At 64.7% G+C, this 110348-nt stretch carries 110 protein-coding genes, 1 pseudogene and 1 riboswitch (2 of these 112 running past the window's edge); of the genes and pseudogenes, 58 read left to right on the plus strand and 53 right to left on the minus strand.

The features are described from left to right. Positions 1-1141, plus strand: the 3' portion of a protein-coding gene (locus tag RAD10_RS30540) for a sensor histidine kinase (protein ID WP_461620403.1). Its footprint begins 230 nt before the window's first position; the window shows 1141 of its 1371 coding nt (coding positions 231-1371); its start codon lies beyond the left edge, outside the window; its stop codon occupies positions 1139-1141. A 7-nt stretch (positions 1142-1148) separates the two neighbouring features. Beyond that, positions 1149-1799: a response regulator gene (locus RAD10_RS30545; RefSeq protein ID WP_461620404.1), complete on the plus strand. Its 651-nt coding sequence runs from the start codon at positions 1149-1151 to the stop codon at positions 1797-1799. Between the two features lie 432 nt (positions 1800-2231). Here RAD10_RS30545 and RAD10_RS30550 read toward each other — a convergent pair whose 3' ends face one another. Continuing rightward, on the minus strand, positions 2232-2819 hold the full coding sequence (locus tag RAD10_RS30550; RefSeq protein ID WP_461620405.1) for a TetR family transcriptional regulator: 588 nt from the start codon (positions 2817-2819) through the stop codon (positions 2232-2234). Positions 2820-3377: 558 nt separating this feature from the next. Between RAD10_RS30550 and purB the strand changes: the two genes are divergently transcribed. Continuing rightward, positions 3378-4685 carry an adenylosuccinate lyase gene (gene purB / locus RAD10_RS30555; RefSeq protein ID WP_461620406.1) on the plus strand — a complete coding sequence of 436 codons (1308 nt, stop codon included), beginning with the start codon at positions 3378-3380 and terminating at the stop codon, positions 4683-4685. A gap of 60 nt (positions 4686-4745) precedes the next feature. On the opposite strand, the gene RAD10_RS30560 is transcribed toward purB, so the two are convergent. Beyond that, on the minus strand, positions 4746-5240 hold the full coding sequence (locus RAD10_RS30560) for a hypothetical protein (protein WP_461620407.1): 495 nt from the start codon (positions 5238-5240) through the stop codon (positions 4746-4748). A 148-nt stretch (positions 5241-5388) separates the two neighbouring features. Here RAD10_RS30560 and RAD10_RS30565 point away from each other — a divergent pair, with 148 nt between their 5' ends. Then, complete coding sequence (locus RAD10_RS30565; RefSeq protein WP_028142874.1) at positions 5389-6561, plus strand: M20 aminoacylase family protein; 1173 nt, start codon at positions 5389-5391, stop codon at positions 6559-6561. A 114-nt stretch (positions 6562-6675) separates the two neighbouring features. Here RAD10_RS30565 and RAD10_RS30570 read toward each other — a convergent pair whose 3' ends face one another. From RAD10_RS30570 to RAD10_RS30585, 4 genes are all read right to left on the minus strand, one after another. Further along, positions 6676-8448, minus strand: a complete 1773-nt coding sequence (locus RAD10_RS30570; protein ID WP_461620504.1) for a caspase family protein — start codon at positions 8446-8448, stop codon at positions 6676-6678. A gap of 23 nt (positions 8449-8471) precedes the next feature. Then, positions 8472-10349 (minus strand): caspase family protein, encoded by a 1878-nt coding sequence (locus RAD10_RS30575; RefSeq protein WP_461620408.1) that lies wholly within the window; start codon positions 10347-10349, stop codon positions 8472-8474. Then, complete coding sequence (locus tag RAD10_RS30580) at positions 10349-12190, minus strand: caspase family protein (protein WP_461620409.1); 1842 nt, start codon at positions 12188-12190, stop codon at positions 10349-10351. The genes RAD10_RS30575 and RAD10_RS30580 overlap by 1 nt, the downstream gene beginning before the upstream one ends. 166 nt (positions 12191-12356) lie before the next feature. Then, the gene (locus tag RAD10_RS30585; RefSeq protein ID WP_461620410.1) at positions 12357-14264 is read right to left on the minus strand and encodes an acyl-CoA synthetase; all 1908 of its coding nucleotides are present in this window, start codon (positions 14262-14264) and stop codon (positions 12357-12359) included. 247 nt (positions 14265-14511) lie between these two features. Here RAD10_RS30585 and RAD10_RS30590 point away from each other — a divergent pair, with 247 nt between their 5' ends. Both RAD10_RS30590 and RAD10_RS30595 read left to right on the plus strand, forming a co-directional pair. After that, entirely contained in the window at positions 14512-15591 is a 1080-nt protein-coding gene (locus RAD10_RS30590; RefSeq protein ID WP_461620411.1) for a SecDF P1 head subdomain-containing protein, read from the plus strand. 251 nt (positions 15592-15842) lie between these two features. Then, complete coding sequence (locus tag RAD10_RS30595; RefSeq protein WP_091965907.1) at positions 15843-16649, plus strand: Crp/Fnr family transcriptional regulator; 807 nt, start codon at positions 15843-15845, stop codon at positions 16647-16649. A 10-nt stretch (positions 16650-16659) separates the two neighbouring features. Here RAD10_RS30595 and RAD10_RS30600 read toward each other — a convergent pair whose 3' ends face one another. After that, a complete protein-coding gene (locus RAD10_RS30600; RefSeq protein ID WP_461620412.1) occupies positions 16660-17301 on the minus strand; it encodes a glutathione S-transferase family protein in 642 nt (213 codons plus the stop codon). Positions 17302-17543: 242 nt separating this feature from the next. Here RAD10_RS30600 and murI point away from each other — a divergent pair, with 242 nt between their 5' ends. The 6 genes from murI to RAD10_RS30630 all read left to right on the plus strand — a co-directional run bounded on the left by murI (position 17544) and on the right by RAD10_RS30630 (position 22551). After that, positions 17544-18335, plus strand: a complete 792-nt coding sequence (gene murI / locus RAD10_RS30605) for a glutamate racemase (RefSeq protein WP_461620413.1) — start codon at positions 17544-17546, stop codon at positions 18333-18335. 61 nt (positions 18336-18396) lie between these two features. After that, the gene (locus RAD10_RS30610; protein WP_461620414.1) at positions 18397-19170 is read left to right on the plus strand and encodes an HpcH/HpaI aldolase family protein; all 774 of its coding nucleotides are present in this window, start codon (positions 18397-18399) and stop codon (positions 19168-19170) included. A gap of 68 nt (positions 19171-19238) precedes the next feature. After that, positions 19239-19622: a cupin domain-containing protein gene (locus tag RAD10_RS30615; protein ID WP_461620415.1), complete on the plus strand. Its 384-nt coding sequence runs from the start codon at positions 19239-19241 to the stop codon at positions 19620-19622. 105 nt (positions 19623-19727) lie between these two features. Continuing rightward, the gene (locus tag RAD10_RS30620; RefSeq protein ID WP_461620416.1) at positions 19728-20501 is read left to right on the plus strand and encodes an acyltransferase; all 774 of its coding nucleotides are present in this window, start codon (positions 19728-19730) and stop codon (positions 20499-20501) included. A 276-nt stretch (positions 20502-20777) separates the two neighbouring features. Then, the gene (gene rpsD / locus RAD10_RS30625) at positions 20778-21395 is read left to right on the plus strand and encodes a 30S ribosomal protein S4 (protein ID WP_018316575.1); all 618 of its coding nucleotides are present in this window, start codon (positions 20778-20780) and stop codon (positions 21393-21395) included. 88 nt (positions 21396-21483) lie between these two features. Beyond that, a complete protein-coding gene (locus tag RAD10_RS30630) occupies positions 21484-22551 on the plus strand; it encodes a threonine aldolase family protein (protein WP_461620417.1) in 1068 nt (355 codons plus the stop codon). On the opposite strand, the gene RAD10_RS30635 is transcribed toward RAD10_RS30630, so the two are convergent. From RAD10_RS30635 to grxD, 4 genes are read right to left on the minus strand one after another with little or no spacing between them, the layout of a single operon-like run. After that, positions 22552-23811 carry a serine hydrolase domain-containing protein gene (locus tag RAD10_RS30635; protein ID WP_461620418.1) on the minus strand — a complete coding sequence of 420 codons (1260 nt, stop codon included), beginning with the start codon at positions 23809-23811 and terminating at the stop codon, positions 22552-22554. Between the two features lies 1 nt (position 23812). Beyond that, positions 23813-25099 (minus strand): serine hydrolase domain-containing protein, encoded by a 1287-nt coding sequence (locus RAD10_RS30640; RefSeq protein ID WP_461620419.1) that lies wholly within the window; start codon positions 25097-25099, stop codon positions 23813-23815. A gap of 46 nt (positions 25100-25145) precedes the next feature. Next, positions 25146-25697, minus strand: coding sequence for an O-acetyl-ADP-ribose deacetylase (locus tag RAD10_RS30645; protein ID WP_461620420.1), 552 nt, complete (start codon positions 25695-25697; stop codon positions 25146-25148). 3 nt (positions 25698-25700) lie between these two features. Next, complete coding sequence (grxD, locus tag RAD10_RS30650) at positions 25701-26027, minus strand: Grx4 family monothiol glutaredoxin (RefSeq protein WP_018316580.1); 327 nt, start codon at positions 26025-26027, stop codon at positions 25701-25703. 240 nt (positions 26028-26267) lie between these two features. On the opposite strand from grxD, the gene egtB reads away from it, so the two are divergent. After that, entirely contained in the window at positions 26268-27563 is a 1296-nt protein-coding gene (gene egtB, locus RAD10_RS30655) for an ergothioneine biosynthesis protein EgtB (protein WP_461620421.1), read from the plus strand. A 48-nt stretch (positions 27564-27611) separates the two neighbouring features. After that, entirely contained in the window at positions 27612-28583 is a 972-nt protein-coding gene (gene egtD, locus RAD10_RS30660) for an L-histidine N(alpha)-methyltransferase (protein WP_461620422.1), read from the plus strand. Between the two features lie 199 nt (positions 28584-28782). On the opposite strand, the gene RAD10_RS30665 is transcribed toward egtD, so the two are convergent. After that, positions 28783-29976: a low temperature requirement protein A gene (locus tag RAD10_RS30665; RefSeq protein WP_461620423.1), complete on the minus strand. Its 1194-nt coding sequence runs from the start codon at positions 29974-29976 to the stop codon at positions 28783-28785. 25 nt (positions 29977-30001) lie between these two features. Beyond that, entirely contained in the window at positions 30002-30238 is a 237-nt protein-coding gene (locus tag RAD10_RS30670) for a BolA family protein (protein ID WP_018316584.1), read from the minus strand. A gap of 176 nt (positions 30239-30414) precedes the next feature. Here RAD10_RS30670 and RAD10_RS30675 point away from each other — a divergent pair, with 176 nt between their 5' ends. Both RAD10_RS30675 and RAD10_RS30680 read left to right on the plus strand, forming a co-directional pair. Continuing rightward, on the plus strand, positions 30415-30774 hold the full coding sequence (locus RAD10_RS30675; RefSeq protein WP_212251766.1) for a DUF427 domain-containing protein: 360 nt from the start codon (positions 30415-30417) through the stop codon (positions 30772-30774). A gap of 64 nt (positions 30775-30838) precedes the next feature. Beyond that, a complete protein-coding gene (locus RAD10_RS30680; RefSeq protein WP_461620424.1) occupies positions 30839-31945 on the plus strand; it encodes an alpha/beta fold hydrolase in 1107 nt (368 codons plus the stop codon). A 51-nt stretch (positions 31946-31996) separates the two neighbouring features. Here RAD10_RS30680 and RAD10_RS30685 read toward each other — a convergent pair whose 3' ends face one another. Beyond that, positions 31997-32170 carry a DUF1328 domain-containing protein gene (locus tag RAD10_RS30685; RefSeq protein ID WP_018316587.1) on the minus strand — a complete coding sequence of 58 codons (174 nt, stop codon included), beginning with the start codon at positions 32168-32170 and terminating at the stop codon, positions 31997-31999. A 204-nt stretch (positions 32171-32374) separates the two neighbouring features. Here RAD10_RS30685 and RAD10_RS30690 point away from each other — a divergent pair, with 204 nt between their 5' ends. Next, positions 32375-33562: an acyltransferase family protein gene (locus RAD10_RS30690; RefSeq protein WP_461620505.1), complete on the plus strand. Its 1188-nt coding sequence runs from the start codon at positions 32375-32377 to the stop codon at positions 33560-33562. Positions 33563-33719: 157 nt separating this feature from the next. Here the strand turns inward: RAD10_RS30690 and purL are convergent, their stop codons facing one another. Then, on the minus strand, positions 33720-35930 hold the full coding sequence (purL, locus tag RAD10_RS30695) for a phosphoribosylformylglycinamidine synthase subunit PurL (protein ID WP_461620425.1): 2211 nt from the start codon (positions 35928-35930) through the stop codon (positions 33720-33722). Between the two features lie 184 nt (positions 35931-36114). On the opposite strand from purL, the gene RAD10_RS30700 reads away from it, so the two are divergent. Together RAD10_RS30700 and RAD10_RS30705 are read left to right on the plus strand one after the other, a co-directional pair. Beyond that, positions 36115-36594: a PaaI family thioesterase gene (locus tag RAD10_RS30700; protein ID WP_461620426.1), complete on the plus strand. Its 480-nt coding sequence runs from the start codon at positions 36115-36117 to the stop codon at positions 36592-36594. Between the two features lie 75 nt (positions 36595-36669). Beyond that, on the plus strand, positions 36670-37635 hold the full coding sequence (locus RAD10_RS30705; RefSeq protein WP_461620427.1) for a DMT family transporter: 966 nt from the start codon (positions 36670-36672) through the stop codon (positions 37633-37635). 9 nt (positions 37636-37644) lie between these two features. Here RAD10_RS30705 and RAD10_RS30710 read toward each other — a convergent pair whose 3' ends face one another. Both RAD10_RS30710 and purQ read right to left on the minus strand, forming a co-directional pair. Beyond that, positions 37645-38616 (minus strand): tripartite tricarboxylate transporter substrate binding protein BugD, encoded by a 972-nt coding sequence (locus RAD10_RS30710; protein WP_461620428.1) that lies wholly within the window; start codon positions 38614-38616, stop codon positions 37645-37647. Beyond that, positions 38613-39314, minus strand: a complete 702-nt coding sequence (gene purQ / locus RAD10_RS30715; RefSeq protein ID WP_461620429.1) for a phosphoribosylformylglycinamidine synthase subunit PurQ — start codon at positions 39312-39314, stop codon at positions 38613-38615. The genes RAD10_RS30710 and purQ overlap by 4 nt, the downstream gene beginning before the upstream one ends. Before the next feature lie 167 nt (positions 39315-39481). Between purQ and RAD10_RS30720 the strand changes: the two genes are divergently transcribed. Further along, positions 39482-40498: a magnesium and cobalt transport protein CorA gene (locus RAD10_RS30720; protein ID WP_461620430.1), complete on the plus strand. Its 1017-nt coding sequence runs from the start codon at positions 39482-39484 to the stop codon at positions 40496-40498. 134 nt (positions 40499-40632) lie between these two features. Here RAD10_RS30720 and purS read toward each other — a convergent pair whose 3' ends face one another. After that, positions 40633-40875, minus strand: a complete 243-nt coding sequence (gene purS / locus RAD10_RS30725; RefSeq protein WP_179734149.1) for a phosphoribosylformylglycinamidine synthase subunit PurS — start codon at positions 40873-40875, stop codon at positions 40633-40635. A 13-nt stretch (positions 40876-40888) separates the two neighbouring features. After that, positions 40889-41656, minus strand: coding sequence for a phosphoribosylaminoimidazolesuccinocarboxamide synthase (gene purC / locus RAD10_RS30730; protein ID WP_173015815.1), 768 nt, complete (start codon positions 41654-41656; stop codon positions 40889-40891). Between the two features lie 324 nt (positions 41657-41980). Between purC and RAD10_RS30735 the strand changes: the two genes are divergently transcribed. Continuing rightward, positions 41981-42304 carry a DUF1476 domain-containing protein gene (locus RAD10_RS30735; RefSeq protein ID WP_461620431.1) on the plus strand — a complete coding sequence of 108 codons (324 nt, stop codon included), beginning with the start codon at positions 41981-41983 and terminating at the stop codon, positions 42302-42304. 5 nt (positions 42305-42309) lie between these two features. On the opposite strand, the gene RAD10_RS30740 is transcribed toward RAD10_RS30735, so the two are convergent. Beyond that, positions 42310-43284, minus strand: a complete 975-nt coding sequence (locus RAD10_RS30740; protein WP_461620432.1) for a LysR family transcriptional regulator — start codon at positions 43282-43284, stop codon at positions 42310-42312. A gap of 113 nt (positions 43285-43397) precedes the next feature. Between RAD10_RS30740 and RAD10_RS30745 the strand changes: the two genes are divergently transcribed. Then, positions 43398-44225 (plus strand): isocitrate lyase/PEP mutase family protein, encoded by an 828-nt coding sequence (locus RAD10_RS30745; RefSeq protein WP_461620433.1) that lies wholly within the window; start codon positions 43398-43400, stop codon positions 44223-44225. On the opposite strand, the gene cynS is transcribed toward RAD10_RS30745, so the two are convergent. From cynS to RAD10_RS30780, 7 genes are all read right to left on the minus strand, one after another. Then, positions 44212-44700, minus strand: coding sequence for a cyanase (gene cynS, locus RAD10_RS30750; RefSeq protein ID WP_461620434.1), 489 nt, complete (start codon positions 44698-44700; stop codon positions 44212-44214). The two genes, RAD10_RS30745 and cynS, sit on opposite strands and share 14 nt — an antisense overlap. A gap of 14 nt (positions 44701-44714) precedes the next feature. Beyond that, on the minus strand, positions 44715-45638 hold the full coding sequence (locus RAD10_RS30755) for an ABC transporter ATP-binding protein (RefSeq protein WP_461620435.1): 924 nt from the start codon (positions 45636-45638) through the stop codon (positions 44715-44717). 5 nt (positions 45639-45643) lie between these two features. Beyond that, entirely contained in the window at positions 45644-46483 is an 840-nt protein-coding gene (gene ntrB, locus RAD10_RS30760; RefSeq protein ID WP_461620436.1) for a nitrate ABC transporter permease, read from the minus strand. A gap of 169 nt (positions 46484-46652) precedes the next feature. Next, complete coding sequence (locus tag RAD10_RS30765; protein ID WP_461620437.1) at positions 46653-48029, minus strand: CmpA/NrtA family ABC transporter substrate-binding protein; 1377 nt, start codon at positions 48027-48029, stop codon at positions 46653-46655. A gap of 118 nt (positions 48030-48147) precedes the next feature. After that, a complete protein-coding gene (locus RAD10_RS30770; RefSeq protein ID WP_461620438.1) occupies positions 48148-49026 on the minus strand; it encodes a sulfurtransferase in 879 nt (292 codons plus the stop codon). Between the two features lie 52 nt (positions 49027-49078). Beyond that, the gene (locus tag RAD10_RS30775; RefSeq protein ID WP_461620439.1) at positions 49079-50212 is read right to left on the minus strand and encodes an acyl-CoA dehydrogenase family protein; all 1134 of its coding nucleotides are present in this window, start codon (positions 50210-50212) and stop codon (positions 49079-49081) included. 35 nt (positions 50213-50247) lie between these two features. Then, the gene (locus RAD10_RS30780; RefSeq protein WP_461620506.1) at positions 50248-50790 is read right to left on the minus strand and encodes an OsmC family protein; all 543 of its coding nucleotides are present in this window, start codon (positions 50788-50790) and stop codon (positions 50248-50250) included. Between the two features lie 246 nt (positions 50791-51036). Here RAD10_RS30780 and RAD10_RS30785 point away from each other — a divergent pair, with 246 nt between their 5' ends. Continuing rightward, entirely contained in the window at positions 51037-51714 is a 678-nt protein-coding gene (locus tag RAD10_RS30785; protein ID WP_461620440.1) for a TetR/AcrR family transcriptional regulator, read from the plus strand. 121 nt (positions 51715-51835) lie between these two features. Here the strand turns inward: RAD10_RS30785 and RAD10_RS30790 are convergent, their stop codons facing one another. Then, positions 51836-53380: a bifunctional AfsR/SARP family transcriptional regulator/alpha/beta hydrolase gene (locus RAD10_RS30790; RefSeq protein ID WP_461620441.1), complete on the minus strand. Its 1545-nt coding sequence runs from the start codon at positions 53378-53380 to the stop codon at positions 51836-51838. A gap of 147 nt (positions 53381-53527) precedes the next feature. Between RAD10_RS30790 and mddA the strand changes: the two genes are divergently transcribed. Genes mddA through RAD10_RS30805 form a run of 3 tightly spaced genes read left to right on the plus strand, consistent with a single transcriptional unit; the run spans position 53528 to position 56064 of the window. After that, entirely contained in the window at positions 53528-54310 is a 783-nt protein-coding gene (gene mddA, locus RAD10_RS30795; protein WP_461620442.1) for a methanethiol S-methyltransferase, read from the plus strand. Further along, positions 54307-55284 carry an NADPH:quinone oxidoreductase family protein gene (locus tag RAD10_RS30800; RefSeq protein WP_461620443.1) on the plus strand — a complete coding sequence of 326 codons (978 nt, stop codon included), beginning with the start codon at positions 54307-54309 and terminating at the stop codon, positions 55282-55284. Before mddA ends, RAD10_RS30800 begins: the two co-directional genes overlap by 4 nt. Positions 55285-55311: 27 nt before the next feature. Continuing rightward, positions 55312-56064, plus strand: a complete 753-nt coding sequence (locus RAD10_RS30805) for a PaaI family thioesterase (protein WP_461620444.1) — start codon at positions 55312-55314, stop codon at positions 56062-56064. A gap of 40 nt (positions 56065-56104) precedes the next feature. On the opposite strand, the gene RAD10_RS30810 is transcribed toward RAD10_RS30805, so the two are convergent. Beyond that, on the minus strand, positions 56105-57544 hold the full coding sequence (locus RAD10_RS30810) for a DUF1254 domain-containing protein (protein WP_461620445.1): 1440 nt from the start codon (positions 57542-57544) through the stop codon (positions 56105-56107). Between the two features lie 417 nt (positions 57545-57961). On the opposite strand from RAD10_RS30810, the gene RAD10_RS30815 reads away from it, so the two are divergent. Next, positions 57962-59650: an amidohydrolase gene (locus tag RAD10_RS30815; protein WP_461620507.1), complete on the plus strand. Its 1689-nt coding sequence runs from the start codon at positions 57962-57964 to the stop codon at positions 59648-59650. 195 nt (positions 59651-59845) lie between these two features. Here the strand turns inward: RAD10_RS30815 and RAD10_RS30820 are convergent, their stop codons facing one another. After that, positions 59846-61045, minus strand: coding sequence for a TrmJ/YjtD family RNA methyltransferase (locus RAD10_RS30820; protein ID WP_091965486.1), 1200 nt, complete (start codon positions 61043-61045; stop codon positions 59846-59848). Positions 61046-61382: 337 nt separating this feature from the next. Between RAD10_RS30820 and RAD10_RS30825 the strand changes: the two genes are divergently transcribed. Further along, the gene (locus tag RAD10_RS30825; protein ID WP_091965485.1) at positions 61383-62597 is read left to right on the plus strand and encodes an NADP-dependent isocitrate dehydrogenase; all 1215 of its coding nucleotides are present in this window, start codon (positions 61383-61385) and stop codon (positions 62595-62597) included. A gap of 96 nt (positions 62598-62693) precedes the next feature. Next, positions 62694-63194, plus strand: coding sequence for a DUF3455 domain-containing protein (locus RAD10_RS30830; protein ID WP_461620446.1), 501 nt, complete (start codon positions 62694-62696; stop codon positions 63192-63194). 4 nt (positions 63195-63198) lie between these two features. On the opposite strand, the gene RAD10_RS30835 is transcribed toward RAD10_RS30830, so the two are convergent. Continuing rightward, on the minus strand, positions 63199-64425 hold the full coding sequence (locus tag RAD10_RS30835) for a cyclic nucleotide-gated ion channel (protein ID WP_461620447.1): 1227 nt from the start codon (positions 64423-64425) through the stop codon (positions 63199-63201). 4 nt (positions 64426-64429) lie between these two features. After that, entirely contained in the window at positions 64430-67108 is a 2679-nt protein-coding gene (alaS, locus tag RAD10_RS30840; protein ID WP_461620448.1) for an alanine--tRNA ligase, read from the minus strand. A 233-nt stretch (positions 67109-67341) separates the two neighbouring features. Next, positions 67342-67432: riboswitch (glycine riboswitch) on the plus strand. A 144-nt stretch (positions 67433-67576) separates the two neighbouring features. Between alaS and gcvT the strand changes: the two genes are divergently transcribed. The 3 genes from gcvT to gcvP all read left to right on the plus strand — a co-directional run bounded on the left by gcvT (position 67577) and on the right by gcvP (position 72163). Beyond that, positions 67577-68725 carry a glycine cleavage system aminomethyltransferase GcvT gene (gcvT, locus tag RAD10_RS30845; protein ID WP_461620508.1) on the plus strand — a complete coding sequence of 383 codons (1149 nt, stop codon included), beginning with the start codon at positions 67577-67579 and terminating at the stop codon, positions 68723-68725. Between the two features lie 10 nt (positions 68726-68735). Continuing rightward, positions 68736-69104 carry a glycine cleavage system protein GcvH gene (gene gcvH / locus RAD10_RS30850; RefSeq protein WP_461620449.1) on the plus strand — a complete coding sequence of 123 codons (369 nt, stop codon included), beginning with the start codon at positions 68736-68738 and terminating at the stop codon, positions 69102-69104. 179 nt (positions 69105-69283) lie between these two features. Beyond that, the gene (gcvP, locus tag RAD10_RS30855; protein WP_461620509.1) at positions 69284-72163 is read left to right on the plus strand and encodes an aminomethyl-transferring glycine dehydrogenase; all 2880 of its coding nucleotides are present in this window, start codon (positions 69284-69286) and stop codon (positions 72161-72163) included. A 285-nt stretch (positions 72164-72448) separates the two neighbouring features. Here gcvP and recA read toward each other — a convergent pair whose 3' ends face one another. Next, complete coding sequence (gene recA, locus RAD10_RS30860; protein WP_254142665.1) at positions 72449-73537, minus strand: recombinase RecA; 1089 nt, start codon at positions 73535-73537, stop codon at positions 72449-72451. A gap of 299 nt (positions 73538-73836) precedes the next feature. On the opposite strand from recA, the gene RAD10_RS30865 reads away from it, so the two are divergent. Then, positions 73837-74037, plus strand: a complete 201-nt coding sequence (locus RAD10_RS30865; protein ID WP_461620450.1) for a hypothetical protein — start codon at positions 73837-73839, stop codon at positions 74035-74037. A gap of 154 nt (positions 74038-74191) precedes the next feature. Next, complete coding sequence (locus RAD10_RS30870; protein ID WP_461620451.1) at positions 74192-74359, plus strand: hypothetical protein; 168 nt, start codon at positions 74192-74194, stop codon at positions 74357-74359. A gap of 654 nt (positions 74360-75013) precedes the next feature. Here the strand turns inward: RAD10_RS30870 and RAD10_RS30875 are convergent. Beyond that, a complete protein-coding gene (locus RAD10_RS30875) occupies positions 75014-75271 on the minus strand; it encodes a DUF2798 domain-containing protein (protein ID WP_461620452.1) in 258 nt (85 codons plus the stop codon). Between the two features lie 355 nt (positions 75272-75626). Here RAD10_RS30875 and RAD10_RS30880 point away from each other — a divergent pair, with 355 nt between their 5' ends. Then, on the plus strand, positions 75627-75824 hold the full coding sequence (locus tag RAD10_RS30880) for a hypothetical protein (RefSeq protein WP_461620453.1): 198 nt from the start codon (positions 75627-75629) through the stop codon (positions 75822-75824). Between the two features lie 166 nt (positions 75825-75990). Then, positions 75991-76224, plus strand: coding sequence for a DUF6894 family protein (locus RAD10_RS30885; RefSeq protein WP_028142812.1), 234 nt, complete (start codon positions 75991-75993; stop codon positions 76222-76224). Positions 76225-76233: 9 nt separating this feature from the next. On the opposite strand, the gene RAD10_RS30890 is transcribed toward RAD10_RS30885, so the two are convergent. Then, entirely contained in the window at positions 76234-76488 is a 255-nt protein-coding gene (locus tag RAD10_RS30890; protein ID WP_461620454.1) for a hypothetical protein, read from the minus strand. 127 nt (positions 76489-76615) lie between these two features. Then, entirely contained in the window at positions 76616-76912 is a 297-nt protein-coding gene (locus tag RAD10_RS30895) for a hypothetical protein (protein WP_091965475.1), read from the minus strand. A gap of 366 nt (positions 76913-77278) precedes the next feature. Between RAD10_RS30895 and RAD10_RS30900 the strand changes: the two are divergent. Further along, a pseudogene (locus tag RAD10_RS30900) lies at positions 77279-77741 on the plus strand (PaaI family thioesterase). Positions 77742-77874: 133 nt separating this feature from the next. Here the strand turns inward: RAD10_RS30900 and RAD10_RS30905 are convergent. Continuing rightward, positions 77875-78168: an HdeA family protein gene (locus tag RAD10_RS30905; protein WP_461620455.1), complete on the minus strand. Its 294-nt coding sequence runs from the start codon at positions 78166-78168 to the stop codon at positions 77875-77877. A gap of 182 nt (positions 78169-78350) precedes the next feature. Between RAD10_RS30905 and RAD10_RS30910 the strand changes: the two genes are divergently transcribed. Beyond that, positions 78351-78593, plus strand: coding sequence for a PilZ domain-containing protein (locus RAD10_RS30910; RefSeq protein WP_461620456.1), 243 nt, complete (start codon positions 78351-78353; stop codon positions 78591-78593). A gap of 44 nt (positions 78594-78637) precedes the next feature. On the opposite strand, the gene RAD10_RS30915 is transcribed toward RAD10_RS30910, so the two are convergent. Together RAD10_RS30915 and RAD10_RS30920 are read right to left on the minus strand one after the other, a co-directional pair. Then, the gene (locus tag RAD10_RS30915; RefSeq protein ID WP_461620457.1) at positions 78638-80677 is read right to left on the minus strand and encodes a pyrroloquinoline quinone-dependent dehydrogenase; all 2040 of its coding nucleotides are present in this window, start codon (positions 80675-80677) and stop codon (positions 78638-78640) included. A 13-nt stretch (positions 80678-80690) separates the two neighbouring features. Next, a complete protein-coding gene (locus RAD10_RS30920; protein WP_028142807.1) occupies positions 80691-80915 on the minus strand; it encodes a hypothetical protein in 225 nt (74 codons plus the stop codon). A 153-nt stretch (positions 80916-81068) separates the two neighbouring features. On the opposite strand from RAD10_RS30920, the gene RAD10_RS30925 reads away from it, so the two are divergent. Beyond that, positions 81069-81473 carry a hypothetical protein gene (locus RAD10_RS30925; protein ID WP_461620458.1) on the plus strand — a complete coding sequence of 135 codons (405 nt, stop codon included), beginning with the start codon at positions 81069-81071 and terminating at the stop codon, positions 81471-81473. A 113-nt stretch (positions 81474-81586) separates the two neighbouring features. Beyond that, a complete protein-coding gene (locus tag RAD10_RS30930) occupies positions 81587-81913 on the plus strand; it encodes a hypothetical protein (protein ID WP_091965516.1) in 327 nt (108 codons plus the stop codon). 69 nt (positions 81914-81982) lie between these two features. Here RAD10_RS30930 and RAD10_RS30935 read toward each other — a convergent pair whose 3' ends face one another. The 3 genes from RAD10_RS30935 to RAD10_RS30945 are packed head-to-tail and all read right to left on the minus strand — an operon-like array spanning position 81983 to position 83264. Then, complete coding sequence (locus tag RAD10_RS30935; RefSeq protein ID WP_461620459.1) at positions 81983-82339, minus strand: carboxymuconolactone decarboxylase family protein; 357 nt, start codon at positions 82337-82339, stop codon at positions 81983-81985. A gap of 23 nt (positions 82340-82362) precedes the next feature. Then, the gene (locus tag RAD10_RS30940; RefSeq protein ID WP_461620460.1) at positions 82363-82830 is read right to left on the minus strand and encodes a DUF6691 family protein; all 468 of its coding nucleotides are present in this window, start codon (positions 82828-82830) and stop codon (positions 82363-82365) included. Positions 82831-82835: 5 nt separating this feature from the next. Further along, on the minus strand, positions 82836-83264 hold the full coding sequence (locus RAD10_RS30945) for a YeeE/YedE family protein (RefSeq protein ID WP_461620461.1): 429 nt from the start codon (positions 83262-83264) through the stop codon (positions 82836-82838). Positions 83265-83358: 94 nt separating this feature from the next. On the opposite strand from RAD10_RS30945, the gene RAD10_RS30950 reads away from it, so the two are divergent. The 3 genes from RAD10_RS30950 to RAD10_RS30960 all read left to right on the plus strand — a co-directional run bounded on the left by RAD10_RS30950 (position 83359) and on the right by RAD10_RS30960 (position 86458). After that, complete coding sequence (locus RAD10_RS30950) at positions 83359-83676, plus strand: ArsR/SmtB family transcription factor (RefSeq protein WP_461620462.1); 318 nt, start codon at positions 83359-83361, stop codon at positions 83674-83676. A 31-nt stretch (positions 83677-83707) separates the two neighbouring features. Then, on the plus strand, positions 83708-85147 hold the full coding sequence (gene ccoG, locus RAD10_RS30955) for a cytochrome c oxidase accessory protein CcoG (RefSeq protein ID WP_461620463.1): 1440 nt from the start codon (positions 83708-83710) through the stop codon (positions 85145-85147). Between the two features lie 150 nt (positions 85148-85297). Beyond that, positions 85298-86458 carry a GNAT family N-acetyltransferase gene (locus tag RAD10_RS30960; RefSeq protein ID WP_461620464.1) on the plus strand — a complete coding sequence of 387 codons (1161 nt, stop codon included), beginning with the start codon at positions 85298-85300 and terminating at the stop codon, positions 86456-86458. 8 nt (positions 86459-86466) lie between these two features. Here the strand turns inward: RAD10_RS30960 and RAD10_RS30965 are convergent, their stop codons facing one another. Beyond that, on the minus strand, positions 86467-87132 hold the full coding sequence (locus RAD10_RS30965; protein ID WP_461620465.1) for a DsbA family oxidoreductase: 666 nt from the start codon (positions 87130-87132) through the stop codon (positions 86467-86469). A 170-nt stretch (positions 87133-87302) separates the two neighbouring features. Here RAD10_RS30965 and RAD10_RS30970 point away from each other — a divergent pair, with 170 nt between their 5' ends. Further along, positions 87303-88103, plus strand: a complete 801-nt coding sequence (locus tag RAD10_RS30970) for a thioesterase family protein (protein ID WP_461620466.1) — start codon at positions 87303-87305, stop codon at positions 88101-88103. Here RAD10_RS30970 and RAD10_RS30975 read toward each other — a convergent pair. Both RAD10_RS30975 and RAD10_RS30980 read right to left on the minus strand, forming a co-directional pair. Continuing rightward, entirely contained in the window at positions 88091-88915 is an 825-nt protein-coding gene (locus tag RAD10_RS30975) for a helix-turn-helix domain-containing protein (protein ID WP_461620467.1), read from the minus strand. The genes RAD10_RS30970 and RAD10_RS30975 overlap by 13 nt on opposite strands. A 40-nt stretch (positions 88916-88955) precedes the next feature. After that, positions 88956-89777: a helix-turn-helix domain-containing protein gene (locus RAD10_RS30980; RefSeq protein ID WP_461620468.1), complete on the minus strand. Its 822-nt coding sequence runs from the start codon at positions 89775-89777 to the stop codon at positions 88956-88958. 101 nt (positions 89778-89878) lie between these two features. Between RAD10_RS30980 and RAD10_RS30985 the strand changes: the two genes are divergently transcribed. Then, positions 89879-90109 (plus strand): hypothetical protein, encoded by a 231-nt coding sequence (locus RAD10_RS30985; RefSeq protein ID WP_177237518.1) that lies wholly within the window; start codon positions 89879-89881, stop codon positions 90107-90109. 38 nt (positions 90110-90147) lie between these two features. Continuing rightward, complete coding sequence (locus RAD10_RS30990; protein WP_461620469.1) at positions 90148-90546, plus strand: hypothetical protein; 399 nt, start codon at positions 90148-90150, stop codon at positions 90544-90546. 44 nt (positions 90547-90590) lie between these two features. Here the strand turns inward: RAD10_RS30990 and RAD10_RS30995 are convergent, their stop codons facing one another. After that, positions 90591-91154: an SET domain-containing protein gene (locus tag RAD10_RS30995; protein WP_461620470.1), complete on the minus strand. Its 564-nt coding sequence runs from the start codon at positions 91152-91154 to the stop codon at positions 90591-90593. 162 nt (positions 91155-91316) lie between these two features. Here RAD10_RS30995 and RAD10_RS31000 point away from each other — a divergent pair, with 162 nt between their 5' ends. After that, positions 91317-91922: a hypothetical protein gene (locus tag RAD10_RS31000; RefSeq protein WP_461620510.1), complete on the plus strand. Its 606-nt coding sequence runs from the start codon at positions 91317-91319 to the stop codon at positions 91920-91922. A gap of 23 nt (positions 91923-91945) precedes the next feature. Here RAD10_RS31000 and RAD10_RS31005 read toward each other — a convergent pair whose 3' ends face one another. Next, complete coding sequence (locus tag RAD10_RS31005) at positions 91946-92674, minus strand: TetR/AcrR family transcriptional regulator (protein WP_461620471.1); 729 nt, start codon at positions 92672-92674, stop codon at positions 91946-91948. Between the two features lie 106 nt (positions 92675-92780). Here RAD10_RS31005 and RAD10_RS31010 point away from each other — a divergent pair, with 106 nt between their 5' ends. The 7 genes from RAD10_RS31010 to RAD10_RS31040 all read left to right on the plus strand — a co-directional run bounded on the left by RAD10_RS31010 (position 92781) and on the right by RAD10_RS31040 (position 98291). Next, positions 92781-94178 carry a carotenoid oxygenase family protein gene (locus tag RAD10_RS31010; protein ID WP_461620472.1) on the plus strand — a complete coding sequence of 466 codons (1398 nt, stop codon included), beginning with the start codon at positions 92781-92783 and terminating at the stop codon, positions 94176-94178. A gap of 75 nt (positions 94179-94253) precedes the next feature. Continuing rightward, positions 94254-94517, plus strand: a complete 264-nt coding sequence (locus tag RAD10_RS31015) for a hypothetical protein (RefSeq protein ID WP_461620511.1) — start codon at positions 94254-94256, stop codon at positions 94515-94517. 76 nt (positions 94518-94593) lie between these two features. Beyond that, entirely contained in the window at positions 94594-95169 is a 576-nt protein-coding gene (locus tag RAD10_RS31020) for a hypothetical protein (RefSeq protein ID WP_461620473.1), read from the plus strand. 12 nt (positions 95170-95181) lie between these two features. Further along, positions 95182-95736: an inner membrane-spanning protein YciB gene (locus RAD10_RS31025; protein WP_461620474.1), complete on the plus strand. Its 555-nt coding sequence runs from the start codon at positions 95182-95184 to the stop codon at positions 95734-95736. 190 nt (positions 95737-95926) lie between these two features. Next, on the plus strand, positions 95927-96223 hold the full coding sequence (locus RAD10_RS31030) for a hypothetical protein (protein WP_461620475.1): 297 nt from the start codon (positions 95927-95929) through the stop codon (positions 96221-96223). Between the two features lie 14 nt (positions 96224-96237). Then, entirely contained in the window at positions 96238-97158 is a 921-nt protein-coding gene (locus RAD10_RS31035; protein ID WP_461620476.1) for an SH3 domain-containing protein, read from the plus strand. A 158-nt stretch (positions 97159-97316) separates the two neighbouring features. Then, the gene (locus RAD10_RS31040; protein WP_461620477.1) at positions 97317-98291 is read left to right on the plus strand and encodes a DUF3616 domain-containing protein; all 975 of its coding nucleotides are present in this window, start codon (positions 97317-97319) and stop codon (positions 98289-98291) included. 57 nt (positions 98292-98348) lie between these two features. Here the strand turns inward: RAD10_RS31040 and RAD10_RS31045 are convergent, their stop codons facing one another. Continuing rightward, positions 98349-100004 (minus strand): fumarate hydratase, encoded by a 1656-nt coding sequence (locus RAD10_RS31045; protein WP_461620478.1) that lies wholly within the window; start codon positions 100002-100004, stop codon positions 98349-98351. Between the two features lie 214 nt (positions 100005-100218). Between RAD10_RS31045 and RAD10_RS31050 the strand changes: the two genes are divergently transcribed. The 4 genes from RAD10_RS31050 (at position 100219) to RAD10_RS31065 (ending at position 103386) form a co-directional block, all read left to right on the plus strand. Beyond that, a complete protein-coding gene (locus RAD10_RS31050; RefSeq protein WP_028142782.1) occupies positions 100219-100692 on the plus strand; it encodes a hypothetical protein in 474 nt (157 codons plus the stop codon). A 313-nt stretch (positions 100693-101005) separates the two neighbouring features. Beyond that, positions 101006-101179, plus strand: coding sequence for a hypothetical protein (locus RAD10_RS31055; protein WP_018321873.1), 174 nt, complete (start codon positions 101006-101008; stop codon positions 101177-101179). Positions 101180-101506: 327 nt separating this feature from the next. Beyond that, complete coding sequence (locus RAD10_RS31060; protein WP_461620479.1) at positions 101507-102628, plus strand: helix-turn-helix transcriptional regulator; 1122 nt, start codon at positions 101507-101509, stop codon at positions 102626-102628. An 83-nt stretch (positions 102629-102711) separates the two neighbouring features. After that, positions 102712-103386, plus strand: a complete 675-nt coding sequence (locus tag RAD10_RS31065; RefSeq protein WP_461620480.1) for a methyltransferase family protein — start codon at positions 102712-102714, stop codon at positions 103384-103386. A 342-nt stretch (positions 103387-103728) separates the two neighbouring features. Here the strand turns inward: RAD10_RS31065 and RAD10_RS31070 are convergent, their stop codons facing one another. The 5 genes from RAD10_RS31070 to flhB all read right to left on the minus strand — a co-directional run. Continuing rightward, a complete protein-coding gene (locus RAD10_RS31070; RefSeq protein WP_461620481.1) occupies positions 103729-104436 on the minus strand; it encodes a glutathione S-transferase in 708 nt (235 codons plus the stop codon). 184 nt (positions 104437-104620) lie between these two features. Continuing rightward, the gene (locus RAD10_RS31075; protein WP_461620482.1) at positions 104621-105304 is read right to left on the minus strand and encodes a lectin; all 684 of its coding nucleotides are present in this window, start codon (positions 105302-105304) and stop codon (positions 104621-104623) included. Positions 105305-105449: 145 nt separating this feature from the next. Further along, positions 105450-106457 carry a Tim44 domain-containing protein gene (locus RAD10_RS31080; protein WP_461620483.1) on the minus strand — a complete coding sequence of 336 codons (1008 nt, stop codon included), beginning with the start codon at positions 106455-106457 and terminating at the stop codon, positions 105450-105452. A gap of 216 nt (positions 106458-106673) precedes the next feature. Further along, complete coding sequence (gene cckA / locus RAD10_RS31085) at positions 106674-109253, minus strand: cell cycle histidine kinase CckA (protein WP_461620484.1); 2580 nt, start codon at positions 109251-109253, stop codon at positions 106674-106676. A 155-nt stretch (positions 109254-109408) separates the two neighbouring features. Next, on the minus strand, positions 109409-110348 hold the 3' portion of the coding sequence (flhB, locus tag RAD10_RS31090) for a flagellar biosynthesis protein FlhB (protein WP_461620485.1). 140 nt of this gene lie beyond the right edge of the window; the window shows 940 of its 1080 coding nt (coding positions 141-1080); its start codon lies beyond the right edge, outside the window; it ends in the stop codon at positions 109409-109411.

Below are 110348 nucleotides of genomic sequence, written 5' to 3' on the forward strand. Positions count from 1 at the left end.
GGAGACCATGAAGCTAATCTCGCCCGGCGTCTGCGTCGAGTTCCAGCCGGCCGCAGCATTCGAGAAGCCGCTCTGCGGCCAGAGCGAGGGGCTGGGCAAGACCCCGCCGCGCTGGTTCGCCGCGATCGTGCCGACCTTCCTCGGCAGCCACGCCGAGGTGGTCCGGCCCGTCAGTCCCCGCGCCGCGACCGCCGGCACCGTGGTCGCGACGCCGGATGCCGCGGCCGCCGTCTCGCTCGCCTGGGAATACATCCTCAACGTGATCGACGTCGCGCTATTGATGGCGACGGCGATCGCGCTGCTGGCTTCGCTGGCGATCGCGCATGCGCTGGCACCGGCGCGCACGATCGTGACCGCCCTGCAGCGCATGGCGCGCGGGCAGTATCGCACCAAACTGCCGCGCTTCCGCTCCATGGAGCTGGCGATGATCGGCAGCGCCGTCGACGAGCTCGGCGGCCGGCTGGAGGAAGCCACCGAGCAGCGCGCCGCGCTGACGCGGCGCCTGATCGAGATCCGCGACGACGAGCGCCGCGCCCTCGCCCGCGAGCTGCACGACGAGTTCGGGCAGAATCTTTCCGCCATTCTCGCCTTCGCCAACACGATCGAAACGGCGAGCACGAAGGACAACCAGGATAATGGCATCGCGCAGGACGCGCGCATGATCTCGCAGGCCACCCATCATCTGATGGCCTCGCTCCGCGATGCGCTGAAGCGTCTGCGCAATCCCCTGCCCGAGGAGCTCGGGCTCGAGGCAAGTCTCGTCAATCTCGTCGACAGCTGGCGCTCGCAGAGCGCGGCGCAGCCGACGATCCAGCTCGATCTCAGGGGTGACCTCACTGACATCAGCGGTCCGGCCGCCACCACGGCCTATCGCGTGGCACAGGAATGCCTGACCAACGCGCTGCGTCACGGTGCGGCGCGCGAGATCTCTTTGCGCATCGAACGCCGGGCCGGCGAGGACGACGCGCTGCTGATCCGCGTCGAGGACGACGGCGGCGGCGATGCGGAGCGCGTCTCGCAATCGGCCGGCTTCGGCCTGACCGGCATCCGCGAGCGCGTCACGGCGGCCGGCGGATCGCTCTCGATCCTGCCCGCCCGCGGCGGCCTCAGTGTCGCCGCCACCATCCCGCTCGCCGCGTGAGGGCGGAATGAGCGAGGTTGCAGCAACAGGCATCTCCGTGCTGCTCGTCGACGACCACCCGATCGTCCGCCAAGGCTATCGGCGCGTGCTGGAAAGCCAGGGCGATCTGCATGTCGTGGCGGAGGCCGACAACGCCGCGGACGCCTACAGCGCGTTCAAGGCGCATGATCCCGATGTCGTCTTGCTCGACATCTCGATGCCCGGCGCGAGCGGGCTGGAGGCGATCCGCAACATCCGCGCGCGCAGTCCGCGGGCGCGGATCCTCGTCTTCACCATGCACAACGAGGCCGTGCTGGTGAAAGCCGCCTTCGGCGCCGGCGCCAGCGGCTTCGTCACCAAGAGCAGCGAACCGTCCGCCGTCGTCACCGCGATCCGCGCCGTCGCGCGCGGCGAGCGGGCCATGAGCGACGATATCGCGCATATCCTCGCCGAGGACAGTCTGTCGGCGGGTTCAGCGCTGGATCAGTTGGGCGAGCGAGAGATCGAGATCCTGCGCCAGTTCGCCGGCGGCGCCACCACCGAGCAGATCGCGACGCATCTCAATCTCAGTGTGAAGACAGTGCAGAACTACCACTATCTGATCAAGACCAAGACCGGCGCGCGCACCGACGCGCAGCTGGTGCGGCTCGCCGCGACGTGCGGGCTGACGAGGATCTAGCAGCGGGGCTGCCGCTTTCCCCCACGTCACTTGGAGATTTCGAATCTGCCGGGCCCGATGGAACGGAGGCCATCCGGCTCCGGTTAGGAGTAGAGTGGAGGAATCGCCATGAGTAAGGCTCATCACAAGGCAGTCGACCATCCCCCGATCATCACCGTAGGCGAGCTCATCGATGAACTTTGCCGCCTGCCCGATACGGCCGTCGTCCACTTCCGCTGCCCCATGCTCGAGCAGGAGCTGACATTCTACCGCCTTCGAAAGCGGTCAAAGGATGCCGTCGAAATCGCGGTTAATGCATATCCGGAGAGCCCGCCGGTCGTACCGGCGACCAACGGCGGTGCGTTTCAGCCGCGCAGGCACGCAACGGCCGCGCCCCCCGTTCGGGAGAGTGCGCTTCTTCACAAGGCAAGAGGGTGAGTTAGGCCTCCGGGTTTAGGCCGCCTTCAGGCCGCGCAGCAGCAGCGCGAGCGTCGCATCGACGCGCGCGGAGAGATCGGCATCCTTCCACTCGTCGGCATGCGCCGGATGGTGGAAGCGGACGGTGGCATCGAAGATCGCGCGCGCAGTGGTCTTGACGTCGCCGATGGCGAATGCGCCCTGCTTCACGCCATCAGTCAGGATCGCCGAGATCTGGTCGATCATGGTGTCCTTGTGACATTTGACGGCCGCGCAGGCCTCGCGCGCCAGCGTCAGATAGGTCTCGAACATCTCGGGGTCGTCGAGCACACGCGAACGCTTGGCGGCGAACAGCGTGCGCAGCCAGCGCTCGAGCCGCGCCGGCGCCGGGCCCTGCTCCGCGGCGATCTGGCGGAGCGGCGCGTCGATGCGGTCCAACCAGCGTTTGGCAACGGCCTCGCGCAGCGAGGCCTTGCTCGGGAAATGGCGATAGACGCTGCCGTGGCTCACATCGAGCGCACGGGCAACGTCGACCACGGTGGCCTTGGCAAGTCCGTAACGCCGCAAGACGTCCTCGGTCACTTCGAGGATCCGCTCCGGCGTCAAGACAACGGCTTCATTCATGCCAGCACCATGTTCCCGTTTGGGCTCAGTTACCCGGCGATAGGGTTGCTTCCGAAGCGCCCATGCCGGCCGTTTCGGAAAGCTCTCGCCTTAATGAGGCAGTTTTGCAGCCTGCGCCGCGATCTGGCGCGCCACCAGCAAATTGAGCCAATGCCCAATCGCGCCGGTGAGGTTGATGATTTCGATTGTCATTGTCGTAAGTCTCCATTCGTCCGCGGTCCCCGCTCTTCAATCCGCCCTCCGATCCGAGCTTGGCTCGGATGTCGGGCTCCCCGGGGCTTGTCGCGGGACGCCCAATCGGAGCGTCCGAGAACGGATATACACGTCCGGCTGACAGATTTCAATATCTGTCAGTCAATGATCCGTGATTGACAGTTAATATTTGCGGCCGGGGTCGCCAACCCTGCTAACCGGTCCGGTGGATAGCCCGACGATCCCCCTCTCCCGGGGCCCACACCGTTTGTTTCGCGGTGCCTGCTCTGTTAAATCACGGCGTAAAAAGCATTTTGGCCCGCGCCGCCCCTTGGGACCGCCCGCCCACCTTCCTGGAGCCGTCAGATGATCCCCCGCTATACCCGCCCGGAAATGGCCTCGATCTGGGAGCCGCAGACCCGGTTCAAGATCTGGTTCGAGATCGAGGCGCATGCGGCGGACGCCCTCGCCGAGCTCGGCACCATCCCCAAAGAGGCCGCCAAAACGGTCTGGGCCAAGGCCAAGGACGCCACCTTCGACGTCGCCCGCATCGACGAGATCGAGCGTGAGACCAAGCACGACGTCATCGCCTTCCTCACTCACCTCGCCGAGATCGTCGGCCCCGAGGCGCGCTTCGTCCACCAGGGCATGACCTCGTCCGACGTGCTCGACACCTGCCTCAACGTCCAGCTCACTCGCGCCGCCGACCTGCTGCTCGCCGACCTCGACAAGGTGCTGGCCGCGCTCAAGAAGCGCGCCTTCGAGCACAAGATGACGCCGACCATCGGCCGCAGCCACGGCATCCATGCCGAGCCGGTGACCTTCGGCCTCAAGCTCGCGTATGCCTATGCCGAATTCTCGCGCGCCAAGGAGCGCCTGATCGCGGCGCGCAAGGAAGTCGCGACCTGCGCCATATCAGGCGCCGTCGGCACCTTCGCGCAGATCGATCCGCGCGTCGAAGAGCACGTTGCGAAAGCCATGGGCCTCGTCCCCGAGCCGATCTCGACCCAGGTGATTCCGCGCGACCGCCACGCGATGTATTTCTCGACGCTCGGCGTGATCGCCTCCTCGGTCGAGCGCATCGCGGTCGAGATTCGCCACATGCAGCGCACCGAGGTGCTGGAGGCCGAAGAGTTCTTCTCCGAAGGGCAGAAGGGCTCCTCCGCGATGCCGCACAAGCGCAACCCGGTGTTGTCGGAGAACCTCACCGGCCTCTCCCGTATGGTGCGCGCCTATGTGACGCCGGCGCTGGAGAATGTCGTGCTCTGGCACGAGCGCGACATCTCGCACTCCTCGGCCGAGCGCATGATGGGCCCGGACGCCACCGTGACGCTCGACTTCGCACTGGTGCGCCTCGCCGGCCTGATCGACAAGCTCCTGGTCTATCCCGCCAACATGCAGAAGAACCTCGACCGCCTCGGCGGCCTCGTGCATTCGCAGCGCGTGCTCCTGGCGCTCACGCAGAAGGGCGCGAGCCGCGAGGACGCCTACAAGCTGGTGCAGCGCAACGCGATGCCGGTCTGGCGCGGTGAAGGCGATTTCCTTCAGCTGCTGAAGAAGGACATCGAGGTGAAGAAGTATCTCACCGACGCCGAGATCGAGGAGCAGTTCGACCTCGGCTATCACCTCAAGCACGTCGACACGATCTTCAAGCGCGTGTTCGGCGAAAGCTGAGCACCGCTTGCGTCGCCCGGGAGCCACGCTCGTGGCTGCCGGGGCACGTGCGATTGCGGTCTATAGTCGCTTCTGCAGCCATTTCACCAGCGCGGGGCTGCCGATGGTGGCGGTGATGAAGCCGCACATATTGCCGTCGACATAGCCCGCGCGGCCGCGCCCCTGTAGGTAGCGCTTGCTAAAGAAGATCGTGTGCAGCCTATTGCCGGCGTCATCGAGGAAGACGAGCTGCCAGCGCAAATCGGGCTGGTAAGACAATTGTACGGGCGCCAGCGCCTTGACGGCTGCCGCCAGTTCGGTCGCGTCGGTCGCGGTCAGGACCTGCGTCTTGCGTTCGCTCGCGTAGCTCGAAAAATGCTCCGGCGAGATCGGAATGCTGGCGAGCAGCCGATCGGAGATCTTCAGAAGATCGATCCGCTTGATCTGGCCCGCCTGGATCTTCTGACTGATCGATCCAATCACGGCAGTGGCCGGGCCGACATCGCAGGCGAAGGCCGGGCTCGCCATGATCGAGAAGCAGGCCGCCAGCACAAGACTATCGCGTCCGAACGTCATGGCCTGCCCTTGTCCCTACCGTATCGCTGCCTCACCTTATAGCCACGGGACGGGGGGACGAAAGCCCGGCGACCATTTGCGGACCGCGATGCCGCGGAGTACGCTTCCAGCCCATCGACCCCTGCGAACACAGAAGAAACGGATCCCCATGCCCATCGTCAACCGCGTTGCCGCCCTCTCCGACGAAATGGCCGCCTGGCGCCATGACTTCCACGAGAACCCCGAATTGCTCTACGAGGTCCACCGCACCGCCGGCATCGTCGCCGAGAAGTTGCGCGAATTCGGCTGCGACGAGGTGGTGACGGGTATCGGCCGCACCGGCGTCGTGGGGGTGATCCGCGGCCGCAAATCCGCCTCCGGCAAGACCATTGGGCTCCGCGCCGACATGGACGCGCTGCCGATCATGGAGACGTCGGGCGTGCCTTATGCGTCGAAGGTCCCCGGCAAAATGCACGCCTGCGGCCATGACGGCCACACCGCGATGCTGCTGGGTGCCGCCAAATATCTCGCCGAGACGCGTAATTTCGACGGCACGGCGATCATGATCTTCCAGCCCGCCGAGGAAGGCGGGGGCGGCGGCAAGGCCATGGTCGAGGACGGGTTGATGACGCGCTGGAACATCCAGGAGGTCTACGGCATGCACAACATGCCGGGCCTGCCCGAAGGCCATTTCGCAACCACGCCCGGGGCGATGCTCGCCTCCTCCGACAACATCCAGATCACGGTCCACGGCAAGGGCGGCCACGCCGGCGCGGGTCCGCACAAATCCGTTGACAGCGTGCTGATCGGCTCGCAGATCGTCAACGCGCTGCAATCGATCGTGGCGCGCAACGTCGATCCGCTGAAGTCAGCCGTCATCTCGATCACGCAATTCCACTCCGGCACCGCCTTCAACATCATCCCCGAGGTCGCCGAGCTCGGCGGTACCGTGCGCACGCTCGATCCCGAGGTGCGCGATCTCGTCGAGCGCCGCATCGGCGAAGTCGCCGAGAGCGTCGCCCGCGCCTATGGCGGCTCGGCCGAGACGAAATACACGCGGATGTATCCGGTGACGATGAACCATGCGCGCGAGGCCGGCCTTGCCGCCGACGTCGCCCGCGACATCGTCGGCACCGATCGCGTCAACGACAAGTTCATCCCGATGATGGGCGCCGAGGATTTCTCGTTCATGCTGGAAGCACGTCCCGGCGCGATGGTGCTGGTCGGCATGGGCGACGGCAACGAGTGCCACCACCCGGCCTACGTCTTCAACGACAACATCCTCGGCCACGGCGCCTCGTTCTGGGCGCGTTTGGTCGAGACGCGGATGCCGGCGGGGTAGAAGTTTAGCTAGCCGAAGGCGAACCCACCAAGATTTGTCCTCGGAAGGTGACGAGTGGTGGCTTAGGCCATGCAGTCTGCGTTTCGCGCAATCCGCGGGGCGCCACCACGTTCATCAGTTACATTCTTCCTGTTGTCCAACGGTGGACTGCCCCGCCATTCGGTTCCCTATCCGACACCCAGATTTGACCGGGCGACAGCCAGCAGACGTGCAAATGATCTGCCCGGTAGCCTGCGGCTTTGCGGGCGCGGCTTCGATCTGCTTCCGCCCAGCATCACGCCGTTGGGAATCATCGCGCGTCGCGACCGGCTTCTTCTCCTGCACTTTCTCGCATTCGTTGTCGCCGTTGATGCGGTAGCCCGCGCGGCAGACGATCCTGGCGCACTGATCGCCATCGGCCTTGAAGCCAAAATTGCACACCAATGGGCAAACACGTCCCGGCTTTGCCTTCAACGCATCAAGCGCATCTACGCTCGCAAGCTTCACGTCGAACCGGGTGCCGGCATATTTGTTGTACAGCGTCAGCGAGCGTTGCGCGGCTTCGTTCCAATCGCCGTCCGGCTCGGTTTTCATGCAGCCGACGCGGCGTAGTTCGAGTTGGAGCGATTTCGCGACATCGCCCGGCGGCGTGGAAGTGGGCGGCGGCGCTATCGCAGCCATCTTTTTGCTCTCGGCATCAGCGGCTTGCTTCTCCGCAGCTTGCTTCGCCTCGGCCGCGACTTTCTCGATCGCCTGCTTCTCGGCGAGCGACTTGGCTGCCGCGGCCTCCGCCGCCTTGCGCTCGCGTTCGGCCGCTTCAGCCTTTGCCTGCTCGATCTGTCTTTGCTTCTCCGCAGCGACCCGCGCATTTTCGGCAGCCCTCGCAGCGGCAGCTGCTTTTTCCACCTCCGCCTTCTCGGCACGCTCGGCAGCGAGCTTCAATTTTTCCTGTTCGGCCAATCTCGCCTTCTCGGTCGCGGTGGTTCGCTCCTCCTCTGCGGCGATCTTCTTTAACTGCACGCGGGCGAGGTTGGCGTAAAAGCCATCAGGATAGGTCTGCAGGAATGCTTCCCAGGCCTCACGGAGCCCGGCCTGAAGCGCCAACTCATAGTCTTTGCGAACGCTGTCCTGCGGATTTGGCTGCGGCCCCGCGACAGCGACCGGCTTCGCCGGCACCAGCGGCACGTCGTCGCCACCGAGCGAGCCGTAGACATAGGGCTCCTGCCTGCTGCCGGTGTTCTTCAAGACATCGTCCCGCACGAAGCCGAAGGCCTTGCGCAGATCAAGCCCGGGCTTCGGCAGGTGCTCGACCAGTGCCGTGGCGAACGGGCTGTTGCGGGAATCGCCGTCGGACGCCGTTGATCCCGCCTTGGCCGCGAACGCGATCATCGTGTTCGGGCTGGTCGGCTCGACCTTGGCAAGCCCGCGCCCGATGGCGCGCGAGGCCACCATGCGCTTCATGGTCTTGGCAAAGGGATTGTCGCGGCAGGCGTCGAGGATGACGAGGCGGAGCCGTTTTGCCGGCTCGACGGCGAACAGTGCACGATCGAGCGCAACGGTCTCGTCGAGAACGTCGCCATCGGTCTCCAGCATCGCGTCGGTCGGGATGAGGTAGTTGTTGCCGTCGAGCTCGATGCCGTGGCCGGCGTAGTAGATCACCGCCATGTCGGCGTCGCGAACCCTCCCGGCAAAGTCGCGCAGCGTCCGCCGCATCTCGGAGGCATTGAGGTCTGTTTTGACGTCGACCGCATCGAAGCCGGCCTTCTTGAACATGTCGCCGACCAGCGCGGCATCGTTCACGGGATTGGTGAGCCGCAGCGTGTTCTTGTAGGCGGAATTGCCGATCACGAGCGCGACGCGCTTCTCGGCATAGGCCGGCCCGCAAACGAGCCAGGTCGCGAAGGCCATCACAGCAATGAGACGATACGCACTCAATTGCAGACCTCTCTCGTGCGGCCAGCCATCACCGAGCTCGCATCGGAGGTGCTGGCGCGCTCTATTCTGCATCCCTTGCCAACGGGGCGACAACCGGCAGCATTGCAGAATATCTGGCCAGATGCCTGCGGCTTGGACGGCGTCGACTCGACTTGCTTGCGCTCCGTATCCCGCTTCTTTGAGTCCTCCCGCGTCGCAACCGGCTTCTTCTCCGGGATCTTCTCGCATTCATTGTCGTCGCCGACGCGATAGCCGGCGCGGCAGGTGATCTTGACGCATTGGTCGCCGTCGGCCTTGAAGCCGAAATTGCAAACGAGCGGGCAGACCCGCCCCGGTTTCGCCTTCAACGCATCGAGCGCATCCACGCTGGCGAGCTTCACGTCCAACTGGGTGCCAGCATATTTGTTGAACAGCGTCAGCGAACGCTGCGCGGTCGAACTCCACTCGCCCTCAGCAGCCGACGTCAGGCACCCGACGCGGCGCAATTCGCTCTGCACGGATTTGGCGAGGTCAGCCGCCGACAATGTGGATGTCGGACCCGGCGAGAGCGTGGCCACTTTCTGGTTCTCGACTTCGGGCAGCTGCCGATCGGCGGCCGGCTTTGCGGCCTGCTCCGCCTTCTCTGCCGCCTGCTTTGCGGCGAGCTCGGCCTTGGCTTTCTCCGCCGCCTGCTTCTCGGCCAATGCCTTCGCTGCGGCCGCCTCGGCAACCTTGCGCTGCTGCTCGGCCGCCTCGGCCCTCGCCTGCTCGATCTGCTTCTGCTTCTCTGCGGCGATGCGAGCATCTTCGGCAACCTTGGCCGCAGCGGCCGCCTTGTCCTGCTCGGCCTTCTGGGCGCGCTCGGCAATAAGCCTGGTCTTTTCCTGCTCGGCCGCCTTCGCCTTTTGCTCGGCTGAGGCACGCGTCTCCTCGGCGCCGATCTTGTTCAGCTGGCCTTTGGCGAGATTCGCATAGAATCCCTCAGGATATTGCGCCAGGAACGCTTCCCAGCCGTCACGGGTGCCGAGTTGGAGCGCCAGTTCATAGTCTCGCCTGAGCTCAGACTGCGGATTGGGTTGCGGGCCGGTGGCAACGGGCTTGGCAGGAACGAGCGGCACGTCATCGCCGCCGAGCGAGCCATACACGAAAGGCTCTTGCTTGTTCGCCGTGCTCTTCAGTACGTCATCGCGCACGAAGCCGAACGCTTTGCGCAGATCCAGGCCGGGCTTTGGCAGGTGGTCTGCGAGCGCCGTGGCGAACGGGCTGTTTCTGGAGTCTCCGTCGGACGCCGTCGAACCGGCCTTGGCCGCAAACGCAATCATCGTGTTCGGGGTGGTTGGCTCGACCTTGGCGAGGCCGCGGCCGATCGCGCGCGAGGCCACCGTGCGCTTCATGGACTTGGCGAACGGATTGTCACGACAGGCATCGAGAATGACGAGACGAAGCTGCTTGGCGGGCTCGATGCTCACCAGCACGCGATCAATCGGTAACGCCTCGTCGTAGACGTCCGTGTCGGTCTCGAGCGCGGCATCGGTCGGGATCAAATAGTTGGTGCCGTCCACCTCCATGCCGTGGCCCGCATAGTAGATGACCGCGATATCGGCATCCCGGGTCCGCCCGCCGAATTCGCGCAGCGCCTTGCGCATTTCAGACGCGTTCAAGTCCTGCTTCACGTCGACCGTATCAAAGCCGGCCTTCCTCAACATGCTGCCGATCAAGCCGGCGTCGCTCGCCGGATTGGCAAGCTTCGGCACGCTCTTGTAGGCGGAATTGCCGATCACGAGCGCGACGCGCTTCTCGGCGAGCGCCGGGCTGCAGGCGAGACAGCCTGCAAGAGCAAAAAAAGCAAGAGCTGTCAGCCCGATGGAGCAAGCCCGAAAGATGTGCTTCATCATCAGTTGCATATTTCGGCCGGTATCTTAGCCGCGGGATTGGAAGGATGATTGGCGGTCCCGAGCCGGCATCCCTTGGCGATCGGCCTGCATCCGGCGTTGTTGCAGATCATCTGTCCCGACGCCTGCGGCGCCGATGGCGCGGACTCGCTCTGTTTCCTATCCGTATCCCGCCTCCGCGACTCCTCGCGCGTTGCGACCGGCTTCTTCTCCTGGACCTTCTCGCATTCATTGTCCTCGCCGACGCGATAGCCGGCGCGGCAGGTGATCTTGACGCATTGATCGCCGTCGGCCTTGAAGCCGAAATTGCACACCAGCGGGCAGACCCGGCCCGGCTTCGCCTTCAGCGCATCGAGCGCGTCGACGCTGGCCAGCTTCGCGTCGAACTGGGTGCCGGCATATTTGTTGAACAGCGTCAGCGAGCGCTGCGACGTCGCGCTCCAGTCGCCGTCTGCGGCGGAGGACAGGCAGCCGACGCGGCGCAATTCGCTCTGTACGGATTTTGTCAAATCAGCCGCCGATAACGTGGATGCCGGCGCGGGAGAGAGCGCAGCGACTTTCTGGTTCTCGACTTCGGGTATCTGCCGATCGGCCGTCGGCCTGGCGGCCTGCTCAGCCCTCTCCGCCGCCTGCTTCGCGGCAAGCTCGGCCTTGGCCTTCTCCACGGCCTGCTTCTCGGCAAGCGCCTTCGCAGCCGCCGCCTCGGCCACCTTGCGCTGGTGCTCGGCCGCTTCCGCTTTCGCCTGCTCGATCTGCTTTTGCTTCTCTGCGGCGATCCGCGCCTCTTCCGCCGCCTTGGCAGCAGCTGCTGCCTTCTCCTGCTCGGCCTTCTGGGCGCGCTCGGCGATGAGCCTCGTCTTTTCCTGCTCCGCCGCCTTGGCCTTTTGCTCAGCCGAAGCGCGCGTCTCTTCGGCGCCGATCTTGTTCAACTGGCCCTTGGCCAGGTTGGCGTAAAAACCATCCGGATACGCCGCCAGAAACGCTTCCCAGCCGTCGCGCGTCGCAAGCTGAAGCGCGAGCTCGTAATCCCTGCGAATGGCATCCTGCGGGTTGGCCTGCGGACCGGTCGCGGCCGGCCGCACGACGAGGGGCACGTCGTCGCCCCCGAGCGAGCCGTAGACATAGGGCTCCTGCTTGTAGCTCGTGCTCTTCAGCACGTCGTCGCGCACGAAGCCGAACGCCTTGCGCAGATCAAGCCCGGGCTTCGGCAGATGCTCGACCAGCGCGGTGGCGAACGGGCTGTTTCGGGCGTCGCCGTCGGACGCCGTCGATCCCGCCTTGGCCGCGAACGCAATCATCGTGTTCGGGCTGGTCGGCTCGACCTTGGCGAGCCCGCGCCCGACGGCGCGTGAAGCCAGCGTGCGTTTCATCGACTTGGCGAAGGGGTTGTCGCGGCAGGCATCCAGGATGATCAGGCGCAGCTGCTTGGCCGGCTCGACCGCGAACAGCGCGCGTTCGACCGGAATGGTCTCGTCGAGAACGTCGCCATCCGTCTCCAGTGTCGCGTCGGTCGGAATGAGATAGTTGGCTCCATCGAGCTCGATGCCGTGGCCGGCGTAATAGATCACCGCCATGTCCGCATCGCGCGACCTGCCGGCAAACTCGCGCAGCATGCGCCGCATCTCGCTGGCACTGAGATCCAGCCTGACGTCGACGGAATCAAAGCCCGCCTTCTTGAACATGCCGCCGACCAGCGTGGCATCGTTCACGGGATTGCTGAGCTTGGGCGCGCTCTTGTAGGCAGAATTGCCGATCACGAGCGCGACCCGCCGGTCGGCATGCGCCGGTCCGCAGGCAAAGCCAATCGCAAATATCAACACAGCAAATAGCCGAAACGGAATCACTTGCGTCCCCCCGGATGCAATTCCCTGAGACTATTCGCTAGCGTCGCCGATTGCCAATTCTTCCTATGTGATTTCTGTCACACAAGCCGGTCTAACGGGGGTAAGGATAATGCGGCGAAAGCGTCACCCTGGTTTTTCCAGGTGACGCCGCCGTCTGTCGGGGCCGCTACATTTGCACCACCTCGTGGCGCATCACGAAGGGTGCAAGCAGCGCGTGTACCTCGCTCGCAACCGCCTCGCGCTGCTCCGACGGCAGGCCGGCAAGGGTCACGGTGGCGATCGATCCGTGACTGCCATGGGCACCGACTTTAACCCTGCAATCGATGCCGCGCTCGACCAGCGGCGTGAGCACCTTGGTGAACACGCGCTCAGCCGCGTCCCAGCGCAACTGCGGCTTGAACACCTTGCCGACACCGGTCACCGGCATCGGGTCGATCGGAATGACCTGCACCGGGACGGCGGCCCGCTCCGGCGTGCGCTCGCGAACCCAGGATTCCAGTTCGCCGGGCTCCACGGTCGCGCCGGGCTTCAACTGCACGTAGCCCACCGGCAGTTCGCCGGCATAGGCGTCGGGCTGGCCGACGACGGCGGCGAAGCCGACCGCGGGATGCCGGAACATGATCTCCTCGACCGGCGCGGGATCGATGTTATGGCCGCCACGGATCACGAGATCCTTGGCGCGACCGGTGATCCAGAGATAGCCGTCTGCGTCGAGCCGGCCGAGATCGCCGGAATTGACCCAGACCTCGTCGACGAAGGCGCCTTTGTTGTGCTCGTCGTTGAGATAGCCGCCGAATACGCCGGGCCCTGCCATGATGACGACGCCGATCTCATCAGGCGCGCAGTCGCGGATCAGGCGGCCATCGGCATCGAGTTGCACGATGCGCACGCGCGCATAAGGCATGGGAAGGCCGACCGAGCCGAGCCGGATCGGCCGCGATGGATAGGCCAGCGTGTGCACGCTCGAAGTCTCGGTCATGCCGTAGACCTCGACCACGGGCAGCTTCAGCTTGTCCTGGATCGCCGAGCCAACCGCGACGGGGATCGCCGAGCCGCCACCGGCAGCATATTTGAGGCTGGAGATGTCGGCATCGCCTGATGGCACCGCGAGCGTTGCGGCGAGCACCGTCGGCACGCTCGACAGCGCTTCCGGCTTGAAGCGCTCGACCAGGCGCCAGATGTTCTTCACCGCACTCGGATTGCGCCAGCCGCTGGGCGACAGCACGACCAGCGAGCCGCCGCTCGACAGCATCGTCAGCACCTGTGTCAGCGATCCCCCGACGTGAAACAGCGGCATGCCGAACAGCAAATTGGCGCCGGGCTTCGCTCTCAGCAGCAGGTTGAGCGCCCATGCCTGATAGACTTGGTTGGTATGCGTGTGCCGCACCAGCTTGGGCGTGCCGGTGGTGCCGCCGGTGTGGAAATAGGCCGCGATGTCGGCACCCGAAATCTTGCGCCCGCTGACAAGCCGATCCGACGGATGCTGCTTGATCAGGTCGCTAAAAGCAAAGATGCCATTCGCCGGATCGCCGCCGCCGAACACTTGCACGATCGCCTTGAGGTGCTTGAGTTGCGGGCGGATCTGCTCGACCTTCTGCCAGATGTCGGTGCCCGGCATCGGCCCGAGCGCCACCAGGATTTTGGTGTTCGCAGCTTCCAGGATCTCCGCAATCTGGTGCGGCTCGAGTAGCGGATTGACGGGATTGGCGATGCCGGCGGCCTCCGCGCCGAACAGCGTCACGAAGGCATCCGGCACCAGCGGCAGCATGAAGCTGATGACGTCGTCTTTCTCCGCGCCGAGCGCGTGAAACATGTTGGCAGCCTGCGTGACGCGCGCAATGAAATCGCGATAGGTGACCACCAGCGGCGTGTCGGCGGGATCAGCGTTTTGTAGAAACTGGATTGCCGCACCGTCGGGATTGCGCGCCGCGCCCAATTTGATGGCGTCAAACGTGCTCTCGGCAGCGATGCGGTCCGCATAGGGGACCCGCTCGAACGCCCGGACCTCCTCGTCGGTCAAAAGATCCGGATAGTCGTTGCCAATGAGCCGATCGAGCGCGTGGATGCCCGCCATGGAATTTCGTCCTCCCTCAGATACATGTCCCCGCCCCTGTCTTTTGACATTTTGGGTCGGCGAGGCCCCGACCGAAGACCGGCCGGGCGCGGACAGAATGATGGATGATTTGGCGTTCGTCCATTGCCAACGGCCCCGGCGATCGAACGTGACCTGAGCGGCGCTTGAACCTCCGCGGCTGATCCGGGGACCAAGAACTGGCATTGCATTCGCTCGCCAGCGCCCTGCCGCAAGACTTGAGGTCATCATGACGACGCCCCTGCGGAACCGCATCGCACGGCTGATCGCCGCATTCGCCATCGCATCGACGATCGCGCTGCCCCGCGCGGCGCTCGCCGCGGACGGCCAGCTCGACAAGATGCGCGCCAAGATCGCGGCATTCATCACCGACAAGATGGAAAAGCTGGGCGGATCGCGCATCATCTACAAGGTGGACACTGACGCCTTGCGGGAGGCGGTCACCACGGATCTGCGCGACGACGTCTACAAGACCCTGCGCGAGGGTCGGATCGCCTTCTCCGGCCTTGCGATTCGTGACGGCGGCGTCGATGTCAAGATCGCGGACGCCAAGGGCCGCGAACTGCTCACGCGCAAGCTCGCCTCGGCGGCAGAGGGATTGCCCACGCACGCGCTCGCCGTGACCGACGCCGGAGACGGGCTGACCAGGCTTGCGCCGACCGATGCCGCATCCGCCGCACGGCTGCGCGATCTCGTCGAGGATTCCATCGCCATGATCGAGCAGCGCCTCAAGGACGCCGGCGTCACACTGGCCAGCGTCCAGCCTGAGGGAACCGACCGCATCCGCATCTTCCTGCCGGGTACGATGGAGCCCGAGCGCATCACCGCGATCTTCGCCAGGAAGGTCAAGGTCAGCTTCCGCCTGATCGATGTCACGATGTCGGCAGAGCAGGCGCAATCCGGCACGCCTCCGGCAGGCACGGAAGTCATGTTCGGCTTCAAGGACAAGCTTCCCTATCTCGTCAAGGCCAGCGCGCTCGACGGCGACGACATCAGCTACGCGGGACCGGGATTCACGAGCGGCACGAAGGAGCCGATCGCCTCGTTCCGCTTCAACGGCCGCGGTACGCGGCGCTTCGCTCACATCACCGCAGAGAACGTTGGAATGCCCTTCGCCATCGCGCTCGACGACAAGGTGATCTCCTCCCCCGTGATCCGCGAGCCCATCACCGGCGGCTCCGTCCAGATTTCCGGCAACTTCACCCTGGAAGAGGCCAACAGCGTCGCCATGCTGCTGCGCGCCGGCTCGCTGCCCGGACGTCTTGGCCTCGTCGAGCAGCAGGTCATCCAACCCGCCGCCAAGCCATAAGGCGAAGATCGTCAGACGCCCCGCCCGGGGCCATCCGGCCGCTCCGCGACGCCGAAGCCCGCCCCGAATCACGGCCGCGTTGCGCCCGGACGCACAACCAACGGGCAATTGCCGAAACGCCCGATCAGGCTAAAATTTGCCTCTTGCGGCGTGACGGCCAAAGGCTTCATTTCAGGCGGCCGTCATTCGATTTCGGCTATACGTGTCGAGCATACCGACCAGGACTGAAAGCCTTACGCGGGGTTAGTACCATGCCGTCCGGCAGCGCAGACATTTCCTCAATCCTCGACCGCATTCTCGATGCGGCAACGGACAACCTCAGGATCGCGAAGATCCTGGTCCAGATGGGCCTGGATCCGAACAACGTCACCTATGACGCGATCTTCAATAGGCTCCTTGAGATCTTCGTCCACAACATCACGTTTGCCAATCTGTTCGCCGCGGTCGGCGCCGGTTTCTTCGTCGCCACCCTCTTGATGCGGACCATGGTGCCGCTGCGCGTTGCCAACATGATCGGCTGCGCGTTTTTTGCCGTTTTCGGCGCGCTCTCCGCCAACGTCGCGACGTTCCTGCTCTATCTGCTGCTGCTTCCGATCAACGCCCTGCGCCTGCGGCAGATGCTCAAGCTGGTCAAGAAAGCGCGCCATGCCGCCGAAGGCGACATGTCGATCGAATGGCTGAAGCCGTTCATGACCGAACGCAAATATCGCCACGGCGACACGCTGTTCAAGCTCGGCGATCCCGCCAAGGAGATGCTGCTCACGGTCACCGGAAAATTCCTGGTCAAGGAGATCAACGTCGAGATTGGGCCCGGCGCACTGATGGGAGAACTCGGCTTCCTGACGCCGGACAACCGCCGCACCGGAACCATCGAATGCGTCGAGGACGGACAGGTGCTGACGATCACCTACGACCGTCTGCTCGAGATTTATTTCCAGGACCCGCAGTTCGGCTATTACTTCCTGGTGCTGACCAGCCAGCGCCTGCTGCAGAACATCGATCGTTTGCAGAAGCAGCTCGCCACGGAGCGGGCGGCCACGACGAACAGGATCGCGTGATCGCCGCTGCTCAGCCTAGCAGCAGCGCCATGCCGGGATCGCCCTTCTCCATCGCGCGCCGGTAGGCCGGGCGGGCACTGACGCGGCCGAGATACTTGACCACGTTCGGGCAGCGTTGGACATCATAGGGCTGGAAGTAGCGCATCGTCGTCAGCGAAAAGCCCATCATGATGTCGGCGGTGGTGAAGGCGTTGCCCGCCAGATATTCGGCGTCGCGAAGGCGCGCGTCGAGGAGATCGTAGGAGCGATCGAGCCGTCCCTTCATGGCAAGCAGGGTCGGGTTGTCCTTTGCAAGATCGAGTCGATTCAGAATCATCATCCGCCCCATGCCGGGTTGCAAGGTGCCATTGGCAAAGTGAAGCCAGTACAGGAACTGCGGGAAGGCGGGATCATTGGGGCCGAGCACCAGACGGCCGTTGCCGTACTTTGCGACGATGTAGTCGACGATGGCGCCGGACTCCGCGAGCACGAGGTCGCCATCGGTCACGACGGGCGCTGCCCCGCTCGGGTGCAGCGCCTTGTACTCCGGCGGCGCCAGCATGGTGACGGGATTGCGGGCGTAGCGCTTCAGCTCGTAGTCAAGCCCCAGCTCCTCGCACAGCCAGACGATGCGCTCGGACTGAGACTTGCCGAGATGATGGACGGTGAGCATGAGGCCTCCTGCAGCGGTAAGTTGGGCACGTTGTGAAGACGCGTATAGCCTGCCATTGCCGGGGACGCATCTCGGTCTTGTGTCCCGGACGCAGCGCGGCGCCTCTTCGACGGTGCTGCAGAGCCGGGGCCCATCCAACCGGATATGTCCTGTCCGCGGCGCGTCCAGCCTCCCCCCAAACGGCCCCGCCGCAAAATCGCCCTAAAAACCGAATGGTAACCATGACGGGCTAGGGTAATGACGTGACCAATCCTCCGACGATCCTGGTGTTCGATTCCGGCCTTGGCGGGCTCACGGTGCTCCGCGAGGTCGTGGCCGCGCGTCCGGACGCCCATTTTGCCTACGTCGCCGACGACGCCTTCTTTCCCTACGGCCATCACAGCGAGGACGAGATCATCGCCCGCGTCGTGCCGCTGATGGGGGAACTGATCGGCACGCATGCCCCTGATATCATCGTCATCGCCTGCAACACGGCGTCCACCCTGGTCCTGTCCCACTTGCGCGCCACTTATTCGGTGCCCTTCGTCGGCACGGTGCCGGCGATCAAGCCGGCCTGCGCGCAATCGAGGACCCGCCGCGTCTCGGTGCTCGGCACCAAGGGCACGGTGAAGCGCGAATACACCAAGGCCCTGATCCGCGATTTCGCGCAGGGCTGCGAGGTGACGCTGGTCGGCTCGCCCGAGCTAGCCTCGCTGGCTGAAGCTGAGCTCAGCGGCACTTCCGTCAGCGACGGCGACATCCTGGCCGAACTCGCCCCCTGCTTCGTCGGCGAAGACGCGACCTCGCGCACCGACACGGTGGTGCTCGCCTGCACACATTATCCGCTGCTGCTCGACCGGTTGAAGCGGCTGGCACCCTGGCCGGTCGACTGGATCGATCCCGCGCCGGCGATCGCCCGCCGCGTCTCGGATCTGCTCGGCCCGCACATCGGCGGCATCGCACAGGCCGGCGCCGAGATGATCTTCACCTCGAACCGCGTGCACGGCCTTTCGGCCACGCTGACGCCGTTCTTCGGCGGCCGCGCGCTGGCCTGACTTTGCGCATCGGCGCCGCGCTGCTAGGTTTTGCCGTCGTCACCTCACCGCAGGCCTTTCCATGTCGGTCCAGACCCCGCCGCTCAACCGCCTCCGCCAATTGTGGCGCGATGGCCGCCCCGCTTTCGGCGCGATCGCGACCATCCCGAGCGTGCAGTTGGTGCAGATCATGGCGCGCTCGCTCGACTGGATCATCGTCGATCTCGAGCATGGACCGATCGGCCTCACTGAAGCGCACGCGATGATCGCCGCGACCACCGGCACGCCGTGCACGCCCCTGGTGCGGATCGCGGCGAATGAGCCGTGGCTTGCGAAAGCGCCGATGGACATCGGAGCCTTCGGCATCAACTTTCCGATGATCACGAACCGCACCGAGGCCGAGAAGGCGGTCCGCAGCGTGCGCTACCCGCCGCGCGGCGACCGGCTCTGGGGTCCGTTCCACGCCCCGTTCCGCTGGGGCCAGTCGATGCCGGACTACATGGCAAGCGCCGACGACGAGATGATCTGCATGATCACCATCGAGCATGTCGATGCCGTCAACCGCATCGACGAGATCATGGCGACGCCGGGCATCGACGTCGCGGTGATCGGCCCTGGCGATCTCGCCACCTCCATCAACAAGCGCGGCCAGATGGACGATCCGGAACTGCTGGAGCTGGTCGCGCGCGCCGAGGCCGGCATCCTCAGAAGCGGCGTGCCGATAGGCGGCGTGGCCCGCACCGCCGACCAGGCCAACGCCCTGGTCGACCGCGGCTACCGCGCGATCGCGCTCGGCTTCGACTGGTCGCTGCTCCAGCGCGGCATCATGGCGGCGTTCGAGGGCATCGGGCGCTGAGCAGGCCGATTGCCGCCTTGCCGGGAACTGCGGCCCTGCTAGGGTCGGCCGCATAGGGAGGAAAAACCATGCTCAAGAAGACTTTGCTCGCTCTGACCTTTGCCGGCCTTGCCTTCGCCGCCTTCGCCCAGCAGCCTGGCATCAAGCGCACCCCGCTTCAGAAAGTCGAATTTCCGGAGGGTTATAATACCGTCACCGCCATTGCGGAGGTCCCGGCGGGCGGCGCTGCCGGACGCCATACTCATCCCGGAATTGAGACCGGTTATGTGCTGGAAGGCGAGCTCAATCTCCTCGTCGAGGGGCAGCCGGAGAAGACCCTGAAGGCCGGCGATTCCTACCAGATCCCGGCAGGCGTCGTGCACGACGCCAAGGCTCATGGCGATAAAGCCATGAAAGTGCTTGGAGTTTACGTCGTCGACAAAACCAAGCCGCTGGCTTCGCCGGCACCCTGATTCGTCGAACCGACCGGCCCCGAGGGGGTTGGTTCATGCTAGAGCAGGCGACGAGCGGAGCGCCCGCTCGCTGCTCATTTTTTAATCTGCGGGAACCGAAGACCGATGCGCGGGACGCCAAAGCCCATTTCGCTGCCGCGCCGCCTGATTTGCGACCTCATGCGCGCGTCGATGGACGTGCCGTTCGTTTCGCTTTCCCGTTCACTCAATATCCGCCCCTTGCTCGAGGCACGCGCCGGAGCTGCCGCGCCAGCGGGCTGGGCTGCGACCTTCGTCAAGGCGTTCGCCCTCGTCGCCAGGGACGAGCCGATCCTGCGCACCGTCTACGCCAAATGGCCCTGGCCGACGTTCTACGAATTGCCGAATAGCGTGGCGTCGGTTGCGATCGCCCGGGTCGAGGACGGCGAGGAATGCGTGATGCCGCAGCGAATCGCGGCCCCCGAGGCCATGACGCTGGCCGCGGTCGATGCCGAGATCCGGCGCGGCAAGACGGCGCCGATCGCAGACGTCCCGATGTTCCGGAAGATCATGCGGGCAACCCGCCTGCCGCTGCCGCTGCCGCTGCGGCGCCTGTCCTGGGCGATCGGCCTCAATTTCGGCCGCCAGCGCGGCAACTGGTTCGGCAGCTTTGCGGTGAGCTCGGTGGCCGCCTATGGCGGCGGCGAGCTCCACCCGATCACGCCGGGCCCCTTCATCGTCAGCTACGGCTTGGTCGAGCCCGACCAGACCATCCATGTGGTGATCCGCTGGGACCACCGGGTTACCGATGCGGCCCCGATCGCCCGGGTCCTGACCCGGCTGGAGCAGGTCCTGAACACTGAAATCGCTGCCGAATTGCGGGCGGCGGGGTCAAAGCCGATAAGAGTGGTCGGGACATAAGCACATCGTTCCGGGGCGGCTCGCAGAGCCGAACCTGGAACCTCGAGATTCCGGGTCGATGCTGGCGTATCGCCCGGAATGACGGGCTAAACAATTGACAGCGAACCCCAAACTCCCCTAAAAGCCGCCTGCTCGCGGGCCGATTTCGGCCCGCGAAGCGTTTCGCGACCCGTGGTCCTCTCCCTTGAAGCTTTGGGGATCGGACCTGTCAGTGCCGGGCTAGCCCGTCACACAGGAGGGCGCGTTTCCTCAAACCATGTACCTGAAGAGGACGCGATGACTAAGCGCAGTGAGGCGAAGTACAAACTCGATCGCCGTATGGGCCAGAACATCTGGGGCCGCCCGAAGAGCCCCGTGAATCGCCGCGAATACGGCCCCGGCCAGCATGGCCAGCGCCGCAAGGGCAAGCTCTCGGACTTCGGCGTGCAGTTGCGCGCCAAGCAGAAGCTGAAGGGCTACTACGCCAACATCTCCGAGCGTCAGTTCCACGGCATCTATGTCGAGGCGAGCCGCCTCAAGGGTGACACCGGCGAGAACCTGATCGGCCTGCTGGAGCGTCGTCTCGACGCGGTCGTGTACCGCGCCAAGTTCGTCTCGACGATCTTCGCCGCGCGTCAGTTCATCAACCACGGCCACATCAAGGTGAACGGCCGCAAGGTCAACATCTCGAGCTATCAGCTCAAGGTCGGCGACGTGATCGAGGTCAAGGAAGCCTCCAAGCAGCTCGCCCACGTGCTCGAAGCCAGCCAGCTCCCCGAGCGCGACACTCCCGACTATCTCGAAGTCGATCACGGCAAGATGACCGCGAAGTACGTGCGCATCCCCGGCCTCTCCGACGTGCCGTTCCCGGTGCAGATGGAGCCCCATCTGGTCGTCGAATTCTATTCGCGCTAAGATCTGAATATCGAAAGGCCCCGGTTCGCCGGGGCCTTTTTGCTTAAGAGCCACAATTCAGTGGCCGCAATGCGTTAGGAGCCGTCGCATGCTCTACACCCCTCCCCCGATCGATCCCAAGGCGCCGCCGGTGCGCATCAATCTGCTCTCGGACACGCAGACCAAGCCGACGGCCGCGATGCGCGAGGCGATGGCGCGCGCAGAGGTCGGCGACGAGCAGGTCGGCGACGATCCGACCGTGAACGCGCTGTGCGAGCGCGTCGCCGCGCTGATGGGCAAGGAAGCCGCGGTCTACATGCCGTCGGGTACGATGTGCAATGTCACCGCGACGCTGGTGCATTGCCGTCCCGGCGACGAGATCCTGGCGCACGAGACCGCGCACATCATCGCCCGCGAAGGCGGCGCGCATGCCGCGATCGGCGGCTTCCAGGTCACCCAGCTGAAGGGTCCCGACGGCCAGTTCACGCCGGACACGTTCCGGAAAGCCCTGCATCCGCGCACGCGCTACCAGCCGCCGCAGACCGTCGTCAGCGTCGAGCAGACCGCCAATATCGGCGGCGGCGCGATCTGGAAGAAGGCCGCGCTCGACGAGATCGTCGCGATCGCCAAGCAGCACGGCCTCGTCACCCACATGGACGGCGCGCGCCTGCTCAACGCCACCGTCGCCAGCGGCATCTCTCCGCGCGACATGACCGCCGGCTGGGATTCGGCCTGGATCGACTTCTCCAAAGGCCTGGGCGCGCCGATCGGTGGCGTGCTCGCGGGCTCGCGCGCCTTCATCGATGCGGTCTGGCAGTGGAAGCAGCGCCTCGGCGGCTCGATGCGGCAGGCCGGCATCTGCGCCGCCGCCTGCATCTACGCGCTCGACCATCACGTCGACCGCCTCGCCGACGACCACGCCAATGCGCGCGCGCTCGCCCGCGGGCTGTCGCAGATCCCCGGCGTCGAGGTGCAGGAGCCCGAGACCAATCTCGTGTTCTTCAAGCCGGACGGCGCCGGCATTGCTGGCGACAAGATGGTTGCAGCGCTGCGCCAGCGCGGCGTGACGCTCGCGATGATGGACGGCCGCATCCGCGCCTGCACCCATCTCGACGTCAATGCGGCCCAGGTCGAGGAGACGATCGGATACGTGCGCGAGATCGTGCGGGGCGCGTAGCTACCGCCCCATCGCCTGATAGATCAGCGTCTTCAGCGCCAATTGAATCCGGCCGCGCTGCGACGGGGTCTGCACCATGAAGATCCCGAACAGGTCGTCCTCGGGATCGATGAAGAAGAAGGTGCCGCCGACGCCGTCCCAGCGGTATTCGCCAAGCGGCCATGACGTCCCCGGCGGCACCGAGGTGCGCACCGCAAAGCCGAGGCCGAACCCGGAGCTGCCGCCCGGATAATAGTTCTGATCGCGCGCGATCTTCGTTTCCGGTCCGATGTGATCCAACGCCATCAGCGCGATGGTCTCGGGCTTGAGATAGCGCCGGCCTTCATAGCTGCCGCCATTCAGCAGCATCTGCGCGAAGCGGGCGTAGTCGCCGACTGTGCCGACCATCCCCCCGCCGCCCGATTCCCACTTCACCGGCCGCCTGATATCGCGAACCTGCGTCGTCGGATTGATGTTGCGATCCTCCGGCATCGGCTCGGCAATGCGCGGGAATTTAGCGGGATCGGCGACGAAGAACGCCGTCTCGGTCATGCCGAGCGGATCGAGCAGCCGTTCCCTCTCGAATTGGAGCAGCGTCTTTCCCGAGATCACCTCGACGACGCGGCCGAGCACGTCGGTGGAGAAGCCGTAGTCCCACACCGTGCCCGGCCGCTCGACCAGCGGCAGCGTGGCGATTTTCGCGGCGAAGTCGGCATTGCTGAGATTGCTGTTGAAGAGCTTGGCTTCGGCATAGAGTTCGCGCACTGCGCCGCCGTCATGATAGCCGTAAGGCAGCCCCGAGGTGTGGCGCAAGAGGTCCTTGATCGTGACGGGACGCTCCAGCGGCTCCACCGCCAGAGCAACCTTGCCATCCTCGGCCTTCTTCTCCACGCCAACCTTCATGCCGGCGAAAGCAGGAATGTATTTCGAGACCGGATCGTCGAGCGCGAGCTTGCCCTCCTCGACCAGCATCATCGCCATGACTGATGTGATCGGCTTCGACATCGAATAGAGACGGAAGATCGTGTCCGCGCTCATCGAACTCTCGGTCGCGACATCGCGAACGCCGAAATTCTCGTAATAGACCGGCTTGCCATGCTGCTGGAGCAGCAGAATGGCGCCGGGAATCTTGCCGGTGGCGATCTCGTTCCGGATGTAGTCGGAAACCTTTGCCAGGCCCTCGGGCGAGAAGTTGCGCGCGGCGCGCTCGGAGCTCGCCTGCGCACTCACGACACCGAACAGAAAGGCGAGCGCCGCGATCAGCGCGCGGCGCCCGTTCATGTCACTTCTCCATGGCTTCATAGACCAGCTGCTTCAAGGTCCGCTGCACGCGCTGGCGCTCGGTCGGGGTCTGTTCCAGCAGCACGAAGAACATGTCCTGCTTGGGATCGATCACGAAATAGCAGCCGGAGGCGCCGTCCCATTTCAACTCGCCGAGATTGCCGGGCGGCGGCGGCTTGGCGTTGCCGGGATCGGTGCGCACCGCGAGCCCGAGGCCGAAGCCGAAACCGTCGCCCGGGAAATAGAAATAGTCGCGGTCGACGCCTGATTTGGGGCCGAGCCGATCGGTCGTCATCAGCTTGAACGTCTCAGGCTTGAGAATGGTCTTGCCGTCGAGGCTGCCGCCGTTGAGCAGCATCTGCGCGAAGCGCTCATAATCGGCCATAGTCGTCACCATGCCACCGCTGGCAAACTGCATCTTCTTGACCACGGTCGGATCGTTGATCCGGCCAACGCGGAAGTCGCTGTCGTTCGGCACCGGCTGCGCCAGCAGCTTCTGCTTCTCGGGAGCGGTGACGAAGAAGCCGGTGTCGACCATGCCGAGCGGATCGAGCAGCTTCTCGCGCATGATGTCGATCAGCGGCTTGCCGGCCGCGATCTCCATCACGCGTGCCAGCACGTCGGTGGAATGGCCGTATTGCCAGAGCGCGCCCGGCTGGTTGTGCAGCGGCAGCTTGGCGATGCGCTCGGCGAACTCGGCGAGATCGAAATCGCCTGCGTAGATGTTGGCATCGCGATAGGCCTTGCGGACCAGGCTGTCGCCATAAAAGCCATAGGTGATGCCCGAGGTGTGCGTCATCAGATCGTGCACCGTCATCGGCCGGTTCGGCGGCACCAGTTCAAGCGACTTGGTGCCGTCCTCTGCCTTCTTCTCGACGCCGACCTTCACGTTGGCGAAGGACGGAATGTACTTCGAGACGGGATCATCCAACTTGATCTTGCCGTCCTCGACCAATTGCATCGCGACCACCGAAGTGATCGCCTTGGACATCGAGAACAGGCGGAAGATCGTCTTGTTCGTAATCGGCACCTTGCTGACCACGTCCTGCACGCCGAAGGCTTCGTGATAGACCGGCTTGCCATGCTGCCGGATCAGCACGGTCGCGCCGGCGATCTTGCCGGTCGCAACCTCGTTCTTGAAGAATTCGCTGATCTTGCCGAGCTTGTCCTGATTGAAATGCGCACCGGCCGGAATCTCGTAAGTGCCTTCCGCTCGCGCCAGCGACATCACGCCGAGCGACACCAGCGCGCCGCAGACCAGCGCACGCAGTCCAGACTGTGAAATCATATCCCCTCCCCGGAACATGGTCCGGCGGAGTGTACCGACCGCGTCATCAGGCACAAGGGCCGGCGTGTCGCGCAAGTGCCTCGGCATGGAGCTTGGCGCTCGGCTCGGCAAAGCAGCAGAACACCACGCGGGCCACGGACGGCGCCACAGCGAGCCCTTCGATTGTGGTACGAACGGCGATATCGGCGGCCCGGTCGGTTGGAAAGCGGAAAATGCCGGTCGAAATCGCGGGAAATGCCACCGAGGTCAGCTTGTGCTTCGCGCACAGCTCCATCGAGCGGCGATAGCAGGACGCGAGCAGATCGTCCTCTCCGAGCGTGCCGCCATTCCAGACCGGTCCGACGGTGTGGATCACATGGGCAGCCTTGAGCCGGTAGCCTTTGGTGATCTTGGCATCGCCCGTCTTGCAGCCGTGGAGCATGCGGCATTCGGCGACCAGATCGGGCCCTGCGGCCTGATGGATCGCACCATCCACGCCGCCCCCACCAAGGAGGGACGTGTTGGCCGCGTTGACGATGGCGTCAACGCTCAGTGTGGTGATGTCTGCGACAATGACCTCGAGCTCGGCGCCGCCGATCCGGCGCGTCAGCTGGGTCACCTATCAGGCCGCGACGACGACGCCCTTTTCGGTGAAAAGCTGCTGCAATTCACCGGCCTGGAACATCTCGCGGACGATGTCGCAGCCACCGACGAACTCGCCCTTCACATAGAGCTGCGGGATGGTCGGCCAGTTGGAGAAGGTCTTGATGCCGTTGCGCAGTTCGGCGGATTCGAGAACGTTGAGGCCCTTATAGCCGACGCCGATATGGTCGAGGATCTGGACGACCTGGCCGGAGAAACCGCACTGCGGAAATTGCGGCGTGCCCTTCATGAACAGAACCACGTCGTTCGACTTCACTTCGTTGGCGATGAATTCCTCGATGCTCATTTCCGTGTCCTTCTGGGGCGGAGCCCTCACCAATCAATTCGGGCTGGCTCAGCCGATCTAACCCGATACCTGCCTATATATGTAGCCCAAACCGTTGTGCATCCAAAGTAAAATGGCGGCGACACGCCCCCGCTGACCGGTTTGCCCCCCAGCCGGATCCATAGGCTGATGACATCAATATCATCGCCTGGGAGGACTTTCATACCGTAACGGAGCCCCTATCTAGGACGAACCCAGGTTTTGGAACCGGGCAACGCCAACAACGTTCTCTTGTCCTGTCTGGAGAAAAACGTGACGAAACAAGCCTCCGCTACGGCCGCCCCCTCGCTTTCGTCACTGTCCTCCGCCGGTAACCTCGCCCAGCGGCTGGAAGACGCCTTTCTTGCCGTCCGCAACGAGACCGAGCGCCGGGCCGCGCCGCTCTCGCCGGAGGACCAACAGATCCAGTCCATGCCGGATGCGAGTCCGACGAAATGGCACCGCGCCCATACCACCTGGTTCTGGGAGCAATTTTTGCTCGGCGAGCACGCGGCTAGCTACCGGCCCTTCCACCCGGATTTCGCGTTCCTGTTCAATTCCTATTACGTCAGCGCCGGCCCGCGTCATGCCCGCAATCATCGCGGTGATATCACCCGTCCCAGCGCAAACGAGGTCGGCGTCTATCGCAAATATGTCGATGCGGCCGTCGTCAAATTCTTCCGCGAGGCTGGGGAAGACAAGCTTCGCTCGATCGCACCGCTGGTCGAGGTCGGGCTCAATCACGAGCAGCAACACCAGGAATTGATGTTCACCGACATCCTGCACGCCTTCGCGCAGAACCCGGTCTATCCGGCCTATGACTCGGACTGGCGCTTCCCGGCCGCGACGCGCGCCGCCGATGACTGGCTGACGCTGAACGAGGGCATCCACACCGTCGGCCATGTCGACGACAGCTTTCATTTCGACAACGAGAAGCCCGCGCATCGCGCCCTCGTCGGCCCGGTCAAGGTCGCCCGCAATCTGGTCACCAGTGCCGAATGGCTCGCCTTCATGCAGGACGGCGGGTACCGGACCGCAACGCTGTGGCTGATGGACGGCTTTGCCGCGGCCAGCCAGGAAGACTGGCAGGCCCCGGGTCACTGGCGCGAGATCGATGGCCAGTGGCACGTGATGTCGCTGGCCGGTGTGAAGCCGGTCGACCCCACCGCGCCGGTCTGTCATATCAGCTACTACGAGGCCGACGCCTTCGCGCGCTGGGCCGGCAAACATCTGCCAACCGAGATGGAGTGGGAGGTCGCGGCCCGCGCCGGCCAGCTCAACGATGCCTTCGGCATCGTCTGGCAGTGGACCCGCAGCTCGTACGCGCCCTATCCCGGCTACCGCGCCATCGAAGGCGCGCTCGGCGAGTACAACGGCAAGTTCATGGTCAACCAGCTAGTGCTGCGAGGCTCCTCGCTTGCAACTCCGGAAGGCCACAGCCGTATCACCTATCGGAACTTCTTCTATCCGCACCACCGCTGGCAGTTCACGGGGCTGCGGCTCGCCGATTACGACTAACATTTCCGACGACAAATGCGCGCCGGACAGCGCGTTCAGGAGAGTATCATGAATGTGCACGCCAGCGCTTTGGCCGAAGCCCATCTTCCCGACGAGCAGACCACCGCCTTCGCCCGCGAGGCCATCAAGGACCTCTCGCAGCAGCCGAAAACCCTGTCGCCGAAATATTTCTACGACGCGACGGGATCGGAGCTGTTCGAGGCGATCACGCGGCTGCCGGAATATTATCCGACGCGGACCGAGCTCTCGATCCTGAAGGATCGTGGCAGCGAGATCGCGAAGATCATTCCGGAGCATGCCGCGCTGGTCGAGTTCGGCGCCGGCGCGACCACGAAGGTTCGTCTGTTGCTCAACCAGTGCAGGTTCGCAGCCTATGTCCCCGTCGACATCTCCGGTGACTTCCTCAAGGCGCAGGCGAACGGCCTGAAGCGCGACTTCCCGTCGCTCGGCATCTATCCGGTGGCAGCCGATTTCACCACGCCGTTCGAGCTGCCGAGGGCGGTCGCCTCGATGCCCAAGGTCGGCTTCTTCCCGGGCTCGACCATCGGCAATTTCGAGCCGCATGAAGCCCAGGCTTTCCTGAAGAGCGCGCGCGCGATCCTGGGCCGCGGCGCGCAGATGATCATCGGCGCCGACCTCGAGAAGGACGAGCGCGTGCTGTTCGATGCCTACAACGACGCAGCCGGCGTCACCGCACGCTTCAACCTCAATGTTCTGGTGCGGATCAACCGCGAGCTCGGCGGCAATTTCGACCTCTCCGCCTTCACCCACCGCGCGATCTACAATCGCGAGCGGCACCGCATCGAGATGCATCTGATCAGCAAGAAGAGCCAGACCGTGCGCCTGCTCGGCACCAGCTTCTCGTTCCGCCCCGGTGAGAGCATCCACACCGAGAACAGCTACAAATACAGCATCGAGCGTTTCGCTGCGCTGGCGCAGGGTGCCGGCTGGCGTGTGCGCGAGAGCTGGACGGATGCGGCCAAGATGTTTTCGGTGCACGCGCTGGAGGTGGCGGAGTAGACGTTCCGGCGGTTATCCGCGAGAGCGCTTTCCCCGCAGCGCATCCTTCGAGACGCCCGCTTAGGCGGGCTCCTCAGGATGAGGACGGAGTGGATGGCAGGCAGTTTCAACGAGCGCGGACGCCAAATAGCCTCATCCTGAGGGGACCGCGAAGCGGTCGTCTCGAAGGACGAGGCGCTTGCTCAGGCCGCTCCGCAGTTCAATGTTCCTTGGCCTCTTCTCTGTCCGCCCCCAGCGACACCGATTCCCACACCGCGACGATGATCATGATCACCGTCGATGCGACCGACAGCCAGAGCGGCGGGAGGTCGGCGGCGAACCACCACAGCAACAGCAGCAGGATGATGCCGACGCCGTGCGAGAGCTGGAGGAAGCCGCGGATCGCGCGCTTGAACAGGATCGTGCCGATCAGGAACACCAGCGGCCCGCCGATCGTGCTCAGAACCGTCCTGATATCGGAATGGCCGGTCGGGTGCTTCAGCACCAGCTCGTCCGAGACCGCGGTCAGGATGATGCCGGCGATGATCGGCGTGTGCAGATAGGTATAGGCGAGCCGCGCCAGGCGGCCGGATTCGGTGGACTTCGAGATCCGCTCCGAGCCGGCCTCGGCGCCCTTGTGGAAATAGACCCACCACATCGCGACGGCGCCGACCAGTGCGGAGACGAAGGCCATGATGTTGTCCGCGGTCCAGTCCAGCTCGGCAAAGGTCGCGCCGTTGACGACGACGGCTTCGCCGAGCGCGATGATGACGAAGAGCGAGCAACGCTCGGCCATGTGGCCGCCCTCGACGGCCCAGGCCTCGACCGACGAGAAGCCCAATTTCGGAACCCAGAAGCGCGCCGCCGGCGAGACGTACTCCCAGGCGACTGCCGCAATCCACAGCCATAGGCGCGTCTCGCCTTCGGACAGGCCGCCTGCGATCCACAACACCGCGGAGATGGCGAGCCAGGTCAGAATGCGGATCGCGTTATGGCGAACCGCGGTTCGATGCCGCGGCGTTGCAAACAGCCAGAAGGCGGTGCGCCCGAGCTGCATCGCCGCGTAGGCGATCGCAAACCACAGGCCCCGCCCCTCGAAGGCGGTCGGGATCGTCGTCGACAGCACCAGCCCGCCCAGCATCATCAGGAAGAGCATGATGCGGACCGGGGTCAGCTCGGGATTGAGCCAATTGGTGACCCAGGCGGTGTAGACCCACACCCACCACACCGCGAGAAACAGCACCGTGACGTGCACCGCGCCGAGCGGCGTGAAATGGTGCAGCAGCGTATGCGACACCTGCGTGACGGCGAAGACGAAGACGAGGTCGAAGAACAGCTCGACATTGGTGACGCGGCTGTGCTGGTTCGGCACGATGACGCGAAACATCGCGCCGCGAGAATTGTCCGCAGCCATCGTCGTCTCCCGTCGCGCGATCAGGTCAGGCGCCCGGCACGCCGGTTTGCAGCGCCAGCGCGTGCAGCACGCCGCCCATCTGGCCGCGCAGGGACTGATAGACGATCTGGTGCTGCTGGACGCGGGATTTGCCGCGGAAGGATTCCGAGATCACGGTCGCGGCATAGTGGTCGCCGTCGCCGGCGAGGTCACGGATGGTCACCTCGGCATCGGGGATCGCTGCCTTGATCATCGCCTCGATATCGTGGGCGTCCATGGGCATTCGGGTCTCGCTCCTTCTGGTCTCGAATCGCTGCCGGGGTCCCCTCACCGGCAGCGCCAAACTTAGCGTGAACGGTCTTCTGCGTCACGCTTTCCGGCACTATATCCATGATCCCATCAGGATAAAGGCACGACAAAGTGCCGCGCGCGGCAGATTGATCGAAAAGGCGTGAAATCATGAAGCTTCCAGGGCCCGACCATCCCATCACCATCACCCAAAATCCCCGGCGGGTCCGTGTGACCGCGGGCGATATCGTGATCGCCGAGACCAGCAAGGCGCTGACGCTGAAGGAGGCCAAATATCCGGCGGTGCAATATGTGCCGCGGGAGGACACCAACATGGCCCTGCTGGCGCGCACCGACCGCGTCACCCACTGCCCCTACAAGGGGGATGCGAGCTATTACAGCGTCAAGGCCGACGGCAAGGTGCTCGATAATGCGATCTGGACCTACGAGACGCCCTTTCCCGCGATGAGCGAGATTTCCGGCCATCTCGCCTTCTATCCGGATAAGGTGAAGATCGAGGAAGTGGGATAGACGCGCGCGCTGTGACGCCGGGGCGATCCTGGATCGCCTCCTTCCAGTCGACACAAGGCACGAGATGCCGCGCCGCCGGGCCGCAAGACTGATTGGGGTCTCGTTGCTGGGATTGTCCGGCATCCTTGTTGTGCTCGCTGCTGCCGGGCTGGGTTTTCGTGCCTATCGTCAGCACCTTGCTGCCCAAACTCTCGCGATCCGCTCTGCTGCCGGCGTGCAGGAGGGAGAGTTCATCGAGATCGGCGGCATCAAGCAATGGATTCAAATCCGCGGTGAGGATCGGGATAACCCGATTCTCCTGTTCGTCCACGGCGGCCCCGGCGGCTCCACCCTGCCGATCTCCTCGGGTTGGCGCCCCTGGGAGAAGCATTTCACCGTCGTGCAGTGGGACCAGCGCGGCACTGGACGCACCTTTGGCGCGGCTGGAGACGCGCTCGGCCCCACGATGACACTGGAGGGGATGACGCAAGACGGCATCGAATTGGCCGAGTACCTGCGCACGCATTTGCACAAGGACAAGATCGTCCTGGTCGGGCATTCCTGGGGCTCATTCCTGGGAATTCGAATGGCGAAGCAACGTCCGGATCTGTTCTCGGCCTATGTCGGCACGGGCCAAGTGGTCGGCAGGGCGACCTTCGAGAAGGCTTTCGAACTCACGATCGCGCATCTGCAACGGCTTGCGGCAGCGGCCACCAACAAGGAGGCTCTGGCCGAATTGGCGCCGATCGCTTCACAGCCGGTCCTCACCCCGGAGGATCTCCTGATTGCGGACAAATGGAGCAATGTGCTGGGTCTGCCTCTCGCCGACGGCTTCCAGCTGGCCGGTCCCATCCCGCCGCTCTTCATGCCGGACGTGTCGCTGCTTGATCTGTACAATTGGCGGAAGGGCGCCGCGTTCTCGGCAAAGTACCTGACGGGACGGAACGGTCCGATGTTTCAGAGCGACACGGCCTCGCTCGGATTCGAATTTTCAATACCCATGTTCTTCATTGAGGGCGATGCAGACGCTGTGACGCCGGGAGGACCCGCCGAGCAGTTTTTCAACCAGATCAAGGCCCCGCATAAGGAATTCGTCTGGGTTCGCGGCGGGGACCATTTCATTCCGTTCGATCGCCCCGATGATTTCTTGGCGGAGCTGATGGCTCGCATTAGACCGTTCGCAAGCCATTAACGGCCGGCGCTTGGGAACCGGCGCGCCGTTCCGGCTCGACCGACTGCCCCGCTACGCCCTGAAGATCGTGAGCCCCAATATCAGCAGCACCAGGAAGATCACGACGAAGACGTAGAACAGGAAGCGGGCGATATCGGCGGAGACGGTCGAGATGCCGGTGAAACCGAGCACGCCGGCTACGATCGAGACAAGTAGGAAGATCAGCGCCCATTTCAGGATCGTCATTGCCAGCTCCGAATTGTGCCGCTTGTCGCGGCCGTCAGCCCTTCCCTTCGGCGGACGCTAACTTCGCTGCGCGGAACTGGTTCCTACGGGTGTCAGGACCCAAGTCGGGCTCAAGTGGGCTCAACTACCGCGCAAACGAGCCTTGCTGAATCCGGCTCGCGGCGGCACAGTCCAGCCCGGGGCAGGAGTGCGGGGGCGACCAAGATGACGATGGCAGATTCAGCGACGATCGGCGCGGAGGTGCATGCCGCGCCGAAGAGCAAGGCGCGCAATTTGGCGATTGATCGCGCCCGCACCTTCCTGACTCTGGTGGTGCTGCTGCATCACGCGGTGATCCCCTATACTTATTTCGGTCATACCGATCCGAAGTACTTCTTCGGCTTCGACATGATCGTGCTCGCCACCGACAGTTTCTTCATGGCGATGTTCTTCTTCCTGTCGGGGCTGTTCGCCTGGTCTGGCATCGCCCGGAAGGGAGCACGGAGCTATTTGGCAGATCGCCTGCTTCGGCTTGGCTTACCCTTCGCGATCTGCGCCCTTACGGTCATTCCGCTCGCCTACTACGCGATCTCCCTGCGGCAGCATCCCGAGATCGGCTTTTCGGAATTCTGGTGGAATATGGTCACGAAGGGCCCGTGGCCGAGCGGGCCGATCTGGTTCCTTTGGGTCTTGTTCGCTTTCGACCTGGTTGCCTGCCTGCTGCACCGGCTGTCGCCCAATCTGCTCGATCCGATCAATCGCCTCTCGCTACACGGTCGCCGTCGGCCCGCCGTGTTCTTCGCGGTCATGCTTGCCGTCACCGCGGCGTTCTACATTCCCGGGAGGGTTCACTTCGGACCAAGCAGTTGGTTCGAGTTCGGGCCGTTCTCGGTCCAGCACGGGCGCGTGATGCTCTACGCGACCTACTTCTTTTTCGGTGCAGGCATCGGCGTTGCGCAAATGGATCGCGGGCTGCTCGCTGTCGACGGCCGGATGGCAAAGGTCAGCTGGGACTGGATGGTGCTGGCGATCGTTCCGTATTGCCTCTTGTGGGTGCTGATCTTTATCAAGCGCGAAATACTGGGCAACCCGTCGCCGTTGCCGGACTGGTATGAAGCGCTCTATGCCATCTGCTTCACTGTCTTCAGCGTGGCCATCATGTTTCTGATCCTGGCCTTTTTCCAGAGGTTCAGGCAATCAGGCTCAGCCAAGCTGCTCGATCCAATGCAGAGCGACGCGTTCGGCATGTTCCTGGTGCACTATCCGATCGCAATGTGGCTGCAATATTGGCTGTTCGACTATGACCTGCCGGCGATCGTCAAGGCCACGATCGGATTTGTACTGACAGTCATGGCGAGCTGGGCGCTGACGCGAGCGTTGCGGCAGATCCCGGGCGCGACGAAGGTGCTTTGAGGAAGCGGCACCGGCCTCCTATCGTCGTTGCGAGCGCAGCGAAGCAATCCATCTCACCGCAGGCAGCAGTGTGGATTGCGTCGTCGCGGAGCCTGTCATCGGGCCCGCCAAAGGCGGGACCCCGGTGGCTCCTCGCAATGACGGAGAGATGGCGTCGCTACGCCGCCTTCCCACCCATATATTCCGGCAGCCAGCGCTCGAACGACTTACGGAGCGCATCGATCGTAACAGGCGCCTCGCCCGCGATCGCGATCGCATTGCCGCCGGTGGTGCCGATCCGCACGCAGGGCACTTCGCAGCCGCGCATCTTGGCAAGCACGCGGCCGGCTTCGGTTTCCGGTACGGTGACGAGATAGCGCGCCTGGTCCTCGCCGAACCAATAGGCCTGCGAGATCAGTGAAGTCGGCGCCGCCAGCAGCTTGGCCCCGATGCCGCTCGCCATCGCCATCTCGGCGAGTGCGATCAGGAGGCCACCGTCGGAGAGATCGTGCACGGCGGTCGCGGTACCGCCATGGATCATGCCGCGCACGCAATCGCCATTGCGCTTCTCGGCGGCGAGATCGACCGGCGGAGGCGCGCCCTCCTCGCGACCGCAGATGTCGCGCAAGTAAACGGACTGGCCGAGCCAGCCGTGGGTCTCGCCCACCAGGAGGATCGCCTCGCCCTCGGCCTTGAAGGCGAGCGAGGCTGATTTGGTAAAATCGTCGAGCAGGCCGACGCCGCCGATCGAAGGCGTGGGGAGGATCGCGCGGCCATTGGTCTCGTTGTAGAGCGAGACGTTGCCGGAGACGACCGGGAAGTCGAGCGTGCGGCAGGCTTCCGAGATGCCCTTCAGGCAGCCGACGAACTGGCCCATGATCTCGGGCCGCTCAGGATTGCCGAAGTTGAGATTGTCGGTGATCGCGAGCGGCTTGCCACCGACCGCGGTGATGTTGCGCCAGGCTTCCGCCACCGCCTGCATGCCGCCTTGATACGGATCGGCCTCGCAATAGCGCGGCGTGACGTCGACGGTGAGCGCAAGTCCCTTCGGCCCGTCCTCGACGCGCACCACGGCGGCATCGCCGCCGGGACGCTGCATGGTGTTGCCGAGGATGACGTGATCGTACTGCTCCCAGACCCAGCGCTTGGAGCACATGTCGGGCGTGCCGATCAGCTTCTCCAGCGCGGGCCCGAGGCCCATCGGCGCCGGCACATCGCGCGCATGCACGACCGGCAACGCGGCGGAGGGGACATGCGGACGGTCGTAGAGCGGCGCCTCGTCGCCGAGCTCCTTGATCGGCAGGTCGGCCATGACGTCGCCGCCATGCTTGACGACGAAGCGCTTGCTCGGCGTGGTGTAGCCGACCACGGCGAAGTCGAGGCCCCACTTCTTGAAGATCGCCTCGGCTTCCTTTTCCTTCTCGGGCTTGAGCACCATGAGCATGCGCTCCTGGCTTTCCGAGAGCATCATCTCGTAGGCGCTCATCCCGGTCTCGCGGGTCGGCACCGCATCGAGATCGAGATCGACACCGAGGTCGCCCTTGGCGCCCATCTCGACCGCCGAGCAGGTCAGGCCCGCCGCGCCCATGTCCTGGATCGCGATGACGCAGCCCTTTTCCATGATCTCGAGGCAGGCCTCCAGCAGCAGCTTCTCGGCGAAGGGATCGCCGACCTGCACGGTCGGGCGCTTCTCCTCGGACTTGTCATCGAACTCGGCCGAGGCCATCGAGGCGCCGTGGATGCCGTCGCGCCCCGTCTTGGAGCCGAGATAGACGATCGGCATGTTCACGCCGGACGCCGCCGCATAGAAGATCTTGTCGGCATGGGCGAGGCCGACAGCCATCGCGTTGACGAGGATGTTGCCGTCATAGCGGGTGTGGAAGCGCACCTGGCCGCCCACGGTCGGCACGCCGAAGGAATTGCCGTAGCCGCCGACACCGGCAACGACGCCGGAGACGAGATGCCGGGTCCTGGCATGCTCGGGCGCACCGAAGCTCAGCGCATTGAGGCAGGCGATGGGGCGCGCGCCCATCGTGAACACGTCACGCAAAATGCCGCCGACGCCGGTGGTCGCACCCTGATAGGGCTCGATGTAGCTCGGGTGGTTGTGGCTCTCCATCTTGAAGACCACGGCCTGGCCGTCGCCGATGTCGATCACGCCGGCATTCTCGCCGGGCCCCTGGATCACCCAGGGCGCCTTGGTGGGCAGGCCCTTGAGATGAATACGCGAGGATTTGTACGAGCAGTGCTCGTTCCACATCGCCGAGAAGATGCCGAGCTCGGTGAAGGTCGGCTCCCGCCCGATCAGCTTCAGGATGCGCTCGTATTCGTCGGGCTTGAGCCCGTGGGCGGCAACCAGTTCGGGGGTGATCTTGGGTTCGTTCTTCATGGATTCCAGGCTTTCGGCGGCGGTTTGGCCGTTCTTAGGAACATCGAGGGCTTCCGGAAAGCCCTTTGTGGCGCATTTTCCCGCTGTCCCACGTTTTGCAGGCGGGGACGGCGGGAACAGGAATTGCACGGCGCGGACGGATCGGATTTAAGGGCTAAAGACCCGCAATTGAAGGCCCATTTCCTTGCACGAATTGACCAAAGCGCCCCCGCCCCGCCGCCCCGACCTCCACGTCGCCACCGAGGGCGAATTTGTGGGCTGGCGGACCTGGATTCGCGACAGTTTTGAGTCCCATGTCGGCCCCTTCTGGCACCGGATCGAGGCGGACGGCAACGTCCGCAGCGCCTTCCGGGTCGAGAAAAAGCACCTCAACGGGTCCGGGAACGTCCACGGCGGCTGCTACATGGCCTTTGCCGACTACTCCCTGTTTGCGATCGCCACCCATGTCCTGGACAGCCGGGCGGTGACGACCAACTTCGCCTGCGAATTCCTCGACGCGGCACGCGAGGGCGAGCTGATCGAATGCACCGGCGAGGTCACCCGCGCCGGCGGCTCGCTGATCTTCCTGCGCGGCAAGATGATGTCCGGGACGCGGGTGCTGCTCACCTTTTCCGGCACGATCAAGCGGATAAAGCGGAAGGCGCTACCTCAGCCAAACGCATAGCTCGGCGCCTTCCCTTTTCGCGCCCTCTCGCCCAGACTTGCGGCAAGCGCGTTCGCGCCGGGGAGCAGGAACAAGGTGCCGCAGAGCACATCGGAAGCGAGTCGCGCGACGGCGGCCGCATCGTCACCGCTGCCGTCCATGGCCGCTACCGGCGCGCGCAACTGGCGCGACTATGCGCTGCTGTTCGCACTCGCCTGCTGCTGGAGCTCGACCTATCCGCTGGCCAAGCTGGCGCTTCCCACCATCCCGCCCATCACCTTCATCTCGGCACGCTCGCTGATTGCGGCTGCCTTCCTGTTCGCGATCCTGTGGATGCGCGGCATCAGGGTCCCAACCGACGCGAAGGCGTGGAAGCTGTTCGCGACCCAGCAATTGATCAACTCGACCTTTCCGTTCCTGATCATCACCTGGTCGCAGCAATATGTGCCGGCGTCGAACACGGTGGTGCTGGCCTCGACCACGCCGATCTTCGCGTTCCTGATCACCTCGCTGATCACCCGGCATGAGCCGGCAACGCTGCTCAAGCTCGCGGGCGCGATTTTGGGACTCGCCGGCACGATTCTCATCGTGGGCCTCGACGCGCTACGCGGCTTCGGTAGCGAGATCGTGGCGGAGATCGCAATCCTGCTCGCCACCATCTCCTTTGCCTGCGCCACGATCTTCGGCCTCAGGCTGTCCGAATACGACCCGATGGTGGTGGCGGCCGGCTCGCTATTGTTCGGCGGTCTCATCCTGCTGCCGCCCTCGCTGATCATCGACCAGCCCTGGACGCTCCAGCCGACGCCGACGGCGATCATCGCCACCATCGTCATGGGCATCGTCTCCAGCGCGCTGGGCCTGATGCTGTTCTACGTCTGCCTCGGCCGCCTCGGCACGCTGACGACGAATGCGCAAGGCTATCTGCGCATCCCGATCGGCGTCGGCCTCTCCGTGCTGCTGCTCGGCGAGAGCGTGCCGTCGAACCTGGCGCTCGGCCTGCTGCTGGTGATGGCCGGTGTCGCCGCGATGACGGTGCCGGCGGAGCGGCTGAAGCTGCGGTAGCGCGAGCTACTACTTGGCGTCGTCCGCCAGCATTTTCCGGTACTTTTCCACGTCGCGCGTGACGAGCTGCTGCAGCAGCTCCGGCGTATGTTCGTTGGCATCGGGCGCAACGGTCGAGAGGTCAGCGAAGCGCTTCTTCACCGCGTCGGTCTCGACGGCCGTGCGCGCGGCGGCGTTCAGCTTGGCAATCACGGCCGGCGGCGTGCCCTTCGGCGCGAACAGGCCGTTCCAGCCCTGTGCCTCGAATTCGGGCAGGCCCGCCTCCGCCGAGGTCGGCAGGTCCGGCAGCGTGGCGAGCCGCACGGTCGAGCCGACCACGAGCCCCTTCACCAGCTTCTCGTTGATCGATTGCGAGACCGAGGCGGCGGCGTCGCAGACGCCGTCGATCTGGCTGCCGACGGCATCGGTCAGCGCGGGCGCGGCGCCGCGATAGCCAACCAGCGTCGCGTCGATGCCGGCGGCGGTCACGAAACTCTTGCAGATCAGATAGTTCGACGAGCCGACGCCGGCATGGCCGAGGTTGATCTTGCCGGGATTGGCCTTGGCGTAGGCAATGAACTCTTTCAAATCCTTCGTCGGAAAATCCTTGCGCAGCGCGATGATGCCGAACGTCTTCGCGACCATGGCGATCGGCACGAAAGAGTCCGGCGTGAACGGCAGCTTGGGATAGATCGTATAGGTCGCGGCGTTGGTACCGGCATTGCCGATCGCGATGGTGTAGCCGTCGGGCTCGGCGCGAGAGGCGCGCGCCAGCGCGGTCGAGCCGCCGGCACCGGCGACGTTTTCGATCACGATGGTCTGGCCGAGCGCGATGCCCATCTGCTCAGCCACCGCGCGCGCGATCACGTCCGAGGTGCCGCCGGCCGCGAACGGCACGATCATGGTAACAGGACGCTTGGGATAATCCTGCGCGAACGCGGCCGTCGCGAATGCCAGCGCCGCGATCGCAGCGAGAGCCCGCTTCACCGCGAACGCAATCACGCGGCTTTTTCCAGATGCGCGGTCAGGCCGGCGAACAGGCCGCGACCGTCGGTGCAGCCCATGATGTCTTCGACGTGGTTTTCCGGATGCGGCATCATGCCGAGCACGTTGCCCTTGTCGTTGACGATGCCAGCGATCGAATGCGCCGCGCCGTTGATGTTGCTGTCATCGTCAACCACGCCGTCGGCGGAGCAGTAACGATAGAGCACCCGCCCCTCGCCTTCGAGCCGCTTGATGGTCTCTTCGTCCGCCTCGTAATTGCCTTCGCCATGGGCGACCGGCACGCGGATCACCTGTCCGGCATTGTAGCCGCGGGTGAACGGCGTGTCGGACCGCTCGACGCGCAGATGCACGTCATGGCAAATGAATTTCAGCCGCTCGTTGCGCATCAACACGCCCGGCAACAGGCCAGATTCGCAGAGGATCTGAAAACCGTTGCAGACGCCAAGCACGAGGCCGCCCTTGGCCGCATAGTCCCGCACCGCGTCCATCACCGGCGCGCGTGCCGCGATGGCACCGCAGCGCAAATAGTCGCCGTAGGAGAAGCCGCCCGGCACCACCACGAGATCCGTGCCCGCAGGCAGCGACGGCTCGGCGTGCCAGACCATCGCCGGCTCGCTGCCCGAGATCATCCTCAGCGCACGCGCCATGTCGCGTTCGCGGTTGATTCCGGGAAAGACGAGGATGGCGGCTTTCATGGCAGAGGTTCCGACGGTGATGGGAATCGGGCTGGCCAAAGGGCCAATTCGTAAAGAGACATAGCCATTTGACGGGGATTTTACCAGTGCTAGCCTTGCCGGACGGCCTTGTACACAGGCCATAGCCGAGGCACTTTTGCCCGACGATCTTGCCCGGGATTGAAGCCATGAACGTCCCGTCGCCGCCCACATCCCCCTCCGAGCCCGTGTCCACCGAGGGCGTCGTCGCCGCCGGCGCCTATGTCGACGGCCGCCGCATCGCCAATATCGCCATCAGCGAGGCCTCGAGCTGGCGGGCCAAGCCGGGCCATGTGGTCTGGATCGGCCTGCACGAGCCCGACATGGCGCTGCTCGGCGCGGTGCAGAAGCAATTCGACCTGCACGAGCTCGCGATCGAGGACGCCAACCACGCCCATCAGCGACCGAAGATCGAGCAATATGGCGAAGCCCTGTTCATCGTGGCGCGAACGGCGCAGCTGGTCGAGGGCCGCATCGTCTTCGGCGAGACTCACATCTTCGTCGGCGAAGGGTATCTGGTCTCGGTGCGCCACGGCGCCTCGACGTCCTACAAGCCGGTGCGCGAACGCTGCGAAAGCTGCCCGCGGGCGCTCGCGCGCGGCGAGGATTACATCCTCTATGCGATCCTCGATTTCATCGTCGACAATTACTCGCCCGTGCTCGAGAGCATTCACGAAGAGGTCGAGGAGATCGAGGACTACGTGCTCGCGCACGCGATCACCAAAGCACAGATCGAGCGGCTCTATATGCTGCGCCGTGACCTCTTGCGGCTGCGCAACGCCATCGGGCCCCTGGTGGAGGTCTGCCGCCGTCTCGAGCATGACGAGCTGTCGATGGTGCGGCAAGCCATGCAGCCGCTATTCCGCGACGTCACCGACCACGTCCGCAACATCCAGGAGCGCATCGATTCCATGCGCGAGGTGCTGGCCTTCGCCTTCGAGGCCAGCCTGCTGGTCGGCCAGGCGCAGGAGACGGCGGTATCCAAGAAGCTCGCCTCGTGGCTTGCGATCATCGCGATCCCGACCGCGCTTGCCGGCATCTACGGCATGAACTTCAAGCACATGCCGGAGCTGGACTGGGAGTACGGTTACTTCATGCTGCTCGGCGTGATGCTGACGGCGTGCGGCGCGCTGTACTGGCGGTTTCGCCGCGCCGGGTGGTTGTGAGGAAATTGCTTCGTAGCCCGGATGGAGCCAACGGGTCGGCGCGCCGCCCGATGACAGGCTCCGCGCAATCCGGGACAGTGCCACAGCGAACAGCCCGGATTTCGCTTCGCTCCATCCGGGCTACAAAGGCGGACCTAGCTGAGCAGCTCGACCCGATAATTCTCGATCACGGTATTCGCCAGCAGCTTGTCGGCGGCTTCCTTCAGCGCGGCTTCCGCCTTGGTCTTGTCGGCGCCGGCGAGCTCGATGTCGAACACCTTGCCCTGGCGGACGCTGGCAACGCCGTCGACGCCGAGCGACTTCAGCGCGCCTTCGATGGCCTTGCCTTGCGGATCGAGGATGCCCGTCTTCAAGGTAACGGTGACACGTGCCTTCACGTCGAAAATCCCCTCAGCTCTTCACCAGCACCGGGCCGGAGCCCTGCGGACGCTCGTTCTCCATGAGGATGCCGAGGCGTTTTGCAACTTCAGTATAGGCCTCGAGCAAGCCGCCGAGATCCCTGCGGAAACGGTCCTTGTCGAGCTTCTCGTTCGACTTGATGTCCCACAGACGGCAGCTATCCGGCGAGATCTCGTCGGCGACGATGATGCGCATCATCTCGTTCTCGAACAGGCGTCCGCACTCCATCTTGAAGTCGACGAGGCGGATACCGATGCCGAGGAAGAGGCCGGTCAGGAAGTCGTTGACACGGATGGCGAGCGCCATGATGTCGTCGATCTCCTGCGGCGTCGCCCAGCCGAAGGCCGTGATGTGCTCTTCCGACACCATGGGGTCGTTGAGCTGGTCGTTCTTGTAGTAGAATTCGATGATCGAACGGGGCAGCTGGGTGCCCTCCTCGATGCCGAGGCGCTGCGACAGCGAGCCGGCGGCGACGTTCCGCACCACCACCTCGAGCGGCACGATCTCGACCTCGCGAATCAACTGCTCGCGCATGTTGAGACGGCGAATGAAGTGGGTCGGCACCCCGATGTCGTTGAGGTGCTGAAACAGGTACTCCGAGATCCGGTTGTTGAGGACGCCCTTGCCCTCGATCACCTGATGCTTTTTCGCATTGAACGCGGTCGCGTCGTCCTTGAAGTGCTGGATCAGGGTACCGGGCTCCGGGCCTTCATACAGAACCTTTGCCTTGCCTTCATAAATGCGACGCCGACGGCTCATGGGGATGTACCGTGTTTTGTTGAAATCCATGTATTTGGTGTGCTCCGGTTACTAGGATTTACGACCCACAGCGGAGCTGCCGTGAACGGCCCGGAACCCCGTCTATAACCCTTGGAAACAGAACGGGAACCAAGCCTTCAGGCAACCTATCCGATTGGCTGACCGAGCACAATCGATCCGGCCGTCCGGCACCAACTTATACCGTCTTGCCCTGCGGCTTAACGGCCCGTTGTTTTGCCGATTCGTGCTATCTATGTAGGCATGCAGTCGGGTCGCCGCAACGGAAGGCTCCCGCTCCATTCAGCAGGGGATTTGGAACAAGGCATGAGCGAGTTCGACAAGCGCCAGGAAGGTTTCGAGAAGAAATACGCCCTCGACGAGGAGCAGAAATTCAAGGCGGAGGCCCGCCGCAACCGGCTGCTCGGGCTATGGGCGGCTGAAAAGCTCGGCATGGCAGGCGATGCCGCCACCGCCTATGCCAAGGAGGTGGTCGCGGCCGATTTCGAGGAGGCCGGCGATGCCGACGTCCTGCGCAAGATCACGGCCGATTTCACCGCCAAGAACGTCGCCGTCACCGAGCAGGCGATTCGCGCCAAGATGAGCGAGTTGCTCGCGGTGGCGGCCGCCGAGGTGAAGGCGGGGAAGTAAGCCATTCAGGCAAGACGCCGGCGCGCAACGGCCTTGCGCGCCGGCGTCTTCTTTCTGACATCCTGCGCGGTCGAGACATCCGGCGCACCATAGTCGCTGCGGATCGTCTCCAGGAGGCGCTGAGCGGCCAGGCTCAGGAAGCCGCCGCGGCGCGTCACAAGGACGATGTCCTGATCCGCGGCAAGATCACCCACGGCGATCGTCGCGATCGAGGCCGCGCGCAGTTCCTCAACGACGTGGCTTCTCGCCAGCAGCGCAAGACCAAAGCCGGCCTCCACGAGGCGTTTCTGCGCGGTGAGGCTGTCGACTGCCGTCCATTCGACCTCGCCGAGCCCTTGCGCGAGAAACAGCGCGAACACATGGGCGGCGGCGATCTCGCGGCGTCCGCGCGTTTCCGGGAATGCGATCCAGCGTTCACCACGAAGCTCGGCAAGCCGCCTCACGCGCTTGCCGGCAAGCGGATGTTCGGGCGCACAAACGACCTGCAACGCCTCGGTCAGCACGAGCTCGCAAGCGAGTTCGCCGGCGCGGTCAACGTTGTAGCGCAGACCGATCGTGGCCTCGCCGCGCCGGATGAGATCGCTCACCTCCGCGCTGGTCGCGGTCCGTAAGGCGAGCGCGACGCCCGGATTCTCCTTGGCAAATCGCTTCATGATGCCGGACAGACGGCCGTCGGCCAGCGTCCCGGTCACGGCGAGCGCGATCGGCCCCGAATTATGCTTGGTCAGCGCGCGTATCGCCTGTTCAGCATCCTCCGCCGCAGCGACGGCGCGCTCGGCATAGGGGATCAGCACGCGCCCGGCTTCACTGAGCCGCGTGCGTCCCGCTATGCGCTCGAACAGCGGCACGCCGAGCTCCTGCTCCAGCAATGCAATCCGGCGCGAGATCGCGGGCTGGGAGCGGTGCAGAAACTTTGCGGCATTCGAGATCCCGCCTCTGCGATGAACGGTCAGGAAGGTGTTGAGGGCGTCGCTGTCCATGCCGGACACCTCATGCAAAACACTGATGATGTTCAGAGAAATAACAAATTTGGCGGATGAAGAAAACGGGCCTAAGGCTGCCTCGAACGGACAAGGTGAAGCGGAGGCAAGACATGACGAGCCAGCTGGACAAAGCGAGAGCGTTTCGCGCGCTGCACGAGCGCCCCGGCGCGTTCATCATCCCCAACCCCTGGGATGCCGGCACCGCAAGGCTGCTCGCCGCCCTCGGCTTCGAGGCGCTTGCGACCACGAGCCTCGGCCTTGCCAACATGCAGGGAACGTCGACCGTCAGCCTGGACGCCATCCTCGACAATTGCCGGACGATTGCATCCGCCACCGCTCTGCCGGTCAGCGTCGACCTGGAAAACTGTGGCGCACATGAGCCGAGGCGCGCGGCCGAAGCAATCCGGCGCGCCGCCGAGGCCGGTGCGGTCGGCGGCTCGATCGAGGATTCGACGGGCGACCGCGATCGGCCGATCTACGACTTCTCGCTCGCGGTCGAGCGCGTGCAGGCGGCCGTCGAGGCGGCGCGCTCGCTGTCGTTTCCCTTTACGCTGACGGCGCGGGCGGAAAACCTTCTCCACGGGCGCAACGATCTCGACGACACGATCCGGCGGCTTCAGGCGTTCGAAGCGGCGGGCGCGGATGTCCTCTACGCCCCCGGGGTCCACGACCTTGCCACGATCAGGACGGTCGTCGCCTCGGTCGAAAAACCCTTCAACCTCGTGATGGGTTTTGCCGATCCGACGCTGACGGTCGCGCAATTGTCCGCGGCCGGCGTCAAGCGCATCAGCGTCGGTGGCGCCATGTCGCGATACGCGCTGGCCGCCTTCCTGAAGAGCGCGCGCGAGATGAAGGAGAATGGCTCCTTCACCTATGTTCGCGAGATGGCACCGATCAAGGACCTGCGCGCCGCCTTCGCCGCGGTCACTCCTCCTTGAAGCCGTATTCCGGCACGTTGCCGCTGGCGCCGTAATATTTGTACGGCAGGAATTTGCCGCTCATGGTGATCTTGACGCGGTCGCCCTTCGGGTTGGCAACGCGTTCCATCGCCATGTCGAAGTCGATCGCCGACATGATGCCGTCGCCGAATTCTTCTTCGATCAGCGCCTTCCAGGCCGGGCCGTTTACCATCACCATTTCGTAGAAGCGATAGATCAGGGGATCGGTCGGCGGCATCGGCGTGCCGGTGCCGCGCATCGGCACCTCGTTGAGCATCGCCGTCTCCGCCTTCGACAGGCCGAACAGCTCGGCGGCGTTAGCAGCCTGCGGCTTCGTCAGCTTCATCTGGCCGAGAATGGCGCCGACGATAAGGACCTCGGAATAGCCGCCGATCTTGTCGCAGATGTGCTTCCAGCTCCAGCCCTTCTCGCGCTTGATGTCGAGCAGCTTCTCGGTGAGGTCTTCGCGTTTCATGTCAGGTCTCCGTTTCAGGCAGTCAGTCCGGGATTGGTCCCGGGAATCCAGGTCTGGCGTTGCTCGTCACCACTGGACGCGATCGTCAGTCCGGGCTTGCCGATATGCACCAGCGGCACATTACGCGGATCGTGACCGGGTGTCTCGGCGGTAAACGTCTTGCTGCGCGTCACCAGGAAATCGATGATGTGGTTGCGCAGCGCGTAATAGAGCGGATGGCGGTGCAGATCGGTACGGCCGCGGTCCCTCGGCAGTGGATTTTCGACGACCTCCGCGAGCACCGCGCCGGGCCCGTTGGTCATCAGGAAGATCTTGTCGGCGAGATAAATCGCCTCGTCGACGTCATGGCTGATCATGAACGCGGTCTGCCCGGTCTCGAGGCAAATGCGCCGCACCTCGTCCTGCAGCGTGCCGCGCGTCAGCGCGTCCAGCGCCGAGAACGGCTCGTCCATCAGCATGATCTTCGGCGTGATCGAGAGCGCACGTGCGATGCCGACGCGCTGCTTCATGCCGCCCGACAGTTCCGAGGGCCGCTTGTGCTCGGAGCCGGTCAGGCCGACGAGATCGATGAAGGTCTGCGCGTGCGCCTTCACCTTGGCGCGGTCCCAGCTGCGCCATTTCGAACTCACGGCATAGGTGACGTTGCCGAGTACGGTGCGCCAAGGCAACAGCGCGTGGCTCTGGAAGATCACGGCGCGGTCGAGGCTGGTGCCCGAAATCGCCTGCCCGTCGACGATGACGGCGCCCTCGCTCGGCGCATCGAGGCCAGCGAGGATGTTGAGCACCGTGGTCTTTCCGCAGCCGGAATGCCCGATCACGCAGGCAAACTCGCCGCGCGCCATCGACAGCCACAGGTTCTCGAACACGGTGGTCGTGGCGCCGCCGGCGCCCGGATAGCGCTTCGCGATGGCTTCGATGGAGATGAATTTGTCGGTCACCGCCCCTACTCCGGAAACGTGACCATGCGCGTGAAGCGCGCCAGTATCTGGTCGAGCAGCATGCCGACGATACCGATCAGGAGGATCGCGATGATCACATTGGTGATCGACAGATTATTCCACTCGTTCCAGACGAAATAGCCGATGCCGGTGCCGCCGACGAGCATTTCGGCGGCGACGATGACGAGCCAGGCGATGCCGATCGAGATGCGCATGCCGGTCAGGATCGTCGGCGCCGCTGCAGGGAGGATCACGGTGAAGGCGCGCCTGACGGTGCCGACCTCGAGCGTGCGCGCGACGTTGATCCATTCCTTGCGTACGCTGGCAACGCCGAACACGGTGTTGAGCAGCATCGGCCAGATCGAGCAGATGAAGATGACGAAGATCGCCGAGATCGAGGAATCCTTGATGGTGTAGAGCGCGAGCGGCATCCAGGCCAGCGGCGAGATCGGCTTGAGGACCTGGATGAAGGGATCGAGCGCCTTGCTGAGCAGCGGCGACATGCCGATCAGGAAGCCGAGCGGGATCGCGACCAGCACCGCCAGCAGATAGCCGGTGCCGACCCGCGCGATCGAATAGGCGAGCTGGATGCCGAGCCCCTTGTCGTTCGGCCCGTTGTCGTAGAACGGCCGCCTCAAATGCTCCCACAGCTTGGCGCCGACATCGAGCGGCCCGGGCATCGCCGATTTGCCCTGCGTCGCGGTCAGGCCCATCAGCTTGGCGTATTCGGGGCTCATCGTGGCGACGGGGGCTGTCGAGCGCGTGGCGAGATGCCAGATGCCGAGGAAGGCGGCGAGCAGCGCGATGGAGACGAGCCCGGCGCGGAGGCGGAGGGAGGAGGTCATCGCGCGAGATCTCTCCGCCCGTCGTCCCGGCGAACGCTGGGACCCATACCGCGGACTCTATCGATCGCACTCGGTACGCGTACCGAACAGCGAGTCTTCGCCAAGCGTCTCTCTGTGGTTATGGGTCCCGGCGTTCGCCGGGACGACGCTGCGGAGAGAACGCGGCTTCTCACGACGACTTCCTGATCTTGAAGCTCGCGACATAGTCCTCCGGCTTGGCCGGATCGAAAGTCTTGCCCATCACCGCAAACGACTTGTAGCTACTCGCCGGCGGCGTCAGCCCCATCTCGGTCATCAGCTTCTTGGTGTCGGTCGCCAGATAGACCTGCTCGGCCACCGCCTTGTAGTCGACGTCGCCCTTGATCTGGCCCCAGCGCTTCATCTGCGTCAGCATCCACACCGCAAAGGACTGCCAGGGGAACGGATCGAAATCGACGCGCTTGGCGTCGGTCTTCACGCCGCCGAGACCGTCGGCATAGGTGCCGGTCAGCACCTGCTCCAGCACCGTCACCGGCGCGTTGATGTAGTTCGCGGGCGCGATCGCTTCCGCAATCTGCTTGCGGTTCTCCGCCTTCGAGGCATAGGCGGTGGCATCGACGATGGCGCGGGTCAGCGCCGCAAAGCTGTTTGGCGCTGACGCGATGAACTCGCGGCTGGCGGCGAAGCTGCAGCAGGGATGACCGTCCCAGATCTCCTTCGACAACAGATGCATGAAGCCGACGCCGTCATAGATCGCGCGCTGGCAGATGTTGTCGGGCGCGAGGAAGCCGTCGATATTGTCGGCACGCAGATTGGCGACCATCTCCGGCGGCGGCACCGAGCGCAGCTGCACGTCGGTATCGGGGTCGAGACCGTGCTCGGCGAGATAATAGCGCAGCAGGTAATTGTGCATGGAATAGTCGAAGGGAATGGCGAATTTCAGGCCCTTCCAGTCCTTCGGGTCGCGTTTGTCCTTGTGTTTGGCCGCCAGCACGATGCCCTGCCCGTTGATGTTCTCGATCGCGGGGACCGCAAACGGGATGGCATTGGCGCCAAGGCCGAGCGAGATCGCGATCGGCATCGGCGCCAGCATGTGCGCGGCGTCGTATTCCTTGTTGATGGTCTTGTCGCGGATCACGGCCCAGCCGGCGGTCTTGACCACTTCGACATTGAGACCGTGCTTGGCATAGAAGCCCATCGGCGCCGCCATGATGATGGGCGTGGCGCAGGTGATCGGGATGAAGCCGACCTTGAGGTCCTTCTTCTCGGGCGTACCGGCCTGCGCGAAAACCTCGGTCGCCGTCTTCAGCGGGAAGAACTGCGACAGCGCGGCCAGCGCTGTCGACGCCCCGACCGACTTCAGAAACGCCCGCCGCGCCACGTCCTGGGGGAACATCGCGCGCATCACTGCGGAGGCAACCACGCCCTCGTAGCGTTTCTCCTCGCTCTCGACCGGCTCGCAGCGCAGCGCCGCCTGCTCATGCTCCCGAGCCGAACGGTGCTGGCCGCAAACGCAGCCCGCCCCGAGATTGCGGTCGGCATCGAACGGATCGTCGAACGTGGACATGCTGCTGCGCCCCTTTGTCACACTGCGCGGCGGACGCCGTTGTCCGCCGCGTCAGATCAAAATTCCATCGTGGCCCGGCTACAGCTTGCGCAGCCGGGCCAGCGGAAACATGCAGGTTCTATGCCGCCTTGCCTGTTACCTGGGCAGAAATGGGCAACCCCTGCTCGATCGGCAGCGAGGGGTCACGCGACCATTCGTTCCAGGAACCGAAATACATCCGCACGTCCTTCACGCCGGCATTCTTCAGCGCCAGGAAGGTGTTCGAGGCGCGCGCGCCCTTGAAGCAGTAGAGATAGACCGGCGTTGTCGGCGAGATGCCGACGGTGACGCATTCGGCCAGGATCTCGTCCTTGGACTTGAAGCGGGGTCCTTCCGCGGTCGGCTTCATCATGCGGTACCATTCCAGCCACACCGCACCGGGGATGCGGCCCTTGCGCGGGCAGAAATCCTTGCCGTAGGGCGAAGAGCTGTCGCCGATCCATTCGTCGACATCCCGCACGTCGAGAATGGCGATACCGGGCTTGCCGACCGCGGCGAGCATGGTCTTTGCGTCGATCAGGATCTCGCCGGCTTCCGGCACGACCGCGAACGAGGCCTTCGCCGGCACCGGGACCTCCTTCGTCACCGGAAGACCCGCGGCCGACCAGGCATCGAAGCCGCCATGCAGCACCTTCACCTTGGGATAGCCGAGCATGGTGAGCAGATAGTAGCCGCGGCAGGACTGGCCGAAGCCGGAATTCATCGACTGCTCGTAGATAACGGCGGTCTCCTCGCCGGAGAGACCGGCGGCGCCGAAGGCGTCGGCGAATTTGGTCTTCAGCTCGCTCATGCCTTCCGGCGTCGAGGTCGCAAGAAACGTGAAAATCTCGTGCACGTTCACGGCGCCCGGCAAGTGCCCGGCGCCATAGGCATCGGGATTGCGGGTGTCGATGACGACACAGGGTTCGAGCTTCAAGAGATCGGCAAGTTCGCTGGCAGAGATCAGAACGTCCGTCATTGGCAGCCTCTCCGTTGAGGTTAAGTGGTCTTCTGGGGTGGACTCGTGAAGCTCAGTAATCGGCGAGCATCTTACGCAGCTGCTTGGTGGCCGGCGTGACGATCGCGACGAAATAGGCCTCGCGCAGCCGTCGCTGCGCGCGGTGACTCCTAAGATAGCCGCGCGCGCCACAATGCAGCATCGCCGCATGCGCCGCCGCGACGCTGGCCTCGCCGGCGCGCAGGCGCAGCGCGATCACCTTGCGCCAGTAGGTCTCGTCCTCGTTGTAGGGATCGCGCGCCAGCACCATGGTCTCGGCTTCGAGCTCGGCGGCGAGATCGCGGAAGTGCACCGGCTGCTGCGGCAGATAGCGGTTGATGTGGCCGAGCGGACCACCGACCTCGTCCATGATGTTGATGCAGTCGCGGATCACGCCCAGCGCCATGCCGGCCTGCAGCAGGATGAACCCGGCGCGGATCTTCTTGACAAAAGGGCCGGCGGGATCGGCCAGGATCAGCTCGTCCGGCACGAAGACATCGCGGAACTGCACGCCATAGGTGCCGGTGCCGTCCATCGCCATGAACGGCTTGCACGGCGTCAGCGTGATTGCGGGATCGGAGCAGTCGGCTAGGAACATCACAGTACCCGGTTCGCCGCCTGCGATGCCCTGATCATCTTCGCGCTCGAAGATGGTGCCGAAATAATGATCGGGACCGAGATTGGAGACCCAGGGCAGCGCGCCGCGCACGATGTAGCCGCCCTCGACCTTCTTGCCTTTCAGCTTCAGTTTCTCGATGCCGAAAAAGCTCTTCATCGGGTTGGAGAGCCCGGTGCCGCCGAGCACCCGGCCGGTCGAGAAGGCATCGCCGAAGCGTTTTGCAAGCTTCAGATTGGTCGAGTTCGCCGCGTACCAGACCAGCGTGTTCTGGCACCAGGCCATGAAGGCCGTCGCGCCGCAGACCTCGCCGATAGCGGCCATCGCCTGGATCGCGCAGCGCAAATCGGCGGGACCTTCGTGCGGCACGTGACTGCCCCAGGCGCCGACCGCGCCGAACTTGCGCAGCACCTCGGCCGGATAGACCGAGCCGTCGTCGATGCCGGCGGCAAGCGGCGCGAGATCTTCGCGCGCGATCCGCGCCACCTCCCCTGCAATGGACGGTGCGGGCTGATCCAAAACCTCGGCCCGCGATAAAGCCAGTGACCCCATGATCGTCTCCCGCACCTTGTCCTGGTTGCTAACAGCTAGATGCCGACCTCGAGATTGACCGGGCGCGTGAAGGTGTTGGCGACGGGCGACCATTTCTTCACATGGGCGACCAGCGCGTTGATCTCGTCCTGCGAGACGCCCTCGCAGGCCATGTCGACCTTGACCCGCACGTCGGTGAAGCCGACCGGCTTGTCCGAGGTATCGCCGGTGCCCCAGACCGCGGTGATGTTGAGGTCGCCTTCGAGCTCGAGCTCGAGCTTGTTGACGATCCAGCCGCGATGCACGGCGTTGGCGTGCAGGCCGACGGCGAGGCACGAACCGAGCGCGGCAAGCGAGGCTTCCGACGGATTGGGCGCGGTGTCGTCGCCAAGCAGCCCCGGCGGCTCGTCGACGATATAGGGCGGCAGACTGCGGATGTAGTTGGCGTGGCGGAATTTGCCTTCCGCGACCGTCTTGCATTTCAAGGTCTTGACGACCTTTGGATTGGCCTTGCCGCTCGCGATCAGTTGCTCGAGGCCATTCTTGTCGATGGGCGCAAGGCACCCCGTCAGCACTGTCTTTTGAACGACGGCAGTCATCATCTTCTCCCTGGCAGCCGTGGAAAACGGCAGGATACCGAACGGTCTGTTTCCTTGCATGGAGCGTGCCAGACGAGACCGAAAACGAAATGCGAGGCATTGGAGCCGCTTAGCGATGGCTGCCTGCGGATTGATCAGCCGCGCTCTGCTCAAAGGCCATGCAGCTGAGATCGCCAATGCGAATCTTTTTAGCGCGGAGCAGATGCGGCTTGATGATACCGCGCGGCTGCGATTAAGTTGCAATCCATGGCCAAACCTTCACTGAACAAGCCCTCACTGAACAAGATATCGTCGAAGAAGAACGCGCCGCATTCAGGCGCGGGCGATGACGAATCCGCGCGCGGGCGCCTGCTCAGCGCCGCCTCGCATTTGTTCTGCAAGAACGGGATCAACGCCACCGGCATCGATGCGATCATCGAGGAAGCCGGCACCGCGAAGACCACGCTTTACAAATTGTTCGGCTCCAAGACCAACCTCGTCAACGCGGTGCTGGAGAGCGAAGGCAAGCAATGGCGCGAATGGTTCATCGGCGCCATGGAAGACGGCGGCGGCGACGCGCAGGCCAAGCTGACGCGCATCTTCCCGGCTCTGAAGAGCTGGTTTGCCGAAGAGCGGTTCTACGGCTGCCCCTTCATCAACGCGGTCGGCGAGCACGACAAGGACTCCAAGCAGTTCCGCAACATCGCGCTGAAGCACAAGAAGATCGTGCTCAGCCACATCGAGAAGCTCGCCGGCGAGCTCGGCTCGAGCGAGCCCGCCGTGCTCGCACATCAGCTCGGCCTCCTGATCGACGGCGCGATCGTCGCCGCGATGATCTCGCGTGATCCCGGCGTGGCAGACACGGCAGCGCTGACGGCGGGCCCCCTGCTCGGCCAGTCCAAGGCGAAGAAGAAGCGCGCGGCGGATCAGCTGGAGGCGGTGTGAGCTTGCACTGATCTCGTAGGTGGGCAAGGGCGCGAAGCGCCGTGCCTACCATCTCTGCCTCGGCGCATGTTGAAAGAAATGGTGGGCACGCTTCGCTTTGCCCACCCTACGAGACCAAGCCCTACGGCCTCATCCCCTCCATAAACCGCTTGATCGCCCCCAGCACCGGCTGCTGATCACCCGCAAAGAACCAGTGATCGTTGCCGTCGAGCTCGAGGAACTCCGCACCGCTGATCCGGCTCGCGATATCGCGCCCGGCCGCGATCCGCACCGCCTGATCGCCGCGCCGGTGCAGCACCAGCGTCGGCACCGCGATCTGCGCCAGGAGATGCCGCACGTCGGCGTCGCGAAAGGCCTCGAGCACGGCCGAGATGCCGCCGGGACTGGACGCCGCGCGCAATAGCCCGGCCCACCAGGCGCGTGCCTGGGGATCATCGGCAAGACTCGGCGCAAACGTCTCGATCCCGACCGGGCCGCCCCATTGTGCGACGAGCTGCCTGCTCCAGGCGTCATATTGGCTGGCGCGCAAGGCATGCGGATAATCGTCCGACCAGCAACCCTTGGCCAGTGCGCCGAACAGGATGAGCCCGGCCACGCGGCGCGGCTCATCGACCGCAAATTTGATGCAGGCCGGCCCGCATTCGGAGGCACCGAACAGCACGACGCGGCGCGAATCCACTGCCCGCAGCACGGTGCCGATATCCTCGGCGGTGACGTCGATGCCGGGCGCGGATCCGACCCGGTCGGACAGCCCGATCCCGCGACGATCGAAGACGATGAGGCGCCCCAGCTTCATCAAAGACGCCAGGAACGTCCGGCTTGCAGGGCTCTCCCAGGCCCGCTCCACATGCGACACGAAGCCGGGCATCACCAGGATATCGAGCGGACCACTTCCGTAGGTCTGATACGCCAGATGCACGCCGGCGCCCTTCACATAGCGCGTGGTCGGAACAGGGTGCAGCGCCGTTGCGGGACTCATGAGCGCCTCGGTCTCGGCTTCCGGTGCAACCCCAAGCTCGTCCCGCAGCCGCTGTGTCAGGGCCGCGTGATGACGCTCGGCCGCGCTGCGGTCGCCGGCCAGCAGCAGGCTGCGGATCAGATGCCGGCCATAGACCTCGCTGAGCGGATCGAGTTCAGCCAGGCGCGCCGCATACGCGGTCGCGGCAAAATGATCGCCGGCGGCATTCTTGTCCTGCACCAGACGCTCCAGCGCATGCATCAGCCGTCCTCTCAGCGCCTCGCGGCGAAAGAACGCCCAATCGTCGAATTCAGGGCAATCGTCGAGAGCGAAGCCCGCAAGGAAGTCGCCGCGATAGACCCGGCAGACCGCTTCAAAGTCGCCGCGGTCGCAGGCGCTCTCGAATGAATGCGCATCGACCTTGAGTACGACCGCCGGAGACCACCGCACGCTGGTGCGGTCGGTCTCGAACACCGGCTGGCCGAGCGCGAGCTCGACGCGATGAAGCAGCCGCCGCAACCGCGCAAGGCCCGTCTCGCGATCGGTCTCGGGCCAGAGCAGCGTGGCGATGACGTCGCGCGCGACCGCAGCCTTGGCCTCCGCGAGATAGACGAGCAGCGCAAGACCCTTGCGCAGGTTCAACTTGATCGGGCCGCCGTCAGCATGGACCTCCGGGAACCCGAATGTCTCCAGCGAGAAAGCCGTCATGGAAACCCTCTCACCCCTTGGGACGTCCCCAGGGGACGCACAGGGGACGGCGCCGCGGTAGCCATTGGCCTAGATCGAGCCCGCTGGCCGGCGACCGCCTCGAGCTCTGCATGCGGCACCGCTGGATCAGGCACAATAGGAAAAACCATGTTCTCACGCCTCGCAATCCTGCTCTACGCAATCGTGAGCTATGCATTATTCACGGTGTCATTTCTCTATGCGCTCGGTTTCGTCGGCAATTATGTCGTACCGAAGTCGGTCGATCAGGGGACCGACGTCGGCAGCCTGACCGAGGCCATCGTCGTCAACCTGCTGCTGATGAGCCTGTTTGCGATCCAGCACAGCGTCATGGCGCGCCCGGCCTTCAAACGCTGGTGGACCAAAGTTCTTCCCGTGGCCTGCGAGCGCAGCACCTACGTGCTGCTCTCCAGCCTCATTCTCCTCCTGCTGTTCTGGCAGTGGCGTCCGATCCCGATGCCGATTTGGCAGACCACGGGAATCGTGGCGTGGTTGCTGACCGGCGTCCATTGGCTCGGCTGGCTGATCGCATTCGCCTCGACCCACATGATCGATCATTTCGACCTGTTTGGCCTGAGCCAGGCCATCTCGGCGCTACGCGGGACCGAGCCGCAGGGTCATTCCTTCAAGGCGCCGCTGCTCTACAAGATCGTGCGGCATCCGATCATGCTCGGCTTCCTCCTCGCATTCTGGGCTACGCCCGAGATGACCGCCGGCCATCTGCTGTTCGCGCTCGCGAACACCGCCTATATCCTGGCCGCGTTGCAGTTCGAAGAGCGCGATCTGATCGCGGAGTTCGGCGAGACCTATCGGCAGTATCGCCGCCGCGTTCCGATGCTGGTGCCGCGCCTTTTCGCGCGCACCCGGACGAAAGACCGTGACGTGGCCCGGAGCATCGGAGCGCCGCGATGAAAGCCATTCTGTGCCACTCGTTCACCGGACCCAGCGATTTGCGCCTCGGCGAGATCGATGTGCCCAAGCCTGCCGGCGATGAGATCCTCATCGACGTCCACGCGGCCTCCGTCAGCTTCATGGACCAGTTGCTGGTCTCGGGCCTCTATCAGATGCGGCCGCAGACGCCCTTCGTGCCCGGCACGGAAGCCTCCGGAACCGTCGTCGCGGTTGGCGCCAAGGTGACAAAGTTCGCGCCCGGCGATCGTGTGGCCTGCAGCAGCTGGACCGGCGGCTACGCCGAACGAATGATCGCGAAGGAATCGAAGACCGTGCGCCTGCCGGACGGCGTCGCGTTCGAGGCGGCGGCAACCATCCTGCACAATTACGGCACGGCCTATTATGCGCTGGTCGAGCGGGCACGAGCCGAGAGCGGCGAAACGCTGTTCGTCACCGGCGCGGCCGGCGGGGTTGGACTGGCCGCCGTCGACCTCGGCCGTCAACTCGGCCTGCGCGTCGTCGGTGGTGTCGGCTCCGACGGCAAGGCGGCCCTGGTCCGCGGCTACGGCGCCAGCGAGGTCATCAATTATCGCAGCGAGGATCTGCGCGACCGGATCAAGTCGGTCACGTCAGGAGAAGGCATCGATGTCGGCTTCGATAATGTCGGCGGCGCGATCTTCGAGCAGATGGCCCGGCTGATGAAATGGGGCGGACGGCTGATGCCGATCGGCTTCACCGGCGGCGAGATTCCGTCCATCCCGATGAACCTGCCGCTGCTGAAGAACTATTCCATCATTGGCGTCTTTGCCGGTGCCTGGGCGGAGAAGTTCCCGCACGAGGCCGCGCGCATGAATGACACGTTGATGCAATTGCTGGCCGAAGGGCAGATCAGTCCGCACATCGACCGCGTCCTTCCCTTAGAGGAGGCCGGCGATGCCATGCGCGCCGTGGCCAATCGCACGGTTCAGGGACGAATTGTGCTCAGGATCAGGTAGAGTGCGCCAACGACGAAGAGAGAACCGATGACACCAATCATCATCGACAAGCGCTATTGCGGTCCTCCGAACTCCGGCAACGGCGGCTATGTCTGCGGCCGGCTCGCCCGTCATATTCCGGGGCCTGCGGAGGTGACGCTGCGCGCGCCGCCCCCGCTGGACACGCCGCTCGCTGCGGTCGCGACGGACGGCGACACATGGGAGCTCCGCGACGGCGGCAAGGCCGTTGCCACCGCCCGCGCCGTCAGCGTCGAGCTCGCGCAAGTGGAGACGGCCACCTTGCCGGAAGCCCGCGCGGCCGAATTGCTGGCGCTATTCAAGCCGCACGAGCATCCGCTGCCACACTGTTTCGTCTGCGGTCCCGCAAGGGCGAAAGGCGACGGCCTGCGTATCTTCGCCGGCCCGCTCGGCCGTCATGCGCATACTCCCGTTCTCGCCGCGAGCTGGGCACCCGATCCGAATCTCGCCGCCGAGGATGGCCTCACCGCACCCGAATTCCTCTGGTCCGCGCTCGATTGCCCGACCGGCTTTGCTTGCAATTACAATCAGCAGAGCGGCAGCTTCGAGAAGACCCCGCTCCTGCTCGGACGGATGTCAGCCCGCATCGAAGCCCGCCCCCGCCCCGGCGAGCGCTGCATCATCACCGCCTGGCCCACCGGCCGCGACGGCCGCAAGCGCACGGCCGACGCCGCGCTGCATGATGAAACCGGGAGATTGCTGGCGTTGGCGCGGACGACATGGATTGCGGTGGAGCGCGACGTGCAGCTCGGGCGCGGGTGACGGTGCGTAGGGTAGGCAAAGGCGCGAAGCGCCGTGCTCCCTAGCTGCTCGTCACTTGCCGAACCGGAGGCGGCTTCCAGGTCCCGTTGATGATCGAGGGCGGCTTCTCGTTCGGCCAGTACATGCGCAACATCAGGACGAACTTGCCCGCGGGCGCGGGAAGCCAATTGCTCTCCTTGTCGGGGCCCGGGTTGTCCTTCTGAATGTAGAGGTCGACCGAACCGTCGGGATTGGCTTTGAGATTCTGGCGGGCGCTGATCGACTGGCGGTTGATCGGATTGGCGACGAAGAAGTAGTTCTCATCATACATCGTGAGCGACCAGAAGCCGCCGACCGGAGGAAGCTGCCCCTTCGGAAAGCGCATGACGTATCTGTTGCTGCCGACGTACTCCTTGCCGTCGGCGTCCTTCTGGGATGTCGGATAGCACGCATCCTGGATCCGGTTGGCGCCAAGGCCGATGGCCGTGACGAGCGCACGGTTGAGATAATTGGTGCCGTAGATGCCGGCTTCGCTGTCGAAGGCCCAGCCGTTGACGTTCTTGATCGCCTTGTTGACCTTGAACTGGAGCATGATGCGGTCGAATGCCACCTGGGGGACCCGCTTGGCGAAGGCAGCATCGAATTTGCTCGCGTCAAAATCCTTGCCGGGGACAAGACCGATCTTCGCGAATTTGGCGACCTCAGCCGCGTCGGCGGCGGCCGGCGGATTGCGCTTCATCAATTGCGCGAGAAGGGTGAAATAGGCCGCGGCGTCCAGGCGGTTGACCTGGTCGCGCACCGCCGTCTTCATGTCGATCGACGGATCGACCTTGCCTGCCGGGGGCGTAAAGGACTTGTTGTATGCGCTGAGCGGCACGAGCTTGAACTGGTCCTGCGCGGCGTGCACCGCCGCGTAGTCCTCCGGCGTACCGGTGCAGTAGATGCGGCCCAGGATCCACACCATGCCCGTGGGTGATTTGTATTCCTTGACGCCGGCGGGAAGCGATCCCTTCCAGCCCGGGCCCGTGATCGCATAGGTTTGCGCCCTGGTGCCGGTGGTGCGCTTGCCAGGCACCTGGAAGACATTGGTCCAGCCGTCCAGCATCGGAAACAGGAAGTAGCGATCCTTCATGTCCGGCATGCCCAGGACCCAGGGCTCATCTCCCACGTCGATCCAGGCCGTCGTGTAGAGCGTATCGGCATTGGGTGCCGTGACATCCTTGAAGGTGGCATCGGGGTACTTGCGGAGCTTGACGAATTGCCCCATCGGCCCGCGCGTGCCTTCCACCGCAGCAACGTTGGTCATGACCCGGCGTGTCATCTCCATCGTCACGAGCGGATATCCGTAGATATAGGCGTCCTGGGCAACCCAAAAATCTTCTCCGCCCTCCAGAGCCCTGACGACAGGACCATCAAACTCGGCGCGTGCGGTGCGGGAAATCGCGAGCGCCGATACAGCGGCGCTGAAGGCGGCAAGTGCTTGGCGGCGGCTGATTGACATGTCGAACCCTCCCTGTTGCCTCAAACTGTTGCCTAAAAACCGTAGTGGGCGGGGTTCCATGTTCTTTGACATGCATCAACGGGTGGGCGGCCTTGGGGGCGAAGCGCAGTTCGCTCGCCCGGCACCAACGCCAGCCTTCCCTAGACGACGTGTGCTCTTGGCAGTCCCAACTCGTAGGGTGGGCAAAGGCGCGCAGCGCCGTGCCCATCGTGTCTGCCGCGGCGTTGTTGATCGACGTCGTGGGCGCGCTTCGCTTTGCCCACCCTACGAGACTAACACAGAGCGTGATCCACTTTGCCCAGCATGTGGACGCTGCCAAGCCTCCAGAAGCGTTGAACCGATGTTCGATCAAAGATAGCCTTGAAAATCTTCGTCCAGAAAAACAAGATCCAGGGGGACGTGATGGTTCGCAAGTTAATGGCATTTGCAATCGTTGCCGCGGGCATGTGGTTCGCTGGCGTCGCAAATGTTGAGGCGCAGCAGCCGGAGCTCAACGCACCTGACCTGGTCCTCATCAACGGAAAGGTTCTGACGCTGGATGAGCGATCGACGATCACGGAGGCAGTGGCCGTCGCGGATGGAAAGATCATCGCAACCGGAACCAGTGCTTCGATGAGGTCGCTCGCCGGCGCTCGAACCCGCGTGCTCGATGTGGCTGGGAAGACCGTCATCCCCGGATTGATCGATACGCACGCTCACTTCAAGGCCGCTGGTCTTGGCGACTATGTCGTCATCATGGGCCGAGCCAAGACGGTCGCGGAAGCGCTCGAGGCCATCAAGGCATTCGCTGCGAGGAAGAAGCCGGGCGAGTGGATTGTAGGTGGCGCGTGGCATCCGCCTTCACAATTGGCCGAGAAGCGATATCTGACCAGGCAGGAGATCGATAGCGTTGCTCCAGACAACCCGGTCTATCTTCGCACCGTCGGGCATTTCTCGATGGCGAACAGCATGGCTCTACAGCGGGTCGGAATCGACAAGACCACCGCAGATCCGAGCGGGGGAAAGTTTGAGCGCGACGCGGCCGGTGAATTGACCGGCGTGCTGGTGGAGACGGCGATCGATCGGGTCGAGAAGGCGGTGCCGCCCTGGACAGAAGACGATGAGATGCGGCAATTCACGATTGCCGAAGGCGTGCTGAACAGCTTCGGTATCACGAGCGTGGTCGAAGGCGCGACAGAGGCACGCGATATCCGCATGCTGCAGAAGCATGTCGCATCCGGGAAAGCAACATTGCGCACCGGCGTGATGTTTCGACCGGAGCCCCCGGCCGATCTGACCGCGTGGGAAGCGATCATGGCAGGCAATGGGGCCTCTTCAGGCTTTGGCGACGATTGGTTGAAGTTCGCGGGAATCAAGATCTTCTACGACGGCGGCATGACGCTGAAGACAGCGCTCATGCGCGAGGTGTATCCCGATTCACATGACAACTATCGTGGTGTTGCGCAGCAGACACCTGAGCGATTGAAACAACTCATCTCCATCTGCCACCGATATGACTGGCGGGTCGGTGTCCACGTGGTGGGTGACCTTGGTATTGACCAGGTGCTCGATGCGTTCGAGGCAGCGGATAAGGAGAAATCGATCCGAGACCGTCGCTTCGTCCTCATTCACGCCAGCCTGATCCGGCCAGAACAGATGGAGCGTGCGCAAAAGCTGGGAGCCCGTGTCGATTTCCAGAACGCTTTCATGTGGGATAAGGCAGCGACCGTCGAACGATTTCTCGGGAAAGCGACCGCTGACCGCGCCGTACCCACCAGGACATTGATCGAAAAGATGGGGCTCAACAACCTGGGCGCCGGGACGGATTTTCCCGTCAATCCGATCAACCCCTTCCTGAACATGTACATCATGGTGACGAGGAAGGACCCTAACGGGAACGTCTACGGCTCGGCAGAAGCCATTACGCGCGAGCAGGCCCTGCGGCTCTACAGCAGCGCAGCCTCGCGCTACACGTTCGATGAAGCGCGCAAAGGGACTATTGAGCCCGGAAAGCTTGCGGACATCGTGGTGCTCTCCGCTGACTACACGGTCGTGCCGGAGGAGCAGATCAAGGACATCAAGGTGGACCTGACCCTGGTCGGCGGCAGGGTTGTCTTTCAGCGCTGAACCGGCGCTGATTGGCCAGGGTGCGGTTGGCCCAAATTCGGCATGAGTCTCGTAGGGTAGGCAAAGGCGCGCAGCGCCGTGCCCACGACTCTGGTCCTGGCCTCGTCGGTCGAGATGGTGGGCACGCTTTCGCCTTCGCTCTTCGAGCTACGTCGAAAGCTTTGCCCACCCTACGAGACCGTCACGCGCCGAAATCTACGCGCTCTGCTCCATCATCTCCTGCAGCCGCGCCAGCTCGGCCTCCAGATCCCGCTCCACATCCGCCGCGCGAATCTCCAGCACGCGATAGTCCCGCGCCTCCAGCCAGGCCCGCCGCGACGCACGGTCTGCCGCGATCGCCTCGCCCTCGCCCGGGTTGACCAGCTCGATCGCGATCCGATGCGGGAACGAGACGAAGTCCGGGATGTGGCGGCCGACCGGGGTCTGGCGCTTGAACTGGCCGGCGAAGCGACGGTCGCGGGTCAAAGCCTGCCAGAGCAGACGCTCGGCATCGGTCGGGTTGCGGCGAAGCAGGCGGGCGAGGCCGCGCACGGTCGAGCCGCTGTCGGGCACGCCGCCGCCCTGCCCGTGCTCGGCCAAAAGCGCGCGCAGGCGCGTCGCCTGCTCGCCATCGAGCACGCCGCCCTTGGCCGGGCCCTTGCGTCCCTCGGCGATCGCCATGATCACCCCGTGCAGGGTGTGCATGTCCTGCTTGGTCGGCTCCATGCGGCTGAAGATGTTGCGCAGGTTCACCAGCATGGTGTCGCGCTTCTCGGCGGGGCGCAAAAATTCCACCTTGTCGAGCTCGCGGATGAGGTTGTCGAAGAACGCCTGCATCTGGTGCTGCGAGGCGCGCTCGGAGCGCTCCGGCATGGCGTGCGGCAGCTCGCCCGACGTCGCTCGCTTGAACCATTCATAGCCGACCAGCAGCACGGCCTGGGCGAGGTTGAGCGAGGCGAAGCCCGGGTTGACCGGGAAGGTGATGATGCGGTTGGAGAGCCCGACCTCCTCGTTGGTCAGCCCCCAGCGCTCGCGGCCGAACAGGATACCGGCCTTGCCGCCGGTCGCGACGTGACCCGCGATCTCGCTGGCAGCTTCCTCCGGCCCGACCACCGGCTTGGCCTGGTCGTGGGGGCGCGCGGTGGTGGCGAACAGCAGATCGAGATCGGCGACGGCGTCTTCGACCGTGCCGAACAATTCGACCTTTTCCAGAATATGGTCGGCGCCGGCGGCGGCGCGCTGTGCCGCAATGTTGGGCCAGCCGTCCCTGGGGTTGACGATGCGCAAGGCGCCGAGAGCAAAATTGCCCATGGCGCGCGCGGCCATGCCGATGTTTTCGCCCAGCTGCGGCTCGACCAGGATGACGATGGGACCGTCGAGGGACAAACCCGCCTTGCTCTTGTCAGTCCCCGACATTTCGTTTCGCTTTCACTCTGGTTCTCAAGGCCTTGCCAGGGCGCTCTTCAGGAATTGATTCAAACCGGCCGCCGGTCGGCGCCGCCCTGCCGCCTGTCGTTTGCCTGTCCTGACAGAATTCTCAAGGAAAATAACGGGGTTAGAATCGACTTTTGAATCTCTTCTGAAGCCTCAGGCCGCCTCCGCCGGGGGGCCGTCGCCGCCCCCCATCCGGACAAGCTGGATCGGCTAAAAGTGCATAATCCCTTGGCTTTCGCCCGCCGCGTCTGGGTGCTAAGAGGCGGCGGATATTCCCGTGGCGCGCCAAAAGCGCCGTTCCCAAGAGGCTTCCCCGATCATGGCAAAAATCAAGGTATCCAATCCCGTCGTCGAGCTCGATGGCGACGAGATGACCCGGATCATCTGGCAGTACATCAAGGACAAGCTGATCACCCCGTTCCTGGATGTCGAGCTGATGTATTTCGACCTGGGCATGGAGTACCGCGACCATACCAACGATCAGGTCACCATCGACGCCGCCGAAGCGATCAAGAAGGTCGGCGTCGGCGTCAAGTGCGCCACCATCACCCCTGACGAGGCCCGGGTGAAGGAGTTCAACCTCAAGCAGATGTGGAAGTCGCCGAACGGCACCATCCGCAACATCCTCGGCGGCGTGATCTTCCGCGAGCCGATCATCTGCAAGAACGTGCCCCGCCTGGTTCCCGGCTGGACCAAGCCGATCATCATCGGCCGCCATGCCTATGGCGACCAGTACCGCGCCACCGACTTCAAGTTCCCCGGCAAGGGCACCCTGTCGATGAAGTTCGTCGGCGAGGACGGCACCGTCATCGAGAAGGAAGTGTTCAAGTCTCCCGACGCCGGCGTCGCGATGGGAATGTACAACCTCGACGACTCCATCATCGATTTCGCCCGCGCCTCGCTCAATTACGGCCTGCTGCGCAACTATCCGGTCTATCTCTCGACCAAGAACACGATTCTGAAGGTCTATGACGGCCGCTTCAAGGACATCTTCCAGGACATCTACGACCGCGAGTTCAAGAAGGAATTCGAGGCCAAGGGCCTGACCTACGAGCACCGCCTGATCGACGACATGGTGGCCTCGGCGCTGAAATGGTCCGGCGGCTATGTCTGGGCCTGTAAGAACTACGACGGCGACGTGCAGTCCGACACGGTCGCACAGGGCTACGGCTCGCTCGGCCTCATGACCTCGGTGCTGCTCACCCCCGACGGCAAGACCGTGGAAGCCGAAGCCGCCCACGGCACCGTGACCCGCCACTATCGCGAGCACCAGAAGGGCAAGGAGACCTCGACCAACTCGATCGCCTCGATCTTCGCCTGGACGCGCGGCCTGTCGCACCGCGCCAAGCTCGACAACAATGCCGAGCTCGCCAAGTTCGCCAACACGCTGGAGAAGGTCTGCGTCGACACCGTCGAGGCCGGCTACATGACCAAGGACCTCGCGCTGCTGGTCGGCGCCGACCAGCGCTGGCTCTCGACCACCGGCTTCCTCGACAAGGTCGCGGAAAACCTCACCAAGGAGCTGGCGGCCTGAGCCGACCGCAATTTCGCCCGACTGGGCCAGACATCATCACGGGCCGCGCAACAGCGCGGCCCGTTTCTTTTTGAGACCTTGCGCGGAGATGCCACCATGTTCATCAAGCTTGCCGGCCCCACCATGCTGCTCGCAGCCCTGATCGGACCGGCCGGAGCTGCCGAGCCGCTTCCCGAGGCCATCGCCGTATCAGGCGAGAGCGTCGTACTCAGCGTCCACGCCGAGGGTGCGCAGGTCTATGAGTGCAAGGCCGGCGCTGAGGGCAAGCTCGCCTGGACCTTTCGCGAGCCAATCGCAACGCTGCTCTCCGATGGGAAGACCGTTGGACGACACTATGCCGGACCGAACTGGGAGCACGCCGACGGCAGCGCCGTCGTCGGTAAGGCGATCGGAAACGCGCCGGGCACCACCGCGGCCGATATCCCCTGGCTGAAGCTGGAAGTGACCGCCCGCCGCGGCAGCGGCGTGCTGACGCCCGTTACCACCGTGCAGCGCGTGAGCACCCAGGGTGGCAAGCTGGACGGTGCCTGCGAGAAAGCCGGCGAATTCAGGAGCGTGCCCTACTCGGCCGTCTACGTCTTCCTGAAGAAAGGCTGACCGCTCAGCGGTCGGTGTCGTCCTTCTCCGCCTGTGCGAGCTCGGCCAGTGCGAGGTCGCCGGTGTCGGCGAGTCTCGCCTTGGCGGTGGTGTGGACGTGATCGGCCAGCGTCGGCATGCGCGCGATCAAAGCGTGAAAATCCTGGGCGTCGAGCACCAAAAGGCGCGTCTTGCGCGTCGCCGTCACCGTGCCGCTGCGCTTTGTTTTATGCAGCAGCGCGATCTCGCCGAAGAAGGTGCCGTCCGTGAGGTGCACTTGCTGGCTCGGCAGCGCGATCTCGACCTCGCCCGCGGTGATGAAATACATCGACGAGGCCACATCGCCCCGCCGCACCAGGATCTCGCCCTGCTCGATGGTGCGCGCGCGCAACAGCCGCATGATGTCGGCGATCTCTGCGGCCGACAGATGCGAGAACAGCGGCACCCGCGCCAGCATGCCCCAGGTGACGACGAAATCGCGCCGCTTCACCTCTTCGGCAAAGGCGGTGGAGATGATCGCGACCGGCAGCGCAATCATGGCGAAGCCGCTGATGATCGTGAACACCGAGATGAGCTTGCCGAGCGCCGTCACCGGCACGACGTCGCCATAGCCGACGGTGCCGAGCGTCACGATCGCCCACCACATCGCATCCGGAATGGTGCCGAGCTTGCTGGGCTGCACGTCGCGCTCGATGGCGTAGAGCAGCGAGGCGAACGTCAAGACCGCGCCGATCAGGATGACGACGCAGCCGATCAGCGCCCGTCGCTCGGCATGGACAGCCGCGAGCAGCGAGCGCATCGCCGGCGAATAGCGGATCAGCTTGAAGAACGGCAGCACGCCGAGCGCCGCCAGCGTCGCGTGCCGGCCGGCGGCGAGCACGATTGCCGCGGGCAGGAACGCCATGAGGTCGATGATGCCGAGCGCCGAGACGGCGTAGCCGAGCCGGTCGGACAGCGCCGAGCCCTTGCGCTGGGTGTGGCCCGCCACGGTCCAGAGACGCGCGGCATATTCCAGCGCGAACACGATCACGGACAGGATGGTGATGGCCGAGAACACCGTGCCGAACTGCGCGTCCAGCTCCGGCACTGAGGCGAGGATCATCGCGGCCACATTGAGCACGATGACGCCGATGATGATCTGGATGAAGCGCGACCCGGCTGAATAAGCCAGCGGATCGTGCTCCAGCAGTTCGTACAGGCGATCCCTCAAGTTCGGATCGGCTGAGCCACGTCCTCGCGGAACGGGGCGCACGGCCTCACGCGCCCGCCATCGCTTTTTCGATCGCGCTCAGCGCCTCGGTCGCCTTGGCGCCATCAGGGCCGCCGGCCTGCGCCATGTCCGGCCGGCCACCGCCGCCCTTGCCGCCGAGCGCCTCGGAGGCGACACGCACGAGGTTGACCGCATTGAAGCGCGAGGTGAGGTCCGCGGTGACGCCGACCACGATGCCGGCCTTGCCGTCCTCGGTGACGCCGACGATGGCGACGACGCCGGAGCCGATCTGCTTCTTGCCGTCGTCGGCGAGGCTCTTGAGATCCTTCATCTCGATGCCCTCGACCGCGCGCGCCATCAGCTTGACGTTGCCGACCTCGCGCACGCCGCTGGCTGCGCCATTGCTGGCAGCAGCGCCGCCGCCCATCGCCAGCTTCTTGCGGGCGTCGGAGAGCTCGCGCTCGAGCTTCTTGCGCTCCTCCATCAGCGCGGTGATGCGCGCGGGGACGTCGTCGAGCGACGTGCGCAGCTCGTTCGCCGCGGTCTTGGCCAGCGCCATGGTCTCGTTGGCGTGCCGGCGCGCATAATTGCCGGTCAGCGCCTCGATACGGCGCACGCCCGAAGCAACCGCGCTCTCGCCGGTGAGCGTGATCAGGCCGATGTCGCCGGTGCGCCGCACATGGGTGCCGCCGCAGAGCTCGACCGACCAGCCGAGCGCGTTGGCGCCGCGCTCGCGCGCGGTCCGGCCCATCGAGACGACGCGGACCTCGTCGCCGTATTTCTCGCCGAACAGCGCACGCGCTCCGGCTTCGCGGGCTTCATCCACGCCCATCACGCGGGTGGTGACCTCGTCATTCTCCAGCACCACGTCGTTGGCGATGTCCTCGACCCGGGCCAGCTCCTCCGCCGTGATCGGCTTCGGATGCACGAAGTCGAAGCGCAGGCGATCTGGCGCGACCATCGAGCCGCGCTGGGCGATGTGGTCGCCGAGCACCTGGCGCAGCGCCTCGTGGATGAGATGCGTCGCCGAATGATGCGCCCGGATCGAAGAGCGCCTGGAATGATCGACCTCGAGCTGCAGCGCGGTGCCGAGCTTCAGCTCGCCGCTCTCCACGTTGCCGACATGCACGAAGAAATCGCCGAGCTTCTTCTGCGTGTCGGTGACGCGGAACTTGATGCCGCCCTCGCCCGTGAGCACGCCGATGTCCCCGACCTGGCCGCCGGACTCCGCGTAGAACGGCGTCTGGTTCAGCACGATCGCACCGGTCTCGCCGGCCTTCAGGCTGGCGACCTCCGCACCGTCCTTTACCAGCGCGGACACCACGCCTTCGGCGCTCTCGGTCTCGTAGCCCAGGAATTCGGTGGCCCCGAGCTTTTCGCGCAGCGGGAACCAGATCGCCTCGGACGCAGCTTCCCCGGACCCCTTCCAGGACTCGCGCGCCTTGGCTTTCTGCCGCTCCATCGCATCGGAGAAGGAAGCCTGGTCGACGCTGATGCCGCGCGACTTCAGCGCGTCTTGCGTCAGGTCGAGCGGGAAGCCGTAGGTGTCATACAGCGTGAAGGCGACGTCGCCATCGAACATGTCGCCCTTTTTCAAGGACGCGCTCTTCTCGTCGAGGATGGCAAGGCCGCGGGTCAGCGTCTTGCGGAAGCGGGTCTCTTCCAGCCGCAGCGTTTCCTCGATCAGATTCTCCGCGCGCATCAAGTCGGGATAGGCCTGGCCCATCTCGCGGACCAGCGCCCAGACCAGCCGATGCATCAGCGGCTCTTTCGCACCGAGCAACTGCGCATGGCGCATCGCGCGGCGCATGATCCGGCGCAGCACGTAGCCGCGGCCCTCGTTCGAGGGCAGCACGCCGTCCGCGACCAGGAAGGCCGAAGAGCGCAAATGATCGGCGATGACGCGGAACGAGGCGACGGTCTGCTCGTTCGGCCCGCTGCCGAGCGCGGACGATGTCGCATCGATCAAATGGCGGAACAGATCGGTCTCGAACACGCTGTCGACGCCCTGCATGATGCAGGCCATGCGCTCCAGGCCCATGCCGGTGTCGATCGAGGGACGCGGCAGATCCACGCGCTCCTCCTTCGTCACCTGCTCATATTGCATGAACACGAGATTCCAGAATTCGAGGAAGCGGTCGCCGTCCTCTTCCGGCGAGCCCGGAGGTCCGCCCCAGATGTGATCGCCGCGATCGATGAAGATCTCCGAGCACGGGCCGCACGGGCCGGTGTCGCCCATCGCCCAGAAATTGTCGGAGGTCGGGATGCGGATGATGCGGTCGTCGGAGAAGCCGGCGATCTTCTTCCAGAGCCCGTGCGCCTCGTCGTCGGTGTGGTAGACGGTGACGAGCAGCTTGTCCTTGTTGAGCCCGAAGTCCTTCGTGATCAGCTTCCAGGCGAGCTCGATCGCGCGCTCCTTGAAATAATCGCCGAACGAGAAGTTGCCGAGCATCTCGAAGAAGGTGAGATGGCGCGCGGTGTAGCCGACATTGTCGAGGTCGTTGTGCTTGCCTCCGGCGCGCACGCATTTCTGCGACGTGGTGGCGCGCTGATAGGGCCGCTTCTCGACGCCGGTGAAGACGTTCTTGAACTGCACCATGCCGGCATTGGTGAACATCAACGTCGGATCGTTGCGCGGCACCAATGGCGAGGACGACACGATCTCGTGGCCGTTCTCGGCAAAGAAGTTCAGAAAGGTCGACCTGATCTCGTTGACGCCGCTCATGTTCATCCAATCGGGTGTGCTTGGACCCGCTATAGGCCATCCAAACCTGACATTTAGGCTGATATCTGCGGGCCACAGCGCTTTTAGACAAGGCCAGCTTCGCTGTCCAGAAACTGTGCAAGGAGATCAGAGGGTTGCCGCAGCCGCTCAATCCCCTTTGCAATCCCGTTGATAGGGCAAGCGGACGCGTTGACAGGCTTGGCCGCCCTGTGGTCTGTACCCATCTGTATCGTACGGCCACGTCGGGAGAGACCGGCTTTAGGCAGCCGGCGCCGAAGGAGCAACCGCCCCGGAAACTCTCAGGCAAAAGGACCGCGTGGCTTTGACAGCATCTGGAAAGAGGCGCCGACGGGATTAGACCCGGATGGCTCCCGCCGACGGGATAATACTCTCAGGCACAGCGACAGATGGGGCTTCGACTGGTGTCCTCAGGGAATCGTCCCGGGGGAACCGCCGAGGGCCCCTGTGATGCTAGCGCGCGACGACCAAGATTCCCTGAAACGTACGCCCCTTCATGGGCTTCATGTCTCCCTGGGCGGCAAGATGGTGCCGTTCGCGGGCTATGACATGCCCGTGCAATACCCCGCGGGCGTGCTGAAGGAGCACCTCCATACCCGGACCTCCGCCGGCCTGTTCGACGTCTCCCATATGGGCCAGATCGCGCTCAGGCCGAAATCCGGCAGGGTCGAGGACGCCGCCCGCGCGCTGGAACGGCTGGTGCCGCAGGATATCGTGGCGATCGCGCCGGGACGGCAGCGCTACGCCCAGTTCACCAACGCCGATGGCGGAATTCTGGACGACCTGATGGTCGCCAATTTCGGCGATCACCTCTTCCTGGTCGTCAACGCCGCCTGCAAGGACGCCGACGAGGCGCATCTGCGCGCGAATCTCTCTGAAGACTGCGTCATCGATTCCCTCACAGACCGTGCGCTGATCGCGCTGCAGGGGCCGAAGGCCGAGGCGGCGCTGGCGAAATTGTGTGCAGAGGCGCCCGCCATGAAGTTCATGGACTCCGGCCCCCGCAAGGTGGCCGGCCTCGACTGTTTCGTCTCGCGCTCCGGCTACACCGGCGAGGACGGTTTTGAAATTTCGGTTCCCGCAGCCGATGCCGAACGTCTCGCCAAAGCTCTGCTCGAAAACACCGATGTGCTGCCGATCGGCCTGGGGGCCCGCGACAGCCTGCGGCTGGAAGCCGGGCTCTGCCTCTACGGCCACGACATCGACACCATGACCACGCCGGTCGAGGCCGCGCTGGAATGGTCGGTGCAGAAGTCGCGCCGCAGCGGCGGTGCGCGCGCCGGCGGCTTTCCCGGCGCCGAAAAAATCCTCGCCCATTTCGACAACGGCGCGGCCCGCCGCCGCGTCGGCCTGCTTGCCCAGGGACGCGCGCCGGTCCGCGAGGGCGCGCGACTGTTTGCTGACAGCGCCGGCGGCGAGCCGATCGGACAAGTCACATCGGGCGGTTTCGGCCCAAGCCTGAATGCGCCGGTCGCGATGGGCTATGTGCCCACCGCATCGAGCGCGCTCGGCACACAACTCTTCGCCGAGGTGCGCGGCCAGCGTCTGCCGGTCGCTGTCGCGGCCATGCCCTTCGTCAAGAACACCTACAAACGCTGAGGATTCGAGAATGACCACGACGCTGTACACCACCGACCATGAATGGCTCGCCATCGAGGGTGACGTCGCCACCGTCGGCATCACCGACTACGCCCAGCAGCAGCTCGGCGACGTCGTGTTTGTCGAACTGCCCAAGGTCGGCCGCACCCTGAAGAAGGCGGAAGCCGCCGCCGTGGTTGAGTCCGTCAAGGCGGCCTCGGACGTGTACGCGCCCGTGACCGGCGAAGTGCTCGAGACCAACGCCGAGCTCGCGGCCGAGCCGGCGATGGTGAACTCGGATGCGCAAGGCAAGGCCTGGTTCTTCAAGATCAAGATGGCCGACAAGGGCGAGCTCGGCGGCCTCATGGATGAAGCCGCCTACAAGGCACATACGGCGTGAGATGACGAGAACGGCCGCCCCATACTCGGTGTCATCACCCGCGAAGGCGGGTGATCCAGTACGCCGCGGCCCATCGGCTCAATCACAACCGCCTGCGTTTACCGGATGCCCCGCCCCAGTGCGCAATTGCGCACAAGGCGGGGCATGACACCGACAGATGATTTAAGCGAGGACCCATGATGACCGCGCACCGCAAATCCAACGGCGACACCGCAAGCTTCGTTCGCCGCCACATCGGCCCGTCCTCCCGCGATGTCACCGCGATGCTCGAGGCCGTCGGCGCTAGAAGCGTCGACGCCCTGATGGCGGAGACGCTGCCGGCCTCGATCCGGCAGGCCGCCCCGCTCGATCTCGGCAAGCCGCTCAGCGAGACCGAGGCGATCGCGCATATGGGCGAGCTCGCAGCCCAGAACCAGGTCTTCACCTCGCTGATCGGCCAAGGCTATTCCGGAACGATTTTGCCCGCGGTGATCCAGCGCAACATCCTGGAGAATCCGGCCTGGTACACGGCGTACACGCCCTACCAGCCCGAGATCAGCCAGGGCCGGCTGGAGGCGCTGCTCAACTTCCAGACCATGATCTGCGACCTCACCGGGCTCGACGTCGCCAACGCCTCGCTGCTCGACGAGGCCACCGCCGCGGCGGAAGCGATGGCGCTCGCGGAGCGGCATTCGCAGGTGAAGGCGCAAGCCTTCTTCGTCGACAAGGACGTGCATCCGCAGACGCTGGCTGTGATGCGCACCCGCGCCGAGCCGCTGGGCTGGACCCTGATCGTCGGCGATCCCCTCACCGATCTCACTGGGAGTGACGTGCTCGGCGCGCTGCTGCAATATCCGGGCTCTTCGGGCGCGGTGCGCGACCTCAGGCCCGCGATCGCAACACTAAAGGCCAAGGGCGCGCTCGCGATCGTTGCCGCCGATCTGCTGGCCCTGACGCTGCTCGCCTCGCCCGGCGAGCTCGGCGCCGACATCGCGATCGGCTCGGCGCAGCGTTTTGGCGTGCCGATGGGTTATGGCGGACCGCACGCGGCCTATATGGCGGTGCGCGATGCGCTGAAGCGCTCGCTGCCCGGCCGCATCGTCGGCCTCTCCGTGGATTCCCGCGGGATGCCGGCCTATCGCCTCGCGTTGCAGACCCGCGAGCAGCACATCCGCCGCGAGAAGGCGACCTCGAACATCTGCACCGCGCAGGTGCTGCTGGCCGTGATCGCCTCGATGTATGCGGTCTATCACGGCCCCGAAGGCCTGACCCAGATCGCCCGCAATGTGCATCGCCGCGCCGCCGTGCTCGCGAGCGGCCTGCGCAAGCTCGGCTTCGCGCCTGATAGCGAAGACTTCTTCGACACGATCAGCGTCGATGCCGGCGCCAAGCGCGCCGAAATCGTCGCACGCGCGGCGGCCGAGAAGATCAATCTCGGCGTCGGCGCCACCAGCTTGCGCATCGCGCTCGACGAGACCACGACGCCCGCGACGGTCGAAGCGGTCTGGCGCGCCTTCGGCGGCAAGCTCGCCTATGCCGAGTTAGAGGCGACCACGCGCGAGGCGCTGCCGGAGGCGCTGAAGCGCGCGACCTCCTTCCTCACCCATCCCGTCTTCCACGCGCATCGCTCGGAGACCGAGATGCTGCGCTACATGCGCAAGCTCAGTGACCGCGACCTCGCGCTCGACCGCGCGATGATCCCGCTCGGTTCGTGCACCATGAAGCTGAACGCGACCACCGAGATGATGCCGCTGACCTGGCCGGAGTTCGGCTCGCTGCATCCGTTCGTCCCGCGGGAGCAGGCCAAGGGCTATCACGCGCTGTTCGCGCGCCTGGAAAAATGGCTGTGCGACATCACCGGCTATGACGCGATCTCGCTGCAGCCGAATTCGGGCGCGCAGGGCGAATACGCCGGACTTCTTGCCATCCGGGGCTACCATGCCGCGCGTGGCGAGACGCATCGCAAGATCTGCCTGATCCCCTCCTCCGCCCACGGCACCAACCCGGCTTCGGCCGCGATGGTCGGCATGGACGTGGTGGTGGTCGCCTGCGAGAAGAACGGCGACGTCGACGTCAATGATCTCCGCGCCAAGGCCGAGAAGCATTCCAAGGATCTCGCTGCGGTCATGATCACCTATCCCTCGACGCACGGCGTGTTCGAGGAGCACATCCGCGAGATCTGCGACATCGTGCACGGCCATGGCGGCCAGGTGTATCTGGACGGCGCCAACCTCAACGCGCAGGTCGGCCTTAGCAGGCCCGGCGATTACGGCGCCGATGTCAGCCATCTCAATCTGCACAAGACCTTCTGCATCCCGCATGGCGGCGGCGGCCCCGGCATGGGCCCGATCGGCGTGAAGGCGCATCTGACGCCGTTCCTGCCAAGTCATCCTGAAAATCGTCATCCGGCGACCCAAGGCGACGCACCGGTCGGCCCGGTCTCGGCCGCGCCGTTCGGTTCGGCCTCGATCCTCACCATCTCCTACATCTACATCCTGATGATGGGCGGTGAAGGCCTGAAGCGTGCCACCGAGATCGCGATCCTCAACGCCAATTACATCGCCGCGCGCCTCGATCCGCATTTCCCGGTGCTCTACAAGAACGCCAAGGGCCGCGTCGCCCATGAGTGCATCGTCGATCCCCGTCCGCTGAAGAATACGAGCGGCGTCACCGTCGACGACATCGCCAAGCGCCTGATCGATTACGGCTTCCACGCGCCGACCATGAGCTTCCCGGTGCCGGGCACGCTGATGATCGAGCCGACCGAATCGGAGTCGAAGGCCGAGCTGGATCGTTTTTGTGATGCCATGATCGCGATCCGGAAAGAAATCGCCGAGGTCGAAGCCGGCCGTTTCAAGATCGAGGCCTCACCGCTGCGCCACGCTCCGCACACCGTTCACGACATCGCCGACGATGATTGGAAGCGCGCCTACACCCGCACTGAGGGCTGCTTTCCCGCCGGCACTTCGCGCACCGACAAATATTGGTGCCCCGTGGGCCGCGTCGACAACGTCTACGGCGATCGCAACCTGGTGTGCTCCTGCCCGCCGGTGAGCGATTACGCGGAAGCCGCGGAGTAAGACACAACGGAGGTCTCGTAGCGTGGGCAAAGCGAAGGTGCCCACCACCTTTGCATGACGTGAAAGATCGTGGGCACGGCGCTTACGCGCCTTTGCCCACCCTACGGCTCCTGACCTAAAGCGCGATCAACGAGCGACTCTCCTCGGACGAACTGGTCAGAATTATCCGTTTCATCGTCGGCGCGCCCCACCCTCACCCTCACCCAAAACGAAACGGGCACTGACGACGTCGGCAACTCAACGTCTTCAGCGCCCGCTCCTCGCGAAAAACTTTCGCGTTAGGTCTTACTCGTCCGCCGGCTCCTCGCCGTCGGCGTCGCTCTCGGGCGTGCCGGCCAAAATCTGCTCGGAGATCAGGCCGGAGTTCTGGCGGATCGAGGTCTCGATCTTGGCGGTGATGTCGGGGTTGGCCTTCAGGAACGCTTTCGAGTTCTCGCGGCCTTGGCCGAGGCGCTGGCTGTCATAGGAGAACCAGGCGCCAGACTTCTCGACGATGCCGGCCTTGACGCCGAGATCGAGGATCTCGCCCATCTTGGAGACGCCCTCGCCGTACATGATGTCAAACTCGACCTGCTTGAAGGGCGGCGCCAGCTTGTTCTTCACCACCTTCACGCGCGTGGTGTTGCCGACCACTTCGTCGCGCTCCTTAATCGCGCCGATGCGGCGGATGTCGAGCCGGACGGAGGCGTAGAACTTCAGCGCGTTGCCGCCGGTCGTGGTTTCCGGCGAGCCGTACATCACGCCGATCTTCATGCGGATCTGGTTGATGAAGATCACCATGGTGTTGGACTTGTTGATGGAGGCGGTCAGCTTGCGCAGCGCCTGGCTCATCAGACGCGCCTGCAGACCCGGCAGCGCATCACCCATCTCGCCCTCGAGCTCGGCCTTCGGCACCAGCGCGGCGACCGAATCGATCACCATGACGTCGACCGCACCCGAGCGCACCAGCGTGTCGCAGATTTCCAGCGCCTGCTCGCCGGTATCGGGCTGCGAGATCAGGAGCTCGTCGATATTGACGCCGAGCTTGCGGGCATAGACCGGGTCGAGCGCGTGCTCGGCGTCGATGAAGGCGCAGATGCCGCCCTTCTTCTGCGCTTCCGCCACCGTGTGCAGCGCCAGCGTGGTCTTGCCCGACGATTCCGGCCCGTAGATCTCGACGATGCGTCCCTTGGGCAGGCCGCCGATGCCGAGCGCGATATCGAGCCCGAGCGAGCCTGACGACACCGCCTCAATGTCCATGGACCGGTCGTTCTTGCCGAGCTTCATCACCGAGCCCTTGCCGAACTGGCGCTCGATCTGGGAGAGCGCGGCGGCCAGAGCTTTACTCTTGTCCATGGAAGATCCTTCGACGATACGCAGGGCAGTGGCGGACATTGGGTCGTGCTCCTTATGGCGAGGATTCGCGTGAGGGACAAACGATTGGCGAGGCGGCTCGTCGATAAAAGTAGCGTACCCCATTTGTTCTAGGTTCGCAATATGTTCTTTTGCGGATTTGGGGGTTTGTCAGTGAGCATCTCCACGTCCCCCTCCCCATTCGCGTTGTGCACACAACTGCACAGACGCGGCTCCCGTTAATTGTCCTTAATGGGCCATCACCGCACGAACCGTGGCCACTATCGGTGATGAGAACGCCGATTGCGCTCCCGCCTTCCTCACACGGAAAGGAGCGCGCCATGTCCAAGCGGCGACGTTTCAAGCAGCAGCTGACGCTTCAAGACCGACTCTCCGCATGGGTGAAACAGGTCGAGGAACAGGCCTCCAGGCTTCCACCCGGGCCCGAGCGGGACGCTCTGCTCAAGAAGGCCCGTCAGGCCGACGTCGCCAATCATCTGCACGACTGGGTCATACCCCCCGGGCTGCAACCGCCAAAATAACAGGGCTGCCCAACGTCCTTCCCCGGCCGAAACTGACGCGCATCAAAGACGCATGGCCCGGCCGCCGTCAGAATTCCGCAATCCTGCGGCACCGAACCTTTTCGCGGTCTCGGGCCTTCTCCAAGATGGGACCGCAACTCTGGGGACCTCAGTCATGACGGACAACACGGACCGCGATACGATCAGGCGCAATCCCCTGCTGGAGGCGGCGCATGAGGAGCTGATGAAGTTCGAGCGCCAGGAAAACGAATTCCGCAAGAAGGACCGCCAAGAGCGCGCCGCCGAGCTCCACCTTCCCCTGAACGAAATCAAGATCCACTAGACCCAACCGGGGGCTTCCCAAGCTGACAAGAGCGCGCCGGCGATACGGCTGGCCGGAAGCGGTCGCCCCATCACCGCAAGCTGTCGGCAGCCCCAGTCGAGTCGATTTGAACGGCCCACAGACCGCATCGCGCGCGATGACGGTATCTAAACACCGAATTTAAGTTACTGAGAGGACAACGGAATTTCCATGCCGCCTACTGTGCATGGGGTTGTTTTCCAGTTTTGAGAATGCGGCATGCCCCGTCCCATCAGCGCAGGGGACGGCCGTCGCCCGCACGCCTGTCCTAAAGCAGCGCCAGCAGCACCAGGCCAATCACCAGCACCACGAAGCCAGCCGCTGTCGCGGCGGCGAATGACCGCTCTACGTTATCCATGATGCCACCCCGTGGTCGGCGTGCCACGTTTCCCCCATGGCTGCGCCGAACGCTGTGGAATCTTGCCGACGGGTGTGTCCGCAGTTGTGCGAACGGATGTCGAAATTGGGACCGGTGCGGGGCCAGTCTGCGGCCTCGGCGGTCGGCCGGGAAATCTGTCGCCTGTCAGGCTGCCGTAAGCGGAGCCGGCTAGGATGATGAGGCTATGGTGTTGCAGCCCAGCACCTCAGCCTCCAATAACTTTTTGCCCCGTCTGGCTCTCCCCAGACGGGGTTTTTTCATGCCTGCCGGGCGGTTCGCGGGTCCCGCTCCTCCTGCGTCAGGAGCAGCGAGAAGGTGCGGATCGCGGGCGCAGCCAGCAGCACGATCGGCAACATCGCGGCCCATGCGATCAGCCACGACACCATCCAGTGCCCGACGAAGCTCATCGCGCTGCCCGCGGGCAGGCTGGCGATCCCCGCCGCGATCAGCGAGGTCAGTCCGGACTGGATGATTCCAAAGACGAAATGACTGTAGCGGCGGGGAATGCCGAGCATTGACGGGCCCTTGCTGTTTTTGCCGTCGCCAGACCAAGCAAGGCATATGCCGCCGCTTGCACGGAAACCGGTAACCCTCCGCGGGGGCCCCTGCGGCCCGTCCGATTCGGCGTACCGACGCAGTCGGGTGCAGCCCAGGAACTTTGTTCATGGTCGGAGAACCACGGGTATGCGACAGCCTTACTGTCTCACGGACCGGCGTCTTTCGAGAACCGGCTTCGCTTGTTTCGGCGTAGGCGCGCTTTCGAGATATCCCCGAACTGTCCGGGGCTTACCGACAAAATCTGCTTGTCTCTGGAATATTGGGACGCCCAACATGTTTGCAGTCATGGAGAGTGAATCGTGGGAGGTCGCCATGAATCACAGGGGCGTCGAGTTCACCGTCGCCAAGACGGCGATTCCCGGAATCTGGCAGTGGCAGTTCCGCATCGGCGAGCAGGTCAAGACCGGCAAGACCGAGACGAAAATCGACCTGTTGGCGATTCGGCGCGTGCAGCTGCGCATCGACCGGGAGCTGAAGCGATCGGCCGGGCGGCCTGAACCGGCCGGATGAAAGTCGGCATCGGATGGCGCCTTCTGCGCCGCTGCACCACGGCTGGCGGTTGCGGCGGAACATCATCCGTAGCCGCCCGGAATTGATCTGACGGTGGTTTGGGATTGGACTGCGCGCGCCCATGGCCCTGGGGACGAGGCCATCACGCGCGCGATCGGTGCCAGCTATGCCGTTGTATTTCTTTCGAATCCGGAATGGAAGTTACTCCGGCTGCGCCGATCAGGCGACGGAATTTGCCGATCGCAATTCGGCCTGGAAAGAGATGACCAATGTCTGCGCCGACATGACGGCCGGCATTGCCCGCAAGCTCCAGGAAAATTCCGAATGGCACATGGAGCTGCTGGACGAGACCAAGGAGCCCGTGTTCCGGATCCGCATCGTTGCCGAAACCCTCGACTAGCAAGCAGCTTCAATCCGCGCTGGGCAGCCGCCGCATGGTGAATTCGATGTCGCCGCCGGGCAGCTCGCGCCAGCTCTCGACCGCGCTCATATAGCCGGCCTTGGGGTAGCGGGCGAAGAAGGCCTGCGCCCTTTCCCGCGCCGCCGCGCGCGGCAGCGTGAAGGTCTCGCGCAGATAGCCGTCGCCGACCGTTTGGCCCGGCTTGCCGGCGATCTTGCGCCGGCCCGCCATCCGCTCGGCGAGATCCCGCGGACGGTCGGCCATGTCCTCCTCCTCTACGCGCTACGCTCAGCCAAATGTAGGGCGTGGGCGGGACGAAGAGGAGTCCCGTCCGAAAGGCGTTGTGCTGCCCCCGGACGGAGCTGCGGTCAGTTGGCGACCGCGCCGCTCGTCAGTTGGCGGCCGTGCCGCTCTTGGACTTCTTCGGCGCGCTGGTTGCGGCCGAGGCCTTCGGCGCCGCCGGCTGCTTCGGCGGATCGGCGCGCATGCCGCCCCAGGGATCGTTGGAGGTCTTGGAATCCGGGATCTTCTTCAGCGTTTCCTTGTAGGCCTTGTCACGCTCGGCTTCCGCCGCCTTCTCCTCGGGGGTCTTGCTCGGGGCGTCCTGCAGCAAATTCAGATTGGGCATTTGCGCATAGGCAGGTCCCGCCAGCACGGCCAGCACCGCGGCCAAACGGAAAAGCTTCATCGTCTACTCCTTGATCATCCATGGAGGCACGGTTCGCCCGTGCCTGGTCATCCTTGTCGCGGCCGGTCGCGACCGCCGAGGCCCGCTAGAGCCGATCCGATCTGCACGATTTCGGCGCATGCAGCCAGTCGTCCCAGATCGGACCGCATTTGGTGCACCCGCTCAGCGCGAGGCCGAGCGCGGCCATACAAAAGACGAGGACACACCGACGCAACATCATCCACCCATACCCCGAGCAAGCCATCATATCGGGCCAAGTCAGGCATTTTCAAGCCGACGGGACCGGCGCCAGACCGGGTGACTTTGCCGCGCCGATGCGCGCACAATGGGTCGAAACATCCGGCAATACAGGAGAGCCCGCCAGCAATGCAAATGCAGCCAGACACCGAATTCGGCCTCTCCGACGCCAGACGCATCCTCGGCGATTATTGCGCCCTGGGTCCAGGATCTCAATCTCGCGGTCGAGCGCCTCGAGCACGTGCAGCCGGCGGATGCGCCGGACTGGCAGCCCGGCGCACTCCTGCGCATGCCGTTTTCGGAGCGCTTGTGCCGGAACGGCGGCATGGTCTGCGGCCAAGCCCTGATGGCGCTCGCCGACACCGCGATGGTGATCGCGAACCTCGCGGCCAATCGCGGCTACCGCCCCATGACCACGGTCGACCAGACCACGCATTTCATGCGCGCGGTCTCCTCAACGGACGTGCTGGCGGACGCGCGCGTGGTGCGGCTCGGGCGCACCATGAGCTTTGGCCGCGTCACGCTGCTCTCGGCGACCGACAACAAACCGATCGCAATGGTATCGAGCGCGTTCGCGATGCTGCCGGGCTGAGCAGCATCTCAAAAGAAGAGAGCCGCGTGGGCGCAAAGCGCACCGCGGCTCTCCATCACGATCGTGTCGAAGCAAGAGACCGAAGCGCGATTGCATCCTCGCTTCGGTTTGCACGCTTCATGACTTGCCGAGATTATTTTCCGAGCACTTCGTCGGCCGCGGTGACGATGCTGGCGGTCGGATTCTTTCCGCAATAGGCACCGAACTTCTTGGCGTTCTCGATGAACAGGTCGGTGTCGATGATCGCGTTGTCCTCGTCGCCCTTGTACCAGCCGTCCATCCAGGTCAGCACGACCTGGATGTTGTCTTCGCCGCTATCGAGGAACTGCTTGCAGCTCATGGTCGAGAGGTCCCACTTGACGGCGTGGGCGGGCATCGACGACAGCGAGAACGCGGCGGCGAGCAAAATCGAAAGCGTGGTCTTCATCAGTATCTCCATCGGCGCGTAGCGCCATAAAAGAAGAGCGTGTGGGGAAAGTCGGCGGAGAGATTCTCCGCGTCAACGTCGTAAACGAAGTCTGAAGCGCTGTGCAAGTAGCGCCAGTATTGAGTTTAGTTCAACGTAATTTCTATGCACTACTTCACAATCATCATGATGGACCAACGCGGATGATCGAGAAGCGTTCAGCGCAGCGGCACCGTGTTTTCAAGGGTGGAACGATCACCTTTGAAAGCAGCGGCATCCCCTGCACCGTGCGAAACATGTCAGCGGGCGGCGCGGCGATCGACCTCGATACCCCCGTCACATTGCCGCAATCGTTCACGCTATCGATCGCGCGCGACGATTTCGTCCGGAATTGTCGCACAGTTTGGCGCAGTGACAAGCGCGTCGGCCTCGCCTTCGTGCAATAACGCGCGCGATGTGAACGAACGTTCGCATCGCATCCACAATACGATTATGATTGCGTGATACGACGACGACGGCGACGCCAGCGCAGGCTTGCGATCACGAGCGCGGCGATTGCGATTCCGATCGCCGCCGATGCCCCGAAAAATCGGCCACCGGGACGATCGATGGTGCGCGACCACAATGTCGGCGCTTCGCCGGGCCGCGCCAGGCGGAACGCGACCACGCTATCGCCGATCGAGGTGCCGACTTCGGAGTGGCCGCCGGCGCCGATCGCGACGTATTGCTCGCCCTTCCACAGATAGGTCATGGGATTGGCGACGCCGGGCACTGGCAGCCGTCCCTGCCACAGCTCCCTGCCGCTTCGCGCATCGAAGGCGCGCAGATAAGCATCCATCGCGCCGCTGAAGACGAGACCGCCCGCCGTGACCGCCAGTCCGTTGACGAGAGGCGCGCCCCAGGGCAGCGGCGCGCCGAGTGGTGCCAAGTCTTCGGTGGTCCCGACGGTCGAACGCCAGAGGATCTTGCCGGCCTTCAGATCGACCGCAACCATCTCGCCCCAGGGCGGCTTGTTACAGAGCAGACCGAGCGGCGACATCATTACCGCGCGCGACATCGCAAACGGCGCGCCGCGCTGCTGGCCGAAATCATGCCCCGGCGGCGGATTGAATCCGGCAGCCTCCGTGCGCGGGATCAGCCTGATGAGATGAACGGCGCGCCCGGTGTTGGCGTAGAGAATCTGCCGGACCGGATCGAAGGCCGCGCTGCCCCAGTTCACGCCGCCGCCGGTGAAAGGAAACTCCAGCGTGCCCTGCACGGAAGGCGGCGTGAACAGCCCCTCGTTGCGCGCCTCCGTGAACAGGCGCTCGCAGGACGAGGGGCGCAGTTCCGGCAACAGCGAGAGCGCGTCGTCGGTCGAGATCGCCTGTGATGTCAGTGCCGGCACATGCGTCGGAAACGGCTGCGTCGGCGACAACGTCTCCCCTTCCGCGCCGCCCTGCGGCACCGCGCGTTCTTCCACCGGCCAGACCGGCTTGCCGCTGTCGCGGTCGAGCACGAAGACAAAACCTTGCTTGGTCGGCTGGATCACGACGTCGCGCTGGCCATCACCGGCATCGAGGCGCGCGAGCGTCGGCTGCGCCGCCAGATCGTAATCCCAGACGTCGTGATGCACGGTCTGGAATGCCCATGCGAGCTCACCGGTCTCGATGCGCAATGCGACCACCGAATTGGCGTGCTCGTTGTTGCCCGGCCGCTTGCCGCCCCAGAAATCCGGCGACGGCGAGGACGTCGGCAGGAACACCAGGCCGCGCCCCGCGTCGACCGACATCGGCGCCCAGACATTGGCGTGCCCGGCTTCGATGCCGTCACGCTTGAGCGGCTCGAAGCTCCAGCGCGCCCGGCCGGTGCGGGCGTCGAACGCACGTACGACGCCGCTCGGCGCATCGACGCGTCGGTTGTCGGAGATCGAGGAGCCGACCACGACGACATCCCGGCCAACGGCCGGCGGCGAGGTGATCTGGAACTCGCCGGGCCATTCCAGGGCAATACCGATATCGAGCTTCACCTCGCCGGCATTGCCGAAACCGGCACAGGGAATTCCCGTCTTCGCGTCCAGCGCGATCAGGCGGACGTCGTTCGTGCCCATGAAGATGCGCGATCGACAGGCGGCATTCGCGGGCGCCTCATCGTCGGTCCAGTGGGTTACGCCGCGGCAGACGTAACGATTGGCGGGACGCTGATTGGTCGCGATCTTCGGATCGTAACGCCATTTCTGCGCGCCCGTGCCGGGATCGAGGGCAATCACCTCGTTGAAGGGCGAGCAGAAGATCAGGCTGTCCTCGACGAACAGCGGCGTTGCCTGGAATTTGGTCCGCCGCATCACCTCCGGCGGGCGCACCGTGAGATCGCCGGTGCGGAATTCGAAGGCCCGAACCAGATTGCCGACATTGTCGGGCGTGATCTGTTGCAGTGGCGAGAAGCGCGAGCCGCCTGCATCGCCGCCCCAACTCTCCCAGGCCGCGCTTGGCCGCGCGAGAAACAGCAGCAGCGCAACGAGCCCGATCGAAAATCGCAGGCCGGTCCGCAACGCTCGCCTCGCCCTATTTCGGCTTCTTGGCGGGTTCACTCGGACGGGCCCCGCCCCACGGGTCGTACTTGTCCTTGGGCTCGGGAATGCGCTCGAGCGCGGCCTTGTAGGCTTTCTCGTCGACCTTGGGCTTGTTGTCCGCCGGTTTAGCTCCGTCATTGGGTGGCCGCCGGCCCTGCGCCTGCGCCGAGGCAACCGTCAGCGCCATGACCGCAGCCGCTATGACCAAAATCCTCATTGGTGCAATCCCCCTCGTCTGGGGTACAAACTTAGCCTGCAATTCCGGAATATGAAATGCCGCGAGTTCCAGCACTTCAGCAAAACTTGATCGCCGGGGACTTCGCCGGATCGCATTCCTGCCTATCTGTTGGCCCGCAGGGGACCTTCACGGATGTTGCGGATCATTGCTCATGCGGCGCTGCTCGCCGGCGCGCTCGCGCTCGGCGCCTGCGGCGTTGCCGACAGCCGCGCGCCAGTGCCGGAATTCATGCGCATGAAGGAAACCGAGCAGCCGCCGCCTGAACCCGCCCCCGACGTCAAGCGCGTGGTGCGCGAGCAGATCGACGTCGTCTTCCTCACCACCTCCTATCCGCGCGAGGTGCACGTCGCTTCGCCCCATCGCGAGGTGCGCGGGCCAGGCTGGACCGCCTGCGTCCGCGCCCAGCTCACCTCCGCGACCGGCACCTCGCTCGGCGCTCAGACCTACATCGTGACGATATCGGGCGGAAAGGTGGTCGATCGCCGCCGGGCGGAAGCCGACGACATCTGTGGAACGGAAACCTACGAGCCGATCTAGCAGCGAATCCGCGCAACAAAGCTCCGGTTCCGGGAAAAACCAGCATCGCAACCGGGAACGATCGCCGCCTCCCCTTCTTGTTACCGCCGAGGGCAGTTTCGGTGGAGGACACGATGAAGACATTTACGATTGCGCTGTTGGCGGGTGTCGGCGCGCTGGCCGCGGCAACCGGTGCCAAGGCGGCGGACATCTATTCGACCAGCGAATACACGAACTCCGATCTCATTCAGGAAGTCCGGCTTGTCTGTGACGACGCCGGCAATTGCTACCGCACCCGCGGCGGCTCGCGCGTGATCGTGCGCGACTCCTACGCGACCATGCCGCGCGATCGCTATTATGAGCGACGCACCTATCGCGACTGGGACGATGGTCCGCGTGCAGGCGTCGGCATCCGGACACCCGGCGTCAGCGTGGGCGTCGGTGTCGGCGACCGCTGGTAGTTGATAGATTCAGCATGGGCGGGACCGGGCGAGACAACTCGCCCGGTCCCGTCACGTGATTGAATCGGATCAGGCGGCGACCGATTGGTGCTGAAACTGCTCGTAGGCCGCGATCGCATCGGCGGCATACATCAGCGACGGTCCGCCGCCCATGTAGACGGCCATGCCGAGCGTCTCCTCGACCTCCTGACGCGTCGCGCCGAGCTTGACGAGGGCTTCGGTGTGAAAGCCGATGCAGCCGTCACAACGCGCGGCGACACCGAGCGCCAGCGCAATGAGTTCCTTGGTCTTCTTGTCCAGTGCACCCTCGTGCGTGGCGGCCTGGGCGAGTGCGGAAAATCCCTTCATCGTCTCGGGAATGTCGCTCCGCAGCTTACGCATATTGGCGGAGATTTGCCTGACGATGTCGGGATAGTTCTTGTCCATGATCTTTACTCTCTGCAGTGACTTCAGGTTTCGAGCGGATCGGCCGGCGCGACGAAGCGCGTCAGCGACGGCAGGTGGGCGACAAAGCGTGCGAGCACCATGCCGGCACACATCGCCGCGACGAAGATGAAGGCCGAAGAAGACCCGAACCCGAGCGCGGTCAGCGCCGGCCCCGGACAGAAGCCGGCCAATCCCCAGCCGATACCGAAGATCGCCGGACCTGCGACGATTCTGAGATCGATATCGTTTCGCGTCGGGAGGAAAAATCGTTCGGCAAAGAACGGACGCGCGCGCCGCAGGACGCGATTGAAGCCGATGAAGGTCACGGCCACCGCGCCGGCCATCACGAAGGCAAGGCTCGCATCCCATGTCCCGGCCGGAATGCCGCCGACGTCGAGGAAATTCAGAACCTTCGCCGGGTCGGACATGCCGGAGACGATCAGGCCGAGACCGAAGATCAGGCCGATCACGAATTGAACGAGAATGGCCATCGGCGTCAGCTCCAGTGCCGCATCACGAAGACGGTCGCCATGCCGGCTGCCATGAAGGTCACGGTCGCGACCAGCGACCGCGTGGAGAGCCGGGACAGGCCGCAGACGCCGTGGCCCGAGGTGCAGCCGCTGCCCCACACCGAGCCAAAGCCGGTGAGCAGGCCGCCGACAACCAGGATTGCCGTGCCCGCCTCGATCGTCTGCGGCGGCAGGCTTCCCGTGGCGAGCCGCATCAGCACGGGCGCGGCGACAAGACCCGCGACGAAGGCGAGCCGACCGGCGAACTCGCCGTCCTCATAGGGCGGAAACAACTGTGCCGCGATGCCGCTGACGCCGGCGACCCGTCCCTTCGCCCACATCAGCAGAACGGCTGACAGGCCGATCAGCACGCCGCCCACAAGCGAAGCCATTGGTGTGAAAGACGTTGCAACCATTCGACCCTCCGGCCCGAGAGTGCCCTTCACGGGCGGCGAACACCATTATTTAAGTTGTTTCTTATTTTCGAATATACTAATATACAAACCGACCATGAATCGCAAGCCCCGCAATCAGGAATTGATCGCTCTGGAGGAGAAAGCCGAAGAGGCCTCCCGCCTCCTCACCGCCATGGGCAATCCCAAGCGCCTGCTGGTTCTCTGCAACATGCTCGACGGCGAAAAGTCCGTCGGCGAACTCGCCGAGATCGCGGGCCTGTCCTCGGCGGCGCTATCGCAGCATCTCGGCAAGATGCGCGCATTGAGCCTGGTCAAACCCAGGCGGGACGGCCAGACGATATACTACAGCATCGCGAGCCGGGAAGTCCGCGTGGTGCTGGAGACGCTGTACCGCCTCTTCTGCGCACCCTAGGACTTCGCCGGCGCAAACGCGGGAGCGCGGCATGACCGACGACACCTTCATCGAAGGACCTCTCTACGAGAAGCGCAGGAAGGTCTATCCGCAATCGGTCCACGGGCCGTTCCGCCGCATCAAATGGGCGATCCTCTGCATCACGCTCGGGATCTATTATCTCTTGCCGTTCGTGCGCTGGAACCGCGGTCCTGGCCTGCCCGACCAGGCGGTGCTGATCGACCTGCCGCATCGCCGCTTCTATTTCTTCTTCATCGAGCTGTGGCCGCAGGAGGTGTATTACTTCACAGGTCTGCTCATCATCGCAGCGATGGCACTGTTCCTGATGAACGCAGTCGCGGGGCGACTGTGGTGCGGCTATTTGTGCCCGCAGACGGTGTGGACCGATTTGTTCTATGCCGTGGAGCGCTGGGTCGAAGGTGACCGGCGCGAGCGCATGCAGGGCGACAAGCGCTACTGGACGTTCGACCACATCCGAAAGGTCGCGCTCAAACACTTCCTCTGGATCATGATCGCCTGGTGGACCGGCGGCGCCTGGGTACTGTATTTCGACGACGCGCCGACGCTGGTGAAGGAGCTCGCCACCTTCCAGGCCCCGTTCATCGCCTATCTCTGGATCGGGATCCTGACCGCGACAACCTATGTCTTTGCCGGCCACGCCCGCGAGCAGATGTGCATCTACATGTGCCCGTGGCCGCGCATCCAGGCGGCATTGACCGACGAATGGGCCCTCAACGTCACCTATCGCCGCGACCGCGGCGAGCCGCGCATGTCGGTGAAGAAGGCGGAAGCCGCCCGCGCCCATGGCGATTTCGCCGGCGATTGCGTCGACTGCCACCAATGCATCAATGTCTGCCCGACCGGCGTCGACATCCGCCACGGCATCCAGCTCGGCTGCATCCAGTGCGGCCTGTGCATCGATGCCTGCGACAACGTTATGCGCGAGATCGGCCGGCCCAAGGGCCTGATCGGCTACGACACCGACATCAACATGCAGCGCCGGCGCGACGGCAAGCCGCCGATCTATCGCATCGTTCGCCCACGCACGCTGATCTATACCGCGGCCATTGCCGTCGTCGGCGGCATCATGGTCTACACCCTCGCCACGCGCGCGACCATGGACGTCAACGTGCTGCACGAGCGCAATCCTCTGTTCGTTCAGCTCTCGGACGGCGGCGTGCGCAACGATTACATCGTGCGCATCCTCAACAAGGGCGCACAGCGATCGTTTGCGATCGAGGTCTCCGGATTGCCCGGCGCGAGCATCCGGGTTGCGGGCATCGAAGCCGCTCCCGATGGCAAGCCCGTCGTCGAGGTCGGACAGGACCAGACCCGCGAGGTCAGACTGTCGGTGCAGGTCGGGCCCGCCGATCTGCCGAAGACCTCGCGCGATCTCGAGGTCACGATCACCGATACCGCCAGCGGTGGACGGGCAAGCGCCCGTGATCACTTCCTGCCCGGCGACAAATAAGGTCTGCGTTGAGCATCCGGCCACGGATGCTCAACGAGACGTTAACATTACCGTTCGAATTGGAGCCGCGCCCCAACGGTATTTTCCAATCTTTGCGCTAAGCATGGCCACGCGACGCGGCATTTGCCCGCGTGAACGGGACGAGGGGACGTGGTCGATATCGCGCAGCAGGCAGCGATCCATCCGGCATCCGGGGATGCCATGGCGGCGCGCGTCCCGCTCATTGCGATCGATCCCGGCCAATGGCGCGCGCTCGCGCAGCGGGCGATCGAGCCGAACGGATATTACCTGCCCGCCTGGGAGCTCGCCGTCAGCGCAACCGCGCGCGGCCGCACCTCGGCCTCGGCGTTGCCCGCGTTCGATGGCACGTCGTCGCGGCTGATCGGGCTGATGCCGGTGATCTCGCTGTGGCGCGCCCTGAAGATTCCCCTGCCCGCGCTGGTGAGCGCGCATCCCTACGGCACCCTGTGCAGTCCGCTGATCGACCGCGACGCCCCGATCGAGGCGGCCACGCAACTGTTGCAGCGGGCGCGCGGGGCCGGCGCGCATGCGCTCGTGCTCAACAACGTCGCGCTCGACGGCGCTGCGATGACTGCGCTCAAGCAGGTCCTGACCCGCGACGGCCTGAAGCCGCGCGTGCTTTCCTCCTACATCCGCGCCAGCCTCGATGCGACGCAGGATGACGAAACGTTACTGCGCGACGGACTCGGCACCAAAAAGCTCAAGGAGCTGCGCCGACAACGCCATCGCCTCGAAGAGCATGGCCCTGTTACGTTCGACGTCGCACGCCGGCCTGACGAGATCGGGCCCGCACTCGAAACATTCCTGCAACTCGAAGCCAGCGGCTGGAAAGGCAAGCGCGGCACCGCGCTGGTCCAGCACGCAGGCGATGCGACCTTCATCCGCCGCGCCGTGCCGGCGCTGGCGGACACCGCGCAGTGCGAGATCGTCATGCTTCGCGCCGGGACGACACCGGTGGCCGCGGGCATCGTGCTGCGCCATCAGGACCGCGCTTTCTTCTTCAAGCTCGGCATTGACGAACGCTTTGCGAAATATTCGCCGGGCGTGCAGCTAACCCTCGAGCTCACCCGCCATCTCTGCGCCGATCCCGCCATCGCCAGCGCGGATTCCACCGCGAGCGCCGATCACCCCATGATCAACCCGATCTGGCGCGGGCGTTTTGCGGTCGGCGACGTGCTGATCCCGCTGCGGCGGCACGATCCGGTCGTGGCCCTGATTCACGCGGCACTGGCCGGACTCAATACCGCGCACGAGGGCGCGCGACACTTGGTCCGCCGGCTCCGGAAATAAGCGAAAGCCTATTCCGCCGCCTGCGCGTTGATCTCCTCGGAGACCTGGCGGATGGCGCGCGCGAGCAGGTTCGGGTCCTGCGCACCGGAGACGGCGTATTTCTGCGCGAACACGTAGGTCGGCACGCCGGAGATTCCCTTCTCGGCGGCCTCCTGCGCGTCGGCCGAGACGCGCGCGACGTCTTCGTCGGTGGCAAGGCGCCGGCGCACGTCCTCGGCGTCGAGGCCGATATCGGCGGCCGCCTGCACCAGAACGTTCACATCGGTGAGATCGCCGCCGTCGCGGAAATACAGCTCCATCAGGCGCTGCTTCATCTCGGGCGCCTTGCCGATCGCTTCCGCCCACAGGATGAGGCGATGGCAGTCGGTCGTGTTGGGCTGCCGCGCCACCAGTTCGGGCTTGTAGAGGAGCCCCTCCTCGCTTGCGGCCGCAACGACGCGCCCCGCAATGCCCTTATAGGCCTCGACCGAGCCGAACTTCTGGGTGAGATAGGCCTCACGGCTGATGCCCTCGCGCGGCACCCAGGGATTGAGGAAGAAGGGGCGGAAATTGAGCTTGACCGGAACGTCCGGCACGAGCGCCAGCGCACTCTCGATCCGGTGCTTGCCGATATAGCACCAGGGGCACACCACGTCGGAGACGACATCGATCTGGAGCGGTTTCAGCGTGCTCATGTCAGGCGCCTCCTTCGGGCGAGTCACGGGTTCGCCGGAAGATAAGCCGAACCGGGGGCGGCGCAAGCCGCCGGTCCTGCATGGCTCACGACTTCACCTCTGCGGTTATTGTGACCGCTGCACCCCGCCCCGATATTTGCGGCCACCGTCAAGTCCGAGGGGAGACCGCGATGAGCGCCATTTTCAGGCCGGAAGGCCAACAGTTCCGAGCCACGGAGCATGCCGGCGGTCCGTGGTCTCCGGACATGCTGCAGGGAAGCGCCACCACCGCCCTGATGACCCGCGAGGTCGAGCGTCTCGCCACCGAATCCGGCTTTGCGGTGCGACGCCTGACCTTTGATCTGTGGCGACCGGCGGGCCTGCGCGCCTTCAGGACCGTCAGCGAATTGCTGCGCGACGGCCGCAAGGCCAAGACCTTGCAGGTGCGGCTGATGGACGGCGAGACCGAGATCGGCCGCTGCACGGCGCTGCTGACCGCGTCGAGCGGGGAATCTCCCGCCGATCCCTTTGCGAGGCCCATGGTGGTCGACAAGGCGCCCGAGGCGGGCAGCCCGCCGCCGGCCTTCGCGCAGAAATGGAGCCGTTATTTCCAGAACGTGTCGGTGCGGCTGATCGAGGGCGCATTGGAGAAGCCGGGCCCGGCGGCGGCCTGGATGCGCCTCGATGCGCCGCTGATCGAGGGCGAACCGAACACGCCGCTGCTGCAGGCGGTGCAGGCCGCGGATTTCGCCAGCGGCGTCGCGCAGATCGTCGACATGCGCGACTGGACCTTCATCAATCCCGAGATCAGCCTCTACTTCTTCCGTCCGCCCGAGAGCGAATGGATCCTGATCCGCGCCGCCACGCGCGTCGGCGCCAATGGCGCCGGCCTCACCACGGCGACACTGAGCGATCTCAAGGGCCCGTTTGCGGAGGTGATGCAGGCCATGAGCTTCGAGCGGCGCGAGGCCGCGCAGGCTCAGGCGTCCTGAGCCGCAAGCGCGACCAGCGTCGCCTCGGAGGCGGCATCAACAGGCATGAACATCTCGACGCGCAACTCCTGCAGCGTCACATCCTGCGGCGTGCCTAAAGTCAGAACCGCGCCGATCAGTGAGACGCCGGCATCGCCCTTGCGCAGGCGCACCTCGCAGAGCGGCCCCGGCGCGGCGTTGTCCTCGATCCCAAGCGTGGGCAGCTCCGGCAGCCGCATCAATTCGCGCCATGTCGATTGCAGGGCTTCGTCGAGCGGTGCGGCCATCGCCTCATGGCGCGCACGCGACAGCAGAGCCGCGGCCACCGCGGGCCAGTTCTCGACGAACGGCTTGAGCTCGTTCGGCGCCAGGAACATGCGCATGTGATTGAGCGGCCGCTGCATGCGCTCAGGGCCGAGCAGCATCGTCATCAGGCGCGAGGCGGCACGGTTGGCCTGCATGACGTTCCAGCGCCGGTCGGTGACGATCGCGGGAAACGGCTCGTGACGCCGCAGCAGAAGATCGATGGCCCGGCGTGCATCGGCAAGCTCGGGCGCGGCGAGGTCGCGCTCGCCATATTGCCGGGCGAAGCCGCCGGCCTCGAGCAGCGCGTTCCGGTCGCGCAGCGACAAATCGAGAGCGGATGCGAGCTGCAGCAGAATGTCCCGGCTCGCGGCCGCCTTGCCGGTTTCGACATAGCTCAGATGCTTGATTGAAATGCCGGCCTCGAACGCGAGCTCTGCCTGGCTCAACGCCCGGCGCATGCGCCAGGCGCGCAGCAAATCGCCGACGGGGTTGGCCGGCCGCGATCGCCGGAACGAGCGTGTGTCCATCGGCGGATTATGCGGGGACCGCTGCTGCCTGTAAACGCCGCTATGACAACCCGGCCGCCATCTGCTTCAGCCGTTCGGCGGTGCGCTCGTCCGCCGGGAAGAAGGTCTCCAGCGCCAGCTCCGACAGGGTAATGTCGACAGGCGTGCCGAACACCATCGTGGTGGAGAAGAAGCTCAGAACTTCTCCGCCATGGCGCAGCTTGAAGGGGATGGCGACGTTGTCGCTCGACAGCGGCCCCGTCCGCGCCGGGATCGGATAGCTCTTGAGGTCATTGTAGAGCTTGATCAGCTCAGGATCGGCCGTCACCTCGCATTGCCGGTGCAGACGCTCCAGAAGATGGCCGCACCACTCCGCGAGATTGACCGTGCGCGGCGCCAGCGCCTCGGGATGAAAGGCGAGCCGCAGCACGTTGAAGGGCTGGCCGAGCAGCCGCTGCGGAATGCCGTCGAGCAGCGGCGCCACCATGCGGTTGGCCGACACCAGGTTCCAGTGCCGGTCCACCGCGAGCGCGGGATTGGGCTCGTGCGCCCTCAGCACGAGGTCGATCGCCTGGCGGGCTGATTTCAAGGCGGGATCCTCCAGCGGGCGCTGCTGGAACGCCGGCGCATAGCCGGCGGCGACCAGCAGCACGTTGCGTTCGCGCAAGGGCACGTCGAGACGCTCGGCAAGCCGCAGCACCATGTCGCGCGAGGGCGCGGCGCGGCCGGTCTCGACGAAGCTGAGATGACGCGCCGAGATTTCGGCTTCGCCCGCGAGATCGAGCTGGCTCATGCGGCGGCGCTGCCGCCATTCGCGCAAATGGTCGCCGATGTGAACCGGCTGGCTGCGGTCGGCCTGTGCCGTGGATGCATGTGCGTTCATGACCAGAAACCTATCATGCGGATTTCGGCCCTTCCATTACCCACGAGGTAATCGAATTGGCCCCCGGGCCGGCGCATCTTCGGTTGCAATAGGAGATGACCATGATCGCGCTGCTGCTCTACCGGACCGTCGCAGACCACCTTGTTCCCTGGGCCACGGCCTTCGCAACGCGGATGCTGGCGCGCAGCCTCAACATGCCGGAGCCGCTGGTGCATTCGACCGGCGACTATGTGCTCGCGCAGGTCACAGCCTTCGAGCACGGCGTCGGCAGGAGCCTTTGTCCGTTCCGCATCGCCCGCCTGCTCCGCGCCTGGTGGCGCGCATGGCACTGAGTTTCACCCCGAGCCCACCCTGACCATGGAGACCTCTGATGATCGACGCTTCCACCTTCCTGCGCCGCGCCCTGTTCGCCGACGCTATCTTTAGCGGCGTTGCCGCCCTCGGCTTCACTTTCGGCGCGAGCGCGTTCGCTGCGCTGTTCAACCTGCCGGAAGCGCTGCTGCGTGAGACCGGCCTGTTCCTGATCGCCTACGCCGCGCTGGTCGGCTGGCTGGCGTCACGCGCCTCGGTGGCGAAGGCGCTCGTGCTGCTGGTCGTGATCGGCAATGCGGCCTGGACGGTCGGCAGCATTGCGCTGCTGTTGTCGGGCGCGGTGTCGCCGAATCTTGCCGGCGCGCTCATGGTCGTCGCGCAGGCGATCGCCACCGGCGTGTTTGCCGAGCTGCAATATGTGGGATTGCGGAGAAGTGCGAGCGTGGTGGCGGCTTGAGACCCGGGCTTGGCCGCGCATCATTCGCGGCCATCGTCCCTCGGCTACGCCCTCGCCCGGCCGACCTTGCCGGCGAAGTGCTTGCCGTTCAGCTTCTTCTTTTTCGCCGTGCTTTTCGGGCCCGTCTTCTTGGCCTTGGCTTCCGTGCGCGCCTTCACCTTGGCGCGCTCGGCCCGCGCCTCGGCGCGCAGCTTCTTGCGCTTCTTCTCGCACGATTCGCACTTGCAACCGATCGGCTTCAGATAGGCTTTGAAATAGTCCGTGCCGTAATCATAGTTGATCTCGTCACCCGGCTCGATGTTCCTGATGGCGCGGATGAAGACCTTTCGCTCGCGCGGCCGGACGTCGGACTCGGCGTTGGGCCGGCAGGAATGATTGATGTAGCGGGCGAGGTTCTTGCGCACCGAACCGTCGATGGTCCAGCGGCCGTTGAGCTCGAACAGGTACTTGTTCTCGATGTCGTCCTGCTCGGGGATCCGCGAATCCAGGATCGGTCCGAAATAGCGGATGATCCGGGTGCCCTTCTTGATCGGCTTGGTGGCGAAGAGGCCGAGCCCGGTCTTGGAGCGGCCGACGCGATAGGTTTTTTGCGAGGAGATGGCTGGCATGATCAAGTAAAGGAGGACGCGAACGAGGCTGGAAGAGCCCAAGCGAAGCCGCTCTTCTAGAACGATTCCGCGCCGCTGTCAGGTCTATCCCACCCCTGTTTGAACCTTGCCCACAATGAAGACGTCTGATGGTGCGGAGTTCCCTGCGATCGAAGCCTCATGATGAACCGCATCACCTGCATAGGCCTGGCTGTCTTGATGATCTGCATCGGCCTGAACAGCGCCGTCGCCCAATCCGTGGGCAGCACATACACCTCGACCGCGGCAAAGGCTTGCCGCCAGATCGGCAATCCCAGCGAGCTCGACGGCAGCACCACGCGGGCATGTTCGGGCAAGGACGGCCTCCTGGTGCTGATTGCCGAGGACGATCTTCGCGAAATCGTCTCGGTCGGCCGCAATCGCAAGCAAGCGGCCGAGGAACCGGCAGCCAAGGTCTGGTTCGCGCCGTTCAATTCGTCGGAAACCACGATCGAATGGCGCGCCGTGGGCGCAAAGCCGTTCGCGATCATCCAGCGCTGGCACATCGCCGACAATGCCGATCCCGACAAGCAGGGCCGGCCGAACACCAAGGCCATGCTGGTCGTGACCCGGCTGCCGCCGGGCCCGGTCTGTCACGTCGCCTATGTCGATGCGATCGCCAATCCCGCCGCCAACGAGCTTGCGCGCAAGGCCGCGGACGATTTCGCCCGCGGCTTCGCTTGCGGCAAGGACGAGGTGAAGATCATCGGCACGCGCGGCCGCGCCGTCGAGCTGGCGACGATGCGCTAGGCCTTGGCGGGCTCAAACGGCCGCTATGCGGGGAGTTTCGTGGTGATGGGCGCCGTCAGCATCGCCTCGAGCAGCCGCTCGGCCGTCGTCCCCTCGGGCAGACGTCCCAAGATATCCTTGAGCCGCCCGTCGAGCAGCAGCATGGTGAAGCCATGCACCATCGACCAGGCACGGGCGATCGCGGCGCCCTGGCTCAGCGTCAGCGCGTCTTCGCTGATCTGCTCCTGCCGCATCATGCCGATCGCATTCGCAAGCCCGGCGAAGGAGGCTTCGGCCGCCTCGTGCAGCGAGGGCCTGGAATAATCGAGCCGCTCGGTGCGGAACATGATGCCGTACATGCCGGGATGCGCCTGCGCATAGGCGACATAGGCCTTGGGCCGCGCCAGCGCGGCTTCGAGCGGCGTGGTGGCGGCGTCGCATGACGACGCCATCGCCGCGTTGAACTGGCGGAAACCGACCGCCGCGAGTTCGCTGAGCAGGCCGGTGAGATCGCCGAAATGGTGAGTGGGCGCGGCATGCGAGACGCCCGCCTCGCGCGCCACCGCGCGCAATGTGAGGCCAGCGAGCCCGTCGCGTTCCAGCACCCGTTCGGCAGCCTGGAGCAACGCCTCACGCAAGGCACCGTGGTGATACGGCGTCTCGGACTTCGCGCTCGCCGCGCCGCGCCTTGGGCGCGATGCCGCAGTCGACGTCGCCTTTCTGGGGGCACGCGCACTTCGCGCCGTTTCGCTCTTGGTATCGGTCTTGGCCATTTGCAAGCTATATGACGCAATATTGACAGTGTAAAGATTTTGCTTGACCGACGCGACGATCGGCGTTATTTCATCTTTACGATGTAAAGATAGGGAGGGATACGCCGTGCAGCACGACGCCGTCGCCGAGCGCCGCAACAATATCGCGCCGATCCCGTTCGAAGCAGACGCGCCATTCCTGAAGATCATTGGCGAATTGCCGCGCGAGCTGAACGGCGTACTCTATCGCAACGGTCCCAATCCGCAGTTCGATTCCCCCGGCGCGCATTGGTTCGTCGGCGACGGCATGCTGCACGCTTTCCATCTCGAGAACGGCCGCGCCAGCTATCGCAACCGCTGGGTCCGCACGCCGAAATGGCTCGCCGAGCACGATGCCGGCCGCGCTTTGTTCGGCGGCTTCGGTCGCAAGCTACCGGATGCCCCGGCTGAGCTCACCGACGGCGGCGTCGCCAACACCAACATCATCTTCCATGCCGGCAAGCTGCTGGCACTGGAAGAAGCGCATCTGCCGACCGAGATCGAGCCCAGCACGCTGGCGACCCGCGGCTATCACAATTACCACGGCCGCGTCGCCGGCAGTTTCACCGCGCATCCGAAGATCGATCCTGTGACCGGCGAGCTGGTGTTCTTCGGCTACAACGCGGCGGGGCCGCTGACCCCTGCCCTCTCCTACGGCTCGATCGATGCCGCCGGCAAGGCGACGCGCTTCGAGCGGTTCGAGGCGCCCTATGCCAGCATGGTGCATGACTTCATCGTCACCGCGAACCATGTGCTGTTTCCGATCCTGCCGATCACCGGCAGCATGGAGCGCGCGATGCGCGGGCAGCCGCCCTATGCCTGGGAGCCGGACAAGGGCGCCTATGTCGGCGTGATGAAGCGGAGCGGCACGGCAAAGGACATCGTCTGGTTTCGCGGTGAAGCCTGCTACGTCTTCCACATCATGAACGCGTGGGACGACGACAACCGCATCATCGCCGACGTCATGCAGTTCGAGGAAGCGCCGCTGTTTCCGCATCCCGACGGCCGGCCGACCGATCCGGAGAAGTCGCGCGCCCGGCACTGCCGCTGGACGTTCGATCTCTCCGGCAATACCGATCGCTTCCAGCAGACCTATCTCGACGATCTCACCGGCGAATTCCCGCGCATCGATGACCGCCACGCCGGGTTGACAAATCGCCACGGCTGGTACGCCTGCGCCAATCCGCGCCAGCCGATGTTCGGCGCGCTCTCCGGCGTCGTCCATGTCGACGGCAACGGAAGGCGTCTCGGCCATTATCTGCTGCCCGCCGGCGACACCATCTCCGAGCCGGTGTTCGTCGAGCGATCGAAGGATGCGACTGAGGGCGATGGCTGGCTGCTCGCCGTGGTCTGGCGGGCGCGGGAGAACCGCAGCGACCTCGCCGTGTTCAATGCCACCGATGTCGAAGCGGGTCCCGTCGCGCTGGTGCAGCTCGGCCACCGCGTGCCTGATGGTTTCCACGGCAATTGGGTGGGAGCGCAGTAGCTCCCGTCCTTCCGGGGCGCGCCACTTGGCGCGCGCCCGGAGCTACAGCACGGACGTGTCACCAAAGAGGCCCGTATCCAAATGCCCTCAATCACCGCAGACTTCCTCGCCATCCTCGCCCTGGTCTGCGTCGCGCTCACACTCGAAGTGATCCATCTGCGGCGGAGCGGCCAGGTCATCTTCAACGGCGGCATCCTGCTCGCCCTCGGCCTCGCGATCGCCTGCGCGCTCCCCATTCTGTCGCGCCTGAACTGGGCGGATTTGGTTGACGAGGCGTCCGACCAGGCCGTTGCGGCCCTTCATCTGTTGGAGGTTGCCTACGTTATTTTGACACTGTAAAGATTTCACTTGACCCGACTTCGCCTGTGAATTATTGATCTTTACATCGTAAAGATCGGCCTGACCGAGGTAGGCAATGGCGATTTTCCTGATCCTCGCGCCCTACGGCGCTTACAGCCTCCTGATGCTGGTGACGTCGGCCGCGATCAGCGTATTCGTGGCCTCCGCGATCTGTCTCGCCACCATCGCAATCGACATGGTACGCGGGCGCTCGGTGAAGACCCTGGCCGCAGGCTCGGCGATCGTGTTCGCCGCAATCGGCCTCTACCTCGCGCTGCTCGACCCGCAGCTCGGAACGCTCGGCGTCAAGCTGTCGGTCGATATCGGCATCTTCGTCATCTCGCTGGGCTCGCTGCTGGTCCGCCGTCCCTTCACGTTGCAATATGCGCTTGAAGCAGTGCCGGCCGAGACCGCGGCGATGCCCGGCTTTCTCACTGCCAATTACGTCATCACCGGCGCCTGGACGGTGGCCGCGCTGTTGATGGCGGCTGGCAATCTCGTGCTGCTCTACGTCCCCGGCCTGCCGCTCTGGTCGAGCCTTGCAGTCGCCTTCGCCGCTCGCAACAGCGCCATTTACTTCACAAAATGGTATCCCGAGTATCGCCAGATCAAGTACGGTACGCCTGCCCGCGCAATGCCCAACGCCCGCTGAACAGGATTGACGATGAAGGACGTATTCGCCCGCCTCGGCTCCGATCTCTTCTCCGCCATCCTCTTCCTGGTCATCTATCTCGTCACCGACAACGTCATCCTGGCGACGTCGGTGGCGATCGCCGGCGCGATCGCGCAGGTGATCCACGCCCGCATCAAGGGCCAGCAACTCAATTACATGACGTATGCGAGCCTCGCGCTCGTCGTCGGACTGGGCGCGATCACACTGCTGACCAATGATCCCCGCTTCATGATGGCAAAGCCTTCGATCGCGCATTTCGCCATCGGCGCGATCATGCTCAAGCGCGGCTGGATGCTGCGCTACATGCCGCCGATCGTCGTCGAGACCGTTCCGGAATATGTGACGGCTGCAGGCTATGCCTGGGCGGCGCTGATGTTCGTGATCGGCGTCGGCATGATCGTCGTCGCCTCCACGGGCGATCTGAAGCTGTGGGCGTTCTATCTCACGGTAGTCGCCGGCGGCGCCAAGATCCTCGCCTTTGCCGTGCAGTATGTGGTTCTAAGGCTCATCGTCACCAGCCGCAGGCGCGCTGCAGCCCGCGCCTGAAGCGCGATGTGATCGCGCTTCGGGTTGTTGTCTGAGCATGATCTTTTCCGAAAACCGCTACGCACTTTTCGGGATCATGCTGCTATGCCTCCAAGGCAGGGTTAGTCAGGAGCTGCGAGTTGGGCTATAGGCTCGTCCGGGACTGGCCGCGGATCGTCGCGGTCCGCCGGGATTTGTTCGGGAGACGGGAATGGCGGTAGACGGCAACTGGAATCTGACCATGACGACGCCGATGGGCGAGCGCCAGGCGACGCTGAGCCTGAAGGCCGCCGGCGGCACGCTCACGGGCACGCAAGGTGCGGAAGGTAATACCGCCGAGATCTTCGACGGCACCGTCTCTGGCGACAACGTCTCCTGGAAGGTCTCGATCACCAACCCGATGCCGCTCACGCTCGAATTCGCCGGCACCGTCTCCGGCGACAGCATGAACGGCGAGATGGGCATCGGCCCGATGGGCAGCTTCCCGTTCACGGGCGCCCGCGCCTAAGGCCGCGCAGCATCATGCGCGTGCTTCGTCTCATCGCGGCGACCATGCTGTGCGTCGCGACACAAGCGGCGCGCGCGGATGACACCGAACCGGCGTGGCGCGCAAGCGCGCTCGCCCTGGTCCCGGCAGGCTATGTCGCCGGCGCCGCTTATCGAACCGATGGCCCGATCGGATATCTCGCGGTCTATCCCGCGCCATCGAACGATTCAAAAACACCGGCAAGCGTGTTCGCTGCGCGCCAGGCCCTCGTGGTCACGCTGACACCGGATGCAACACGCGCAGATTCCGCCGAGCTGAAGCCGCGCGCGGAACCCGACCCCGACAATGACGAGACCGATTTCGCAAAACTGCATGCCGATCTCGCCGCCGGACGTGCAAAGCTGCCCGAGGGCACCGAGCCCTGCAGTCTCGGCGCCTGGTCCATCGACAAGGATCCTGCTGGCCTCAACGTGCGCGCCGAGCCGTCGGCGACGGCGCGTGTGCTCGGCACGCTGCCGCCGCCCTACCGCTTGAAGTTAGGCGGCGCCGAGAACACGCCCGACGGCGGCTGGCTCACCGAATTCCGCATCATTGGCTCCAAGAGCGGCTGGTTTCTGATCGAAGGCGCCAGGCCGCCGGGCAAGGATTACGAGGACGACAAGAGATATCCGCGGAGCGCGCCAAAACCCTATGCCGGGCGCGGCTGGGTCGCCTCCAACAAGGTCGGCGCGAGCTTCGCCAACGGCTATACGCGCGCGGGCGGGCTGTTCCAGGCTCCCTTCGTCGATGCCAAATGGATGCCGGCGCAGCGTGAGCTCGGCGGCCCGATCGATGGTGACGGCGGCCCGAAGCGCCTCTTCGCCTGCAGCGGCTTCTGGGGTCTGGTCGAGAGCCATGACGGCGTCCGCGGCTGGTGGCGGTCGTTGTGCTCGAACCAGGTCACCAATTGCAGCTGAGAACAGAGCGCTCCGCGACATTCTCGCTCTTGTCTTCTTAACAATTCAGGATTGTATTTGAGCATTGCACCCGGGAGGGAAAAATGCCGTACAGCATCACCCATGCATTTCATCGATCACTGACAGCCGCGTTCGTTTGCATTTTGCTGGGAGCAGCGATGTCGGCCGGGCGCGGCGAGCAATTGCCGCCGAAGGTTGCCCCGGAGGCAACCGCCTGGAAGCCCGCCTCGATCTTCGAAAAAGACGACAAGGACGACAAGTTCAAGGATCAGCCACGCATGAATCTGAGCGGAGCGGCGTGCGTGCCCACCACGCCGAAGTTCACGTCATGCTTGATCGCCAATGATGAGAAGAAATACGCGCAGTTCTTCTCGATCGAAGAGAACATCCTCGTTCCCCGGAAGCTCATCCGGCTTTCGGATGACGACAAGGACCCCGATGCCGAAGGCGTCGCGTATGAAAAGGGCTTCTTCTACGTGACCGGCTCGCACGGCCGAAGCCGCAAGAGCGACAAGGAGAATCTGTCGAGCTACGTCGTGTTTCGGGTTGCCGTGGATCCGCAAACCGGCGCACCCAAGACCGAACCCAACGCCAAGAAGGTCGAAGGCGTCGAGTCGAGCGCGCGAATGCGTGAGGTCATCGAAAACGACAAATTCGTCAAAGCGAAATTCAACAAGCCGCTTGCGGAGGGCGGCGTCAACATCGAAGGAATTGCGGTCAGGAACGGCCGCATGTACTTCGGACTGCGAGGACCGTCGCTGGAGCGGCAGGCTTTCGTGCTCAGCGTCGATGCTGCAGCGCTCTTCACCAAGCTCGACGATCTCAAGCCGGACTCGGCCCCGCTGGAACTCGGAGAGAATACCGGGATACGGGACCTTGCCGTAGTGAACGACGGCATCTTGATCCTCGCAGGCCCGACACGGGACGAAACGGTCCCCTATACGGTCTGGCTGTGGGACGGCAGCAGCAAAACGGCAAAGCCCTTGGCTACGCTCGATCTCAGCACGGTCACAGCGGGCGCCAAAGCTGAGATTCTGCTTCCCCTCGAGGAAGACACAGCCGGCATTCGCACCCTCGTGATGTTCGACAGCGCGGAAAATGGCGGCGCCATATCGTTCAATCTAAAACGCTGAGCCGCGCTAGGTAGATCGTCCGCCGGTCCGAAAACCGGCGGACCACGCAAGACCGGACTAGCCCAGGTTCAACTCCTTGAAGAAGTCGTTGCCCTTGTCATCGACGATGATGAACGCCGGGAAGTCGACGACCTCGATGCGCCAGATCGCTTCCATGCCGAGCTCGGGATATTCGAGCACCTCGACCTTCTTGATGCAGTGCTCGGCAAGGTTCGCCGCGGCGCCGCCGATCGAGCCGAGATAGAAGCCACCATACTTCTTGCAGGCCTCGCGCACGGCCGGCGCGCGGTTGCCCTTGGCCACCATCACCATCGAGCCGCCGGCGGCCTGGAACTGGTCGACGAAGGAATCCATGCGGCCCGCCGTGGTCGGACCGAACGCGCCGGAGGCGTAGCCCTCGGGTGTCTTGGCTGGGCCGGCGTAGTAGACCGGATGGTTCTTGAAGTAATCCGGCAGCGGCTCGCCCTTCTCCAGCCGCTCGCGCAGCTTGGCGTGGGCGCTATCGCGCGCGACGATCATGGTGCCGGTCATCGAGACCCGGGTCTTGATCGGGTGCTTCGAGAACGTCGCCAGAATGTCCTTCATGGGCTGGTTGAGATCGATCTTGACGACCTCGCCGCCGAGCGCCTCTTCGACCTCAGGCAGATATTGCGCCGGATTGTGCTCGAGCTCCTCGAGATAGACGCCGTCCCTGGTGATCTTGCCGAGCACCTGGCGATCGGCCGAGCACGACACGCCGAGCCCAATGGGGAGAGAGGCGCCGTGACGCGGCATGCGGATCACGCGGACGTCGTGGCAGAAGTACTTGCCGCCGAACTGCGCGCCGACGCCGAGCGATTGCGTCATCTTGTGGATTTCCTTCTCCATCTCGACGTCGCGGAAGGCATTGCCGTCGGGCGAGCCCTGGGTCGGCAGCGCGTCGAGATAGCGGGCGGAGGCGAGCTTCACCGTCTTCATGCAGAGCTCGGCCGACGTGCCGCCGATCACGATCGCGAGGTGATAGGGCGGGCAAGCAGCGGTGCCGAGGGTGAGGATTTTTTCCTTCAGGAAAGCGAGCAGCCGGTCCTTGGTCAGCACCGAGGGCGTCGCCTGGAACAGAAAGCTCTTGTTGGCGCTGCCGCCGCCCTTCGCCATGAACATGAACTTGTAGGCGTCATCGCCTTCGGCGTAGATCTCGCACTGCGCCGGCATGTTGTTGGCGGTGTTCTTCTCCTCGTACATCGAGAGCGGTGCGACCTGCGAGTAGCGCAGATTGCGGCGCAGGTACGCGTCGCGCGCCCCTTCCGACAGCGCCGCCTCGTCGTCGCCGTCGGTGATGACGTTGCAGCCCTTCTTGCCCATGATGATCGCGGTGCCGGTGTCCTGGCACATCGGCAGCACGCCGCCGGCGGCAATGTTGGCGTTCTTCAAAAAGTCCAGCGCGACGAACTTGTCGTTCGGGCTGGCCTCGCCGTCCTCCAGGATCGCGCGGAGCTGCTTCAGATGGCCGGGGCGCAGGTAATGGTTGATGTCGCCGAAAGCCGCCTCCGACAGCGCCCGCAGCGCCTCGCGCGACACCACCAGCATGTCCTTGCCCAGGACCTTCTCGACCCTGACGCCCTCGGCCGTGATCTTCTTGTAGGGCGTCTCGTCCTTGCCCAGCGGGAATAGCGGGGTGTGCTTGTAGGGCGGAACGGGCTTTGACGGGTCGGGAAAGGCGGTGGGAGCGTTCATGGGGCGAATCTCGGGGTTTTGGGGCCCTGGCGGGCCTCTCAGCATAGAAGCGTTCTAAGCTCATTTTGAGCGGAAAGGAAAGGGAGCGGCATGCATGGGGGAGGCCGGCCCGGGGCTCGGGAAGGCACTGGCACGGCACGTGGAAAGGCCCGCACCTACCCTTGCGCTTCGCGCCCGGCGACGCTTGAATGCGCGCCCTAAGGGGCTTTTCATCATGACATTGAACTTGAACGTCCGCGGCGCGATCCTGGTCGCCGCCGCCATCACCGGCCTTGTGACCCTCATTTCGCCCGCACGCGCGGACCGCTGCGATGACAGTGCCAAGGAGCTGGCGAACCAGGTCGACCGCCTCAAGGTGAACTTTCGTGCTGCGAACACCGTCTATCTGACGCACCCGGCGGCCAAGGAGCTGTCCGTGGGTTGCCGCGGCGACAAATATTCCATCGAGCTCTATGCCAAGGGCGATCGCAAGCCGACGCCGGAATTCTATGCGCTGGTGGGATCGATGGCGGCGATCGTCTTCACCGTGACCAAGGACGACACCACGACGGGCGCGACACGCTGCCTGAAGCGGATGGGTCTGCTGCGCGGCGACAAGATCAGCATGCGCTATCGGCGGCTCAACATGGAATGCACCCGCACCAAGAAGGACGCGTCCATCGCGATCACGCGCGGCAAGGACGAATAGAGGGGACGTCGCCTCCTCGCGCTTTCCACGCGCTCGGCGGGCCTACGTATCGCAACGCTGCCCGCCACTTGCTCCGTCATTGCGAGCGGAGCGAAACATCCAGAATCCTTCCGCGATGACGGTCTGGATTGCTTCGTCGCAAGAGCTCCTCGCAATGACGAGGAGGGTTTGGTCGTCGCTCGCATAAGGCACGATGCGGGGCACGAACAGCGCCTCCTACCACACCAATCGCTCGCATTTTAACGATTGCCTTGAAGGAATTTTCGCTCCTCGCAGCGCAGGGTCAATTGTTTCCATGTGTGAGGATTTGCGGATGAAGGTTTCCACCGTTGCGCCGCCGCCGATCGCGATCGTGGTGCCGAGCTACGACACGACCAAGCAGCAGGACGACCAGACCAAGACCAAGGACGCCGACCCCACCTACAAGCCGCAGCCGCCCGCGCCGCTGCCGCCGGGTCAGGGCACGCGGATCGATCAGCTCGCCTGATCGATCTTCTCGAAGGACGAATCGCCCGATCCGGTCATTCAGGCCTCTTTCGCGTCCGGCCGCATCTTCGCCGGATAGCGGGATCAATGTCGCGCGCGGCCACCCCGGCACCTGCGCATGATCGCAAGACTGCCCTTCCCTAACACCACGCTCGTTGCCGCCCTGGGCGCGCGGTTGGTCGCGTCCACGCGAACGCTGCACCGGCCCTCGGTATTCCTCGCCGCCCCCGGCTGAGCGCGGCTTCAAGTGTGATCCGGCTCATCAAATTTCCGCATCCGGCGTGCTCATCTGCGAGGCCGAACGAGCATGCGTCGATGGGACAAACCAATGGAACTGAATGAAGAGCTGCTGTCGCTGGTGGCGGACATCTACGATGCAGCGCTCGACGATTCCCGATGGCCGGCGACGCTTCGTTGCATCGTCGACCTGGCGGGCGGCCAAAGCGGCGGTCTGGTCCGGATCGGAGCAGCCGGCGAGGCCGTGATCGCGCATGCCGTCGGTGTCGAGCCCGCCTATGTTCAGTCCTACATCGAAACCTATGAACCGTTCGATCCGTCGCGCAGCGTGCTCCACGCGCCGGTCGGCCAGATCCAGACCATCAGGGACTGGATCGACGTCGACGAATTCCGCACCACCATGTTCTACAACGAATGGACGCGGCCGCAGGGCCTCGAGGATGCCGCCAATCTCCTGCTCGACAAATCTGCCGAGGGAATATCCCGCCTCTCGATCATGAAGGCCGGCGGTCCCGTCGACCGCAGGATGTATCAGGTGATCTCCCACCTCACGCCGCACGTGCAACGGGCCATGGTCGTCAGACAGAAGCTGCTGCAGCAGAACGCATTGGAGACGATTTCGGTCCGCACGCTCGACGCCCTGCGAACCGCCGTCCTGCTGCTCGATGCCGAGGCTCATATCACGCACTCCAATGCGAGCGCGCGCGACATTCTGGACGAGGCCGACGTGCTTCGTTCGGTCCGTGGCAGGCTGGTGACGTCCGACCCGAATGCCGATCGCGTGCTGCGGCAGGCGCTGGCGGGCACGGTTGTCGGCGACCGCGCGATGACGAGCGCAAGCATCTCGCTGCATCTGGCGGCCCGCGACGGCTCACATTTTGTCGCGCATCTCCTGCCGCTGACCGCCGGGCGCCGGCAAAGCTTCGCAGCGAGTTACGACGCCTGCGCCGTCCTGTTCGTCAGCACGGCAGCGCTCGATACCGTCGTCGCGCCTGATCTCATCCGCAAGCTCTTCAAGCTGACGCCGACCGAGCTGCGCGTGTTCCTCTCCATTGTCGAGATCGGCGGGGTTCCCGACGTGGCCAGGAGCATGGGCATTGCCGAATCGACGATCAAGACCCATCTCGCCCGGATCTTCGCCAAGACCGGAACCAAACGACAGGCGGATCTGGTTCGGCTCATCGCGGCCTTTACACCGCCGATCAAGGTCTGAACCCGGCCTCTGTCGCGTCGCGCCGCATGTTTGCCGGAAAGAAGGCTATCAATGCGCCGTCGCGGGATAGAACAAGATCAACAATGATCGCCAGACTGCTGCTGCAGAACACGATCACCACCGCCGCGATGGGCGCGCTGCTGTTCGCCTCCGCCGGGACGCTGCGCTGGCCCTCGGCCTGGGTGTTCCTCGCAACATGCACCCTGCTCGGCCCGCTCTGCGGCTGGTGGCTCTACCGGATCGATCCGGCGCTGCTCGCCGAGCGGCTGCGGCCGGTGCTGCAGAAGGATCAACCCGCCGCCGACAAAATCTTCATGAGCGCCTTCGTCGTCGTGATGCTGGCCTGGCTGGTGCTGATGGGCATCGACCGGCGCCTTCAATCGTCCGACATGCCGGTCGCGCTCCAGGCGTTCGGCCTCGCGCTGTTCCTGGCCTCGACATTGTTCACGATGTGGGTGTTCCGCGAAAACTCGTTCGCTGCGCCGGTGGTGAAGCTGCAGGCTGAGCGCGCGCAGCGCGTGATCTCGACCGGTCCCTACGCCCATGTGCGTCATCCCATGTATAGCGGAATGGTCCTGTTCTTCGCCGGCGTGCCGCTGCTGCTGGGCTCGTGGTGGGGACTTGCGATGGTCCCGCTCCTGGTCCTCTTGTTCGCGATCCGCATCGGCATAGAGGAACGCACCTTGCGCGAGGGCCTGCCGGGCTATGCCGACTATGCGGCGCGGGTGCGCTATCGCCTGATGCCGGGCGTTTGGTGAGCGCGCATCGCGCTGCCCTCCTCCGAACGGCTGACGCCTGGGAATGCGGACTTCGCTAGACAGCGGCGGCACGCAACGCAACGAAAGACGCGACGATGTTCTGCAAGCCGCCCTGCCCCGACGAGCATGACCTCTCGCCCGTGCCCGATGATTCAGACGACCGCTCTGGGCCGGAGCGTCTACAGACGCTCGCCGGCCACGACGCGTTCGGGCGATTGATCGCGCCCGAAGCGGCCGGTCCGGAACGGGGGCTGCCGCCAGCCTCCCTCCGGACCGGCTAAAGTTTCTTCTTTGGACGCGTTTTCTTGACGCGAACCGGTATCCCCCTCGCTCGAAAGCGCTCTAGCCATCGAGCTCCTTGTAGCGGCGGAAGATGCCCTGCTCGTTGAAGGGAATGCGGCGCTCGCTCGCCAGATAGGCCTTGATGTTCGGCCGCGCGGCGATGCGGTCGTGCAGGCCGAGGAGGCCCGGAATGTCAGTCTCGAATGCCTTCATGCGCTTGGGGAAGGCATAGCGCAGCCCCGCGACGATCTGGAATAGCGAGAGATCGACATAGGTCAGCCGCCGGCCGGTGACACAGGCGCCGCCATTCTCGGTGAGAAGCTGCTCGAAATAGCCGAGATATTTCGGCACACGCTCGTCCCAGAAATCGGCGGTGCGCTTCTTCGCCGGCGGCTTCTGGTCCTCGTAATAGAGCGAAGGTCCGAGCGGATGATGGGTGTCGTGGATCTCGACCACGAGATCGGTGATGGTGAGTTGAAGCTGGTGCACCCAGAGTTGCCCGGCCTCCGCCTTCGGCGCGAGCCCATGGCGTGCGCCGAGATAGAGCAGGATATTGGCGGTCTGGCCGATGACGAGCTTGCCGGCCTTCAGGAACGGCGGCGCAAAGGGCGGCGTGCCCTGATGCGCCTCCATCATCTTCATCATCGCAGCCGTGCCGCGCGGTCCGCGCGCGACGTCCGCATAGGCGGCGCCCGCCTCCTCCAGCGCCAACCGCACATATTCGCCGCGGCCCTGGATCTCGGGCCAGTAGTAGAGCTCGTATTTCATGGGAGAGGTCCTTTGAGACGCAGGCAGGACAAGCCTAGCATGCGGCGCAAGTTCCGTCGTGGTGAGGCGGAACGCCGGCCCCACACGTCATTGCGAGCGTAAGCGAAGCAATCCAGAGTCTTTCCGCGGAGACAGTCTGGATTGCTTCGCTACGCTCGCAATGACGAGTCGAGAGAGCTCCCGCTCAATTCGCAGCGAAACAATACAGCAGGCCGTCGCCGCCGGTGCTCTTCAGATCAGCCTGCGAACAGCCACCATCGGGACCGCGCGAGGGGTGCGAGCTATTCCAGGACTTTGACGGTTCGTCGTCGCGCAGGCCGCGGCGATCGAGATGGCCGACCATCGCGGCACCTTGCGTGCCCGACGTCCAGTTCTTGCAGGTGCGATCGTCCGGACCGGCAAACGCGGTGCCGTCTGGTTGCGATCCCGTGAGGACGTCGTGCCGGTTCGGCTGGTCGCCAGCACCGTTGATCCCCTCGCCCTTCTCGCTGAGCGCCGTCTGCTTGGTGAGGTTGTTGGCGGGACCGTGCAGCTCGGCAACATCCTTGGCAATGACCGCGCCCTTGGCATTCTGCCACGGCCCCTTGCCGATGCGATCGCGCGCGTTGACGGCCGGCTTGCCATCGGCGGCCTGCGTCGAGAGGTAGGCGCGCCAGGTCTTCGCACCGCCGCCGGCGGTCTGAGCGAGCCTCGCGCACTGCGCATCGGCTCCCTCCAGGCCGCCGAGATCGGCGCCCTTGCCCGGGCCATTGGACGTCACGAAGAACGTCATGTCGGCCGACTGCGCCTGCACGGCTGGCGCCGCAAGCAATGCAAGCGAGGCCGCTGCGAGCGCTGAAATCGTCACGGATCTCTTGATACGGATCATCTTGTCCTCCCGTTGTGTTTGTCGTTGGCCGCCTGATTTCAACCCGATGCGCCCCCACTTATTCCGATGCCACGGTGAAAGGGGGCGCAAAAGAAAAGGGCGCCGTGCCGGAGCACGACGCCCTTTGTTCTCCATCGCTTTGCGATCAGTTGGTCTGCTGGATCGCCGACAATTCCCAGCCGCTGCCGGGCCGTCGGGCGAAGGTCCAGACTTCGGTGACTTCGCCCGGCTGCTCGCTGCCGGCGACGACCGTGCCGCTGTTGCGGTCGAGCGTCTTGTCCGTGAGCGCGAAGCGCAGCGCCACCGTGGCGTAGTCCGTCTCGCCTTCGCGCCAGGCTTCCGCGAGGTCGCCCTGCAGCAGCTTGACACCAGTCACCTTGTTGACGACGTTGCGCCCGCGGTTCTGGGCGAGGTCCTGCTCGAAATAGGAGACCATCTCCGGCGTCGCGAGCGTGTGCAGCTTGGCCACGTCCTCGTTCGACCAGGCGGTCTGGACATCGCCGAGCAGGCGCTCGAACGCCTCGTAATCGTCCGGCTTGATCTCGAGCGGCGCGTTATTGGCATTCGCGCCGAAGCCGAAGCCGCCAAGACCACCACCAAGGCCGCCGCGCTGGTTCGGCTGCGGTCCGGAACCTGCGCCCGCGTCGGCATTGGCATAGGCCGCCTGCGGCGTGTGACGGCGCTGCCACCAGGACATCGCCAGCCGCACCACCAGCACCACGAGCGCGATCTGGATGATCAGGCCCAGGATCGAGGACAGGCCGCCGAGGCCGCCGAACAGGCCGCCGCCGAACAGCATGCCGAGCAGGCCGGCGCCGAGGAAGCCGGCCGCGAGGCCGCCCATGAAGCCGCCGGCGCGGCCGAACAGGCCGCCGCGCGCGGGCGCGGAAGCAGCAGAGTTCATGCCTGCACCCGGCTGGGTGTAGGTGCGGTTGAACTGCGAGGCCGAGCCGGGCGCCGTCGTGGTCGAGGGCGGGGCCGAATAGGTGCGCGAGCCGCGCGAACCGGACGAGCCGCCGCCGCCGACACGCGCGTCGGCAGACGAGATCGCCAGCGCAGTCGGCAGCGCAAGCGCCAGCACGACAGCGATCGTCTTGAAGAGACTGCGGGAGCGTAGCGAGAAATTCATGTGCGTTTCCCAAATCCCCGGCATGGGGACGTGCGCCTAAGATGGGCAGACTTCCCGAAAAGTGAAGCCAGTTTCGGAACCTATGGCTGCGGCCCTCAGTCGCGGGGATGTGGCAAAAGCCCATATTTGGCGGGGGCTTGGCCGGGCGCGCCAGGGAACCGTGGTCGCGGGATACCGGCGATTTTGGGATGAGATTTCCGCTCTTTCCCCGCCATTGCGAGGCACAGCTCTCTCACCTCGTCACCCCTGCTTCGCCATCGTCTCCTTGACCGCCGCCACGAGCTGGCTGAGCGTGAACGGCTTCGGCAGGAAGTCGAACTGCTGGCCTTCGGGCAGGCTCTTCTCGAAGGCATCCTCGGCATAGCCGGAGACGAAGATGAACTTGATGTCAGGATTTTGCTCCCGCATCGCCTTCAAAAGCGTCGGGCCGTCCATCTCAGGCATGACGACGTCTGAGACGACGAGATCGATCGCGCCGCTCTGCTCCTCCAGCACTTCCATGGCCTCGACGCCGTTCTCGGCCTCGACCACGGTGTAGCCGCGCGAGCGCAGGCCGCGTGCGTTCAGCGCGCGCAGGCCCTCTTCGTCCTCGACCAGCAGGATGGTGCCCTGCCCCGTGAGATCGGTGCGCGGCTTGGCCTCGGCCGCCGCGGCGTCCTTCCCGGCGCCGCTGGTCGCGCTCACCACAGCCGCCGGCTGCTCGACCTGCGCTTCAGGCTCGGCATGGTGACGCGGCAGGAAGATGTGGAACGAGGTGCCCTGGCCCGGCTCGGAATCGACGTAGATGAAGCCGCCGGTCTGCTTGACGATGCCGTAGACCGTGGAAAGGCCGAGACCGGTGCCTTTGCCGACTTCCTTGGTCGAGAAGAACGGCTCGAAAATCTTGTCGCGGATGTCGGCGGGAATGCCGGTGCCGGTGTCGGCGACCTCGATCCGGACATAATCCGCGGCCGGCATGCCCTTGTAGGCGAGCTTGGCCGCTTCATCCGCGGTGACGTTGGCGGTGCGGATGATCAGCTTGCCGCCGTCGGGCATGGCGTCGCGCGCGTTCACCGCGAGATTGACGATCACCTGCTCGAACTGGGAGACGTCGACCTTGACCGGCCAGAGATCGCGGCCGTGGATGGTCTCGTGCTTGACCTTCTCGCCGATCAGGCGGCGCAGCAGCATGGCGAGATCGGACAGCGCGTCGCCGAGATCGAGCACCTGCGGCCGCAGCGTCTGCCGCCGCGAGAACGCCAGCAACTGCCGCACCAGGGTCGCGGCCCGCGTCGCGTTCTGCTTGATCTGCATGATGTCCTGGAACGACGGGTCGGTCGGCTTGTGCGCGTTCAGCAGGAAGTCGTTCGCCATCATGATGGCGGAGAGCACGTTGTTGAAGTCGTGGGCGATGCCGCCGGCGAGCTGGCCGACCGTCTCCATCTTCTGCGACTGGTTGATCTGGTTCTCCAGCGCGCGCCGCTCGGTGGTCTCGAGCATGTGCACGATGGCGGCTTCCGCCTCGTTCTCGGCGGCATCGACCGGCGTGACGAAGAACTGGCCCCAGCGCTCCTTGGTCCCTTCCAGGGCCACCTCGACCGGGGCGATGTCAGCCTGGCCGTCGGCGGCCTGGTTGATGGCCGCGATGAGGAGATGACGGTCGCGCGAATTGACCGCGCGGAAGATCGACTTGGAGGCGCTGTCGAGCCCGAGCGCCTGGCCGAGCTTGGCGTAGCGCGCATTGGCGCGCACCACGTTGCCGCCGCGATCGACGGTCGCGATCGCCATCGGCGTATGGTCGAAGAAGCGCATGAAGCGCACTTCGGCGGCGCGGTCGGGATCGCTGCGCTCGTCGCGGGCGCGGCTGATCACCAGCGTGCGCGACGGCCCCGGCGCGCCGTCGGCGCCGAAGGCGAGCTTGTGATAGAGCCGCACCGGCATGGTCTTGCCGGTGCGCATGCGCAGATCGATGTCGAAGACCTCGGTCTTCACCTCGCCCGGCACCGCCACGATCGCGGTGAGCAGCGAGGCGCCGTCGCCGGAGACGATGTCGGTCAGCTTCAGGCCGCCCGAGCCGATCTCGGCCAGGTCGTAGTCGAGCCAGTTCGCCAGCGTCGCGTTGACATAAGCGAGCTCGCCGGCGGGATTGACCGAGAAGAAGCCGCACGGCGCGTGGTCGAGATATTCGATCGCGTGCTGGAGCTCCTGGAACACGTCCTCCTGGCGCTCGCGGTCGCGGGTGATGTCGGCGATCGACCACACCGCGTATTTCGCCTCGCGCTTGCCGGTGCCGAGCGGGCGCACCCGCATGCGCAGCCAACGGCCCTGGCTGCCGTCCTGGCCGGAGATGCGGACCTCTTCCTGCTGCCGTTTGCCTTCGCGCGCGGCCTTGAGCAGGCGGAACACGGCTTCGGAGACGTCGGGGTTGCCGATGAAGACACGCTCGACCGGGCGCACGTCCTGCGGACCGGTCGCGCCGGTCAGCGTCAGATAGGCGGCGTTGGAATAGACCACGTGGCCGCGCGGATCGGTCACGGCGAGGCCGTCGAAGCCATGATCGGCGATGCGGCCCACGACCGGATCATCGAGACTGCGGTCGGCGAAGCGGATGATCCCGGCGGCGAAGGCGAACAGGTTGAACAGGCCGACCATGGCCAGCACGGCGAGGATGCCGAGGATATAGGGCTGCGCCTGCGCGCGCCCGAGCGTCATCAGCCCGACGGCGACGGCGACGAGGCCGGCAGCCACCAGCAGCACCAGCGCAATGCTGCCCGAGCGCGGCGACGGCTCGTGCGTCGCAACGGGCTCGCGGGTGAGGTCGTGGTCGGTCTCGGCGGTCATTCTCGAGCTGGCGCAGCCTGTCGGCAGAGAATCAACGCGCTACGGGGCGCGCGGGGTCCTCCCTGCCTGAATCGGACCCGCAGGCGCAAGGGCAGCAGGGGCGAAAGGTACGCTGATTCCCAGATTACGGCCATTTCCGGTACTTTTCGGGTGTTTTATCCTCGCCCGGCGCCGAATCCGCGCTTCAGCCGCATGACGTAGCCGATGACTTCGGCGACCGCATGGTAGTGCTCGGTCGGGATTTCCTGGTCGATCTCGACGGTGGCGTAGAGCGCGCGGGCAAGCGGCACGTTCTCCACGATCGGGATGTCGTGCTCGCGCGCGATCTCCCGGATCTTGAAGGCGAGATTGTCGACGCCCTTGGCGACGCAGATCGGAGCCGTCATGCCGCGCTCGTAGGACAGCGCCACCGAATAGTGGGTCGGGTTGGTGATGATCACCGAGGCCTTGGGAACCGCCGCCATCATGCGCTTCTTGGCGCGCTGCTGCCGCAACTGCCTGAGCTTGCCCTTGATGTGCGGATCGCCTTCGGACTGCTTGAACTCTTCCTTGATCTCCTGGAGCGACATCTTCTGCCGCTGGAACCAGCTGCGGTACTGGAAAAAATAGTCGGCAATGGCGACGATCGCGAGCGCGGCGACCACCGCACCGAGCAGATGGATCGTCATGCTGGTGCTGGCACCGAGCATGGCAGCCGGATCGAGCCTGACCATCGCCTCCATGCGATGCCGCTCCGGCCACAGGATCATGGTCATGACTACGCCGAGCAGCACCAGCTTGCCGATGCCCTTGAGAAAATTGGCCGCCGCCTGCTTGCCGAAGATGCGCTTGAAGCCGGCGCCGGGCGAGATCTTGCTGAACTTCGGCGTCAGGGATTCGGTCGACCAGACCAAGCGGTGCTGGAGCATGTTTCCGGCAATCGCCGCCAGCATCAGCATCAACAAAGGCACGCCGATCGCCGCGAGCAAGGCGAATTCGATCTGCTGCATCAGCGCGAGCAGAGCCTTGCCGTCGGTCTTGATCATCCAGGAATTGGCAAGCAGGTTGCGCATCGGCGTCAGCAGCCCGCTGCCCACCGAGCCCGAGAAAGTCGAG

This window comes from Bradyrhizobium sp. 23AC, assembly GCF_054863025.1.

What these genes read in the sequence shown, in the direction of transcription:
- RAD10_RS30545 (WP_461620404.1), top strand. Translation starts at nt 1,149, where the DNA reads ATGAGCGAGGTTGCAGCAACAGGCATCTCCGTGCTGCTCGTCGACGAC.
- RAD10_RS30550 (WP_461620405.1), bottom strand. Translation starts at nt 2,819, where the DNA reads ATGAATGAAGCCGTTGTCTTGACGCCGGAGCGGATCCTCGAAGTGACC.
- purB (WP_461620406.1), top strand. Translation starts at nt 3,378, where the DNA reads ATGATCCCCCGCTATACCCGCCCGGAAATGGCCTCGATCTGGGAGCCG.
- RAD10_RS30560 (WP_461620407.1), bottom strand. Translation starts at nt 5,240, where the DNA reads ATGACGTTCGGACGCGATAGTCTTGTGCTGGCGGCCTGCTTCTCGATC.
- RAD10_RS30565 (WP_028142874.1), top strand. Translation starts at nt 5,389, where the DNA reads ATGCCCATCGTCAACCGCGTTGCCGCCCTCTCCGACGAAATGGCCGCC.
- RAD10_RS30570 (WP_461620504.1), bottom strand. Translation starts at nt 8,448, where the DNA reads ATGGCCTTCGCGACCTGGCTCGTTTGCGGGCCGGCCTATGCCGAGAAG.
- RAD10_RS30575 (WP_461620408.1), bottom strand. Translation starts at nt 10,349, where the DNA reads ATGATGAAGCACATCTTTCGGGCTTGCTCCATCGGGCTGACAGCTCTT.
- RAD10_RS30585 (WP_461620410.1), bottom strand. Translation starts at nt 14,264, where the DNA reads ATGGCGGGCATCCACGCGCTCGATCGGCTCATTGGCAACGACTATCCG.
- RAD10_RS30590 (WP_461620411.1), top strand. Translation starts at nt 14,512, where the DNA reads ATGACGACGCCCCTGCGGAACCGCATCGCACGGCTGATCGCCGCATTC.
- RAD10_RS30595 (WP_091965907.1), top strand. Translation starts at nt 15,843, where the DNA reads ATGCCGTCCGGCAGCGCAGACATTTCCTCAATCCTCGACCGCATTCTC.
- RAD10_RS30600 (WP_461620412.1), bottom strand. Translation starts at nt 17,301, where the DNA reads ATGCTCACCGTCCATCATCTCGGCAAGTCTCAGTCCGAGCGCATCGTC.
- RAD10_RS30610 (WP_461620414.1), top strand. Translation starts at nt 18,397, where the DNA reads ATGTCGGTCCAGACCCCGCCGCTCAACCGCCTCCGCCAATTGTGGCGC.
- RAD10_RS30615 (WP_461620415.1), top strand. Translation starts at nt 19,239, where the DNA reads ATGCTCAAGAAGACTTTGCTCGCTCTGACCTTTGCCGGCCTTGCCTTC.
- RAD10_RS30620 (WP_461620416.1), top strand. Translation starts at nt 19,728, where the DNA reads ATGCGCGGGACGCCAAAGCCCATTTCGCTGCCGCGCCGCCTGATTTGC.
- rpsD (WP_018316575.1), top strand. Translation starts at nt 20,778, where the DNA reads ATGACTAAGCGCAGTGAGGCGAAGTACAAACTCGATCGCCGTATGGGC.
- RAD10_RS30630 (WP_461620417.1), top strand. Translation starts at nt 21,484, where the DNA reads ATGCTCTACACCCCTCCCCCGATCGATCCCAAGGCGCCGCCGGTGCGC.
- RAD10_RS30635 (WP_461620418.1), bottom strand. Translation starts at nt 23,811, where the DNA reads ATGAACGGGCGCCGCGCGCTGATCGCGGCGCTCGCCTTTCTGTTCGGT.
- RAD10_RS30640 (WP_461620419.1), bottom strand. Translation starts at nt 25,099, where the DNA reads ATGATTTCACAGTCTGGACTGCGTGCGCTGGTCTGCGGCGCGCTGGTG.
- grxD (WP_018316580.1), bottom strand. Translation starts at nt 26,027, where the DNA reads ATGAGCATCGAGGAATTCATCGCCAACGAAGTGAAGTCGAACGACGTG.
- egtD (WP_461620422.1), top strand. Translation starts at nt 27,612, where the DNA reads ATGAATGTGCACGCCAGCGCTTTGGCCGAAGCCCATCTTCCCGACGAG.
- RAD10_RS30665 (WP_461620423.1), bottom strand. Translation starts at nt 29,976, where the DNA reads ATGGCTGCGGACAATTCTCGCGGCGCGATGTTTCGCGTCATCGTGCCG.
- RAD10_RS30670 (WP_018316584.1), bottom strand. Translation starts at nt 30,238, where the DNA reads ATGCCCATGGACGCCCACGATATCGAGGCGATGATCAAGGCAGCGATC.
- RAD10_RS30675 (WP_212251766.1), top strand. Translation starts at nt 30,415, where the DNA reads ATGAAGCTTCCAGGGCCCGACCATCCCATCACCATCACCCAAAATCCC.
- RAD10_RS30680 (WP_461620424.1), top strand. Translation starts at nt 30,839, where the DNA reads ATGCCGCGCCGCCGGGCCGCAAGACTGATTGGGGTCTCGTTGCTGGGA.
- RAD10_RS30685 (WP_018316587.1), bottom strand. Translation starts at nt 32,170, where the DNA reads ATGACGATCCTGAAATGGGCGCTGATCTTCCTACTTGTCTCGATCGTA.
- RAD10_RS30690 (WP_461620505.1), top strand. Translation starts at nt 32,375, where the DNA reads ATGACGATGGCAGATTCAGCGACGATCGGCGCGGAGGTGCATGCCGCG.
- purL (WP_461620425.1), bottom strand. Translation starts at nt 35,930, where the DNA reads ATGAAGAACGAACCCAAGATCACCCCCGAACTGGTTGCCGCCCACGGG.
- purQ (WP_461620429.1), bottom strand. Translation starts at nt 39,314, where the DNA reads ATGAAAGCCGCCATCCTCGTCTTTCCCGGAATCAACCGCGAACGCGAC.
- RAD10_RS30720 (WP_461620430.1), top strand. Translation starts at nt 39,482, where the DNA reads ATGAACGTCCCGTCGCCGCCCACATCCCCCTCCGAGCCCGTGTCCACC.
- purC (WP_173015815.1), bottom strand. Translation starts at nt 41,656, where the DNA reads ATGAGCCGTCGGCGTCGCATTTATGAAGGCAAGGCAAAGGTTCTGTAT.
- RAD10_RS30735 (WP_461620431.1), top strand. Translation starts at nt 41,981, where the DNA reads ATGAGCGAGTTCGACAAGCGCCAGGAAGGTTTCGAGAAGAAATACGCC.
- RAD10_RS30740 (WP_461620432.1), bottom strand. Translation starts at nt 43,284, where the DNA reads ATGGACAGCGACGCCCTCAACACCTTCCTGACCGTTCATCGCAGAGGC.
- RAD10_RS30745 (WP_461620433.1), top strand. Translation starts at nt 43,398, where the DNA reads ATGACGAGCCAGCTGGACAAAGCGAGAGCGTTTCGCGCGCTGCACGAG.
- cynS (WP_461620434.1), bottom strand. Translation starts at nt 44,700, where the DNA reads ATGAAACGCGAAGACCTCACCGAGAAGCTGCTCGACATCAAGCGCGAG.
- ntrB (WP_461620436.1), bottom strand. Translation starts at nt 46,483, where the DNA reads ATGACCTCCTCCCTCCGCCTCCGCGCCGGGCTCGTCTCCATCGCGCTG.
- RAD10_RS30765 (WP_461620437.1), bottom strand. Translation starts at nt 48,029, where the DNA reads ATGTCCACGTTCGACGATCCGTTCGATGCCGACCGCAATCTCGGGGCG.
- RAD10_RS30770 (WP_461620438.1), bottom strand. Translation starts at nt 49,026, where the DNA reads ATGACGGACGTTCTGATCTCTGCCAGCGAACTTGCCGATCTCTTGAAG.
- RAD10_RS30775 (WP_461620439.1), bottom strand. Translation starts at nt 50,212, where the DNA reads ATGGGGTCACTGGCTTTATCGCGGGCCGAGGTTTTGGATCAGCCCGCA.
- RAD10_RS30780 (WP_461620506.1), bottom strand. Translation starts at nt 50,790, where the DNA reads ATGACTGCCGTCGTTCAAAAGACAGTGCTGACGGGGTGCCTTGCGCCC.
- RAD10_RS30785 (WP_461620440.1), top strand. Translation starts at nt 51,037, where the DNA reads ATGGCCAAACCTTCACTGAACAAGCCCTCACTGAACAAGATATCGTCG.
- RAD10_RS30790 (WP_461620441.1), bottom strand. Translation starts at nt 53,380, where the DNA reads ATGACGGCTTTCTCGCTGGAGACATTCGGGTTCCCGGAGGTCCATGCT.
- mddA (WP_461620442.1), top strand. Translation starts at nt 53,528, where the DNA reads ATGTTCTCACGCCTCGCAATCCTGCTCTACGCAATCGTGAGCTATGCA.
- RAD10_RS30800 (WP_461620443.1), top strand. Translation starts at nt 54,307, where the DNA reads ATGAAAGCCATTCTGTGCCACTCGTTCACCGGACCCAGCGATTTGCGC.
- RAD10_RS30805 (WP_461620444.1), top strand. Translation starts at nt 55,312, where the DNA reads ATGACACCAATCATCATCGACAAGCGCTATTGCGGTCCTCCGAACTCC.
- RAD10_RS30810 (WP_461620445.1), bottom strand. Translation starts at nt 57,544, where the DNA reads ATGTCAATCAGCCGCCGCCAAGCACTTGCCGCCTTCAGCGCCGCTGTA.
- RAD10_RS30815 (WP_461620507.1), top strand. Translation starts at nt 57,962, where the DNA reads ATGGCATTTGCAATCGTTGCCGCGGGCATGTGGTTCGCTGGCGTCGCA.
- RAD10_RS30820 (WP_091965486.1), bottom strand. Translation starts at nt 61,045, where the DNA reads ATGTCGGGGACTGACAAGAGCAAGGCGGGTTTGTCCCTCGACGGTCCC.
- RAD10_RS30825 (WP_091965485.1), top strand. Translation starts at nt 61,383, where the DNA reads ATGGCAAAAATCAAGGTATCCAATCCCGTCGTCGAGCTCGATGGCGAC.
- RAD10_RS30830 (WP_461620446.1), top strand. Translation starts at nt 62,694, where the DNA reads ATGTTCATCAAGCTTGCCGGCCCCACCATGCTGCTCGCAGCCCTGATC.
- alaS (WP_461620448.1), bottom strand. Translation starts at nt 67,108, where the DNA reads ATGAGCGGCGTCAACGAGATCAGGTCGACCTTTCTGAACTTCTTTGCC.
- gcvT (WP_461620508.1), top strand. Translation starts at nt 67,577, where the DNA reads ATGCTAGCGCGCGACGACCAAGATTCCCTGAAACGTACGCCCCTTCAT.
- gcvH (WP_461620449.1), top strand. Translation starts at nt 68,736, where the DNA reads ATGACCACGACGCTGTACACCACCGACCATGAATGGCTCGCCATCGAG.
- gcvP (WP_461620509.1), top strand. Translation starts at nt 69,284, where the DNA reads ATGACCGCGCACCGCAAATCCAACGGCGACACCGCAAGCTTCGTTCGC.
- recA (WP_254142665.1), bottom strand. Translation starts at nt 73,537, where the DNA reads ATGTCCGCCACTGCCCTGCGTATCGTCGAAGGATCTTCCATGGACAAG.
- RAD10_RS30865 (WP_461620450.1), top strand. Translation starts at nt 73,837, where the DNA reads ATGTCCAAGCGGCGACGTTTCAAGCAGCAGCTGACGCTTCAAGACCGA.
- RAD10_RS30870 (WP_461620451.1), top strand. Translation starts at nt 74,192, where the DNA reads ATGACGGACAACACGGACCGCGATACGATCAGGCGCAATCCCCTGCTG.
- RAD10_RS30875 (WP_461620452.1), bottom strand. Translation starts at nt 75,271, where the DNA reads ATGCTCGGCATTCCCCGCCGCTACAGTCATTTCGTCTTTGGAATCATC.
- RAD10_RS30880 (WP_461620453.1), top strand. Translation starts at nt 75,627, where the DNA reads ATGAATCACAGGGGCGTCGAGTTCACCGTCGCCAAGACGGCGATTCCC.
- RAD10_RS30885 (WP_028142812.1), top strand. Translation starts at nt 75,991, where the DNA reads ATGCCGTTGTATTTCTTTCGAATCCGGAATGGAAGTTACTCCGGCTGC.
- RAD10_RS30890 (WP_461620454.1), bottom strand. Translation starts at nt 76,488, where the DNA reads ATGGCCGACCGTCCGCGGGATCTCGCCGAGCGGATGGCGGGCCGGCGC.
- RAD10_RS30895 (WP_091965475.1), bottom strand. Translation starts at nt 76,912, where the DNA reads ATGAAGCTTTTCCGTTTGGCCGCGGTGCTGGCCGTGCTGGCGGGACCT.
- RAD10_RS30905 (WP_461620455.1), bottom strand. Translation starts at nt 78,168, where the DNA reads ATGAAGACCACGCTTTCGATTTTGCTCGCCGCCGCGTTCTCGCTGTCG.
- RAD10_RS30910 (WP_461620456.1), top strand. Translation starts at nt 78,351, where the DNA reads ATGATCGAGAAGCGTTCAGCGCAGCGGCACCGTGTTTTCAAGGGTGGA.
- RAD10_RS30920 (WP_028142807.1), bottom strand. Translation starts at nt 80,915, where the DNA reads ATGAGGATTTTGGTCATAGCGGCTGCGGTCATGGCGCTGACGGTTGCC.
- RAD10_RS30925 (WP_461620458.1), top strand. Translation starts at nt 81,069, where the DNA reads ATGTTGCGGATCATTGCTCATGCGGCGCTGCTCGCCGGCGCGCTCGCG.
- RAD10_RS30930 (WP_091965516.1), top strand. Translation starts at nt 81,587, where the DNA reads ATGAAGACATTTACGATTGCGCTGTTGGCGGGTGTCGGCGCGCTGGCC.
- RAD10_RS30935 (WP_461620459.1), bottom strand. Translation starts at nt 82,339, where the DNA reads ATGGACAAGAACTATCCCGACATCGTCAGGCAAATCTCCGCCAATATG.
- RAD10_RS30940 (WP_461620460.1), bottom strand. Translation starts at nt 82,830, where the DNA reads ATGGCCATTCTCGTTCAATTCGTGATCGGCCTGATCTTCGGTCTCGGC.
- RAD10_RS30945 (WP_461620461.1), bottom strand. Translation starts at nt 83,264, where the DNA reads ATGGTTGCAACGTCTTTCACACCAATGGCTTCGCTTGTGGGCGGCGTG.
- RAD10_RS30950 (WP_461620462.1), top strand. Translation starts at nt 83,359, where the DNA reads ATGAATCGCAAGCCCCGCAATCAGGAATTGATCGCTCTGGAGGAGAAA.
- ccoG (WP_461620463.1), top strand. Translation starts at nt 83,708, where the DNA reads ATGACCGACGACACCTTCATCGAAGGACCTCTCTACGAGAAGCGCAGG.
- RAD10_RS30965 (WP_461620465.1), bottom strand. Translation starts at nt 87,132, where the DNA reads ATGAGCACGCTGAAACCGCTCCAGATCGATGTCGTCTCCGACGTGGTG.
- RAD10_RS30970 (WP_461620466.1), top strand. Translation starts at nt 87,303, where the DNA reads ATGAGCGCCATTTTCAGGCCGGAAGGCCAACAGTTCCGAGCCACGGAG.
- RAD10_RS30975 (WP_461620467.1), bottom strand. Translation starts at nt 88,915, where the DNA reads ATGGACACACGCTCGTTCCGGCGATCGCGGCCGGCCAACCCCGTCGGC.
- RAD10_RS30980 (WP_461620468.1), bottom strand. Translation starts at nt 89,777, where the DNA reads ATGAACGCACATGCATCCACGGCACAGGCCGACCGCAGCCAGCCGGTT.
- RAD10_RS30985 (WP_177237518.1), top strand. Translation starts at nt 89,879, where the DNA reads ATGATCGCGCTGCTGCTCTACCGGACCGTCGCAGACCACCTTGTTCCC.
- RAD10_RS30990 (WP_461620469.1), top strand. Translation starts at nt 90,148, where the DNA reads ATGATCGACGCTTCCACCTTCCTGCGCCGCGCCCTGTTCGCCGACGCT.
- RAD10_RS30995 (WP_461620470.1), bottom strand. Translation starts at nt 91,154, where the DNA reads ATGCCAGCCATCTCCTCGCAAAAAACCTATCGCGTCGGCCGCTCCAAG.
- RAD10_RS31000 (WP_461620510.1), top strand. Translation starts at nt 91,317, where the DNA reads ATGAACCGCATCACCTGCATAGGCCTGGCTGTCTTGATGATCTGCATC.
- RAD10_RS31005 (WP_461620471.1), bottom strand. Translation starts at nt 92,674, where the DNA reads ATGGCCAAGACCGATACCAAGAGCGAAACGGCGCGAAGTGCGCGTGCC.
- RAD10_RS31020 (WP_461620473.1), top strand. Translation starts at nt 94,594, where the DNA reads ATGGCGATTTTCCTGATCCTCGCGCCCTACGGCGCTTACAGCCTCCTG.
- RAD10_RS31025 (WP_461620474.1), top strand. Translation starts at nt 95,182, where the DNA reads ATGAAGGACGTATTCGCCCGCCTCGGCTCCGATCTCTTCTCCGCCATC.
- RAD10_RS31030 (WP_461620475.1), top strand. Translation starts at nt 95,927, where the DNA reads ATGGCGGTAGACGGCAACTGGAATCTGACCATGACGACGCCGATGGGC.
- RAD10_RS31035 (WP_461620476.1), top strand. Translation starts at nt 96,238, where the DNA reads ATGCGCGTGCTTCGTCTCATCGCGGCGACCATGCTGTGCGTCGCGACA.
- RAD10_RS31040 (WP_461620477.1), top strand. Translation starts at nt 97,317, where the DNA reads ATGTCGGCCGGGCGCGGCGAGCAATTGCCGCCGAAGGTTGCCCCGGAG.
- RAD10_RS31045 (WP_461620478.1), bottom strand. Translation starts at nt 100,004, where the DNA reads ATGAACGCTCCCACCGCCTTTCCCGACCCGTCAAAGCCCGTTCCGCCC.
- RAD10_RS31050 (WP_028142782.1), top strand. Translation starts at nt 100,219, where the DNA reads ATGACATTGAACTTGAACGTCCGCGGCGCGATCCTGGTCGCCGCCGCC.
- RAD10_RS31055 (WP_018321873.1), top strand. Translation starts at nt 101,006, where the DNA reads ATGAAGGTTTCCACCGTTGCGCCGCCGCCGATCGCGATCGTGGTGCCG.
- RAD10_RS31060 (WP_461620479.1), top strand. Translation starts at nt 101,507, where the DNA reads ATGGAACTGAATGAAGAGCTGCTGTCGCTGGTGGCGGACATCTACGAT.
- RAD10_RS31065 (WP_461620480.1), top strand. Translation starts at nt 102,712, where the DNA reads ATGATCGCCAGACTGCTGCTGCAGAACACGATCACCACCGCCGCGATG.
- RAD10_RS31070 (WP_461620481.1), bottom strand. Translation starts at nt 104,436, where the DNA reads ATGAAATACGAGCTCTACTACTGGCCCGAGATCCAGGGCCGCGGCGAA.
- RAD10_RS31075 (WP_461620482.1), bottom strand. Translation starts at nt 105,304, where the DNA reads ATGATCCGTATCAAGAGATCCGTGACGATTTCAGCGCTCGCAGCGGCC.
- RAD10_RS31080 (WP_461620483.1), bottom strand. Translation starts at nt 106,457, where the DNA reads ATGCCGGGGATTTGGGAAACGCACATGAATTTCTCGCTACGCTCCCGC.
- cckA (WP_461620484.1), bottom strand. Translation starts at nt 109,253, where the DNA reads ATGACCGCCGAGACCGACCACGACCTCACCCGCGAGCCCGTTGCGACG.